The organism is Bacillus sp. FSL W7-1360 (assembly GCF_038592975.1).
GTDB classification, from domain to species: domain Bacteria; phylum Bacillota; class Bacilli; order Bacillales; family Bacillaceae_D; genus Shouchella; species Shouchella lonarensis.
In genome coordinates this window covers 230,686-346,028 of record NZ_CP151950.1, presented here as the reverse complement: position 1 = coordinate 346,028, position 115,343 = coordinate 230,686, and the positions used below count along the sequence as shown (strand labels likewise).

Here is a 115,343-nt window from a genome sequence, read left to right as displayed (position 1 = left end):
GCTGTTTCAATCGCAAGAATGGCACCGTGCATACCGGGCTTGTCAGTATCAAAACTGTCAATAAACGCGAATAAGTAATCCCCTTCTTCTTCAACCACATCATCCAGCGTTGCAACAATCATCTCTAGCTCTTGTCCATGTTCCCCAGTACCTTTATAGTACTTCTTCAAGATTTCTTCGATATTTGATCCAATGGGCATACAAACAATATCAGGTCCTTCAATAACTGGTACCTCGCTTACCAAACCTGATGCTTGTACAAAAGTGGAACCTGACATGAGCACTATCAATACCGCGATCATACTTACAAACATCTTTTTAAACATACAAACCCCTCCTTTTTATTTTGTTAACTTTAACACCTTCACATTAACATTTTACATCAAATCTCGCAAGGAAATCACTATGACACGTCATTGATGCTAGAATCACGCGCGTCACAGCCAATTAATGAACTGATTTACCTACTTTGACTCATTATGGCCACAATTGAATTTTGAATTGTACTTAAAGAAAGAATAGATCTTATAACGCATATTACGTAAACGCTGTGAAGTATACGTGTTTTACACACCGAAAATACACTTGACGCACCCCACATACTGCATGTATACTGAACTCAAGAGATGCATAAACTAAAAATGACCACAGGTGCTCGTAACACCCATGGTCTGCAATAACTGGACTCCCTAAGAGGGACAGCCGACTTTCAGAGGATGGACCACCCTAACTGCATGCCAGCGCTTAAGGGTGGTTTATTTCTTGTCTCGTGATGTAATTGACACAATCAAACCGCCAAAAACAAACATAAGCATCAGCGCCTCAAATGTTGTCATCACGCAACACCTCCCTTCTACGGGAAGTGCCGTCACCCTTAAAGATCCGTATGTTATTGCCAGTCCAGTATAGCACAATGAAACTATTTTTCGCAAACACTATCAAAAGTGTGGTAGAATATTTGTCATAGTGGTTACCCCCACTATGATGGTGTCGGCTTTAGTCGGCGTTTTTTTGTGTTTTTCAGTGAACAGTCAGATACCGATGCAACAACTGTGTGGACTTTGAACTGCGCCACGTCATTAATTTCTTTTTGTTACACTGAATTCCGCGTTGTTTCTCTCCAAAAGAAAAACCCCAAAAGCGCTGGTATATCAACACTTTAAAGGGTTTTCAATCTAACTCTTAAATAGTTAAAAACGTCCCAGGAGAGATTCGAACTCCCGACCGACGGCTTAGAAGGCCGTTGCTCTATCCTGCTGAGCTACTGGGACACATTTAAAAGCGGGTGATGGGAATCGAACCCACGACATCAGCTTGGAAGGCTGAGGTTTTACCACTAAACTACACCCGCAGATGATCAACTGCATTTCCTATGTTTACTTATACGTAAGCGTGAGACTCGATATATTTTCTCACAACCGACGAATATAAATATACCGGAAAAATTCACCATTGTCAATGGTTTTTTTAGAAGCCTTGAGCCGGCAAATAAATACGACATCTCTTTTACGTGCCTTCTGTAGCGTTGTATTAAAGAGAAAATGTCCGGCTCATTTCTTCAACAACTCGTCCCTCAATTGTAAAATAACAGACAGCAATTGCCCCCTCATTTACATCAACAATACAATATGTCCCATGCTCGTAGCCACGAGGTAGACGAATGCTCCCTGGATTAATACATAAAACACCATCAACCATTTCTGAGATCGCCACGTGCGTATGCCCATAGACAACGACCGGTACACCTTTTCCTTTAGCAGCTGCGACGAGTGTTTGACATGATTTCTTCACCCCATATAAGTGCCCGTGCGTCACCCATACTTGAACATTCTCCCACGTTAACAATCGCTCTTGAACAAATTCGGCTGGCATATCACAGTTACCCGCAACTGTATGTACACCTAATAAAGCTTCGGCATCTGCTGGCAACTGGGAATCCCCAACATGAATCATTTGCTCGACTTCCTCTGCGTGTCTTTCAATCACTTGTTGCAATGGGGCTTGCCAGCCATGGCTATCGCTGACAATCAATACTTTCATTTTTTGTTCCTCCTATTACTTGCTTCAATGCTGCCAATGCTTTAGCACGATGACTGATTTTATTTTTTACTTCCGGGGAAAGTTGTGCCATCGTTTTCCCATACGCAGGAACAAAAAATATTGGATCATAGCCGAATCCATGTGTTCCACTGGGTTCGATTGCAATACTCCCCTCACATGTACCTTCAACAAATCGGGGCTTGCTTCCTGGTTCACTGATCGCAATGACACAATAGAAACGAGCAGTACGTTGTGAAGGTGCCATTTCCGCAAGTTCAGACAGGACTTTTTTAATATTTTCTTCATCACTACGACTTTCACCGGCATAACGTGCTGAATAGACGCCTGGTGCGCCGTCTAATGCATCGATCATCAAACCTGAGTCGTCAGCAATGACCGTTTTTCCTAAAAATCGGGACAACGTCTCTGATTTTTTTGCGGCATTTTCATGAAACGTTGCGCCATCTTCAATGATGCTCGGACATGTTGGATAATCATATAGCGATTTCACTTCCCATGTTGGAGATAACATCGCCTCAAACTCTGCAATCTTCCCTTGATTTTCTGTCGCAATAATGATTTCACTCATATGAACCATCTCCATTTGCTGCTGTGTAAATAAATGAGACCGCATCTCCTAATACTGCTCGTTGCTCTTCAATCAATGTTCGAATCCCATTTTTTGCTAGAGATAAACATTCCGTAAGTTGCGCCTCACTAAATACCGCTTCTTCTCCACTTCCTTGCACTTCAACAAATTTGCCGCTTCCTGTGCAAACAACGTTCATATCAACCTCAGCCTTCGCATCTTCTTCATAACATAAATCGCATACAGCACCTTCTTTTGATAAAATCCCGACGGAGATGGCTGCCAAGAAATCTTTTACGGGCCACTTCGTAATCAGCCCCTCATCTCGGGCTTTTTTTAACGCCAATACAACTGCTACGTAAGCCCCAGTAATCGACGCCGTCCGTGTTCCTCCATCCGCTTGAATGACATCACAATCAACCCAAAGTGTACGCTCACCAATTTTATCTAAATCAATCACAGCACGCAATGCCCGTCCAATGAGACGCTGAATTTCCATTGTTCGTCCAGTGCGCGTACCTTTTGCGGCTTCCCTTACTGTGCGTTCTGCAGTCGCACGCGGTAACATGGAATATTCTGCTGCTAACCACCCTTTTCCTTTGTTACGTAAAAAAGGCGGGACGCGGTGCTCGATGCTCGCGGTACAAATCACTTTTGTGTCACCCATCGCGATGAGCACCGACCCTTCGGCATATTTTGTAAAATGGGGAATCATGTTCACTGTACGTATGTCTGATTTCGATCGTCCATCTTGCCGCATATACTGTTCCCTCCGTAACTGTCCTGTTCCTCATCGTCTATTATAACATAAGAAAAAAACACCTACAGTACGTAGGCGCCTATTTCCCTACAATGGTCTTTCATTTAACGTCTCTGGTCGTGTCACCGTTGCCGCAACTTGCCCTTCTTCAGTAGTCGTCTCCATTTCACCGTTAATTGTAATCGTCACTGCCTCAATCTCTTCTTGCTCTGTCAACGTAAGAGCAATGGCTTCTAACACGTCATTTCGGATTTCTTGCGTGTCATTTCCTGCTTGAATCGCCTCGTTAAAATTTAACATCACTTCTTTATCATTGATTGTTGGGGCTTCAAGTAATCTCACTTCTGAAGACAAACTAGATAATAAGTTTGTAGAAAGCTCCGGTCCTTCAATGAGCGCGTTTACCGCTGCTGTCACCACGTCTTCTGTATTTTCTATCCGCCGCGTCACAGGAACATAATAAGTATCTTCTCCTTGTGATCCGATGAAATACACCGTTACATCTTCACTGTTTGTCATGTCAACAACGCCACTTGCTTCTAAATTAATTCCATCTGCGCGACTCAAATTTCCTTTAATAGGTGTACCGCCTTGTGGCATCGCAGTTAGCTCATAGCCGTCTACTTGTACCTTCACTTCATCCACATCATCAAACTGCGTTAACGTCCACGTCACTGCCTCTAACAATGCACGCTCATCGGCCACATGGTAGTCATTGAACTCGCTTGTAAAATTAGCCACTGCAATGTTTTCTTCTGTCATCATTTCAACCGACACTTCTGTTCCCGCCGGTAATACGGCTCTAAATCCGTTTGGCAGCATCTCCTGTATCGGACCACCTTCGACTAAATACTCCAGCGCTTGCTGCTTTGTTGCTTCTGTTTTTGGTAATATAAAGGTTTGTGGCACCACCATACCATTTGCGTCAATTAAATATAACTCTCGCTGATTTCGAGACGTCTCTGATTGATCATCTTTCGGTTCTGTCTCCTTATCCGCTCCTTCGTCGGCTTCTTCTGCCCCATCTTCTTCACCTTGCTTCAGTTTATCAGCCTCTTCTTCAGACACATACGTGATTGGTGGCGTATCTAATTCTTCCGATTGATCACTTGCTCCTAGCGAGCATGCTGTACTGAAGACCAATACTGCAACGAATGACACACCCATTCCAACTAATTTGCGCATAAAATTCCCTCCCAGAGTGGTTGTACTCCTATGTATACGAGCCTACTTTCCTTTTAGACCTACGATATTCCTATAAAACAAAAAAACATCTCAACCGAGATGCTTTTTGCTCCCTTTATTCGTATGCCGGCAAAGATTCTCCTAAAAGCGCAAGACGTTCCTGTTGTTCATCGGGAGAAAGGTTGTGCTCTTTCACATATAAATTACGAGGATGAACACGGCAAGCCGAAGTACATCCGCGCATATAGCGATGCTCATTTTCTTCAGAGCATAAAATTTGCTTATTACATTCCGGGTTTGCACAATTGACATAACGCTCACATGGCGTACCGTCAAAATAGTCTTTCCCTACAACGGTTGGATCAACTTGATTAATGGGAACGGTTAAACGTTCATCAAACACGTAACATTGTCCATCCCACATATCCCCACGTACTTCCGGATCTTTCCCGTAAGTCACAATCCCACCGTGTAATTGGCTCACATCTTCAAATCCTTCCTGCTTCAACCATCCAGAAAATTTCTCACAACGAATGCCACCGGTACAGTAAGTAAGAATCTTCTTGCCTTCAAACTGCGCTTTATTTTCTCGTACCCAGTCAGGTAAATCACGGAACGTTTTAATATCAGGACGAACCGCACCACGAAAATGTCCAACATCATATTCATAGTCATTACGCGCATCAATGACAACCGTATCATCGCGCAACATCGCTTCTTTCCACTCTTTTGGAGATAAATATGTTCCCGTCAATTGACGTGGATCAATATCATCTTCATACAAACGCAACGTCACAAGTTCTTCGCGCGGGCGTACGTGCATTTTTTTAAATGCATGCGCGTCAGTAAGGTCAATTTTAAAAATAATATCCTTGAATAACGGATTTGCTTCCATTGCAGCCATATATACATCCGTATCTGCCTTTAAACCGGACACTGTCCCGTTAATGCCTTCGCCCGCAATTAAGATGCGCCCCTTTAAATTCAAACTACGACAAAACGCAAGATGATCTGCCGCGAATTGTTCCGGATCCTCGATCGTTGTGTAATGATAATACAATAGTACCCGATATGCTTTTTCCATTTCATTTCACCTATCCTATTCGTATTTGCAAGATACAATGTGTAGGTGTGACGCCTAAACAATCCTTGATCTTGTTCGGAAAAATAATTTTTCCCACTTCATTATTATACAAAAATATATGGAGATGTCCAGTTGCATAAGAAAAGCGCCTCATGGCGCTTTCTTTTACTCCTTAATCCTCAACTCCAAAAAATTCCTCTGCCTTCTTCAAAAACTTCTCGTCTTCAGGCTTCATTTCATATTCTTCTACAATTGCATCTACTGGACATACACCTTGACACGCGCCACAATCTATGCAAATGTCGGGATTAATGTAATATTGGTCTTCGCCTTCTTCAATGCAATCTACTGGACATACATCGACACATTCGCCGGCTTTTTCTCCAATACAAGGACTCAAAATGACAAATGACATCTTTTTCAACTCCTTTACAACAAAATACAAACAAGCATTTAAAACAGTTTTCACTTGTTTTGTTTATGATAAGCAGATCATCCTGACTACTGCAGAGACTTATCGTAAAGTGTCTATCACTTCTTATATCATACAACTTTTTGTGCGAAACTTAAAGGGGGTAAAAGAAAAAAGACTATGAACATAATCCTTTTCCTACAATAGAATGATCATATGTATCTGCCGGTAGACGAGACGCTAAATCAACTTCAACAACAAGCCCTGTCTCTACATGCAGTGATTGAGCGGCAAGTTGCTTAAATTGAGCTGCATCACCCGTTGTGTAAAAGCGGTAAGTAGGCATCACGTCTCCTTGTTGCGCTTGATTATAGTGGAACAACAAGCTGCTCACTTCCCGTGCTGTTTCCTTTGCAGATGAAATGATTTTCACATGTGGTGGTAAACACGACGCAATCACAGATGTTAATAGCGGATAGTGCGTACACCCTAAGATCAATGTGTCAAATGTCGTTGTTTGTAACGGTGCAAGTGATTGTTTGACAACTGCCAACGCTTCGGGGCCAGTCACAATTCCTTGCTCTACAAGCGGAACAAACAGCGGACAAGCTAAGCTTTCGACCACAACATCTCCTTTAATCGCAGTCAGCGCAACTGTGTACGCACCGCTATCAATCGTGCCCGATGTGCCGATGACTGCAATTTCACCGCGCTCGCTCGCTTGGATCGCACTAATTGCACCCGGACGAATCACACCGACAACAGGAATAGGTAATTTATTTCGGGCTTCTTCTAATACAACTGCTGTTGCTGTATTACAAGCAATCACAATCATCTTCACATCTGCTTCCAATAAGCGGTCAATCATTTGCCAAGTGAATCTCCTGACTTCTTCTCTCGATCTTGGACCGTAGGGGCACCTAGCCGAATCTCCGATATACACAATGCTCTCTTTTGATAGTTGCCTAATAATTTCCGTTGCAACCGTAAGTCCCCCAATACCCGAATCAATAATGCCTATTGGCTTATTCATGCTTTATCTCTCCTCTATTGTTCCGAACGCGCCGCACGTTTTTCCTTCATCGTTTTTAAAAGCACATGCAAATTTGCTTCTAATAAATCAACTTGGTCACAGCTAAAATCAGTTAACATCTCCGCCAAGTATTGCTGTCGTTTTACAATCACTTCTTGAATAATTGTTTGACCTTTTTCGAGTAAATGAATACGAACAACACGTCGGTCCTTTTCATCTTTCACACGAGAGACTAGACCATTCCTCTCCATACGGTCTACTAAATCTGTCGTTGTGCTGCACGCCAGATGAATACGGGTCGACAATTCACCGATGGTCATATCACCATATTCATTTAACCACTGTAACGCCACAAACTGTGGTGGTGTAATGGGGAAATGAGCGAGGATTTCGCGCCCTTTTTGCTTCACTAAGTCGGATATTTTACGTAAAGACCGTTCAATATCGGCAAATTGATGTTCATTTCTTTGCTCATGCGTGTTCATCAAATTCAATCCTTTCAGAGAAGCAATGGCACTTACATCGACGTTTGTCCCCGCTAATCTTTATATTTCTATCTACACACCATACCTATTATAAACTATTTTACCTAATATGCCGCCCATTCAGCAACACCTTTTTCCGCTAAAAAAACAAGCGCTGCAAGAACGCTTGTTTTTTTTGGTCCCTTTACCTTGTCGCCCGGCCATACTTGGCCTGCACAAGTTGTTTTACTTCTTCTGCTGTACCTTTCCTTAAGGCTTCCAGAGCGAGCGGCACTGCTTCGGATCTTTTGATTGATGCCAGTTGACTCCGTGCTGGTAAAATAGACGTCGCACTCATACTTAGTTCATCTAAACCTAATCCTAACAACAACGGAATCGCTGTTTCATCTCCAGCCATTTCTCCGCACATCCCAACCCATTTTCCATGCTTATGTGCTGCTTCTGCAACCATTTGGACAAGACGCAAAACTGCCGGATGGTACGGTTGATACAAATAAGCAACACGCTCATTCATTCGATCCGCTGCTAACGTATACTGAATTAAATCGTTTGTACCAATGCTAAAGAAATCGACTTCCTGAGCGAATTGTTCAGCCGCAACCGCTGTAGAAGGGATTTCAACCATAATACCAACTTCCATTTCATCGGACGTGTCAATGCCTTCGCTCGTTAAGCGCGCTTTCTCATCTTCCAGCAAGTGTTTTGCTGCACGCAATTCTTCCAATGTCGCGATCATTGGAAACATCACTTTTAAGTTACCGAAGACACTTGCTCTAAGTAATGCCCGCAATTGCGTTCTGAAGATATCTTCGCGTTCTAAACATAATCGAATGGCCCGAAAGCCTAAAAATGGATTTAATTCCTCGGGTAAATTTAAATAAGACAATTCTTTATCTCCACCGATGTCAAGCGTACGAATGACAACTGGCTTCCCTTCCATACGTTCCACAACTTCTTTATACGCTGCAAATTGCTCTTCCTCGCTTGGCAACTCACTTCGGTCCATATAGAGGAACTCAGTACGGTACAAACCAATGCCTTCAGCACCGTTTTGTAATACTCCTTCTAAGTCTTTTGGTGTTCCAATATTTGCCGCAAGCTCAATATGGTGATGATCCTGTGTCATTGTTTTTTTCGTCGCCAACTTTGCCCATTCGGCTTTTTGTTTCTGAAAATCTGCTTGCTTCTCACGATACAACGTTAATTCTTCCTCTGTTGGATCTACAATAACCACACCACTTACACCATCAACAATAATCATCATCCCATTTTCAACTTTGTCAGTAATCATTTTTGTCCCAACAACAGCAGGGATTTCAAGTGAACGAGACATAATCGCTGAATGAGACGTCCGTCCCCCTATGTTCGTGGCAAAGCCTTTAATGACTGCCGGGTTTAATTGTGCCGTATCAGATGGGGTTAAGTCATGCGCAATAATGACTGTATCTTCTCTAATATCCGCAAGAGAAGACATATCAATGCCTAATAAATGACGTAACACGCGCCTAGAGACGTCGCGAATATCACTTGCTCGCTCACGCATATAATCATTGTCCATATTCTCAAACATCGCAACAAACATCGCTGCAACGTTATCCAGCGCATATGCAGCAGTCACTCTATCCGTCTCAATTTTAGACTTTGTTGCCTCCACAAACTCAGGATCACTTAACACGAGTAAATGCGCTGCAAAAATTTCTGCTTTTTCCTCGCCCAGCTCCTGACGGGTTTTTTCTTGAATATGTGCTAACTCACCACGTGCCTTATCAAGTGCTTTATCCAAGTGAGCACATTCCTCGCTTGGATGATTTGTTGTTTTCTCTTTGATCGTTAGGTCGGGCTCTTTGTACACAAAAGCCTTGGCAATTGCCACACCTGTCGATGCAGCAATTCCGTTTAACAAGTCGCCCATCTGCTACTCTCCCAGCCCTTCTTGAATCACTTTCTCGATTGCAGCAAGTGCTTCCTCTGCATCGCTACCTTCAGCTTTAATTGTTACGTCGGCACCTTTGCCAACACCAAGTGACATGACGCCCATAATTGACTTTAAATTCACAGTCTTTCCTTTGTAAGACAACGTGAGCTCAGATGCGTATTGTCCTGCTTTATTGACGAGTTGCGTGGCTGGCCGCGCATGAATACCTGTTTCTGATGTAATATGAAATGTTTTTTCTGCCATATGAGATTCCTCTTTTCTCTTAGCTTTTCTTAAATCTAAAATGAACAACACGACGGATATAGCGCCTCTTATGTTTATCTCCAGAATTCCCCATCAGGCACAATTCTATCCATATGGTCAACGAATGCTTCTCCAACTGGAAATGAAACAACGTCATTATAGCATGACGCTTTTCACCTTTCAACATAGAATGACATATCAGGAATAATATGTTTGACTGTCATGTGAAATAAACAAATGTTGGGAAGAAAATTCCTCTGAAATCGCCTATTCACACCTCTCTCCCTCTACACATATACTGTGGTGACTAAAGCCTTTTAGGTCATATTTCAGACCAGCTCTTGGCCCGGCATGAAGGAGTGAACATATTGAAAGGAGCAGACTTCGAAAACAAACCCTTACTAACGAGAAGGGAACGCGAAGTATTCGAACTACTCATCCAAGATCACACGACCAAAGAAATTGCCGATAAGCTTTTTATTAGCGAGAAAACCGTTCGCAACCATATATCTAATACAATGCAGAAGCTGGGAGTTAAGGGGCGCTCTCAAGCCGTCATCGAATTGATACGACTAGGCGAATTGCAAATTTAAAGCATGAAAGCCTGCAAAAAACGCAGGCTTTTTTCGGTGTAATTTTAATTTTTTACTATAGTGCTTGTAATGCTGCCAGACTTGTTTCTCCTATTGGACGTGCTCTGCCTGTGTTTACATCAACTTGCACTAAAGTTCCCCGTCCAGTTAAACAGACCTCTCCATTATTTAATCCAACATAATGCACATCGAACGACGATGTTCCAAGTTTGTCAACCTTTACCCCGATCTCAATTGTGTCCCCGTACTTCATTTGCGCAATATAATCACATTGCAAATCCGCTGTCACAATCATCGTTTCCATTGGTTTTTTTAGCCATTGCTTCATTAAACCATGGCGCTCAAAAAATTGGAGCCTTGCCTGTTCAAAATAGACAAAAGCAACGGTATTGTTCACATGACCGAATGCATCTGTCTCTGAAAAACGAACATGGATCGGCGTAAAAAATTGAAATGAGTCGCGCCATGTATCCAAATCATGAATATACGCTGGTATCTTCATCTACATTTCCCCCTAAAAAACAAGCTGTCTCTATCGTCAAAATGAGACAGAGACAGCCTTGATGATTACTCACTACCAAAGAAATTCTTGAATGACTGTAATGCCGTTGCCCGATTTAAAGCAGCAATCGACGTCGTCAGCGGAATGCCCTTTGGACAAGACTGCACACAGTTTTGTGAGTTTCCGCAGTCTGCCAGTCCACCCTCTGTCATAATTTCTTTTAACCGTTCTTCTTTATTCATTTCACCTGTTGGGTGCGCATTAAACAAGCGTACTTGTGAAAGTGCGGCAGGACCAATGAAATCAGATTTAGAATTAACATTTGGACATGATTCTAAACAGACACCGCATGTCATACATTTTGACAGCTCATACGCCCATTGACGGCGCTTTTCAGCCATGCGCGGACCGGGACCGAGGTCATATGTCCCGTCAATTGGAATCCACGCTTTTACCTTTTTAAGTGAATCAAACATGCGACGACGATCAACGATTAAGTCACGTACAACCGGAAATGTTTTCATTGGTTCAAGACGAATCGGTTGTGTTAATTTATCAACTAATGCTGTACATGATTGCCGTGGTTTGCCGTTAATGACCATGGAACAGGCGCCGCACACTTCTTCTAAACAGTTCATATCCCAAGCAACCGGTGTGGTTTTTTCGCCACGCGCATTGACAGGGTTCCGACGTATCTCCATTAAGCAAGAAATCACATTGGCATTTGGACGATACGGCAACTTAAATTCTTCTTCATACGTGTTGCCATCCGGACCATCTTGCCGGGTAATTAAAAACGTAATTGTTTTTTCGCTCATTCTTAATTCGCTCCTTGCTTTTTCTGTGAGTAGTCTCGTTTACGAGGCTTGATCAACGATGTATCGACTTCCTCATATGCAAAGTCAGGACTTGCAGTTTGTGGGTTGTACGTTGCTTTTGTCGTCTTTAAGAAATTCTCGTCATTACGCTCTGGGAAATCAGGCTTATAATGAGCGCCCCTGCTCTCATCACGGTGGTACGCACCAAGCGTCATCACGCGTGCTAAGCTCATCATCCCACTTAATTGCCGTGTAAATGACGCACCTTGATTCGACCAGCGCGCCGTATCATGGATATTAATGTTCTTGTAGCGTTCCATGAGCTCCTGAATTTTTTCGTCCGTCTTCAGTAGCTTGTCATTATAACGAACGACGGTGACGTTGTCTGTCATCCACTCACCAAGCTCTTTGTGTAAGACGTAGGCATTTTCCGTACCATCCATCTGTAAAATTGACTCATATATGTCTTGTTCTTTCTTCATCTCGTTCTCAAATAATGTAGAAGAAAGCCCCTCTACAGTTGTTTGCAGCCCTTGTGCGTATTCAACGGCTTTTGGACCGGCTACCATACCACCATAAATGGCTGACAACAACGAATTTGCACCTAACCGGTTCGCACCATGTTGAGAGTAATCACATTCTCCAGCAGCAAACAAGCCTTGAATATTCGTCATTTGATCGTAATCGACCCACAAACCACCCATTGAATAATGCACAGCAGGAAAGATTTTCATTGGGACTTTTCGTGGATCATCACCCATAAATTTCTCATAAATTTCAATGATCCCACCGAGCTTAATATCAAGTTCTTTCGGATCTTTATGTGAAAGGTCAAGATAAACCATGTTCTCGCCGTTTATGCCAAGCCCATCATTCACACAGACGTGGAAAATTTCACGTGTTGCAATATCACGCGGAACCAAGTTTCCATACGCCGGATATTTTTCCTCAAGGAAATACCATGGCTTGCCGTCTTTATATGTCCAGACACGTCCACCTTCACCCCGAGCCGATTCACTCATGAGGCGTAGTTTATCATCGCCTGGAATTGCTGTCGGGTGAATTTGAATAAACTCTCCGTTCGCATACGCAGCACCTTGTTCATACAACTTCGCAGCTGCATAACCGGTATTAATGACCGAGTTTGTTGACTTTCCAAAAATAATTCCTGGTCCTCCAGTAGCCATAATCACCGCATCAGCTGGGAAACTCTTGATCTCAGATGAATGTAGTTCTTGTGCTGTAATCCCGCGACACACACCACCATCATCAACAATCGCCGATAAAAACTCCCATCCTTCGTACTTCGTTACAAGTCCTTGCACTTCGAAGCGACGCACTTGTTCATCTAGCGCATAAAGCAGCTGTTGTCCTGTTGTTGCACCAGCAAACGCGGTCCGGTGATATTGTGTACCACCAAAACGACGGAAGTCAAGCAATCCTTCTGCTGTTCGGTTAAACATTACACCCATTCGATCCATCAAATGGATGATACCCGGTGCAGCTTCACACATCGCTTTTACTGGTGGCTGATTTGCCAAAAAGTCGCCACCGTATACGGTATCATCAAAATGCTCATAAGGTGAGTCACCCTCACCTTTCGTATTCACAGCGCCGTTCATTCCACCTTGTGCACATACTGAATGCGAGCGCTTTACTGGCACAAGTGAAAATAAATTGACTGGCACGCCCTGTTCAGCGATCTTAATCGTTGCCATTAAACCGGCTAAACCACCGCCGACAACAGCAATTGTTCCTTTACTCATTCAATACACTCCCTAACCGTTAGCAAAACTTAGATTTTAAATAAACGCAAACGTTGCAGCAAGCCCGATATACGTCAGGACGATAAACACAATAAGTGAAACGTACGTCATGACTTGTTGTGAGCGAGGTGACACCGTGATCCCCCAAGAGACTGCAAAAGACCACAGACCATTGGCAAAGTGGAACGTCGCTGAGACGACGCCAGCAATATAGAAAGCAAGCATGTATGGACTTGATAAAATATCTGCCATCATATTGTAATTTACTTCGGCACCAAGCGCGGCTTGTAAACGTGTCTGATACACATGCCAAGCAATAAAAATAAGTAAAAACACACCTGTAAAGCGTTGAATACGGAACATCCAATTCCGGAAAAAACCAAAACGGGCAGTGTTATTCTTCGCTTGGAAAGCAATATACACCCCATAAACACCATGGAAAATAATTGGAATGAAAATAACAAACAACTCTAGTGCATAACGAAATGGCAGATTCTCCATAAAATGTGCTGCTTGTTGGAATGCATCAGGTCCCCTTGTTGCAAAGTGATTGACGATAAAGTGTTGAATCAAGAAAATCCCAATTGGAATCACCCCTAATAAGGAATGAATCCTACGATTAAAATACGCGCGATCTACAGCCATACATGTTTTCCCTCCACTATCATTTTACTTCGATCAGATGCAGACAATGTTCATCTATGTTCCTCTAGTGATCAATAGGCCGAACCTCCTGCTATGTAATCATGTGTCAAAATAACCTCTGTGAAAATTGGTTGAACACGTCCATTTTACTCTCCTTAAAATGCCTCGTCAAGAAAACGGATTCAATTTACCGCGAATTTCATAAAAAAAGAGGAAAGAGCACGAAACTCCCCCTCTAACCGATAATGATTCTCTCTGTCGGGTATTGAAAATGGCTTTGTTGTTCTTTTTTACGAAGAGAGAATAATAACGCGACAATCCCAACACGCCCCATAAACATAAGCATCATCAATATTGCTTGGCTAGGCAGCGTCAATTCTGGTGTAATGCCAGTTGAAAGACCACACGTCCCAAAGGCTGATGTCGTTTCGACAATCATGGCCATTAACGGGATTCCATTGCCTTGTTCAAAAAAACTAATCAAAATCAATGACACAATTAAAAGCATTACAGAAATCGTTAACACCATAAATGCCTTATCTTGATCGTCTTTATGTATTTGTCTACCAAATACTTTCACTTCACGTCGCCCAAGCGCAAAGTTTTTCACCGTTAACACCATGACAGCAAGTGTTGTCGTTCTAATGCCACCTCCGACACTAGAAGGACTTGCGCCAATGACCATCAACCCCGACATGAGCAACAAAGTTGGGAAGGCGAAGGCATTTAAGTCAAGTGTAGAAAGTCCAGCACTTCTTGTTGTTGTAGATTGAAACAGCGCATGTAACCACTGATCGTACCAAGACATATTCGCAAAGGCCTCACGCGCTTCAAACAGCCAAATAGATAACGTGCCAACAACAAGTACAATCATGTACGTGGAAACCGTTAATTTTGTAAATAAACTAAAGCGGAAGCCTTTCCCACGTTTTGCGATATACTCACGACACTCGATCAAGACAGGAAAACCAATCGAACCCATAATAATCAATAAGATGGTAAATAATTGAACAAAATGGTCATTAACAAATGGAAGCAAAGACTGACCTGTCAAATCAAAACCTGCATTTGTAAATGCACTCAGCGCACCAAAAAACCCTTGTTTGTACGCTTCACCTACCGTATCAAAGTGTTTCAAATAATATGTTCCTAAAATAAGTCCACCAATAATCTCGATAATCATTGCTAACATGAGTAAGCTTTGCATTAACCGGACTAAACCGCTCATTTGGTTTTGAACCCGGTTCTGATCAACCATAATGAGCATACGTTGCGCCAGATTCACTTTCTTTCCTAAAATTAGCCACGTAAAGGTTCCTAACGTCATAATGCCAATCCCACCTAATTGAATGGCTAACGCTAATACGATAATCCCCATGCCATTAAACGTATCTACTGCAGATATCGTCGCCAAGCCTGTTACACTTACTGCACTCACCGCAGTAAACAACGACTCCGTATAGGTCACCTGCACACCTTCTAAATGAAAAATCGGCAAATACAGAAGTACACTAAACAAGAGCATTGCAGCTAAATACGAAACGACAATGAGTTGAAAAGGGTTCCACGCATGTACTTTTGGTTTCTTCATTCCCCACCTCGCTGTTGAATGTCATATTGGAGGTTAGAAGTTGGACATTCACATTTCTCAAATCTTCCTAATCCCATCTAGTATATCACCCGGACTCATCATTTACTACCACCCCTTTTCAAAGAAAAACAATAGCTGACAAAATCAATATCGCACGGTAAGATAGTAAAGAAGAGACGTGAGCCGTTAATACGGACACAATAGAAAATGGAATGCACAGGAAACATCCTACAACATGAATATCGTTCATGTAACTGAGATCTGTATTCCGGAATTTGAGGTGTGACATATGAACAATGTAGAGGAACAACAATTCGCTTACAACTTAATTCGCAATGATGTGCTGCGACACATACTTGGAAAAGAACATGATGCGCTCCTTTATTGGACAGGCAAAGCGCTTGCACGTACACACTCCCTCCCGTCACAAGAAGCATTACCTGACTTTTTTCGTCAAGCACAGTGGGGAACCCTTCAACTTATTAAACAGAAAAGAAACGAATACACCTATTTGCTTGAAGGTGAATGGATGGGAAAAGACGATACGCGCTGTTATCAACTTGAAGCTGGTTTTCTAGCAGAACAATTTGAAAGATGGCTTGAGCATACAGTCATTGTTCATTGCACGATTAAAAAGAAAAGCACGATGTTCACTGTTCACATAGACAAAAGTGAAACGCTACTCATTGATTAATACATTTTAGGGTGCAACGCTCGCACTTTCCGATCTCGTGACCCGAGACAAAAGGTACCCACTCTATTCATCTTCTTTATCTAATTTTGCAACAATTGCTTCTGCTACTTTCTGTGGGACATATTGCTGCAAGTCCACAATTGTAGCTTGTTTCATCTTTGCAATTGATCCGTACGCTTTCAACAATGTACGCTTCCGTTTCTCACCGACACCAGGAATGTCATCTAAAACAGAACGAAAGAACTGTTTTGAACGAGTATTGCGATGAAATGTCACTGCAAACCTATGCACTTCATCTTGAATACGCTGTAACAAATAAAACACTGGCTGATCTCGCTCCAGCGGGATCACGACCGGTGGTGTCCCCATAAGCAGCTGCGATGTTCGATGCTTATCGTCTTTGGCTAGACCACAAATCGGGATGTGTAAGCCTAATTCATCTTCAATTACTTCTGTTGCAACATTTATATGACCTACCCCGCCATCGACAATGATTAAATCTGGGAGAGGACCTTCCTCCTTTAATAAACGGACGTAACGACGCCTTAACACTTCACGCATCGCTTCATAATCATCTGGACCATCTAATGTCTTAATTTTATATTTCCGGTACGCTTTTTTCTCAGGTTTGCCATTAATAAATGTGACCATTGCTGATACAGGGTCAACACCTTGAATATGCGCATGGTCAAATGCTTCAATGCGATACGGAATAGGAATGCCAAGTACCTCACCAAGACGTTCCACCGCTTGCATCGTCCGCTCCTCATCACGCTCAATTAGAGCAAATTTTTCACGTAACGCAATCACTGCATTTTCCTCTGCTAAATCAAGTAACGCCTTTTTCTGTCCACGTTGCGGCTGATAGACGCGCACCTCAAGTAACTCAGCTAATATGTCAGCATCAACATCTTTAGATACAAGCACTTCTTTTGGTCTCAAGTAATTCTTCTCCAAATAAAACTGAGCAATAAATGTTAGTAATTCCTCTGCTGGCTCTTGATAAATGGGAAAGATTGATACATCTCGTTCAATAAGACGCCCTTGCCGAATAAAAAAAACTTGAATGCACATCCATCCTTTGTCATACGTATACCCAAATACGTCCCGGTCTGTTTGGTCATTGAACGCCATTTTTTGCTTCTCGATCACTTGATCCATTTGGGCAATTGTATCACGTAAATCTTTTGCCCGTTCAAAATCAAGTGCTTCTGATGCTTCAAGCATTTTCTTCGTCAGTGTTTTCTTCACTTCTGCATGTCCACTTTTTAAAAAGCGAGTAATTTCTTGCACCATTTTCCCATTTTGCTGATCGGTCACTTCATATACACATGGTGCCAAACATTGGTTGATATGATAGTATAAACAGACTTTGTTCGGCATCTTGTTACACTTACGCAATGGATATAGACGATCGAGCAGTCTCTTTGTCTCATTAGCAGCGCCTGCATTTGGATAAGGTCCAAAGTATTTCCCACCATCTTTTTTCACTTGACGGGTGATAAGCAATCGCGGATGTTTTTCATTTGTCACTTTAATATATGGATACGTCTTGTCATCTTTTAATAAGACGTTATACTTTGGCTCATGTTTTTTAATCAACGTCAACTCTAAAATGAGTGCTTCAATGTTGCTTGATGTTACAATGTATTCGAAATCTGTAATCTCTGCCACAAGACGCTGCGTTTTTCGATCATGACTCCCTGTAAAATAAGAACGCACACGCTGTCGCAATGCTTTTGCTTTCCCAACATAAATGATCGTTCCGTGACGATCTTTCATCAAATAACAGCCTGGTTGCACAGGAACGAGTGCAACTTTCCCTTTTATTGTCTCGTTCATTTAATCCTCCCTCCTTGCGTGATGAAAAATCCGCCCCTCTGAAAGAAAGGCGGATGAAGCATTTACAAATGTTTATTGACCAATTCAGCTAGCGCTTCTTTCGGTTGAAAGCCGACAGCTTTATCCACAACTTCACCATTTTTTAGCACAATCAATGTTGGGATACTCATCACACCAAACTTTCCAGGTGTTTCTTGGTTTTGATCAATATCTACCTTGACAATCTTTGCCCGTTCTCCAAGCTCTGCTTCTAACTCATCTAACACAGGTGCAATCATTTTACACGGGCCACACCAAGTTGCCCAAAAATCAACGAGAACAACCCCATCTTTCGTTTCTTCAGTAAAAGTTTGATCTGTTGCATTAACAATTGCCATTTTTTATATCCCCTTTCATTGCTCCACATCCGTTGGCTCCAGACCTCATGATCAAAGACCTTCTGTTATATAAAGGGAGCACATTCAAATTGTTTACGGAAACCAACACTTCCTCTTTAGTATATCACCGTTATTCGAGGAAAGGAAAGAAAGTTGCTCACGGCACCTCCATACAATTTAAATTGCCCATCCAACGGAGTCTTAAACAAACAAGGGGGACTTCAACGTGATTAATTATTGGTCTTTAGAGGCTTCCACCATAAGAAAGGTTGCTGTTAAGATGTGTAAAATCATTCCGACAATAGGAATCCAACCAATTGTTGAGGCGACAATTCCTAAAACATGTCCTGTTTTTGCGCGCGCTTCCTTTACAGCAAAAACTAGCCCGATAATATGTAGCACGAGCATCAACGCAAGCGGCGTGTAATACATGCCAATTATGAACAAACCACCTATGAGCGGAATTCCTAAAAATGCTTCCATACCACCGAATATCCACTTCATTTTTCTACTATGCATGTTCATTCCCCTTTCACACCTATCAACCTTTTGTCCACACAGTTTATGCGCTTAAATGGGTTGATATGATGAAAAGAGAACGAAAAAGATGCGGAAGTGTATCGATACACCCGCATCATTTTTACAATAATTTAATTGCTCACAAGCACCGCTTTCAGCTCTTCTGTCAACAACGGTACAATATCAAATAAATCTCCCACAATGCCATAGTCCGCAATCTCAAAAATCGGTGCTTCTGAATCTTTATTAATTGCAACAATGACTTTTGAGTTAGACATGCCGGCTAAATGCTGAATTGCGCCCGACAAACCGATGGCAAAGTATAAATCAGGTGTCACAACTTTACCTGTTTGACCGATTTGCAATGAGTAATCACAGTATTCAGCGTCACATGCACCACGCGATGCCCCAACTGCTGCGCCAAGTACATCAGCTAGTTCTTGTAAAGGTTTAAATCCGTCTGCACTTTTCACACCGCGTCCACCAGCAACAATGACATTCGCTTCAGACAAGTCAACGCCGCCTGTTGCTTTTTGCACCACTTCTTTCACAACTGCGCGCAAGTCAGTAATATCAACAGACATCACTTCTACTTCTCCCGTTGCCGACTCATCTTTTTCTCCGGCCACAATGTTATTCGGACGAATTGTGACAATTAATGCGCCACCCTCATCGGCAGGTTGCTTTTTCTCGAATGCTTTCCCTGAATAAATTGGGCGAATCATAATTGGTGCCTCATCGCCTTCAAGCGCAATGACATCAGAAATCAGTGCAGCATCAAGTTTCACTGCTAGTCGTGGTGATACGTCTTTTCCGATTGACGTATGTCCAAGTACAACAACTTCTGGCTTTTCTTTATCAAATACTTGCAAATAAGCTTGTTTATATGCATCTGTCGTATAATGTTTTAATTGTGCGTCCTCTACAGCAATCACACGGTCAACACCATAAGCAAATAGTTCACCTGCTAGTGATTGTACAGATTCACCAGCCACAACTCCGACGAGTTCTCCACCGTTAGACAGCTGTTTTGCTGCTGCGATTGCTTCAAATGAAACGTTGCGCAACTCTCCATTTTTTACTTCCGCTAAAACGATCGTCTTTTTCGCTGACATGAAAAGCCCCTCCTTAAAGTACTTTCGCTTCCGTTTTTAATAGTGAGACGAGTTCTTTCACTTGCTCCTCAGGGCTACCTTCTAACTTCTTGCCCGCTTGCTTTGCTGGTGGAAGAAACACTTCGATCGTCTTCGTTTTTGCTTCAACATCATCTTCATCTACATCTAAATCATCTAAGTCCAACGTTTCCAGCGGTTTTTTCTTCGCTTTCATAATCCCCGGTAATGAAGGATAACGTGGATCATTTAATCCTTGTTGCGCAGTAACAAGTAGCGGGAGCGATACTTCAACGGTTTCTTCGTCCCCTTCAACATCGCGGACAATCGTTGCTGTTTTGCCTTCAACTTTTAAACTTGTAATCGTTGTCACTTGGGCGATGTCAAGTAACTCCGCAAGCCGTGGTCCCACTTGTCCTGAACCACCATCAACGGCAACATTCCCTGCCAAAATCATATCCACTTCTTTGTCTTCAAAATAAGCATGTAAGAGTGAAGCCGTCGTATACGGATCACTTTCTTCGACATCTTCACGGTCAATTAATACCGCTTTGTCCGCACCCATCGCAAGCGCTGTACGTAATTGTTTCTCTGCATCTTCTTCACCAACAGTGACAACCGTTACTTCACCACCGTGTTCGTCGCGCAATACGAGCGCTTCTTCAACCGCATATTCGTCGTAAGGATTAATGATAAATTCTGCGCCCTCTTCTTGCACGCTGCCGTTAGCGATGGTGATTTTTTCTTCTGTATCGAATGTGCGTTTTAAAATCACATAAATGTTCATTGCTAAATCCCTCCTAAAGTATCTTCATCATTATTTCCCTGTAAATACAGGCTTGCGTTTCTCTAAAAATGCGTTGACCCCTTCAACACGATCTTCCCGTGCAAACACATCACCAAAAGAAGCAATTTCTTCTGCCAATCCAACTGCCAAGTCACCTTCACTCATCTTTGCTAGTGTCAGTGTACGCGCAACAGTGAGTGGACTTTTCGCCGCAATGACTTGGGCGAGCTTGCGTGCCTCTTCTAGTAACATTGCTGGTTCACAAACGCGATTGACTAAGCCATACGCGTGTGCCTCAGTCCCAGTAATTGACTCACTCGTAAGCATGAGTTCTAACGCTTTTGATTGCCCGATGAGTCGTGGTAAACGCTGCGTCCCTCCAAAACCAGGGATTAAACCGAGGTTTAGCTCCGGCAAACCAAACTTTGCATCATCTGCAGCAACACGCAAATGGCAAGCCATCGCTAGTTCCAAGCCACCACCAAGCGCAGCGCCATGAATTGCCGCGATGACTGGCTTCGGTGACTGCTCAATTTTATTAAATGTCTCTTGCCCTTTTTCGCCAAGCTTGGCGAACTCTTTTGCGTCAGCGACATCAATAAACTCTTTAATATCAGCCCCTGCTGCAAAAAAACGTCCTTCACCATGAATAACGACACATTTGATCGATTCATCTTTGTATACGGTTTCAAAATGGTCATCAAGCTCATCCATGACAGCTCGCGCAAGCGCATTTGCTGGTGGCCGGTTTAATGTAATCCAAGCAATCCCATCTTCTACTTTCCATGCTGTATATGACATCATGTCATCCTCCTTTCATATTCACCTTCAAGAAATTTGGAAACGAAAGCATCATCAAAGACCATACTATGTGGCTTTACCTACCAAACCGTCCAGCAACATTTTTTGCACTTTCTCGGTTTGTTTCGCAAGAGAGAACTTCCCTTCTGCCATCACCCAGTTTGAGACGACTTCATCCAATGTTCCAAATACCATTTGGCGAGCGAGCAAACGATCTAGTTCTGAAGAAAATAGACCACTATCTTTGCCCTCTTGAATTAATTCGTCTAGAAGTGACAAATATCCTTTTAATACATGATTAATCTTCAAACGCAACTCTGGCTTTGACTGTCTCAACTCTAATTGCGTCACGACTGCTAAATGAAAATCGGCTTCAAGTTGTGTAAAATGGGCATGCACAAGCACACGCAATTTCTCTTTCGCTGTTTGTTCTAAACCAATTTTCCTTCTACTTTCAGCCACAAAAGCGCCCATCTTTTCTTCAAACAAGGAAATTAAAATATCTTCTTTGTTCTTGAAGTACAAATAAATGGTGCCATCTGCGACCCCAGCTTCTTTTGCAATTTTTGCTACTTGCGCCTGGTGAAAACCGTATTTTGCAATGACGGTCACAGCCGCCTCAATAATCCGGTCATATTTTTGGCCCCGTTTTTTACTCAACTTCATCGCTCCTTAACACATATATGAATGAGGGTTCATTCATATATGTGTAGTATAATACGAGTGAGAGTAATTGTCAATGGGCAGTTGTCGCCTTGATTTATTTTTATTCATTGTTCGCGACCCTACTTAATCATTTTTTTCTCTAAAATTATGTGCAATAGCAATACTAGGATCTAACATTATATGTATCGCTGTTCAGCTCGACAAGTGTGTTTTTAGCCATTATTTTTCAGAAAGAAAAAAGGGCGCATCGCCCTTTTTATGCTTCTTTCTTTTCTGTTCCTTCTTTTTGATTCATCTCTTCCTCTATCAATGCCCGTTTCAAGATCTTGCCGACCAACGTTTTTGGCAATTCTTCGCGGAATTCATATAGACGTGGAATCTTAAAAGCAGCTAGGCTTTTGCGGCAATACGTTTCTAAATCCTTTTCTGTCACTTCCATCTCCGGTTTCAGTACGATGAATGCTTTCACCGTTTCACCACGGTATTCGTCAGGTACGCCAATAACCGCTGCTTCCATCACTGCAGGGTGGCTATACAACACTTCTTCTACTTCACGTGGATAAATATTAAAGCCACCAGCAATAATGAGCTCTTTTTGGCGATCGACAATGTAAACATAGCCTTCTTCATCCATCCGTCCCATATCGCCACTTCTAAACCATTCCCCGTGGAAAACTTGGGCTGTTGCCTCTGGGCGATTCCAGTATCCAGACATGACTTGAGGTCCTTTAATCCAAATTTCCCCCACTTCGCCAATGTCGGCTTCTCCGTCTTTTTCTACAGAATAAATCATCACTTCTGTATCTGGCCAAGGAATGCCTACACTACCTGGCTTCCGTTTGTCCCATACCGGGTTCGCACACGCAATGGGTGACGTTTCCGTTAGCCCATACCCTTCAACAATACGACCTTTTGTAATTTCCTCAAACGTTTCTTGTACCTCTAATGGCAATGGTGCCGAGCCACTTAAACATGCTTTAATAGACGACAAATCGTACTTTCCAATATCAGGGTGATTAATTAATGCCACATACATCGTCGGCGCACCGGGGAATAATGTGATACGTTGCTTTTCAATCGTCTTTAATACTTCCTCTGGATTAAACTTCGGGACAAGTACCATTGCGGCACCTGTGAGGATCGATTGGTTCATCACCGCTGTCATCCCGTATACATGGAAAAATGGTAACGCACCAAGAATCCGCTCTTCAGATGGGTTCGTTTTATATAACCAAGCTTTTGATTGTTGTGTATTAACAACAAGGTTCCGATGGGTGAGCATGACGCCTTTTGCAGGACCGGTCGTTCCTCCCGTATACTGTAGCAACGCCAAGTCATCAATTTCAACAGCCACATTGGCTTCTTCAACCTGACCTTCTTTAATCATTTGTGTAAAGCGTAACGTCCGCTCATCATACGTCACCTTCACTTTCGGCATGCCTTTCTTTTCTTGTACAAGCGGAAACAACAGGTTTTTAGGAAAAGGCAAATAATCTTTTATACTTGTGACAATGACAGTTTCTACAGGTGTCTTACTACGCACATTACGTACTCTTGGCATAACAAGGTCTAGGCAAATCAATACTTTTGCACCAGAATCATTTAATTGATGCTCCAACTCACGCTCGACATAAAGTGGATTCGTTTGGACAACGACACCGCCTACCATTAATGTTGCGTAATAACCAATGACGGCTTGCGGGCAATTTGCTGACATGATTGCCACTCGGTCACCTTTTTTTACACCAAGCGCTTTCAATCTATTGGCAAAGCGTAATGTTTGCTCATACAGCGTTCCAAATGTCATTTTCTTTCCCAAAAAATGAACCGCTTCCTGATTCGGGTATTTTTCAGTCGTTCTTTTGAAAAATGCATGCATTGGCAACGCTTCATATTCCATTGACTCTTTCACTGATTCTGGATAATGAGCCACCCATCTCTTTTGTACAGACTCCATGATTCGCCTCCTTCAGTTCATAAAATCCTCTCGCAAAAAATGCTCCTCCCTTCTATTGTAATGTAATCGCTTACACAATTAAATAGGTTTTTTTGCTTTTTCCTAAAAAAAATGCACGATTTTCTCTTTATATTTACCACATTGTATCTTTTATGTATTTATTTTCCTTAAAAGTTAAAAACATGAACAAAAAAACGCAAAGAGGCACCGTAAAACAGCGCCGCTCTTTTCAATAGAAAATCAAGAAAATCATTCCTGCCAGTAAGAAAATACCACAGCAGATATATAAAATTTTGATGAGCAAATTCATACTGTCCGCTCCTTTGTTATATACTCGCCAGTCCTGCGCTAACCACGTACGATAATCCAACCGAGACAACAAGCGCTATGAAACCAACTGCGCGGTTATCTTCTTGGATTTCATCATCAACGTTAAATCCGGGTGTTAAAAACTCAAACATAAAATAGCTAATTAATAGCAACAAAAAACCGAATGCTCCCCACATGAGCGTCATAAGCAACGAATCGAAGTGTCGCACCGAATTTGCAAAAATGTTGGCAACACCAAAAATCTTTCCTCCTGTTGCCATCGCCACAGCGATATTGCCACGTTTAATTTCTGTCCAATTGTTATATTTTGTGACAGTTTCAAAGATGGCAAGAAAGACAACGAGTGCCAAAATCGTCACGCTATAAATTGCTACTGTATTTATCCACTCATTAGCCAGTAAATTCTCCAATGCATTCTTCAATACACTCTTCCTCTCTCATTCCATCACATTACATAAATTCAATCACAGTATTACCTAGTCCCCCTTCATTCATGCCACCATCTCGCGTTGTTTTAATACGTGGATGTGTTGCAACCAATTTTTTTACACCTTTTCGAAGCGCGCCAGTACCGTGACCATGAATAATTGATACTTTGCTATAACCGGCCAGGAGCGCGTCATCAATGTATTTCTCTACGCGTCTCATTGCTTCTTCATAGCGCTCACCACGTAAATCAAGTTCCGGTGAAACGTGCATGTTTGTGCGTTTAAGTGATGTTGTGCTCGCTGTATTTGTCTCTTTTTTGCTGCTCTTCAAAAGCTGCATATCATCTGTTGCAACGGACATCTTCATCATACCGAGCTGAACGAGGAACGTTTTGTCATCGACTTTCTTCACAATACTCCCGTTTTGGTTTAAACTTAACACTTTTACTTCATCACCCGGTTGTGGTGCTCGTTCCGTCATTTTCTCCATCTGTCCTTTTGATGTTGGCTTTTGTTGAGAGAGCTTCGGAGCTGCTTCTTCTAAGTGTTTACGTGCTTCAATAAGCTGATGGTCTTTCACAGCAGTCCCTTGCTTCTGTAAGTCCCGAAGTTCAGCAATGATCATTTCAGCTTCTTCCTTCGCTTCTGTAAGCGCCTGTGCTGCCTTTTTGTCTACTTCCTGTAAACGAAGCTGTTTTTCCCGCTCAAAACGAGCAAATTCTCGCGCTAGCTGCTTTTTTAATGTTTCTGCGTCCTGTTGCACAGCAAGCGCTTCTTCTCGTGCCTGCTCAACTTCCTTTTGCCGTTGTTCAAGTGACGCAATCATTCTTTCCACTTGACCCGCTTCACGCGTCATCTCAACTTTAGCTGCCGTAATAATTCCTTCATTCAATCCAAGTCGTTTAGAGATGGCAAATGCATTACTTCGCCCGGGTACACCGACAAGTAAGCGATACGTCGGACGCAACGTCTCCACATCAAATTCAACACTTGCATTCAACGCACCTGTCCGTTCGTAGGCATAGCCTTTCAACTCGCTATAATGCGTCGTTGCCACCGCAAGTGCACCGAGTCCATAAAGATGATCTAATATGGCCATGGCCAATGCCGCACCTTCTGTCGGGTCTGTACCAGCGCCAAGCTCATCTAGGAGGACGAGGCTTTGTTCATTCACTTGCGCAAAAATGGACACGATGTTTTTCATATGGGAGGAAAAGGTGCTTAAACTTTGCTCAATTGATTGCTCGTCTCCAATGTCCGCAAAAATGTGCGCAAAGACCGCTAGTTCTGTTTCTTCTTCCGCTGGCACGTGTAATCCAGACTGGGCCATACAAGAAAGCAGCCCTATCGTTTTTAATGTCACTGTTTTACCGCCTGTATTCGGACCGGTGATGACGAGGGAGCGAATATCATTGCCAATCGCTACTTCAATGGGTACGACTTCGTCTGCGGATAAAAGTGGATGACGAGCTTGTTTTAAATGAATATATCCTTGGTCATTTAATTTTGGTTGTACTGCTCTTATTGCATTGGCGTACTGCGCTTTCGCCACGACAAAATCAATCTGCGCAAGCATCTCAAGATTTAACAACAATGACGCACCTTCAACGCCCACTTGATTTGAAAGGTCAGCTAAGATTCGCTCGATTTCTCGCTTTTCCCGTGACTTTGCTTCTGTTAACTGATTGTTCAAAGAAACAATGACACCTGGTTCAATAAATAAGGTTGCGCCAGAGGCAGACTGGTCATGGACAATGCCTCCGAAAGACGAGCGATACTCTTGTTTAACCGGGATTACATAACGATCATTCCGAATTGTCACAAGTGCATCCGATAACATACTTCGTGATGACCTTGTAAATTGCTCTAATTTTGTCCGAATTGTTGTTTCAAACGTGCGGATTTGGGCGCGTACTGTTCGTAACGTCCCGCTCGCTTGGTCGAGTACATATCCGTGGTCATCAATACATTGCTTAATTGCTTGTTCTAACGGCGTTAATGGCACAATTTGTTCCACATATGCGCCTAGCAATGGTAACGACAGAAGCTCATCAGCAATGATGTTAGTAAAAAACTGTTTTGTCCGCTTCCCTCCGTATAAAGTGGCGGCGATTTCAGTCAACTCCGTCGCTGACAACCCTCCCCCAATCTGGGCCCGCTTCACATGTGCTCCAATATCTGTAATTCCCCCTAAAGGGACAGCACCTTTTAATCGAAGCACATCAACAGCTTCAGCCGTCTCACGTTGCCACTCGATCACTTCGTCAATCTGACGAGAAGGTATAAGCGCTTCTACCTTCCTCCTCCCTAGAGAGGAAGCGACAAAACTTAATAATTGTTGCTTCATTTTGTCGTATTCTAATACGCGTTGTACGCGCTCCATCATTTAATATCCCCCCAACATATACTGCCGTTTTGTAAACGGTTATTTTCCTCGCAAAAGGATCTCCTGCCGGAATTTCTCAAAGCTCCATGTATTCAACACATTATCAGGGGTCAACATCGCCTTCCGCGCATATGCATAACCATAATCAACCACATCCAGACCTGACACCCGGTGTGCATCAGAGTTAATTGCAATTGGAACACCTTGTAAAGCTGCTTGCTTCAACCATTTTACTTCTAAATCAAGCCGCCTTGGGTTCGCATTGAGCTCAAGCGCCTTTCCTGCCTCCTTGGCCCAATCAATTAATGTTCCCACATCGATGTCATAGCCAGGGCGCCGACCAATGAGCCGACCCGTTGGATGCGCGATCAAGTGAACATACGGGTTTTCAATCGCCTGCCGCATACGATACATGATTTCTGACCGGCTTTGTGAAAATCCTGAATGAATAGAAGCAATGACAAAATCGATTTCTTTTAATACTTCATCTGGATAATCGAGTGTACCATTTGGCAAAATGTCCATTTCTATACCAGTCAATATGTGAATATCTGTGTATTGTTCATCTAAGCGACGAACCTTTTCATGTTGTTCTTGTAATTGCTTCGTGGATAATCCATGTGCAACTTTTAAAGATCGCGAATGATCTGTAATGGCAATGTGTGTATAACCTTTGGACCGTGCGGCTTCCACCATCTCCTCAATTGTATTCGCACCATCGCTCCAAACCGTATGCATATGTAAATCCGCTTTCGCATCACTCGCCCAAACATCAGTCTGACACTCGGCATAACGTGAAAAGGCAGACTCGTCCTCCCGTGCCTCAGGTGGCATATACGGCAAATTAAAGTGGGAAAAAAACGCTTGCTCATCCTGAAAAGTCATCGTTTCATTTGTCGCTACATTGGTTACGCCATACTCACTAATCTTTTCCCCTTGTTTCTTGGCAAGTTGCCGCATATAAATGTTGTGCGTCTTCGAGCCAGTGAAGTGATGGAGCGCTGTTGCAAATTCCGCGACAGTCACAAGCCTAAAATCAACAGAAATGACGCCACGCTCTAATTGAAGAGATACAGAAACTTTTGTTTCTCCTTGGGCAATAATGTCAGACAGACCGCTTAGTTGCAATAAATGCGCGCGAACAATATGCGGGTCGTCTGTCGCAATGACAAAATCAATATCTTTCACCATTTCTTGCATACGCCGCAAGCTACCTGCGCGTGAGAATCGCGCCACTCCTGGCATCCTTTCTAACTGAACTTCAATTGTTGCTGCAACAGACAGTGCCACTTCGATTGGGAAACGGTCTGGTCCTTTTTGTTGCTCCTTGAGTACGGTAATAATTTTTTCCTCTGACTTTGCGCCAAACCCAGCTAGTGAACGGACTTTTCCTTGTTCGCATGCCGAAAGTAACGTTTTTTCATCTATCACACCTAATTCTCGATACAGTTTGCCTATTTTTTTACCACCAAGCCCAGGTAATCGTAGCAAGGTAAGGAGGCTCTCTGGTAACGTTTCTGCAAGCGAAGTAAGCAGTGATGACGTTCCTGTCTCTTGCAGCTCTGTCAACACTTCAGCTGTCGCTTTGCCAATCCCATTTAACCCACTTACATCTTCAATCTCCCACAATGCTCGCACTTCACGCTCAAGTGCTTGTGCTGCTTTCCGATATGCGGCAATTTTAAATGGGTTTTCGCCTTTGATCTCGAGATAAAGCGCGATAAGCTCCAATACATGAATTGCTTGCTTTTTATCCATCCTTCTCACTCCTTGAGTCCGTGACCATACGATCCTATGACAAGAAAAACAGCTCGCTCCCTTGAGCGAGCCAATCGTTAAAAATTAAAATTCGTCCATAATGACTGGAGCCAGTCCGATAAATAAGGGGTATGGTAAACCATCCACTTCGCCACCGTCGATTGCTGAAGCGCCGTTTGTACACCATCAATCGGAACAACCGTCGCTACATAAACAACCACAAACGTAATTAAATAAAACTCTAGAAATCCTAAAATGCCACCAAGCAGTTTGTTGACTGTATGCAGAAACGGCAAGTGGGCAACAAAATCTAGCATTGACCCAATGATGTGTAAAATAATCTTTGTCCCAAAAAACAGCATGGCAAAAGCGATGGCCGCATAATAAATTCGCTCAGCCCCAAACGATTGAATGAGCATCCCAAATGTATTATCAGGAGAAAGCTCCGGATATGGGATGTATAGGCGAATTTTTTCTGCGAGTGCTGCATGATAACGGTAAGCAATGAATATCGCGACAAAAAAGCCTGCTAAATGAATAGACTGTAAAATAAATCCTCGGCGTCTCCCAATAAAAAAGCCAAAGATCAGTAGAAGTATTAATATTAAACTAACCATTTCTCTCTCCTTCTTGCTGACGCTTCAATTTTAAATAGTCATCTGCAATATTTAGAGCAGTAAGTACAGACAGTTTCGTTGTGTCTAAAGAAGGATTCCTCGTCTTGAGTTGTGCCATTTTATCATTTATATAAGTGGCAGCTTCTTGTACAGACGCTGGCTCTTCATGACTTACGACGTGATACACTTGTCCTTGAATATGAACTTTCGTTCGCTGTTTCTCAGCGTCGTTTGACATGAAAAAACCTCCTTTAACACTTCTTATCATACTCATAAACTGATGTTTATCATACCATGAAGCACGAAAAATGAAAACCCAACCGCTGCTCATCAAAAGGTTATCCATGTTCATATATCGCTACGACTCCAGAAATAGAAAAAGGGCAGACTGTCACATAGACAATTCTCCCTCTCTCCTCAAAGGTGAACTTCAGCACTGCTTTTACATTGCACGCAACGTTGCGCCTGCTTCTTTTTCCAGTACTGCTAACACTTGCTCGTGGACATTCGTTACTTCTTCATCGGTTAGCGTTCGTTCAGCATGGCGGTATGTGAGCGCAAATGCAACCGATTTTTTCCCCTCGTCCATATGCTCTCCTTCATACACATCGAACAAAGCTGCATTTGTGAGCAATGCCCCACCTGCACTGTAAATAAGCGATTGTAATGTACCTGTTGCAACCGTTGTATCAACAACAAGCGCGATGTCACGCGTCACTGCTGGATAACGAGGGACACCTGCAAACACATTTTGTGTCTGTTCACATGTTAGCAACGTTTCAAGGTCAAGTTCACACACATATGTCTCTTTTAAATCAAGTTGTTCGGCAACGGATGGATGTACTTGCGCTAGAAAACCGATCTCTGTTCCATGCAACGCAATGCGCGCTGTCCGTCCAGGATGAAAACCATCACGTGTACAAGCGGTGAATGTGATCTCTTTTTCTACTCGTAGCGCAGCAAACAACCCTTCTAATATCCCTTTTAACAGAAAGAAGTCCACTTGCTTTTCTTCTCCTTGCCACGGATGCGTGAGATACCGTCCGGTCACGAGTGCAGCCAAACGCTCAGTTGCCTTCGGTGACGCTGTTAATGTTGCTTCTGTCGTTAAAAAGACTGAACCCGTTTCATAAATGAACAAATCGTTGTTTTTATGGTTCAAGTTATGCGTACAAATATCGTACAGATGCGGCAACAAACTTGTTCGCATCGTACTACGCGCTTCACTCATTGGCATCGACAATTGAATTGGCTTACAGTCTTCCTCCATGTAACGGACAGCATTTTCTTTACTTGTGAGTGAATATGAAATGACTTCCGACAAACCTGCACCTTCAAGGAAACGTTTCGCTCGTTGTCGCTTCTCTTGATAAATTGTGCGTTTCCCTTGTGCCATTACGCCCTCAGGCAGCGTTACCGGCAGACGATCATAACCATAGATGCGCGCAATCTCTTCGTACAAATCCTCTGGAATTCGAATGTCAGCACGACGAGCAGGGATCATCACTTTTAAATTTTCTCCGCACTCCTCATAAGAGAACTGTAACCGTCTCATCATGTCACCTACATCAGCAAATGATAAAGACGTGCCGAGACGCTTATTCATTGCGTCAATATTGAGTGAAACAACTACCTGCGCTAACTGCCGATGGTCTGCGGCGGCACATGCTAAAATAGTGCCTCCTGCCAGTTCTTGAATGAGCGCCGCTGCGCGCTGGGCGGCTTCGACCACACGTGCTTCATTGATCCCTTTCTCAAAGCGCGCACTAGAATCCGTACGTAAACTAGCAGTACGGGCGGAATGACGCACAACCGTCGGATGGAACGCCGCTGCTTCAAGTAAAATGGTTGTCGTCTTTTCGTTCACTTCTGTATCACGTCCACCCATCACTCCAGCTAAAGCGACCGGAGTCGTACCGTTCGTCACAACCAATTGCTCTCCAGTCAGTAAACGTTCCACACCATCTAACGTTGTAAAACGCTCTCCTTCTTGTGCCCGGCGGACGAGTACTTCTTTCGATCCGAACGCTTCATGATCAAACGCATGTAATGGCTGACCATACTCTAACAATACATAATTAGTCACATCAACAACGTTATTAATCGGACGAATGCCCGCTGCCATTAAACGATTTTGTAACCATAAAGGCGATGGGGCAACCGTAACACCTGCAATAGCTGTCGCCTGATAGTACGGCGTGTCATCTCGATTTTCAACACGCACAGAAATACTGGTTGTCTCAGTGCGCTCCAGTGTGCTCACTTCGGGAACATGCACTGTACGGTCATACAATGCCGCCACTTCATACGCAACACCAAGCATATGCATACAATCAGATCGGTTTGGTGTTAAATCGAGCTCTAACACATCATCATTTAGCGCAAACAATGCGCGCACATCTTGTCCAACAACGACTCCTGCGTCCGGGGCAAATACATAGATGCCTTCTGCTGCATGTTTTGGTATGAGGGCACTGTCAATCCCTAGTTCTGGCAAAGAACAAATCATGCCGTGCGACACTTGTCCGCGCAGTTTTGCTTTCTTAATTTTCATTCCACCAGGTAAGCGAGCCCCAACTTTGGCAACCGCAACAAACTGACCGGCATCAACATTGGCCGCACCACATACAATTTGCACCGTCTCTTCTGCGCCAATGTCTACTTGGCATACACGCAACTTATCAGCATCTGGATGTGGCGCAATCTCTTTAACATAGCCAACAACGACATCGCTCACACCACTGTTTCTCACATGAACAAAATCAATCTCTATCCCACCGCGCGTCATTTTTTCTGCAATGTCTTGCGGTGTTTGATCAGACACATCTACATATTCCTGTAACCATTTATATGAAACAAGCATACGAATCCTCTCCTTTAAACGCCCTTAAATTGCCGTAAAAAACGCATATCATTTGTATAAAAATGACGGATATCATCAATGTCATATTTGAGCATCGCTAAACGTTCTATTCCCATACCAAATGCAAACCCACTGTATACATTTGGATCAAAGCCACTCATCTCTAGGACACGCGGATGAACCATTCCTGCACCAAGTACCTCAATCCATCCTGACTGTTTACACACCCGGCATCCTTGACCGCTGCAAATCCCACATGAAACATCCACTTCTACCGATGGTTCTGTAAATGGGAAAAAGCTTGGGCGCAATCGGATGGAGCGTTCTGCACCAAAGAATTGCTTCACAAATAAAGACAACACGCCCTTCAAATCACTCATACGCACATTGTGATCCACGTAAAGACCTTCCATTTGCATAAATTGATGCGAATGCGTCGCATCGTCATCATCGCGACGAAACACTTTTCCGGGGCAAATAATCTTCACTGGACCGCGACCTGCATGCTTTTCCATCACACGCGCTTGTACAGGTGATGTTTGCGTCCTAAGTAATAGCTCGTCCGTGAAATAAAATGAATCCTGCATATCTCGCGCAGGGTGATCTTTTGGCAAATTCATCGCTTCAAAGTTGTAATAGTCACTTTCAATTTCTGGTCCTTCCTCAATCGAAAAGCCGAGTCCTAAAAAGATCGTCTCCAGTTCATCAATGACCGCACTTAAAGGGTGTGCTATTCCTTGAGAAACAGGGCGGCCAGGTAATGTCACATCAATGGTTTCACTTGCCAATTGTTTTGCGACAGCTTTCTCTTTTAAGATTGACCCTTTTTCTTCCATCGCCATCCGAATTTGGTCACGTACTTCATTTGCAAGTGCACCAATTTTAGGTCTCTCTTCCGGAGAAAGTTGTCCCATTCCCCGCAACACTTCCGTAATTGGACCTTTTTTTCCTAAATAAGCGACACGTATCTCTTGTAACTGTTGCTCATCTTCTGCTTGTGCGACTTTTGTAAGCGCCGCATTCTTCAATGCTTCTAATTGATCTCGCACCATTGATTCCTCCTTCTCATTTCAAATTCATTTTACCGGCATGTCTTTCATGAAGTGATATAAAAAAATGCCACATGCAACCGCAACATTTAATGACTCTGCTTTAGGATGTTGCGGGATATATACTTTTTTATCTACCTGTTTCAACAGGGACGCGTCCACCCCTTCTCCTTCGTTTCCTAAAAGAAGCGCTACATCCGAAATGGGGCTTACTTGCTTGTAGGAAACCGCATCGTGTAATGATGTCCCGTATATAGGCACACGCTGTGTTTGAAATGATTCAATCCATTCAGTAAGCACCCCATGATACACAGGTAAATGGAAAAAAGCCCCTTGTGTTGCGCGAATCACTTTCGCATGAAACAGATCAACTGAACCTGCGCCAAGCACGACACCACTTGCACCTGCAGCCAGTGCTGTGCGAATGATCGTCCCGACATTACCTGGATCTTGTATACGATCACATAAGACATATATGCCCGTTAATTTAGATTGGGGCGTCATCTCTTTCTTGCGACAAATCGCGATCACACCTTGTGGTGATTTTGTCTCAGACAATTCCTTCATGACACGCTCGCTTACATGGATCACCCTTGTATTTTCGCCTGGAAACGGTCCTATATTTGTCGTCAAAATTGTCTCCACAATCCAGCTTGACCGCAATGCCTCTTCAACAAGGTGGATCCCTTCTACTAAAAAACACCCTGTCTGCGCGCGCCCCTTTTTCGTATGTAATTTTTTCCACTTTATAACTTGTTCATTTTTTGGCGACTCAATCTGTATCATTTTTTCCATCTCCAACAGTATCCCCATTTCTCCACACATAATTGAGTTTAGTTTACGACATACTACAAACAGATTTGTCATTTAAGCTTTTGTTAAAACCGAAAAAAGGAGGTCACAGACATGAGCTTCAACTTACGCAGTGCCATCATGGCCAACATTCAAGGAAGTAGTCAAGATGAAGTCGAAGCAACCGTTGTTGACGCAATTGAAAAGGGCGAAGAAAAAATGCTTCCTGGGCTCGGTGTCCTATTCGAAGTTTATTGGGAACATGCTGATAAAGCGAAAAAAGATGCATTATGCGCCGACATTAGTAAAGGACTACAAGGTAGCTAAAGGCATAAGCACCGCTCCCCCAATCCATGAGGGAGCGGTTTTATGTTACTTTTACTGAAACGTCAACGCCTTCACCGTATCGTTGTCAAGCTTCTTAATGACTTCAACGATTAGTTTTACAGCATTTTCATAGTCATCCCGATGCATAATGCCCGCATGTGTATGGATGTAGCGGGTTGCCACTGTAATGGATAGTGCCGGCACGCCATCTGCTGTTAAATGAATCGCGCCAGAGTCCGTTCCGCCTCCAGAAATGGCATCATACTGATACGGTATTTTTTGCTCATCTGCCACTTGTACAACCAAGTCACGCAACCCTTTGTGGGCAATCATTGACGCATCATATAAAATGATTTGTGGCCCATCTCCAAGTTTTCCTTCACCTTTTGCTCCCGGTGTGTCCGCACCGATGCCGACGTCTACACCAAAAGCAATGTCTGGTTTAATCATATATGCACTTGTTTTTGCGCCACGTAAACCCACTTCCTCTTGGACAGTGCCAACACCATAAACGGTATTTGGGTGCGCTACGTCTTTTAATTCTCGTAATACATCAATTGCAATCGCACAGCCTACGCGATTATCCCATGCTTTTGCCATAAGTAATTTGTCATTTTTCATCACTGTAAATTCACATACCGGGACAATTGGATCACCGGGTTTCACACCAAACTCAGTGGCTTCTTCTTTTGAAGACGCACCAATGTCAATAAACATATCTTTAATATCAACTGGTTTTTTCCGTGCTTCAGGTGATAGCACGTGCGGCGGTGTTGAACCAATGACACCATCAATATTTCCAGCTTTCGTCATCACAGTCACACGTTGCGCAAGCATGACTTGTCCCCACCAACCACCAATCGTCTGGAAGCGGATAAAACCTTTATCATCAATCTTTGTCACCATAAATCCAATCTCATCTAAATGACCAGCCACCATAATTTTTGGTCCGTCTTCAGAACCAACTTTCTTTGCGACCAAACTGCCAAGTTGATCCGTCGTCACTTCGTCGGCATATGGTGCGATATAAGACTTCATGACATCACGTGCTTCTTGTTCAAATCCAGAAATTCCATTCGCATCTGTTAATGCTTTTAACATCTTTAATCTTTCGTCCACATTCCACACTCCTCAGCACTCAATTCTTCTTTTAGTATACAGAAAAGAACGCGTTGAAACAAATTTTTATTGTTATTTTGAAACCAATCTTGTGGCATCATCGTATATACGCACAAAGGTCTCTTTTTTCACACCAAATCTATCTCAAAGAGAAAGGAGGACGCGACATTGCTTGTTTACATTTTCCGTCTGTTACTTATCGCAATTGCTGTCATCTTTGTGTATAGTATTGTTACTTATTTCATGCATCCAAATCGAAAACTACAAAAAGCTCACGAGACGAAGCAGTTTTATTTTCTAGATGACGAGAAAAACGTTCGGAAAAACTTTCAATTAACGTATAAAGGTGTTTTGTTTGAAGGAGAAAAATATTTATCTGCAACACAAGGTTCTTTTTCGGTTGAACATATTTACATGAAAGCAGAAAAGCATGATTTACAAGGATTCGACCATGATGATTTCCATTTTATCGAACAAGAGATTGGATTGCGCTATCCAAAAGCACAAATGATTTGGCCCTCTCCTATCAAAGAGTTTTTAAGAAAGCATTAAAAAAGATGCCGTCACATGGGGACGACATCTTTTTTCTTATTTCAACTGAGCCTTTGCTTTTGTTGCTAACTCAGCAAATGCTTTTTCATCGTGCACTGCCAAATCTGCTAGCATTTTACGGTTCACATTAATATCGGCTAACTTCAAGCCGTGCATTAAACGGCTATAAGAAAGTCCGTTCAACCGTGCAGCTGCATTAATACGTGTGATCCACAACTTCCGGAAGTCACGTTTCTTTTGACGACGATCACGGTATGCATACAGCAAGGACTTCATTACTTGTCCTTGGGCTGATTTAAATAACGTGTGTTTCGAACCGTAATACCCTTTGGCTAATTTTAATATTTTTTTACGACGACGACGTGCGACATAACCGCCTTTGACTCTTGGCATCGCAAATCCCTCCTTGGTCTATACCGAACTGGTTATTTTTTCTTGTACGTAAGCATTTGACGAATGCGTTTAAAGTCTCCACTATGCACCATTGCTGCTTTACGGAGCTTACGCTTTTGCTTTGTTGATTTATTTGCAAACAAGTGGCTTGTATATGCGCGTGCACGCTTCAAGCTGCCAGATCCTGTTCTTTTAAAACGCTTTGCAGCGCCTTTGTGCGTTTTCATTTTAGGCATAACAATTGTCCTCCCTTATTCATAAACCTATGATTTCTCTGGCTTTGGTGCCATGACGAGAAACATGCTACGTCCTTCCATCTTCGGACGCGATTCAATCACTGCGATATCTTCACATTCTTTCGCTAGACGCTCTAACACGTCACGTCCAATGCTAGAATGGGTGATCGCTCGACCACGGAAGCGAATCGACGCTTTCACTTTATCGCCTTTTTCTAAGAACTTACGCGCATTGCGCAGTTTCGTGTTAAAGTCATTATCTTCAATTGTCGGGCTTAACCGAACTTCTTTTACAGTAATGACCTTTTGCTTTTTCCGTGCTTCTTTGTCTTTCTTTTGCTGCTCATAACGGAACTTGCCGTAATCCATGATCCGGCACACGGGCGGTTTTGCATTTGGTGCCACGCATACAAGATCGAGATTGGCATTTTGCGCCATCTCTAACGCTTCAAATTTTGATTTGACACCAATTTGATCACCGTTTGCGCCAACAAGCCGAACTTCTCGTGCTCGAATCCCTTCGTTAACGAACATATCTTTGCTAATAATGGGCCACCTCCAATAAGATGTAAGTGCAACATCAACACACAAAAAATGTGGACGCAAGACGCCCACATTTCATTCGCTACGAAAACATACATAATGAATGACTAACCTGGCAACGAACGTCAAACAGGTGAGAAGCAGGCGCTTCTTCTTGCTTTATGAAACTTACACTTTAATACTATAGCATGAGGAGAGAGAGATGTCAACGTGATTTTTTACGTATGTGTGCCTGCAAGATAAATGCAGCCACACATACACGTTCATTATTCATGGCGTAATGCTTCGACTGGGTCGAGGTTTGCCGCCTTGTGTGCTGGCAAAATACCAAACAAAATTCCAACGAAAGCCGAGAAACCCGTTGCAATACCGATAACCGGTAGCGACAGTTTTACTTCTGCACCATTTAAGAACGGCTCAACAATCGGTAATAATATGCCGCCAAGTAAGACACCGGAAATTCCCCCTACAATTGTAAGGACGATTGATTCAACGAGAAATTGAAATAACACCTGTCCCCTTGTCGCGCCCATTGATTTCCGAATCCCTATTTCACGCGTCCGCTCTGTCACTGAGACAAGCATGATATTCATAACACCAATACCGCCGACAATGAGGGAGATGGCGGCGACGCCGCCGACGATGGTGGTCATGGTGCTGTCAATAGAGCTGTTGGCTTTGACTTCACTTTCCTTATCAACCACTTCATACACATCCGTCATCTCATTTTCTTGATGCAATAGCTTCACTGCTTCTTTAGCAGCAGATTCTACATTTTCCACTGAATCACTTGAAATCAATACATTGCTGATTTCTTCAAAACCCCACATCGACGATATGTTCTTCCAAAGCGCTTGAGTTACAAACAAACTTTGCATCATCCCTTCTTTCTGAATGACACTTTCCGGCGGCTCAAGCACACCAATGATCTCAACACGATCTGTGCCCAATTGTACTTTTTTTCCTACCGGAGATTCAGAGGGAAAAATTTGCTCGGCTAATTGTGGAGATACAATTGCCTTTCTCGTTCCAATTAAATAATCAGCATCTTGAAACGTCTGACCATCAGCTATTTCAAGATTATATACGTCAAAATAGTCTCGATTTACCCCCGTCACCATGACAGACTCTAACTCTGAATCTTCCTCGTTTTCCTCTCCCTTCTCTCCTTTTTTTAATTCAATTTCTTTTTGCATCATCGGGACAACCGCTTCAACATTAGGTAACTCCGCAAGTTTTTCGAAATTTTCATCTGTGAATGCTCTATAGCCCATCATCATAAATTTTGTAGAATTGGCTTGATCGTCCCATAACTTCATGTCATTGATGCGAATTTCTCGGACATTTTCAGTCCCAATTAACTCCTCTTGCAACTGTGCACGAGCGCCTTCTCCAATTGCAACAACAACCATTGTCGCGGCAATGCCAATAATTATGCCAAGCATCGTTAGTAAAGAACGGACTTTTTGTGCTTGAATTGACTGGAATGCCATCTTAATATTTTCAATGATATTCATCGGTCCCATCCTTTCTAACGATTAAGAGGCAGGAACCTCTTGTATTTGTCCGTCACGGACAAATACCGTCCGATTTGTCCATTCAGCCACTTCTGGTTCGTGGGTAATGATCGCAATGGTTGTCCCAGACTCGTTCAAAGACTGTAGCAATTCCATAATAGTTACGCTCGTCTTTGTATCCAGCGCACCGGTCGGCTCATCGGCCAAAATAATTGTCGGTTCATTCACAAGCGCACGCGCAATCGCAACTCGTTGTTTTTGTCCGCCTGACAAAGAAGCAGGAACATAGTCAGCCCAGTCTAGCAGCCCTACTTTTGCTAATGCTTTATGGGCCCGGACGTAACGCTCACGTTTATCCACCCCAGCATAAACCAACGGCAGTTCCACATTTTTCCATGCTGATAACTTCGGTAACAGATGAAATTGTTGAAATACGAAACCAATCTTCTCATTACGAATCTTTGCCAACTGTCGCTCACTCATCGCGCCGATATCTTGCCCATCAAGAAAATACGCGCCTGTCGTCGGTTTATCAAGACAACCAATAATATTCATCAGCGTTGATTTCCCCGAACCAGAGGGACCCATGATCGTCATAAAGCTGCCTTCTTCAATCGTTAACTCCAGCGGGGACAACACTTGTGAATACGTCTGACCAATTTTAAATGATTTTGTGACGCGCTTTAACTCGATCATGCGCCATCATCCTTATTATCGCTTTGATCTTCTCCACTCTGGTCTTCTTGCTGATCTTCTTCCTTTTCTTCGGCGCCACCCTCTTCAGCTTCATCCATACCTTCGTCTACACCTTCTTCATCCACATTTTCATCATCAAAATCTTCAAAATCACCGAAGCCATCGTCCGCTTCAACACCATCAGCTAATTCGACTTTCATATTGTCTTCAAGTTGAATCGACGGATCGAGCAACAATATGAGTTGATCCCCCTCTTCTAAGCCACTTTCAACTTGAATTTCCATGACATCGTCAGCGCCGCCTTCACTTGGCAAACTCTCTTGATTAATGACGATATCCTTGCGAACAGCGCGACCATCTTCATATACATATACATGGTCGATGCCATCATTTTTATATGCTTCTAGCGGGATCATCATCCCTTCTCTTGTCCCAACAACGATATCCGCGCGTGCTTGGTACCCCGGACGCAGCTCAGATAAATCTTCGCCCCCTATCTCGATGGTAATGGGATATGTAGCTCCTGCTTCTTCTCCCGGATACATATCCATTTCGCCTTCAGATGGGAAATAACCAACTTCAATGACTTTTCCTTCACCCATATAACCGTTTATATCAACATTGACTTCAACATTCTGCCCTTCTTCCACTTGCAACGTCTGATCCTCAGAAATTGTTCCTTTCAGAATGAATTTATTTAAATCAGCCACTTCTATAAGTGTTTGGTCTGTCTGTCCAGAATAAGTGTCAACTGCCTCACCTGGATGATCATTTCTTTTGACGACAGTCCCATTAAAATCACTTTTAACTGTCAAAGCTTCTTTTTTCTTTTTCAATGTTTCTAGCTGTTGCTGTGCTTGTTTTAGCTCACGGTTTGTTGCTTTTCGCTGATTTTCCAGATCTGCTAAACTTTTATCTAGTTCTTTGACAGTCACATCTGGAGGAACCTCAATCTCCTCACCTGTATCTTTATCTGCTTCTTTCTTTGGCTGTACAGCGTCACTTTTCTTTTGTTTTTGAATGTCACTTGCTTGTGTTGATAACTCCGATAACGTTCCTGTATGCGTCTCTACTTCTCCTTGTGCCGCTTCAATCTCAAGGTCAATCTCTTCCGTCGAATACTGCACAATTGGTGTGCCTTTTTTTACTTCATCACCAACTTTAACGAGGATTTTGTACTCCGGCTTATCTTCAGACAACGTCACCACTTGTCTTTGTGATAATTCTAATTGTCCTGAGACAGGAATTGTGATATCTGAAGCACCATGTGAAACCGGTTGTAACATGACTTCTGGTACCCCTTGATTCCCTGCCGCTTCTTTCGAGTTCTTCATTCCAAACACAGAAAAAGTAGCAAGACCTGCCACAAGTACAAGCCCTATCAACACCTTTTTAACAACCATCATACAAGCGCACCTCCTAAATGATTGACCAGAAAGTAGCCAACTAAGCAACCGAATGCCACTAAAATCGCCACAATTTTACGCATGTGCGCCACCTTTACTAGACCAATCGCAATAAGCACTGCAAATACAATTGCAAAAACGTTCAAGGTCGCAAGTAATGAATACCAACCGCTATCGGCATCAACAAAAACAGATGGTGCTGCATATACATACGAGTACGTTGCGTTTACCGTGTTCATAATCATAAAGTGGAAAAATCCAACTGCCAACACGAGCGTCGAAAAAACCGTCATCGCATACAACTGATAATAGGTTACTGGTCGCTCACCTATTTTAGCGACTAACAAAAATAATAGGGAAAGTAATGCTGGACCTCCCGCAAAAGCAGCTAAAATAAGCACACCAAAACCTAAACCTAAAAGAAGATTTTCCGCTTCAGGATTAGCTTTATCTGCGCCACCTTGCCCTCCAAATTCATCAAAACCCATACCCATACCGCCCATGCTATACATATCCATGCCCAAATTATCTTCCGCCGGCGCCTCTTTCGGCTCGAACAGTCCGCCTTGGCCAATGAATGCTGGAAAAATCAAGCCGAGTAACACAATCCCAAGTATTAATAAAACTGCACCAGACACAGCCACTTCTTCCCGCATCCGAACAAACTGTTTCACAGGGCTAATTAAAAATGTTAAAATATTGGCTTTCTCGGGAAAAGTAATCTCTTCCTCAAACCTTGTCTCTTTAAGTGGTTCCATTCTTTATATTCCCCCTTCTATTTTGTTGAATTATTTTCTACGCGATTCTCTATTTTCTATTGATACTTTAATGTGACAAAAAAGTAGTGCAGACTTCTTGAAAATAGTTTATCATCAAATATGTCACACCGTAAAGAAGAATAGCAGATCGTGTATGTACTTTTCGGTTCATACACATAATACGACACATTGTTGTAAACGTCTAGCTTTTCGCAAGCATTTAGACAATTTTACATAATGGGAGGGGATTATAGGTAGTTTCGGAATCATTGCCTTTCACTATGGTGAAAACACAGCAGAAAGTAGCATGCGCTCTTTGATTTCATATTATCGTCCAACACAACCATCACATTTACAATTAAATGTGATATGTTAAGTATCTACTAGTTTTATAATTTGATGCTATTATTTTTAGGAGGCACTTACATGCTTGGGCTTAAAAATGGTCACATTGAACTCACTCCATACAATCCAAAATGGCAGTCACTGTTTCACGAGGAAAAAGAAAGACTACTACAGATGTTGGCACCTTTCAATCCTTTGATTGAACATATCGGTTCAACCGCAATTCCCAGTATTTGCGCAAAACCAATGCTCGATGTGCTCATTGGACTACCGTCTCTCACGATGGCGCAGAGGTTCCCTAAGGAAACACTCAAACAACATCATATTTATCCTTTAGAGAGAGTAAAGATCCAAGGGAAAATTGTTTATGCACAATTTTCTGATGTGGAAGAAGCAATAAAAACGATGGTTTTACATATCGTAGAAAAAGATGGACAATGGTGGCGAGATCACTTATATTTCCGTGACTATTTGCGTACTCATGAGGATGCACGCCTGCGCTATGAGCAGCTGAAAAAACATCTTGCTGAACGCCATGCAACGAACCAAAACGATTACAGTAACGCAAAAGAATCTTTTGTAAAAGAGATTTTGGCAACCCACGAAGGAAAATAGAGGCATCTTCATCACAGCCCTTTCTTTCTATTTCTTCTGTATCCAAGCGGTCAACTCTCCCTTTATCACCGAGAGCAAGTGCTCCCATGGAAAAGAATTCGGGACATTCCTATTTTTTCTCGATTCATACTTTCAAACCAAAGCATCGCTAAAGATGATGCAACTACATGCGGTTATATTCTTGTTACAATACGCTCGAAAAAGAGGCTGCATACAACAGCCCCTTCCTCATTCCATCTATCCAACAACAATATTCACAAGCTTCCCTGGTACAGCAATGATTTTCCGCACCGTTTTATCACCAATCGCGGTTTGCACTTTTTCATCTGCTTGCGCAATTTCCGCCATGTCTTCACGTGACACGTCTTTTGCCATCATCAACTTCACCTTTACCTTACCATTGATTTGCACAACCACTTCTACCTCATTGTCAACAAGGAGTGCTTCATCATACGTTGGCCATTCCGCATAAGCAATCGTCTCACGATAACCAAGCCTTTGCCACAGTTCTTCTGCTAGGTGCGGCGCAACAGGCGAAAGCAACTTGACAAATCCTTCAATAAGCGTTTTTGGTAATACCGCTTGCTTATTGCCCTCATTCACAAACACCATCAGTTGCGAGATCCCCGTGTTAAAGCGCAAAGCTGTAAAGTCTTCGGTCACTTTTTTCACCGTTTGATGATAAGTCCGTGTAAACGCTGCGTCGCCTTCCGCATCTTGCACTTTCTCACTCAGTTCTCCTGTTTCTTCCTGAACAATGAGGCGCCACACCCGTTCTAAGAAGCGCCGAGCCCCGTCTAATCCGTTCGTCGACCACGTCACCGATGCTTCGAGCGGTCCCATAAACATTTCATATAACCGAAGTGTGTCCGCACCGTGGCTTCGCACAATATCATCAGGATTGACGACGTTCCCTTTTGATTTACTCATCTTTTCGTTGTTTTCGCCGAGGATCATTCCTTGGTTAAATAGTTTTTGAAACGGTTCTTTTGTCGGAACAACACCGATGTCGTACAACACTTTATGCCAGAAACGGGCGTATAACAAGTGCAACACCGCGTGCTCTACGCCGCCGATATACGTATCAACTGGCAACCATTTTTTGAGCTTCTCCGGGTCAGCAAGTGCCTTGTCATTGTGTGGATCAATGTAGCGCAAATAGTACCATGAGCTGCCTGCCCATTGCGGCATCGTATTTGTTTCTCGGCGACCCTTCATCCCTGTCTTTGGATCTGTCACTGTTAACCAATCGGTCGCATTGGCTAGTGGAGATTCGCCAGTTCCTGACGGCTTAAAGACGGAGAGCTCCGGCAACTCTAATGGCAATTGCTCTTCAGGGACAGGCGTCATCGAACCATCTTCCCAATGAATCATCGGGATTGGTTCGCCCCAATAACGTTGCCGACTAAATAGCCAATCGCGCAAACGATACGTCACTTTCCGTGTACCTTTTTTATTCTCTTCCAACCAAGCGATCATCTCTGCTATCGCTGCCTCATTCGTTAAGCCATTTAAAAAGTCGGAATTAATATGCGTGCCATCTTCCGTGTAAGCTGCTTCATCGATGTTCCCGCCAGCCACAACTTCACGAATTGGCAATGAAAATGTCCGGGCAAAATCATAGTCACGCTCATCATGGGCAGGGACAGCCATTACTGCACCTGTGCCGTAACTAGCAAGAACGTAATCAGCAATCCAAACCGGGATTTTCTCACCGTTCACTGGATTTGTCGCATACGCTCCAGTAAAGACGCCGCTTTTTTCCTTTGCTAGCTCTGTCCGTTCTAAATCACTTTTTGTTGCTACTTGCTTCTTGTATGCCTCAACTGCTTCTTTTTGTGCTTTAGTTGTGATTTGGTCGACAAGTGCATGCTCTGGAGCAAGCACGACGTACGTTGCACCAAATAACGTATCCGCTCGGGTCGTAAACACGCGCACTGCATGATCTTCGACAGGGAAAGTGACTTCCGCGCCTTCTGACTTGCCAATCCAGTTGCGCTGCATTTCTTTTAAGCTTTCCGGCCAATCTAGCTCATCTAAGTCCGCCAGTAACCGCTCGGCATATTCCGTAATTTTTAACACCCATTGCTTCATGGGACGGCGTTCTACTGGATGACCGCCACGCTCGCTTACGCCATCAATGACTTCCTCGTTGGCAAGAACCGTACCGAGCGCAGGACACCAATTGACAGCCACTTCGTCAATATATGCAAGTCCTTTTTCATATAACTTAATGAAAATCCACTGTGTCCACTTATAATAGCTAGGATCTGTCGTATTAATTTCCCGTGACCAGTCGTATGAAAAACCGAGTTCTTTCATTTGCCGCTTGAATGTCGCCACATTCTCTGCCGTAAAGTCGGCTGGATGGTTGCCTGTATCAAGCGCATATTGCTCAGCGGGTAAACCGAATGCATCCCAGCCCATCGGATGAAGGACATTGTATCCTTGCATTCGCTTCATACGTGCCAAAATGTCTGTCGCTGTGTACCCTTCTGGATGCCCAACGTGCAACCCTGAGCCAGATGGGTACGGGAACATATCTAATACATAAAATGCCGGGGCATCCCCTTCTTCTTTCGTTTTAAATGTTTGCAACTCATCCCAATAACGTTGCCACTTTTGTTCAATTGTTTGATGTGAAAATGACATGTCTTTCGCCTCCTTTGTTAATATAAAACACAAAAAACGCCCTCCCAATAAAGGGACGAGCGTTGTTGACTCCCGCGGTACCACCCACATTAACAGACGTACTGCCTGTTCTCTTACACATAACGGTGTGTGCCGTTAAAGGTTACAATTTCGTTCACCTTTAATACTAAATGGCGAGTTCACATGCGCTGTTGACTGACTCGCACCAACCGTCAGTTCTCTTTTTCCGAGCAACACGTTACTACTCCACTATCATCGTTTTCCATTATGAATGATGTTATTGTATGCGAAAGAGGGGCAAGAAGTCAAGTCAAACAACAAAACTTTGCCTTATTTTTGCATCGCTTTATGCATTGCTGGTTCATAAATCGCTTTTAATGTGTTTACGCTATGCGTGAGTCTTTCTTGCTCTTCATCTGAAAGCGTCATTTCGACCACTGTTCTGACGCCGCTCCGGGCAACAATAGCCGGGACACCGATGCAAACATCATTTTGACCAAATTCGTCATTCAAGAACGTACTTACAGTTAAAATCGCCGCCTCGTTTCCTAAGATCGCTTTTGTAATACGAGCGAGACTCATCGCAATCCCGTAATATGTCGCGCCTTTATGCTTAATGACGGTATACGCAGCATCACGCACATCGAGAAAAATTTTATCCAAATCCTCTTGACAGTACGCATCATGACGTTGCAAGTACTCATCTAATGGGACGTTGCCAATTGTCGCTGTACTCCAAACCGGCAACTCCGTATCACCATGCTCACCAATAATATATGCATGCACATTTTTCACGGAAACATCAAAGTAGTCACTTAACATATACCGCAGGCGTGCCGTGTCCAATGTCGTCCCACTTCCAATGACTCGCCCTTTCGGTAAGCCGCTAAATGCTTGCGTCGCCTGTGTTAAAATATCGACCGGGTTCGTTGCTACTAAGAAAATACCATCAAAACCACTTGCCATGACCTCCGTCACAATGGCTTTAAAGATGACCATATTTTTTTCCACAAGATCGAGTCGTGTCTCTCCAGGCTGCTGACTTGCACCAGCACAAATGCACACAATATCGGCATCCTTACAATCAGCGTATTCACCTAGCCATATATTCGTCGGTTTATTGGCGAATGCTTTTCCGTGGTTTAAATCCATCACATCGCCAAACGCTTTATCTCGGTTCATATCAATCATGACAAATTCCTCAGCAACACCTTGATTCATCATTGCAAATGCATAACTACTTCCGACAGCTCCTGTGCCAATGAGTACCACGCGGGTTCCTTTTTCTTTCATTCGTGAGCCCTCCTGTAGAAAAAAGTTTGTGAATAAATTCACAATATAATTCTATTATGGATCTTTTTGTTTCCGAAAGCAACATGTTTATACATTTATGTATGACAAAATAGCAAACAAGCCTTCTTCTTTAAAAAGCTTGGCTTTAATGCGCTTGTTTTATGCACACTTGGAGGCTATCGTCGTGTAACCATAGCCTCTTATACAAGTCGTACATCTTCAGTTTTCTCTTTTTTCAATGGACAATCATAAAAACGGACGAGCGGCAAGGCACATAAAAGGAGCACACTGATGATCATGAGTAAGACATGCATAGAATAATGGTCAACAATCATGCCACCAAATAAAGGACCAATCATCCGTCCCCCCGTAGATACACTACCAACAATCCCTTGATACATTCCCGACTTCCCGGGTGGTGCTAATTGGCTCGCAATCGTTGGCACCGCTGGCCAAACGAACATCTCACCGAGAGTCAAAATGAGCATTGCGCACAGGAACATCGAAAAGGCACTTGCCTGCGTCAGCACAAGATAAGAAATAGAAAAAACGATGATGCCGGTAGTGACTTGTCCCTTCATCGACAGCTTCCCTTTGTGAATGAGCCATTTCACAAGTGGTTGGGCAAATACAATGAGTAAGCCATTGATTGTCCATAGCAAACTATAATAAGGAAGCGGCAATCCAAGCACTTGCATATGCACACTGACATTTGCTTGCCACTGCGTATAACCGATCCAGCAAATGAGAAAAGCAGCGCAAATGAGTAACAGAGCATGCAGCCGATATTGCTTTTTAAAGGACGTGCGCGCCTGTTGCAGTCGCGCGTCTGCTGTCGTCTGTTGCTGCGCTTTAAATGGTCGGAAAAAAATGACCACAAAAATGAGTAGGCCTACATACATGAGCGCATTGGCAATGAACACATCTGTGAGACGAACCAATGTGATGACGGCAATCAGTGCGGTACCAAGGGAGACACCGACATTTTGGGCAACATAAACGGCATTAAATGGACGACGGCCTCCGTCCGGCCACAAACTCCCTGCGAGTGCGTACATAGACGGCATCATCATACCCGAGCCTAAGCCAATACCGACTAAAAATAATGCATATAATGCATACGTTTCAAAAAAAAGCGCGAGTGAGATGGAAGAAATGACGGCAATTGTGATTGCTGCAACTAATCCTGGATAAACACCGACCTTATCAAACAGTCGTCCGCCAATTAAATTTCCCGTCACGCCTGCAGCTGCATTGAGCATGAGTACAAATCCTGAAGCAGTCAACGATTGCCCTAATACGTCGTGCATGATGACAGCATTTAATGGCCACAGAAAAGACGCACCGGTTACATTGATTACAACAGCAATGATGAGTACCCACATCGACTTAGGCATGTCTTTTCCTCCTCTCACTTATCTACTTACAACATTTTACTTTAACTTATGGTAGTTTAGCTGCTTCAACTAAAAAAGGCAACGAAAATGACTTCGCCTAACCAATGCAATTATGGTACACTCTTTTTGTAGATACTACGCTTCATACTGAACATAAGGAGAGACGGTATGACTACACTATTAGGTCCGATCCCTTTTGCACACACGCTCCTGACACAAACAGTGAAGCAAGGTGATACAGTCATTGATGCGACGGCGGGCAACGGGCACGACACATTGTTTTTAGCAAAAATTGTCGGTGATACCGGGCACGTAATTGGTACAGATATTCAACCGGCCGCGATTGCCCGCACAACGGAACGCTTGAAAACAGCCGGTGTCAATGACCGCGTATCTTTATATTGCCAAGGCCACGAAACATTAGAAGAAATCTCAGCTTTCCGGAATTCGGTGATCGCCGGAGCCATTTTTAACCTCGGCTATTTACCAAGAGGCGATAAGTCCATTACGACTACGGGCAGTGCAACAGTCCACGCACTTCATACCATCTTGTCACAACTAAAGCAACATGGACTCGTTGTCCTTGTCATATATTCCGGACACGAAACAGGAAAAAAAGAGAGAGACACCGTATTAAATAATGTCACTGCCTTATCACAAACCGATTTTCATGTCCTCCAATATGCCTTTATCAACCAACAAAACGATCCACCTTTTGTCATTGCAATTGAAAAAAGATAACCAATGGAAGGGGTCATTATTAATGACGCAATTAGACAACATCTTATCCTTTAATCAAACATTCGTTGCCAATGAAGACTATAAACGTTTCACCACCACAAAATTTCCGGAAAAAAAGATTGTTATTTTAACATGCATGGACACCCGGCTCGTCGAGTTGCTGCACGCGTCTATGAACCTACGTAATGGTGACGCAAAAATTATCCGCAATGCTGGCGCGGTCATTTCTCATCCGTTCGGAAGCATTATGCGTAGTATTTTAGTCGCTATTTATGAACTTGGCGCAGAAGAAGTGTATGTCATCGGTCACCACGGGTGCGGCATGACGGGTTTATCAGCACCATCTATCCTTGAAAAAGCAGAAGGGCGCGGGGTAGACCTTGACCAAATTTCATCACTAGAATATGCAGGTGTCGATATTCACCAATTTTTGTCTGGCTTCGACGATGTAAAAGAAAGCGTGCGCCACAGTGTCGACACGATTGTCCACCACCCACTCCTCCCAAGCGATGTGCGCGTCCATGGGCTTGTAATTGACCCAGAGACGGGCGAGCTCGAGTTATTGGTGCGGGATTTACAGGCGTGATCTGAAAGCTCATCGTTGTTCTAAATAGAAGCTGGTAACCTACTTAACACAGGTTCACCAGCTTCTATCCACCTCACTTCCGCCTAAAAATCCGGCTATTCATTAAGAAAAAGAAAAACGTATGCAGCCCACCTGTCTTAAAAATTTCTTTTGACTGCCCCTTAAGCTCAGGGTCCTTTTGAACTTTCTCGTCCGCCAAATATAGCGCAATGACCCCACGAATCAACATCCGATGAAATTTCGGATCCGGCAACTCAGAAAGGGTCTCTTCTGCTTTCCTAACAAAATACCGGAAACGCTCCTCCATTTGCTCCTTGCTGTCATAGTAAAACAAGAAATTCAACTCATCGTCCGCGATATCTTCTTTTTGGTCAATAAAATAATCAAGCAAAATGTGCATCCCTTGAACGTACGGATAATAGCCATCACAAATCGTTTGTGCAAGCTCCCGAGAGACGTCGGGCTTCGTCGCATACGTTGCCATCGTATAAATCGCTAATGTCGACGCCGTGCACGCCGCAAATTCATACCATGTCATCTCCTCAGGGAGATCATGGCGATGTTTCTCAAAAAACGCTTTTAAGAGTGGTTCACGATCCTCTTTTTTGACATGCTTGTATACTTGCAAGTCGCCATACAAACCACTCATTTTCAGCATGTGCGGCTGAAAGACGGTAAAAGACGGAAATGTCGTGACAATCTTTTGGCAGTTTTCTACTAACGCTTGTAAATAACCGCCGTCGTCTTTCTGCGCGCGATAAGCATAATAATCTTCGTGCGCCACCCCAGGTTGAAGCGCAATGAGCAAAGCATTATGCAACGCCCGAAAATCATTTGGATCCAGTGAGTCACTTTGGTCGCATAGGTTGTCTAAGTAGTCACAAATCAATTGGTAAGAAATAATAAACTGAATAAGCTCTTCAAAATGACCTTGTGCCGCTAACCCATAAACACCGCCACCTTCACAATGAAACTTTTTCCGCGCCAGGGCATCAAGGGCTTGGCTTCGTAATTCCGGATCAGGAATCGTTTGCGCGCGATTTATCCACGCATCATAATGTTTATGAACAGTCGGGACCACCTTTCGATAAATCCGATACAACAGCGGTATTGCAGTTGTTGGTGCTGACAAATAAAAACACTCCTTCTATGTAAACACGACACCTAACATTCCTTATTAGACATCTCGCTTGTCGCATCCACCTCTTTTAGGTTACACTCATTATAACGCTTTTTAACTTTATCGAAAAGGAAGTGCACCTATGATTTCCCGTTATGGTAATCATACACCACGTATTGCATCATCCGCTTTTATTGCTGAGAATGCCTGTATTACCGGGGATGTCACGATTGGCGCTGAATCAAGTATTTGGTTTCATACGGTCATTCGCGGCGATGTCGCCCCAACGATCATTGGGGATCGTGTCAACATTCAAGACCAATCAATGCTTCATCAAAGCCCCAACCGGACATTACTCATTGAAGATGATGTCACTGTTGGACACCAAGTGATGCTCCATAGCGCGGTCATTCGCAAAAATGCGCTCATCGGTATGGGATCGATCGTGTTAGATGGCGCTGAAATTGGAGAAGGGGCTTTTATCGGCGCTGGCAGCCTTGTACCTCCGGGAAAAGTGATCCCACCAGGTATGCTCGCCTTCGGTCGTCCGGCTAAAGTGATCCGTCCGTTAAACGATGAAGACCAGGCTGATATGGCGCGTATTCGCCGTGAATATGTAGAAAAAGGACAAGCATATAAAATTATCCAAAGTGAGAAACAGGGGGAAATTCAATGATCAAGTGGATCAGCAATCTTCTTATTATCGCTGGTGTCATCTCTATCGCTGTATTCGGTTATTTATTTATTAAAAATGAACAACAACAAAAACAATCACTGGCGCAAGCAGAAGAGAACTTGTCAAAAAACAACGCGCCAGAAGAAAATTTTGATATTCAATCTTACAAACCAGAAATGTATGAGGCATTCGCGACAATGGATATTCCTAAATTAGATAAGACATTACCTATTGTTGAAGGAACCGACGCAGACGCGCTTGATAAAGGAATTGGTCATTTAGTTGACTCCGTCCTTCCTGGGCAAGGAGAACAAATTGTCATGTCCGGTCACCGCGACACGGTCTTCCGCCAGTTTGATAAAATTGAGATTGGTGATACCTTTACAATTAACATGCCATATGGATCATACACTTATGAAATTAAAGAAACAGATATCGTCTCAGAAGATGACACATCTGTCATTCGGGAGATGGGTGAAGAAGTGCTTGTTGTGACAACATGTTACCCATTTTCTTTTGTTGGCGATGCGCCCGAGCGTTTCGTTGCGTATGCCTATCCGGTGACTGACTAAGGAAAAAGCCTTATGCTGATATGATATCAAAGCAGCATAAGGCTCGTTTTATATGCAATTACTGTGTTGCGAGTTCAGACTTAAGAATTTCAGCTTTATCCGTCGCTTCCCACGGTAAAGCCACATCATCACGACCGAAGTGGCCATATGCCGCTGTCTGTCTGTAAATTGGTCGACGTAAATCGAGCATCTTAATAATTCCAGCCGGACGCAAATCAAAATGCTTCCGTACCAATTTTACAAGCGTCTCTTCAGCGACACGTCCAGTACCAAACGTGTCAATAGAAATAGACACGGGTTGGGCAACACCAATCGCATAAGCGAGTTGCACTTCACATTTCTCCGCTAACCCTGCTGCAACAATGTTTTTCGCCACGTACCGTGCTGCATACGCACCCGAACGGTCAACTTTCGTTGCATCTTTCCCAGAGAAAGCACCTCCACCATGGCGCGCATAACCACCATACGTGTCAACGATAATCTTTCTTCCCGTTAACCCCGCATCTCCTTGTGGTCCGCCAATGACAAAGCGACCTGTTGGATTGATAAAATACTTTGTCTCCTCATCCAACCATTTACTTGATACAACCGCTTCAATGACATACTTTTTCATGTCTGTTTGAATTTGTTCAAGGGTCACTTCTGGTGCATGTTGCGTTGAAATGACGATCGTATCTACACGCGCCGGCTTACCTTGTTCATCATATTCAATCGTCACTTGCGTTTTCCCATCGGGGCGCAAATAATTAAGTGTGCCGTCTTTACGGACTTCCGACAAACGGCGGGCCAACTGGTGACTTAAAAAGATCGGTAATGGCATGAGCGCGCTCGTTTCATTTGTCGCAAAACCAAACATTAACCCTTGATCCCCAGCACCGATCGCTTCTAACTCCGCATCCGTCATTTGTCCTTCTCTTGCTTCAAGTGCCTCATCCACACCTTGGGCAATATCAGCCGATTGCTCATCAATTGATGTTAATACTGCACAAGTGTCCGCATCAAAACCGTATTTTGCGCGCGTGTAACCAATCTCCTTGATCGTTCTACGTACCACACTCGGAATATCCACATACGTGCTCGTTGTAATTTCTCCTGCGACAAGCACTAAACCTGTTGTGACCGATGTCTCACAAGCGACACGAGCATTTGGGTCTTTTGTCAAAATATCATCTAAAATCGCATCCGAAATTTGATCACAAATTTTATCAGGATGGCCCTCGGTTACTGATTCAGATGTAAATAAATGCCGACTTCTTTCTTTTTCCACTTTACATACTCCTCTCTATTTCTCCGGACTGCTTGGCTCTATGGTATCTCCTTTTTATGTCTACAAGGCGTATCCATAGTCCTCCATAAGCGTTCTAGAGGGGAACTAACAACAGCCTATGCTAACGTTTGCCTCAAAGTTCCAGTAATATTGAGACATACACCTGTACACAATAAAAAACCTTCTCCGCGAGGAAAAGGGTACCTAATGTTTACCATTCGCCTCTTATCGTCCAAGACATATTGTCTTGCAGGTTAGCACCTTTCCACCTCTAAAAGGTGTTGGTTGCTGGGCTTCATTGGGCCTGTCCCTCAGCCGACTCTTGATAAAAGTACTACGTTTACTGGAGTGTTCACCACTTTAACGTGAGCACGTCAGTATGTTGCCCTATTAGTCTAACATAACTCGACAAAAAAAGAAAGGTTGCTATGGATAAACCTTTTTTAACCTGTGTCGAATAAATTTATTACATTTTTGCTCACTTTAGTATGGAATAATGACTATAATGTGTTATACTAAATCAAGACTGATACGTTATACTTGTCCTGATTAAGGGAAGGAGATCAATATGAACATTTTGAACGGCTCAACACAATTAGAACAGTTACTCTCAAGTCAGCATACATTACACAGCCTGCCTGTGCCAACACTTGTTGAACATGCACTCGCTCGCAAAGAAGGTACCCTTACACCAACAGGTGCGCTTTCTGTGGAGACAGGAGCTTATACCGGTAGATCCCCTAATGACAAGTTTATTGTCTCTGAAGACGCGACACGTTCTTCAATTGACTGGGGGAACGTAAACAAACCCATCGATCCCTCTACCTTCAAACGACTATACGAAAAAGTGTTATGCTATTTGCAAGAAAAAGAAGGGTGCTATGTATCAACAGGATACGCAGGTGCTGATGTTACTTACCAACTTCCAATCACATATATTAATGAATTTGCGTGGCACCATCTATTTGCCCGGCAATTGTTTATTCGCACGAGTGATTCAACAGCAAAAAAAGATTCTTTTACAATTGTAAGCGCACCGACTTTTAAAGCAGACCCACTCATTGATGGTACAAATTCTGAGGCATTTGTGATCATTTCTTTTGAAAAACGTGTTGTCTTAATTGGCGGTACTGAATACGCGGGAGAAATGAAAAAAGCAATTTTTTCTGTCATGAATTATTTATTACCTGATCAAATGGTTCTACCTATGCACTGTTCGGCTAACACAAGCAGTGATGGCGAAGTAACATTGTTTTTTGGTCTTTCTGGAACAGGAAAAACAACGTTGTCAGCCTCAAATAATCGTTCTTTAATCGGTGATGATGAGCATGGCTGGTCCGACAATGGTGTCTTCAATATTGAAGGCGGATGCTATGCAAAATGTATTGATCTATCTCGAGAAAAAGAGCCACAAATTTGGGATGCTATTCGATTCGGTACAGTACTAGAGAATGTGTGCTTGCATCCTGAAACACGCCAACCGGACTATCGCGCCCGTATAAAAACAGAAAATACACGGGCTGCCTATCCGCTTGAGCATATTCCAAACGCGATCACACCTAGTATCGCCGGACATCCAAACACAATCATCTTTTTAACTGCCGATGCTTTTGGTGTATTGCCACCTATTAGTAAACTTACAAAAGAACAAGCAATGTATCACTTCTTATCTGGATACACAAGTAAACTTGCCGGCACAGAACGAGGCATTACAAAACCAGAAACAACTTTTTCTACTTGTTTTGGCGCACCTTTCTTGCCACGTGCAGCTGAATGCTACGCCAAAATGCTTGGTGAAAAAATTGAGCATCATGATGTAAGCGTGTTCCTCGTCAATACCGGCTGGTCTGGGGGTAGTTACGGTGTAGGTGCACGAATTAAATTATCCTACACACGCGCGATGGTGGAAGCTGCCATTCAAGGAGAATTAAAACACGTAGACACAATTTGTGATCCATTTTTCGGCTTACACATGCCTGTACGTTGTCCAGGTGTTCCCGATCATCTATTAAACCCACGAAATGTGTGGCAAGATACAGCTGCCTATGACGAAACAGCGACACACCTTGCGCAGCAGTTCCGAGAAAACTTTAAACGTTTCTCTTCAGTCGACACGAATGTTTATCAAGCAGGACCGGTAAAGTAATTTTACAAACAGAAAAGCTTCTCCCTATGTAACATTAGACTGTTAATAGGGAGAAGCTTTTTCTATGACTATTATTGAAAGAATCCCACACAATACGTCTACACAATTCTAACAATGGTTAAATAAATATTATTAAACTGTGCTGATGTTCCTCCAGAAAATAATAACACTCTCAATTCTTTTTGCGTATTTGCCAATACAACGAATGAACGCGTAAACGTCAGTATTTCTCCCATTGATATTTCCCTCAACACTTGAGTAGGCGGTGGCGGATCTACATTAATATTCATTCCTATTTCCGCAGTAGCACCTAACATCCCCGTCGCACCACTTCCCATTACAGTGGCACTGACAAAATAAGTTGCTGTCGGATCTAATTGAATCATCGTATTGCCCACAAGAGAAATACCATCTCCTGTGGCTCCTACATTTGCCCATTCAACAAGTGTTGGACCCGTTACTCCCGTTACTCCCGTAAACCCAAAACCTAAAAATTCAGCAAATGTTGTTTCAAATGGAAGAGCTCCAGTCGGTCCCGTTGGGCCACGTAGCCCCGTTACTCCGGTTGGTCCGGTCAGACCTGTTACTCCGGTCGGTCCCGTCACTCCTGTTACCCCGGTCGGTCCCGTCACTCCCGTTACTCCCGTTGGTCCCGTTACTCCCGTTACTCCCGTCGGTCCTGTCGGGCCTGTTACTCCTGTCGGTCCCGTCACTCCTGTTACCCCGGTCGGGCCTGTTACTCCTGTCGGACCCGTCACTCCTGTTACTCCTGTCGGACCCGTCGCTCCTGTCACTCCTGCCCCGGTTATTCCTCGTAGGCCGGTCGGTCCCGTTGCTCCCGTTGGACCGGTGACTCCTGTCGCTCCTGTCACCCCTGCCCCGGTTATTCCTCGTAGGCCGGTCGGTCCCGTTACTCCCGTTGGACCCGTCACTCCCGTCGGTCCCGTCACTCCTGTTACCCCGGTCGGACCGGTCGGGCCTGTTACTCCTGTCGGACCCGTCACTCCTGTTACTCCTGTCGCTCCTGTCACTCCTGCCCCGGTTATTCCTCGTAGGCCGGTCGGTCCCGTCGCTCCCGTTGGACCGGTGACTCCTGTCGCTCCTGTCACCCCTGCCCCGGTTATTCCTCGTAGGCCGGTCGGTCCCGTTGCTCCCGGTGGACCCGTCACTCCTGTCGCTCCTGTCACCCCTGCCCCCGTTATTCCTCGTAGGCCGGTCGGTCCCGTTGCTCCCGTTGGACCCGTCACTCCCGTCGCTCCTGTCACTCCTGCCCCGGTTATTCCTCGTAGGCCGGTCGGTCCCGTTGCTCCCGTTGGACCCGTCACTCCTGTCGCTCCTGTCACTCCTGCCCCGGTTATTCCTCGTAGGCCGGTCGGACCTGTTGCTCCCGTTGGACCGGTGACTCCCGTCGCTCCTGTCACTCCTGCCCCGGTTATTCCTCGTAGGCCGGTCGGTCCCGTTGCTCCCGGTGGACCGGTGACTCCCGTCGCTCCTGTCACCCCTGCCCCGGTTATTCCTCGTAGGCCGGTTGGTCCCGTCGCTCCCGGTGGACCGGTGACTCCTGTCGCTCCTGTCACTCCTGCCCCGGTTATTCCTCGTAGGCCGGTCGGTCCCGTCGCTCCCGTTGGACCGGTGACTCCTGTCGCTCCTGTCACTCCTGCCCCGGTTATTCCTCGTAGGCCGGTCGGACCTGTTGCTCCCGTTGGACCGGTGACTCCCGTCGCTCCTGTCACTCCTGTCACTCCTGCCCCGGTTATTCCTCGTAGACCGGTCGGTCCCGTTGCTCCCGGTGGACCGGTGACTCCTGTCGCTCCTGTCACTCCTGCCCCAGTTATTCCTCGTAGGCCGGTCGGTCCCGTTGCTCCCGGTGGACCGGTGACTCCCGTCGCTCCTGTCACTCCTGCCCCGGTTATTCCTCGTAGGCCGGTCGGTCCCGTTGCTCCCGGTGGACCGGTGACTCCCGTCGCTCCTGTCACTCCTGCCCCGGTTATTCCTCGTAGACCGGTCGGTCCCGTTGCTCCCGGTGGACCGGTGACTCCCGTCGCTCCTGTCACTCCTGCCCCGGTTATTCCTCGTAGGCCGGTCGGTCCCGTTGCTCCCGTTGGACCGGTGACTCCTGTCGCTCCTGTCACTCCTGCCCCAGTTACTCCTGGTGGACCGGTCGGACCTGTTGCCCCTGTTGGACCCGTCGGACCCGTTGCTCCTGTTACTCCTGCCCCGGTTATTCCTGGTGGGCCGGTCGGTCCCGTTGCTCCCGTTGGGCCGGTCGGTCCCGTCGCTCCCGTCGCTCCCGTTGCTCCGGCTCCCGGCAAGCCCGTCACTCCCGGTGGACCAGTTACGCCTGGTGGACCGGTTGGACCCGTTGCTCCCGTTGGACCCGTCACTCCCGTTGCCCCGACCCCAGGTGAGCCCGTCACTCCCGGTGGACCAGTTACGCCTGGTGGACCGGTCGGTCCCGTTGCCCCCGTCGGACCTGGACAACAACATGTGATCTTATTTTGTGACACACGTTTAAAACATTGTACATTACATGAACATGATCGCACATAAGAGCTCTGACAATGACATGAACAGCAATCACATCTCCTCTTCGTCACGTGATAATCTCCCTTCTCCTCTTTTACATTTCTAATACATACATAATTATTTTATGGTAACACAAAGAATTAGTTACTGATTGAAAATAATCAATTAAAAGCCTTGTTATATTACATTTCACATCTCTATACATACATGCATAGGATGAATGTGACCTCACTTCATGAAAGGAGTGGATTTATTGAAACGAATTTTAACCATTTTCTTCCTCGTTACGTCAACTTTTTTTATGACTTCTTGTCAAAAAACATCAGACCAAGATGTGATACGTGTCGCGGAAGTTACCCGTTCTGTTTTTTATGCCCCTTTTTATACTGCCATTGCCGCTAATTTCTTTGCTGAAGAAAATATTGATATCTCACTCACTACGACTTGGGGTGGTGATAAAACAATGACAACACTTCTTTCAAATGGTGCAGACGTTGCCCTGGTTGGTTCAGAAACAACCATCTACGTCAAAAATCAATCTCCAATTGATCCTGCCATAAACTTTGCTGCGCTGACACAAACAGATGGAACCTTTTTAGTCGCTCGCCATGCACAAAAACCTTTTAGTTGGGACCATTTAAAAAACAGCACTTTTTTAGGACAAAGAAAAGGGGGTATGCCTCAAATGGTTGGTGAGTATGTACTCAAACAACATGACATTGATCCTTATACCGATCTCACTCTACTACAACATATTGATTTTAGTAATATTGCAAGTGCTTATGCATCAGGCACGGGTGACTATGTTCAACTATTCGAACCACAAGCAACCCTTTTTGAACAAGAAGGACTCGGGACAATTGTTGCTTCTTTTGGAGAAGAATCGGGTCTTGTTCCATACACATCCTTTATTGCAAAACAAAGTCGATTAAATAAACATCATGACCTATATGTTCGGTTCACACGGGCTTTATATCAAGGACAGAAATTTGTTCAACAAGAAGAAGCAACTACAATTGCACAACTTATTGCGCCTTTTTTTGATGACACACCTACAGATGTATTAGCTCATGCGATCACCCGCTACAAACAACAAGATTCTTATGCAGAAACACCTGTCATCACAGAGGATGCTTGGCAACGTTTATTAGACATTATGGATAAAGCAGGTGAACTACCCGAGGATGCCCCCTTCATGCAACTTGTTGAAGAAGCCATTGCTAAAGAGAGCCTAAACTAGGAGGATGAACATGGCTATCTTAAAATTGGAAGATATTTCTTTAACTTATGTAAATAAAGAAGGAACATTTCCTGCCCTTCAACATGTTTCTCTTCACGTCAAAGAAGGAGAATTTGTCTCATTGCTCGGTCCAAGTGGATGTGGGAAGACAACATTACTCTCAATTATTGCTGGATTACTTGAACCAATAGAAGGAACAAGAACCATTATCCACCCCAAAGAAGCAACAACAGATATTGGTTACATGCTACAACATGATTACTTATTCCCATGGCTTTCTATTGAAGAAAACATCACACTTGGTCAAAGAATTCGTGGTATATACGACTTTGAATCAAAACAAAATGCACTGAAGTGGTTAGATGCTTTCCAGCTTACTGACAAAAAAAAAGAATTCCCTCGCGCATTGTCCGGGGGAATGCGGCAACGAATTGCTCTCATTCGCATGCTTGCCACGAATCCAGCCGTCGTTCTCTTAGACGAACCATTTTCCGCACTCGATCAGCAAACAAAATTAAAATTAGAAAACCTCGTTTCTAAAACGCTGAAAAAAGAAAATAAAACAACAATACTCGTGACACATGACATTGGTGAAGCCATTGCAATGAGCGATCGCATTGTACTATTAACACCAAGACCTGGAAAAGTGGAACAAATTTTTGAGATTCCATCATCACTGAAACAGCAAACACCTTTTGACACAAGACAAGACCCTATGTTCCAGCAACAATTCCAACTCATTTGGAAGGAGCTGGAGCGTCTTGATCAATCATGATGATTTACACACCCAATACCTTCGTCAACATAAACAGAAAAACCAAAAAGTGCGTGTCATGCAAATACTCATCTTTGTGACCTTTATTAGCGTATGGGAAGTGAGTTCTCGCCTACAATGGATTGACCCCTTGCTTTTTAGTGCGCCTTCTCGTATCTTATCTTTACTTTACGAACAAATGGTGACCGGCGCATTATGGCTACATGCATCTGTAACGCTGTTTGAGACGATTCTCGGTTTTTTACTAGGTACAATAGCCGGTATACTACTTGCCTCTTCGCTTTGGTGGTTTCCATTTGCGGCCAAAGTTTTAGAACCTTTTTTAGTCGTTTTCAACGCCATGCCAAAAATTGCAATTGGACCCATTCTGATCGTTGGACTTGGACCAAACATCGCTTCCATTATTGCGATGGGTATGCTCATATCCGTTATTTTAACAACAATGATTATTTACACTGCTTTTAAAGAGGTTGACCCTAATTATTTGACCGTTATGAAAACATTCTCCGCCTCCAGAAAGCAAATGTTCCAGCATGTCGTTTATCCTGCGACGATACCTGTCATGATTTCAACCTTAAAAATGAACGTCGGACTCGCATGGGTTGGTGTAATCGTTGGAGAGTTTCTCGTTTCAAAACAAGGATTAGGTTATTTAATCATTTACGGTTTCCAAGTATTTAACTTTAACCTCGTCTTCATGAGCTTACTAGTCATTGCAGTTTTAGCCACTGTGATGTACCTTTTCATTGAATACCTCGAAAAACACGTCACCCGTTTTCACACGTAACAGCACGTCAAGTTTACACGTGCTGTCTTTCCATGTCATCACAACACCTTTTTTAAAGCATATTCAATAGATTCCCTTACAACATCGTCCCGCATCATAAAACTAAACCTTTCATCTGTCTTTATTGAAGTCGGTAATTCTCGTAGTAAAATAGGTCCTTCTGTCTCGTAATAATCTTTTAATGACCTTACTTCACTAATCGTTGCGACATAAATATTTTTATAAAACGCCTTTCCCGTCTTTTCTTTTACACAGTACTGTCCAATATGTGTTAATACGTCCACTTGTCCGCCTGTTTCTTCTGCCACTTCACGCCTTGCTGCGTCTTCAGCTGTTTCTCCAGGTTCCACTTTGCCACCTGGAAATTCATAACCCCTTTCCAAATGCTTTGTTAATAACCATTGCCCACCATAGCGGGCAAGCACAAACACATGTTTTGGATTATCATCAAGAAGACAGTCTTTCCCTAAGACAAGTTGAATCACATTCCCATGTACATCATGAAATGTTTGCATACACACGCCCCTTTGTTCTTTACTCTATCGCCATGTTCTAACAGAAATTTTCTTTGGTCTAATACCAAAATACACGACGATGACTGCCGCAAAAACGATACATGCATTCATAGCGAACATCCAAAAATGACTTCCTTTCATAAACAACGAAAACAACGGTGGTCCGGTAGCTACACCAACAAAACGCATGCTGTTATACAAAGATGTAATAGAGCCACGCTGTTCTATTGGAATTCCTTCTGTAACAAATGCATCAAGACTAGGTAATACTGCCCCAATGCCCATACCAGCGACAAACAAGGCCGTCAACATAATATAAATATCTTGCTTCAGGGCAACAACAAATATCGAAACAAATAGTAAAAATAACCCCACAACTGTCATCCATTTCATCTTCATTTGATCTTGACCAATTGCACGCCCTGACACATATGAAGTAATACATAATGCCATTAATGGAAACGCAAGAATGACACCTTTAGGAATATCATGAACTTGGTGCGTCTCTTCTAGATGCGTCGACAAGTAAAAAAGTACCCCAAACAATATATACATCACAAGACATCCAACAATAAAGACAATATAGAGCCAGCGCCCTTCGCGTTTAAAAATTGTCTTCACCGTCTCAATAAATTTGCCAAACGGTACCGACTTCTGGGAGAGTGGTGGGCTCTTTACAAGCAACAATAATAATAAAATAGACAGTATACAAAACAAAGGGAATGCAAAAAAAGGCATGAACCATACAATAGATGCTAGTAGTGCCCCAAATATTGGACTTAGCACCTTACCAAATGTATTCAACGTTTCAATCATCCCTAACCCTTCACTTACTTGTCGTTTATCTGTAAATAAATCACCAACAAACGGCATCACAATTGGCGCCGCTCCTGCCGCGCCTATCCCTTGGAGAAATCTCCCAATTAAAATGACCCAGTATGGCTCTTCCATCTTCCATCCTGCAAAACCAGCAATCAATCCACCGAGACCAGCAATAAATAAGCTTGGAATGATGACATGCTTACGACCGATATGATCTGATAAATACCCCGCTAAAGGGATACATAAAATCGCCACGACCGAGTAAACCGTAATTAACAAGCTTATCATAAATGCGCTCACATCTAATTCTCGTCCCATCGTAGGTAACACAGGGATTAACATAGAATTGCCCAGTGTCATGACAAGTGGTACAGAAGCTAGTGCAAATAAGCCCCCAGTTTGCTTTTCATCACTCACAAAAATACCCCTTTTTCAGCCTGATGTAGTTAGTATAAGGAAGATTACTTTTCCTATTCACATCGACATAGGGGTAAACCTCGTTACATGTTGAACAGCGACAGTTTCCTCATGACTCTAAATTTTGATACATGTGATACAATTGCTGAATCGTTTGTTCTGAATACCCTTCTACCTGTTCCACACGTCGCTTAAACTCACCAAGCATCTCATCCTTATTGTAATCATTTTTTAGTAAATCTTTAAAGACATCCTTTAGTACATCATCACGTCCAAAGATAATTTTTCCTTTAAATACAATTCCTTTTCCTTCATTTAAATCAGTGATGGATTCAATAGATGTGAACATAACAGCAGGATGATTATTTTTGCTTGTAATTACCACGCTAATTAACATATGCTGACCTTTCTCATATATTTGCTCAAACGAGGTCACGTCTGATGCTGAAACGACAGCATCTACAAACCAGACCCGCTCTTTATTTTCCATATTAATAATTAAGCCATCTTCAAGCGGGATCGGACGTTGCTTAACATGTCCATCTTGTTCCTCAATCACTTGCAAAGCATGCAGTTTATACGTTTTCACAAGTTCAACTCCCTACATCGTATTTTTTCATCTATTTACTTACGCGTGTAGTGATACGCACCTACCTCGATCCTTCTTCTCTCACCAGAAACGGCTTCTAACCGTGGGCTTCCCGGCTTTTTTTCAGCGTATTGCGGTGTGCATACAAGCTCTCTTGCTTCCCCCAGTTGCCCTTTGCGCAGTAAATATGAAAGTTCCTCCAAATCTTCTTTCAATAAAAAACTTGTCCCCGTTTTTGCGGCTAATTGCCAGCATGCTGCTGTCACTTCATTCGCTGAGGTGACCACCATCGTTTCATCTGCATCATAATATGCTTTGGCTGTATACACCTCTTGCACACAGCTTAATCCTAACTTTGTGTCATATCTCTTCGCTTGAATGACAATACGCTTCCCTTCCTTATCAATGACAAGCAAATCTGCACCAAAGTCACCACTTTTTGTTGTTCGATAGGTTTCATAGCCAATGGCCGCAAAGACGGCTGCTAAGTAATCTTCAAACTCAAGACCAGCCATGCGCTCAATGTCTCTCATTGTAATCTTTGCTACGTTCACCCTACGCCTTTGCTGTAACGTGCGCCAGATGAAAAAGATGGACAATAAAAGCGCAAACACAATGAACAACGTTAGTCCTATATTTAAAATATCCACAGTATGTCAATCCCTCTCTTTTTTTATGTTACCTCTAGAGAGATATGTTCCTTTCATTATACGAAAAGGATGATCGCGATACCAGTTTTATAGCTAAAAAATAACAAATTAAAACCGGTTAAGTTGTTCACGCAACAACTTAACCGGTTATCTTAAAAATCTTTCTTACTTCTCAAATGACGCGTCGATCTCATCAACCATTCTCTTCACAGATTCAAGCCCGCCTCCGCTCAAATACCAAACGCCACCATCTAAACTAATGATTTTATCGTTCTTTGCAGCTTTTGTCCCACCGACGAGTTCATTATCAAGAACTTGCTGCGCAGTGGATGCTTCCCCGACAGTTGCGCCACGGTCAAGCAAAAAGATATAATCAGGATCTTTTTCTGCAATATACTCAAATGAAACATCTTCACCATGATTCTCTGCAGGAATGTCATCTGCCGGCTTCACACCAAGCACGTCATGAATTAAACCGAAGCGCGATCCTGCACCAAAAGCACTCGCAGCACCTTCTGACACAGATAAGATCAAGCCATTTTTGTCTGTTGCTTCTGCACGTGTTTTCACATCATCAATCGTTGCTTGAATCTCTCCCAACTGCTTGTCTACTTCGTCTTCAGCGTCAAAGATTTCACCTAACGTTTGCATGTTTTCTTCAAATGATGTCATGTAATTCTCTTGGTCGACCATCATATACACAGTCGGTGCAATTTTACTAAGCTCGTCATAATTTTCCATTGCTCGTCCAGAAATAAAAATGACATCCGGCTTCATCTCAACAATTTTTTCGAAATCTGCTTCAAATAATGAGCCGACATCTTCATATTTGTCTTCTTCAAGTTCAGACAAATAGCTTGGGATATTGTTTTCTTTCGGGACACCGTCAACATCATGACCTAGCGCACGAATTGAATCCGTAATTCCATTATCAAAAGAAACGACGACCTTAGGATCGACCGGAACTTTGACCGGCTCTTTATCAAGCTCATGCGTCACTTCAACATATGCTTGCTCCTCTTTTTTTGGCTCCTCAGAAGCATTCTTTTCTGTTTTCTCTCCCCCACAAGCAGTCAAACCAATTGCTGTCATTACTGCGCCAATAGCTAAACCATATTTCTTCATTGATATATTCCTCCAAATGTCTTATTGATTTTAGAAAAGCTCTTTCCTAGACCTACGTAAAATACACACAAATTTTATTACAATTGACTTCTTCAATCGCAATATCCATATCATAAATATCCCGCAATGAGGCACGCGTAATGATATCTTTGCAGCGTCCGTGACTAACAATCTGCCCGTTCTTCATTGCAACAATATCGTCTGAATAACACGAAGCAAAGTTAATATCATGGACAACAATCATAATCGTTTTCCCCAAGTCATCAACGAGCCTACGCAGCGTTTTCATAATGGATACAGCATGCTTCATATCCAAATTGTTTAGCGGCTCATCCAAAATGACATAATCGGTATTTTGTGCGAGCACCATCGCAATGTAAGCGCGCTGACGTTGTCCCCCACTTAACTCGTCTATATATTGATGTTCAATCTCACGTAATGACATGTAATCAATTGCTTCATCAATGTGTTTCCAATCAACTTTTGTCAATCGGTTTTGTGAGTGCGGAAAACGACCAAAGCTAACTAATTCTCGAATCGTTAGGCGCATGTGGATATGATTGCTTTGCTTTAAGATTGAGATTTTCTTTGCTAGTTCTTTACTTTTAAATGATTCAAGCGCCTGACCTTCAATCAATACTTGCCCACGGTCTTGTTTGACCAATCGGCTCATCATCGCAATGAGGGTACTTTTCCCCGCACCATTCGGTCCGATAAATGACGTTAGGGTTCCTTTTTTCACCGCAATCGACACATCACGAACAACATCATTCTCACCATAAGATTTGTAGACGCCTTTTACTTCTAAACCGACTTGTATTTGCGGGCGTATCACTTGCTGTTTGCGTTCCATTAATGCTGTCGTCATGTTTATTTCGCTCCTTTCAAAAGCAAATAAATGAAGTACGTCCCACCAACAAAGTTGATGACAACACTTAGTGGCGCTGCATACGACAATACCCGTTCTAACATAAACGTACCTGCTACAAGCGCAACAACACTAATGAGCATAGATAATGCGATAGAATATGCATGCCGTGACGTTTTTAAAAGTTCACGTGCAACATTTGTGACGAGTAACCCTAAAAACAATACCGGTCCAACTAACGCTGTTGATACAGAAACAAATATTGCGATCACAATTAAAAATTTGCGGATCGCTTGATCATATGGGACGCCTAAATTAATTGCTTGATCTCTCCCCAAAGCGATCACATCTAAATACTTTAACTGTGGATAAATGTACACTGTCGTTGCCGCCAAAATGACGAGTGCAATCCATAACAAATCCACCTGCACATTATTAAAACTTGCAAACATCCGGCTTTGTACAGTTAAAAATTCATTTGGGTCAATTAACACTTGCATAAACGTCGACAAACTAGAAAACAGTGTGCCGCACACTATCCCGACGAGTAATAAAAAGTAAAGATTTTTCTGCTCCCTTCTAAAAAGGAGCACATACAGCAGTAACGAAAACAATACCATCAATACAAGCGTCATCCCAAACTGTACATACGTACTTACCAAGGCCAACCCTGCTGTGCCGAAAGCAAAGATTAGGATCGTTTGGATTAATATGTACAATGAGTCAAGCCCAATAATGCTAGGTGTTAAAATTCGATTATGCGTAATCGTTTGGAATACAAACGTAGAAAATGCGATCGCTGCCCCCACCGTAATAATAGCTAAAATACTCGTCGCTCTTCTTGGTAGCGCATAATCCCATAAAGTGGGCGTTAATCCAACAAACAAGTAAGCGCCAATGAATGCAAGTGCAATGGCCACGAAAATTATTAATATTGTTTTAGGACGCATAGGCACGCCTCCTAAACAACAAAAATAAAAAGAGTGCACTGCCGATGACACCAACCATTAAACCAATTGGAATTTCATATGGGAATATGATGATCCGACCTAATATATCACAAACAAGTAGAAAGATCGCACCGAACAATGCTGTTTTCGGTAGACTTTTTTTCAAATGGTCGCCTTGCATCATCGAAACGATGTTCGGCACAATCAGTCCTAAAAAAGGAATCGAGCCAATTGTCACGACAATCGTTGCTGTAATGAGCGCGACAATCGTCATGCCAATATTCATCACGCGCCGGTAGTTTAAACCGACATTCGTAGAAAAATCTTGCCCCAGTCCGGCGATTGTAAAACGATTCGCAAACAGAAACGCAAGCACAATGAGAGGAATCCCAATATAAAGAACTTCGTACCTACCGCGCAACACAAGCGAAAAACTCCCTTGCATCCAAGCGGACAAACTTTGTACCAGGTTGTACTGATAAGCAAAAAATGTGGTCACTGCGTTCACGACACTACCGAGCATTAAACCGACTAGTGGCACAAAGATCACATTTTGAAAGCGGATTTTCTCAAGAATTTTAACGAACAAAAGCGTGCCGCCTAACGCAAACAAGAAGGCGATCAACATTCGTTCCATTGTGCTAGCACTTGCAAACATGACGAGCCCAACTAGCATCCCTAAGCGCGCCCAATCCATCGTCCCTGCTGTTGTTGGTGAGACAAATTTGTTTTGTGTAAGTTGCTGCATAATTAATCCGCATACACTCAAGCTAATCCCAACAATGACAATACTCATTAAACGCGGGATCCGACTTATAAGCACTGTTCTTAGTTGATCTTCTGACCAATTAGGCATATCAAACAGCGAAATATCTTGCACACCTATAAATACCGATATGACCGACAAAACAAGTAATAGCGGGATAAGGCACTTATATTTCATTAAATTGACCATCATGGAACAGCTTTGTCTCCTCTTAAAAACCACATCATCATTGTAATGGGCAATCTCCCCTTCCCGACAATGATATTCATTTTCAATTACATTTTTGAGTTTACCATAAATTCAGCGGACGTCAACCCCTAAGTGAGAAAGTTTCTCATCTTTTTTTATGATTGCTTTTATAAGAAATGGATACATTAAAAAGAAGGTCTACTTTTTAATTCCTACTTGACTGATAGGAATATAGATAATATGATAGGAAGCATCGATCATGATATGAAATAATTGTTTCGTAAACTCCCTATAAAGAAAGGAATCGCTATATATGAATACATTGCAAACATTTGCAATCATTGTCTTTGCCCTCATGCTAATAGGAATACTTTTTTACATGCAAAAAAGACATATGTCTTTTTCGACTCGTGTCTTTACTTCTCTTGGGTTAGGTGTCATTTATGGTTTACTGCTCCATGTTCTGTTTGATGCTGAATCCATTGCTTTAACACAAGCACTTGACTGGATAAATCTACTTGGCACAGGTTACGTCCGTCTATTACAAATGATTGTCATGCCACTGATCTTCATTTCCATTTTAGCCGCCTTTACGCGCCTCACATTAACAAAAAATCTCGGAAAGATGAGTGCACTCATCCTTGCTGCCCTCATTGCTACAACATCCATCGCAGCTGGACTTGGTATCGCGTCTGCGTCTCTTTTTAACCTTGAAGCGATTGAAATTCCTAAAGGTGAAAGTGAAATCACACAAGGACAAGCAATTGAAGAACGCTACGAAGAGATGGACGCATTGACACTTCCTGAACAAATTGTCCAACTCATTCCCGCAAATCCTTTTCTCGACTTAACTGGTGGTAGACCGACCTCTACTATTGGTGTTGTCATTTTTGCGCTTTTCATTGGTGTTGCCTACTTAGGTGTACGGCGAAAGCAACCAGAATCAGCTGATACATTCAAAAACCTGATCGATGCCCTCCACGCCATTATCATGCGCATCGTGACACTCGTGCTGAGATTGACGCCTTACGGTGTGCTCGCAATCATGATTCGTACAATCGCCACGAGCGATTTTGGTGCTGTCGCATCACTTGGAAAGTTTGTTGGCGCTTCTTATGTTGCACTCATTGCGATGTTCCTTGTCCATTTACTCATCCTCACTTTCCTAAAAATGAATGCTTGGACATATATGAAAAAAGCATTCCCTGTGTTGGCATTTGCTTTCACCTCACGTACAAGTGCAGGGGCATTGCCAATGAACATTGAAACACAAAAAAAGCTTGGTGTCCCAAGCGGTATCGCCAATTTCGCTGGATCTTTCGGATTATCCATTGGGCAAAATGGTTGCGCCGGCATTTATCCAGCGATGTTAGCGGTCATGATCGCACCAACGGTTGGTCAAAACCCACTTGAGCCTAGTTTCATTTTCATGCTGATAGCTGTCATTGCAATTAGCTCCTTCGGTGTCGCTGGTGTCGGGGGCGGGGCAACATTTGCCGCAATTCTCGTCTTATCGGCATTAGACTTACCAATCGCGTTAGCCGGCTTACTTATCTCCATCGAACCACTCATTGACATGGGGCGAACAGCCGTCAATGTATCCGGGAGCATGGTTTCTGGGCTCTTTACCGCAAAAGTAACTGGGGAATTAGATAACGACACATATAATAACCCGGAGATGAAGCTTGATACGCAGGTGGAGCCAGGGTAATTTGAGTAAGAGGGCTTGAAGATAAACTTCAAGCCCTCTGTCTGCTCCAAAATTGCTAACGCGGCTTCATTACGTCCTAAGTGTAGACCAGTCACGTGGGGCGTTTTTCGCTTCACGCAAAATTATCCACGGGGTCAAAATCTATAATTTCCTAGGCAAGTACATAAGTCGCTTGCGCAGACAACGGGAATGCCATTTCATACACATCTATAGCGGAATGCGGGGTCAATACAGCTTGTTGGATGATCCCTTGCAATACCGGACGACCTACATAGTCATCAAGTATTTTTGCGGCAGCGGCGACTGTATCGGGGTGGGCGCCGGCTGCGACGAGTGTGTACAAGGTAGACATATATTGTCTTAATATCGGATCAGAAGACGCTTGTCGATTTAACAATGGATCAGTGCTCCAGTTCGTTATCCCTTGCATGAATGCTGGATTTTCCATCAACTTAGCTGCCTCTGCACCGATATTCACCTTGCTCGTATCGACTTCTGGCGCTTTCTCATGCAACGTGGCGTTGTTTGCAAAGTATCCGCCTACCTCCATGATACTTACACCCGTCATCCGCACGCCGCCGGTCATGATCCAGTTCAACCACAGGGGTTCCGACAATCGCTTTCCAAACACAAATATGTACGCTCCCATTTCCATGATCATACGATGACAATGGGAGCGATTAACATCAATTAAATTTTGGACCGACATGAAAATCTATACCAAAAAGACCCAAGAGTAAGTCAAGAGAGACAAGAATAGTTCCGCCAATAATACCTGAGATGAATACCCATCGCCACCTAAATTTAGATTTATATGGCTCCTTGCTCATCAACTTTGCGATAACCACGAATAACCAAGACAAGATAAAATAATTTACCATTACCATTTAAACAGTCCTTTAGCAGCATCGCAACAAGAGCTAAAGACCAACCAAATAAAATGTAGTAGCCTAATCCTTCCCACATTGCTATTTGCCTCCCAATCCAAATAAGTCTTTCAGATTGTCAAGGAAATCACCTGAACCAAAGTTTGTATCATAAGACACATTTCCGTCTGGTGTTACTGTAAACATAACTTTCCATCCCATGTTTTGCCATCATCACTGATATACTCTGTTCAAACCTCTATTCATTAGATATTGGCTTGGTTATCGTCCATCAATGTTTATACCGAAAAGACTAAACATCCATTTAATCAAGATAAGACACAGACCCAAAATGATGCCATAGACGAATGTCCACAACCATCCTTTTCTGTTTTTTCGTTTGGCACCAAAATTGATTAAAATAGCCATACCTAGGCCAACAACAATGTAGAAACCAAATGAACTCCACATTTTATTTATCACCTTTATCGTCTTTGTTGTCCAATCCGAAAAGCCCTAGAGCAGAATCCCAAAAGCCCTCTGCGAAATCTGTAGAGCGCTTCACATCACCACTTGGTTCTATAGTAAACATAACTTTTCCGCTCCAAGTTTCCCCATCATCCTCGCTGATATATACCAATACTTGTTCCGTTCCGGCTTCTGGTACAGGAGTTCCAACGATTTCTTTCCATATTGGTATATTAGTTTCAGCAAAGTAGCCAGCTACAGTTCTTACGCCATCAGCTCCTGTACCCCCAAGACTTTCATTTAGTTTATCGTTTATCTTTCCAGACCCCGGTATCTTTGTAGCCCCTTTACCCAATAAATATGATGCATAAAAATTCGCCGAAACATTTACACCTTGAGCTACAATCGAATTTACACTTCCTTGCTTCGCACCTTGCGTATAATATACAAGATCAGGATTATCACGTAACAGAATAAACTGTCCATCCATCATAGCATAATTGACATCGTGTCCATTCACCTTAACCGTCTCCACATACTCTTCAATCCCCAGCGCCTCATAATCCACTGGCACCCCTCTAGCGGTCATCTTGTCTCCATGCCCTTCCCACTTATATATCACGTTCCCATCGCCAGGCTTCCCTGTTGATGACAGGTTTGACCTCGCCTCTTGCACCTGCTGTACATAAGTGGCTTGCGCAGACAGCGGGAATGCCATTGCATACACATCTGTAGCGGAATGTGGGGTCAATACTGCTTGTTGGATAACCCCTTGCGACACTGGACGCCCTACGTAGTCATCCAATATTTTTGCGGCAGCGGCGACTGTATCGGGGTGGGCGCCGGCTGCGACAAGTGTGTACAACGTAGACATATATTGTCTTAATACTGGATCAGTTGACGCCTCAAGGTTTAACAGTGAATCCGTGCTCCAATTGGTTATCCCTTGCATGAATGCTGGATTTTCCATCAACTTCGCTGCCTCTGCACCGGTATTCACCTTGCTCGTATCGACTTCTGGTGCTTTCTCATGCAGCGTGGCGTTGTTCGCAAAATAGCCGCCTACCTCCATGATACTTACACCAGTCATCCGCACGCCGCCGGTCATCGTCCAGTTCAACACTTGCTTGAGCGTCGTTTTTAACTCTGAGAGTTCCGTCCGCACTTCGGCCATCAATTCGACGCACGCTTGATCGAGCTCATACAAGCCTTCTAGCACTTTTTCTGTATGTTTACGCGCACTGTCGACGTATTGCAACCGATCTGTATCTTCGTGAATCCGAAGCTCTCCATTCAGCCAAAAAGCCCCTGCCGCCAGCATTTATGACGACGGGAGCCGCGTTCTTAGACTTCACCACCCGAATTGACCGAAAGCCGCATCCTCAAAATAAACTTTTTAACCAAGGAACGATAAACATGTTCAAAGTAATAACAAATAAACTGAAACCGATTATTCCAATGAAAATTTTTCTTTTAGACCATTTTTCTTCGGAAGAACTTTTAACCATCAAACATAACATCGTTCCAATAATAACACTTAATATCACATTCTGGAGCATACGTCCACCTTCCCTATATCGATCTTATGGTTGTTTATTATCTTCTCGCTCATCAATCCCCCCATTTGAATAAGCCTTTGGCAGCGTCCCAAAAACCATCCGCAAAATCTCGCGAAATTTCCACATTCCCGTTTGGTTTTAGAGTAAGTAATAGTTTTCCATTCCATGTTTCACCGTCATCATCACTGACATACACTAATAATTGCTCTGTTCCGCTTTTAGGTATCGGGGCTCCGACAATTTCTTTCCAAACAGGCACGACATGATGCTGAGCAGCATAACTCCCTGCATGTCCAGCAATTCCGATTGTTTCCTTACTATAGCGATCTCTTAATTTATCTGCACCTGGGATCTTATTTGCACCTTTGTACAAGCCACGAGTACCATAATATTCAGCTCCAAGATATCCACCAATCGCCATGAGCCATTCTGCCTTACCGACCTTGGTTCCTTGCGTATAATAAACAAGATCAGGATCATCACGGAACAAAATAAACTGGTTATCCTCTGTGATCGTGTACCTAATTTGATAATCACCTATATCGTCCACTTTAGGTTCAATCCCCAGCGCCTCATAATCCACTGGCACCCCTCTAGCGGTCATCTTGTCTCCATGCCCTTCCCACTTATATATCACGTTCCCATCGCCAGGCTTCCCTGTTGATGACAGGTTTGACCTCGCCTCTTGCACCTGCTGTACATAAGTGGCTTGCGCAGACAGCGGGAATGCCATTGCATACACATCTGTAGCGGAATGTGGGGTCAATACTGCTTGTTGGATAACCCCTTGCGACACTGGACGCCCTACGGAGTCATCAAGTATTTTTGCGGCAGCGGCGACTGTATCGGGGTGGGCGCCGGCTGCGACAAGTGTGTACAACGTAGACATATATTGTCTTAATACTGGATCAGTTGACGCCTCAAGGTTTAACAGTGAATCCGTGCTCCAGTTCGTTATCCCGTGCATGAATGCTGGATTTTCCATCAACTTAGCTGCCTCTGCACCGGTATTCACCTTGCTCGTATCGACTTCTGGTGCTTTCTCATGCAGCGTGGCGTTGTTCGCAAAATAGCCGCCTACCTCCATGATACTTACACCCGTCATCCGCACGCCGCCGGTCATGATCCAGTTTAACACTTGCTTAAGCGTTGCTTTTAACTCTGAGAGTTCCGTTCGCACTTCGGCCATCAATTCAACGCACGCTTGATCGAGCTCATACAAGCCTTCTAGCACTTTTTCTGTATGTTTACGCGCACTGTCGACGTTGTTGTATACATCTTCTGTTTGCAGCTTGCCGAGGTTGATGATGTGGCTTACTTCTGCTGCGGCGCTGTTGATGTTCTTTTCACTTTCCGCTAGTGCTTCTTCATAATTGTCATAGCTATTCGGTAGTTGCGTTTTCCAAAATTCCTCTGACACCGAGCCATTTGATTCAGGCTCAAATTCCAAAACTCTTTCTTTCATCTTTTCAATTTTACCAATGAGGGTCGCAAAAACTGCGCGGAAGGACCGGATCGTGGGCAGGTGCATATGATTGTGGCTATTCATCACCCCGTGTGAACCTTCTCCTTTAAACGCACCTTCTGTATTAACAACAAGCGTGATTCTTGCCTCTGCCGCCTCAAAAACAGCATCATATGATTTGATCGATTTAAGGTGCTCGTCCATTTCCGATAGGTGTTTGTTTACATCACTTTCTAACTCACCTTTCAAATCTTCAACAAAGAATCCCCTGTGCCATCCACATATAATGACGACAGGGGGCGTTTTTATAAACTTTTCAGCCATGAAATAACGAGCATCAAGATAGTTACCCCCACGAATAATATAGGGAATACAATTAAGAAAGATTTTATACCGAACTTCTCTTTGTTCTCACTAGAGTGTCTAGCAGCCAAGAAAATGATAATAGCAATACCAGCGTATAACAATAAGTCTCCTAGCAACTACTCTACTACTTGCATTGGTGTGTGTCATCGTCCTTGATAAAGCGTGCCCCTGTGCCAGGTATGATGTATGACAACAGGAGCGATTAATGTCAACAATAAAGTTGATCTATCTTAGGATGTTATGGGGATTTATTCGAATTTGAATATCCATCCCAGTAAAACATAATCGACAGGCGCGCCTCTAGCGGTCATCTTGTCGCCTTTTCCTTCCCACTTATACAACACTTGTCCTCCGCCGGGCTTCCCGCTCTTCGTCATTACTTACAGTTGACATTCATCTAAGCCTTAAACCATATTCTATACCAAAAAGACCAAACACCCATTCCAAAAGTAAAAGAAATACTCCGCCTATAATTCCGGCTATAATCACCCATAGCACACTTTTCCTCTTCCCTTTTTTAGCAAAAAGATTTACTACAATAGCAAATCCCCAACTCCAAACAATATAATACCAAAGCGCTCCCCACATCATTTAGCCTCCAATCGCTATGGCAAACCGGGATCATTATTTGTTTTTTTCCTCGTCGTTATTACCCCATTTGAATAAGTCACCGAAAACATCCCCAAAATCCTCACCAAATTGCATGTAAGGGTGTGCCTTTGGCTCACCAGGTTTTAGCTCAAACCGCACCTTCCCACTCCAAGTTTCACCACCATCATCGCTGATGTATAATAGTACTTGTTCGGTTCCTACTTCAGGCACAGGAGCTCCGATGATTTTGTTCCAAACAGGGATTTTTGTTTGTACTGCAGACAATGCGAGGCCTCTGCCAAAATTACCTAGTACTTCTCCAGCAGTATCATCTATTTTCCTATTAACACCTTTAAGACCAGGTATATATCTAGCTCCCCCGCCAATCGCATACGCTCCAGCAAAAGTGGCTGTATGATTCCCGACAAAAGCCATTCCTGCCGCCATTTCACCAGTCTTGGCACCCTGTGTATAATATACCAGATCAGGATTATCGCGGAACAACACAAACTGGCCATCTATGACCTTGTGCCTAATTTCATACCCATTGACTTCAGTTACCTCAGGTTTTTTGACCCCCAACGCCTCATAGTCCACCGGCGCTCCTCTAGCGGTCATCTTGTCTCCATGCCCCTCCCACTTATATATCACGTTTCCATCGCCAGGCTTCCCTGTATTTGACATCGCCTCTCGCACCTGCCGTAAATAAGTGGCTTGCGCAGACAACGGAAATGCCATTTCATACACATCTGTAGCTGAATGTGGGGTCAAAACAGCCTGTTGCATGACCCCTTGCGACACTGGGCGACCTACATAGTCATCAAGTATTTTTGCGGCAGCGGCAACTGTATCGGGGTGGGCGCCGGCTGCGACGAGTGTGTACAACGTAGACATATATTGTCTTAATACCGGATCAGTTGATGCCTCCAGATTTAACAGTGAATCCGTGCTCCAGTTCGTTATCCCTTGCATGAATGCTGGATTTTCCATCAACTTCGCTGCCTCTGCACCGGTATTCACCTTGCTCGTATCGACTTCTGGCGCTTTCTCATGCAACGTGGCGTTGTTCGCAAAGTAGCCGCCTACCTCCATGATACTTACACCCGTCATCCGTACGCCGCCGGTCATGATCCAGTTCAACACTTGCTTGAGCGTGGCTTTTAACTCCGACAGTTCCGTCCGCACTTCGGCCATCAATTCGACGCACGCTTGATCGAGCTCATATAAGCCTTCTAACACTGTCTCTGTATGTTTACGCGCACTGTCGACGTTGTTGTATACATCTTCTGTTTGCAGCTTGCCGAGGTTGATGATGTGGCTTACTTCTGCTGCGGCGCTGTTGATGTTCTTTTCACTTTCCTGTAGTGCTTCTTCATAATTATTATAGCTATTTGGTAGCTGCGTTTTCCAAAATTCCTCTGACACCGAGCCATTTGATTCAGGCTCAAATTCCAAAACTCTTTCTTTCATCTTTTCAATTTTACTAATGAGGGTCGCAAAAACTGCGCGGAAGGACCGGATCGTGGGCAGGTGCATATGATTGTGGCTATTCATGATCCCCTGTGACCCTTCTCCTTTAAACGCATCTTCTGTATTAACAACAAGCGTGATTCTTGCCTCTGCCGCCTCGAAAACAGCATCATATGATTTGATCGATTTAAGGTGCTCGTCCATTTCTGATAGGTGTTTGTTTACATCTAGGAACTTCATGCTGAAAACCTCCTTTACGTGACTGTCTAGCCCATTTTACCGGCTAGCTCTTTATCGACGACTTCATAACCTTGTATAAGTGCTTGCAACTCCATTTCTGTCTGGTACAACGCATTCATATAATCTTTCACGTAGCCATCTAGCTCTTCTTTCACCGCATCTAATTCGCTCAGCCCATCGAGATCATCACTAGATGTACTGACAGACACCGATTGGAAGCTGCCGGCGATTTCAGCTACACCTTGAAGCAATGTATTGACTTCTTCTACATTTATTTGTAACTCCATAGGCACATGTCACCCCCTTCTATTCATTTTTTGACCGCTGTTTTTCTTTTAAATTACTGATCGTATCTGACTTTGAACTAATGCTTTTTCTATTGTCACTAATTGTTTCTCTCAGGTCGTCTCTTTCACTGTCAATCGCATCAATCATTTCTTGTACTTGCTCAGGTAGATGCGCATGTCCGTTTAACACGAGGTCTCGCTCTGAGCTTTCATGGTTTGTCGCATGCGCCCCTGTTGAACCAGGTTCACCTGTTTCAGGGCTTTTAATTAGGTCGTCATAAGATTCCACACTACTTTTTTCCGTCACTAATTTACGACGCGTCTCCCATAATTCTGCCCGACGATTCTGCGCCAACGCAATTGCATCATTGAGATCTTGAATCTCAATACTCAGTGCGTTAATCCTACTTGAATAATCACTCATAACGTATACACCTCTCTTTACGTCATTACAGTACGTTTATCTTCCTTTCATTCTATTAAACCGCTTTCTCTCGGTCAAGGATCTTCCGCTTCTCATCTCGTCGTTCGGCGCCAAAATGACGCAAATCAGCTGCTTTTATGTACGACACACCTCCCTTTATCAAAAAGGAAAAACGCAATCACAATCCACAATAATATGAATCGCGATTGCGCCCCGTTAACATCAATTAGTATCCAATGCGGCTACGAATCTCTTGGTCTGTTGTTTCTACAACGTTTGCAATATCATCCGTTTGCGTGCTAAGCTCTTCATATAACTGAATAAGCTCTTCTACATGCTTACGCTTCTCTTGCCACTGAGCGGAGAATCCTTGGAATGCTTCCCCTTCCCATGTAGAACCTAACTTGTCAATGCGCGCATCTCCTCTTTGTAAAAGATCTTGGTAAGATGATGCGTCTGTACGCGTTTCATTCGCCTCTGTTCGTAGTTCTTCTGGTGTCATACGAATTTGTGCCATGAGTTCGTCTCCTCCTAGAAAATCATATTGTTTATATTACAATATTAAGAATAAGCTACATAAGATTGGCACGTCAACCCCTATTTAACAATTTATCCTTCTTTTTTCCATCATTCCCACGAGATTTGTCTACATAGCCTCTTTAAAGGTAGGACGATAAAAAGCACAATGCCCCCTTAATCGCATTTCTAATCTAAAATAGCAAAAACATGACCTGAATCCCGAGAAAGAGAGCAATAACAGAAAACATGATCTCAACGCCAATGGTACTTTTTGCTCTTAGTCTGGTTGTTTGTTAAAGTACAATGCCATAGCCAATTAACACGAAGACCAACAAAACCGAAGAATTTAAAAGCAGTCACGCCTGTTGCAAACCATAGATCGCTCAACATAGGAAAACATACAATATCGCTTCCCCTCATCATTTGTGTAACCCATCCCATGTCCAAAATTAACGAGGGGCTGCCCCAGATGGCGCTTTTGGGACAGCCCTTTTCATGACTTATTGAGAATGAGGAAAGTTCGTTATAATTGGGTGAGTAATGTCTAGAGGTTCGACATCTGCTGCACTTTGCACACCCATTGTCACCATCAAGCACACTGTCAACATAAAGGTACAAAAACATCGTTTCATCGTTAAACCTCTCCTTTAAATTGAGATTTGTCGATCTTTTGCACTTCTCGCTCGACAAGTGGAAGCAAATTCATCAAACCTTCTTGTGCAAACCGACGCATTGCTTGAGCTAAAAGAGACGTGCTTCCTGTAGCTTTCCCTCTGTAAAAAATTAAAAAGGCATTGGTGTTCCCTGCTCGTTCCAGCTCCTCAATGAGCCACAACGCTTTTTCATGTTCATTACGAACAATATATTGGTGTACCTGTTCTCGAGGATTTACTCCCTCAATGTCAAACCGCTCACCATTCACATTCCACACAAATGGCAGGTCCTGTTCTTGTAAACTGCCACTGTAATCTTCTAAACCCATCTCTTCCGCATAAAAAACTGCACGCTGTATATATTGCATACTGAGAGGACTTGGATCAGACATATTAGAATCAGAACTATTCGGGCGCAATAAAGTTGCATGCGAAAGCAAATGATAACAATAAGCGAGCATCACTTCTGGTGTGGCGCCATTTATAACTGACTGAGCTACATGCCTTTCTGCTTCCTCTGATTTACCTTGATTGTATAACAGATCATAAGCAATTTGAAATCCTGCCCTGCTTTCGGCTACCTTCTTCGCAAAACATTCTTCTACTTGCGCTAATTTCTTTGGTACTTTCTTACCAAGATATGCCGCCTTTGTGTGATAACCTAACTTTAAATAAGTAGCAACCTCCAGCAACTCCAACCTTACCTTCAACAACGGATCCGTCACATGTCCAACCAAGTCACGCGCTTGATCAATCGTTTCTTCATGTGTGATATTCTCCTTCATCACATCGAGCAACAGTTGATACACACGTGCCCATTCTTTCAGTGAGTCACGGTCTTCTCCCCATTTGATGAGTTGTTCCAATAAGTCAATTTGTCTATATTGCACAGCATATTCAAATGCATCACGAATGTGCTCAGCCGTTTGAAGTGCGAGTGAATATTCATTTATCAACAATATCAGCCGATCAGAAGCAAACGTCCTCACAGCCAGCATCACTTGTTCAAACGATAACACTGGATGACCTTGCTCATCTCGTGATAAAGCCAAGTCGCGCATCACCTGATTTGTCCACGCGTCTTCTTTCTCCCATAACCCCATTTGTTGTAAATAATCTTTCGTTTCCACACTAATTTGCTCGGGAACCATTCCTTTGCGATATTGCACAAAGTTCTCACGCCATCGCTCTCGATATAATTGCAATACACTCTCCGCCTTTCCAAATGAATGTTCTTCTAAAAACAATTTTTCGACGTGATCATCCGGCATTCCTGCTAAAAGGTGCCCTTTTCGTACGACATTTTCTTGCATTCACAAGAAAATAATCCCGAAAACTGTCTTATTAAGTCGTCTCTAAACCCCATCCACCATCTTCCGTACATCCCGATCGCAAAGGGCAAGTAACGCCCATAACATAATCCAACCACTAACAAATAGATATGAATATTTGATATGCCACATATCGGCAATAAAACCGTTAAACAATAAACCAATTGGCATTAATAATCCTGCAATCGATGCAGCCGTTGCCATCACCCGCCCGCGATATTCAGGTGCGATCGTTGTAATTAACAGCGTCTGCAATGTAATCATAAATAATGCTTCTCCTATGACCATCAACATCATCAAGCCGACCCCGAGCCAATAATTTGTCGTCCAAGCTGTCGCAAACATGCAAACTGACACAAGCATCATACAGACCGAAAAGAAAATACCTGGACGCTTTACACGCTTGACGACTTTTCCGGCGAAGAGTCCGACCCCTATCCCCGCCAACGTTGCTGCTGCCATAAACATGCCATAATCACGTGCACTGCCGCCAAACTGGTCTGTCACAAGTACAACAAGTAAGGCACCGCCAATCGCAAACACATTGATTAAAGAGCTAATGACAACAAGTTTAAACAATGACCGATTTTTCTGTAGGACGTTTAAACCAGCGACCATTTCTTTCATTAATGATGCCTTTTTCGGCGTCATTCCCGTAGCATCCGTCTTCTTTATCGCTGTCTGCACTACAAGAAGACAGAGCATGCCACTTGCAAGCAAGTACACACTTGAATGGGCAAGAATAATTCCCACATAACCGATGGCCGCAAGTAAAAAGCCAGCGAGTGCATTCCCTAATAAATCGGCCGTCCCATTTACTGAAGTCATATAACCATTAATTGTAGGAACCTTTTTTAACCCCACTGCTGGTGCCAATAAACGATTCTTGGCTGATCCATTTAAAATCGCAAACGACTTATGTAAAAACATAAAGACATATAAACCAACGATTAAAAAGTTTACTTCAAAATAAAAAGCACACGCAAGCACTACCCCGCCCAATGCCACAAGCACATAACCAATATGAAGCAATAATTTGGCAGGGTGGCGGTCAGAGAATGCACCAATAAATGGACCGATGAAGGTTGATGACAACACAGACACAGCTGTAAATAATGATGCTGCCACTGCGGAGGATGTTTGTGCATAAATATACCAAATGACCGTCAATGCAAATACACTTTCTGCGACAACCGTTAGAAATTGATTCCCTAATAAAACCGATGTATTCCGTTTCCATTGCGGACTAACCGCTTCTTCTTGATGTGTTTTCGTTTCAGCTGCTGCGCCCGTCGCTGGCATATGACCCACTTCCTTCCTTACAACTGAAATGATTTCGATTGGAGAAACGCTTTACATGCACTAATCCAGTGCCTTTCTGAAAACCGCTCGTGCTGTAATCCTGGGATCGAATAAAGCTGATGTTGTCCTCCTTCTACGTTACATTGCCGCAATTGATGATAAAGTGCGACGGTCTGTTCATACGGACAACGTGTATCTTCTTCTCCATGAATCAGCAACAAATTGACACGCGCAAGCGCCTGCACATACGATACGGGACTGCGGTCAGACAACTTTTCCTCATCAATCAGCATGTCCCCCATCACTTCTAAGAAGTAATCTTTCATGTATGGCATTGCGCCATCATAAAGTGCACGTAAGTCATTGAAGCTTGCAGCTGCCAAGACATTCGTCCACATGCTAGGGTATTTTCCAGCTAACAATAGTGCCAAGTAGCCCCCATAACTCACACCGTATAAGCTCACTTCATCGTACTCAGTTAACACCGTGTCAGTAAACACAACCATAGATGATGCATCCACACCTCCCCAATCATGCTGCAACACTGTCTCATAGTGCTTTCCAAAACCTGTACTACCTGGATAATTGACGATAAAGATGGTATACCCAAGTTGCTCGCACATCGTTATGAATGGGGAATAAGATTCGATCACATGATTGTGCGGTCCTCCATGTAAATAAATCATTGCTTTCTTTTGATCTTTCGGTCCCACGACAAAATAAGGTACTTCCAACTGTTGATACAGAAACGTACGATGCAAAACATCGTCATTTACATGTGATGGTACATCATCTGAGAATGACGTGTACAGCAAGGACGGGCACGTCATTGTCGACTGACCCACACCAAGCATCATTTTTGTATGGAAACAAAAATGAACGACTTCAAAAACCCCGCGCCTCTGCCCACTTTTTATTTGCAACTGACCGGTAGAAGAAAAAACGGCGATGCACTGTCTTCCTCGTTGAAATCCACTCACGAGAATATGCCCTTCATCATCTACTACAAACTGACTGACTTCTTGATAATTCACCTCAAGCTTGTATCGCCTTCCATCGTTAAGATCATATACGACTGGCTGGATCGTCTCGTCCTCATCTATCTCCTCCACTCCAAATAACTGTTGTTGTAAACATGTCATCGTTGGAAATAAAAATTCTTTCTCTTTGACGATCTGCCATTGGTCACTAAATAAAAGTTCGCTATTTTGTTGCTGTCCCATATACAATAATAACCGTCGTTGTCCCCAATCAAAAAAAGCTTTCCGTACATTTGACGTTGCTTCATGTAAGACAGTCATTTCATTTTTATCAAGATGATACAACATCGTCATCGTCTTTTGGCTCGCTTGATGATATGTGGAACAAAGCAACCATAACGCCTCTTCCCACATAGACAAATCATGAACACGTAAAATAGCAGGCACCTCTTGTGATACGTTATCTACTTTGGTTTCAAATATTGTCAGCACGTGTACAACTTGTCTATGTGCACGCTTTGTCAGGTAGACAAACACATCGTCTTTCACCCATTTTGAATACACGATGTCCCCACCAGACTGCGTAACAACATGTTTGTAAGAAATCGTATCATCTTCATCTATATCACCAATTTGTAAATGACGCTCGTACAAGGCAACGATTTTTTTCCCTTCATTATTGCACTTTGCCGCTATGAACAAGTTGTCCATCTTTCTCCTCCTCGTTTCGAGCGAACCAATTCACGACTTTATGCCATCTATATTGTAGCTTTTTGTCATCTAACAAATGATGCCGCGCAAGCTGTTCCACTGGGAGATGTTGCATCATCGCGTTGTGCAATTTTTGATCAGATGTGCACTCGTACACTTGCATGAGCAGCATGCCTAATTCATCTGAGAAACATTGGCGCCCGAGTGCCTCCATCCCATACTGTTGTGCCGTCTCTACACTTCCTATCTCTAACTCGCTACGAATCATACACGCATACACCGGTGCATAAAAAGTATTGGTTTCGTGTTGAAAAGACGCCATCTTTTGCATCAATTTTGCTGCTTGCTGTTCATATTTGTTCTTACGGTACAACTGATACAAGTTGATCAACGTCTGTACGTACAGCAATGGGTCTAACGATTGTTGCTCACAACTGCTTAAAATCTCTTCCTCCATTTTTATTGCCTTTTTTACATTCCCTTGTAACGCTTCGATAAATGCTCTACCATTCATCACACAACACCATTGAAGCATCATTGTCTCTTTTATAATGATGTCTTCAATCTGATCATAAGCACGTAGCGCTAGTGAACAATCGTTTGTATCTTTTGTAGCCATTTGCGCAAATTCGAACCAAAGTTGATAAGCACCATCAAAGTGAAACGATGGAAGTTGGTGCATGTATTCATTTGTTAATTCTTTTCTCTGTACATGCGTTTTAAAGCCCCAATAATTCAGTAAATCCGCATCCGTCTTTCGTTGCTCATATTTCTCTTGTAAATAAATGAAGGCATCCATTTTATCTAGCTTGTGTATGGCCGCGCATAGTTGAATCTCATCCTCACGTTGAGATTCACCTTTGACTAAATACACTGTGGGAGGGGCACTCATGCGAAACAATAACCGCCACAACATCGTCCAATCATGTGCAGTCAATTCAGTATGGATATTTACGATGATTGGTGTCTGCCGATCACATACTTGATAAAAAGTCAGCGGTGAACTTAATACATCAAATATATTCTCTTTATTCCCTTGACTCAATTGTGCATCAAGCGTTGCAAACGATAACCCACGACCGATGTGGAGCTCTCGTCCCTCTAATTGAGAAGGATCCTCTACGCAAAAAACGCCGCCTTCTCGTCCTTCATATGAGAATAACTGCTCCATGTTTTCCCTCCTCACCGTGCCCGTAATACAGCAATTCGGTCACGTGACACTTCTTGAAAGCCAACAGCACGCATCACTGCTTTTGATCGTTCATTTGTCTCATCTGTTGAGGCAATGACCTTCCTGTAACCAAGCGCCTGTGCTTTCTTTGTTGCATGAAGTAACAAACGCTTTGCAAGCCCTTTGCCACCGTATTCTGGTGCCATCACGATATGTGCAAGCAAAATCACACCACTCATATTCGTTAATACGACAAAACCAATCCGCGTCGTTTTATGCGATAGTGTTTGACAGACGACAACCTCTCCGTATGACCCACTTTCCATATCTATGAGTAACTTCGTTGCTGCATCCAGTGAAGGACAAGAAGGGTCACTTCTCCATAAAAGTGCGGCAAATTCGGCAGATAACAAAGATTCTTCTCGTACAATGTACGCGGGTGGATAGGATGGTGCATCTTTTTTTACACTCGCGAGGGACAAGCGGTATTTTACGCGATCGACACCCCACTCCACTTCATCTGTTTGCGCAGGCCAATCGTCCGTATATTGACTTGGAAATATATATATAGATGTCTCCTCTCGCTTTTTCTGTGTCATTTCCTGCAAATGCGCAAGAACGATATGATGTTTTTCAGTCGTGAACGATGATTGCCAATAATCATAGACAATCGTCCCTTTTTGATGGTGACGAAGCATATCCACCTCATCGTGAATTTGTTGCCACTGTCTTTGTTCGTTCTCCTTCATCATAAAACAACAAGCCCCCTTCCGTACTGTCATTACTTAACGGTAACGTCAAACCCATTTGTAATCGCGCTAAAAATGAATAAATCCCTAAATAACCCGTCATATAGTCAATTACATGACTCATTTTGTCTTCTCCAGTCCAGCAATATTGTCCATCCACAATATCAGCCACCGCAAGTAATCGTTTTTCGATTAAACGTAACTTCCGGTCAATTGCCACTTGGTCACCAACCACTGCCCGTTTTGCCGCAATCAAAAAGTCACCCTCGCCAGCCATGCCGTGACATTGATTGTTCACTTGAACAACATTTGACTGTAACACAGCATTCACTGCACCCACAGCTAGCGCCCTCGTTTCTTCTTGGTCATCGATTGACAACACCGATAACAAAAATTGCCCAATGCCCGCCGCCCCATTACACCATGACGTTTGTAGCGACGTATCACGAAGGGAAAATGTTTTGGGCCAAACAACCGCACTCGTTTCTGTCTTGATCGCAGTCCGATCCAACGTATCAACGATCCGTTCGACACATTCCTTATATTTCTTTTCATTCGTTTCCTTGAAAAGAGCCACAAGAAAAGTACCAATGCCAGCAATCCCATGAGAATAGCCTAAAAAATATTGCCTTTTTTCCGCTGAAATTGGCGTCGGCCAAGCGATACCGCCGTTCATTTCCTCTGCCGATGACAAAATTTGATCTGCTCGTGCACGTGCACGTTGCAATAGGCGCTCATCTTTTGTTATATGGTACACATGTAGCAACATGAGTCCGAGCCCTGCTAATCCGTGACTCACGTTCGCAGTGTAACAAGGCTCATCCGCAATTGTTAGTGCCAATTCAACTGCTTTTGTCTGTAATTCCGCGTTATTGGCATAGTGACTCGCATCTGCCAATACCCATGGCACAGCGCCGTAACCGAAGTATAAACCAACTGGTGACACACCTTTTACAAACGGATGATGCCGTTCTAACCACGTATAGACATGCAAACTATATTGAAACAACATCTCATCTTCTGTAACTTGTCCCATTTCATGAAAGAAGTGCATCACACCGGCTAACCCATGATTAAAAGTAGCCACATGCCACTGATCTGACAGAGAATTGTCAGGCAACAGCTGATCAATACGTTTAAAATCCATTTTTTCATAGATAGATGTGCAAAAGCTTGCACCTTCCATCCTTACATAATTCGATAACTTCTCTCTCTCTTTTTGTTCGGCAACCACTTCTTCCATCACTGACAAACCCGACTCACATAAGTGCTTGAACGTTTTTTCTTCAATACAACGAGCAAGTGAACGGACCTTTTTTATCGTTTCTGTAAAAGGGATGACGCCGAAAAACGGGTCTGTTCCAAGAGCCAAGTAAACGTCAATGGCACCTAGCGCATAACGATCCCGTGCTGTCATATTGATATGGCTCAACACTTGTTCATCCGGAAGCGCATAACCTGGGGTCAACCCATCAAAAAGAGGCTCAGCAGACGACTGATTACACGCAAGCTCTAAATCAATAAACCGCACTGTGAAGTCTGGCAAAACCATTACATTATTTGGTGTTAAATCCCTTAAAATCACTTTATGTTTATGCAACGTTGCAACAGATTGGTGCAAATGATCTCGAACCTGTTGCATCATTTGAATGGACGTTTCTTTCAGTGGTTTTTGAAACAAGTCCTCCGTAAATTTGCGCAACGTCACGCCCGGTAACTTCTCCATCACCATATATGCATGATCACCATACTGGAAATACTCATACACTTGTGGTGTCACATCCAGCCCTCGACATTGAACTAAAAGGTCATATTCATGCTTTAAACGTGCGCGTGCATCTCGACCATCCAACCCAGTCATCATATGCGCACGTGTTTCTTTTAACACCACCTCTTTGTGAGAAGACGTATCGACAACAAAGACACTCCCTTTTGCGCCCTTTTTCAGTACTGCGCGAACAACCAAACCTCTCTTGGCAAAAGGATTGCTTTGCTGAGATAAAGACGACTCTCTTTCTTTCTCGTGTAACTGTAATGCAGGTGGAAGTTCAACCCAATCTGGTATCGTTACAAATGGTACTCTCCGGTCTTCTTTCATTTCTCCATGCTCATCATGCAATCCCGCTTTTCTTAATTGGCTATAACGATCGTAAAATCTCATGTGCGCAAAAGCGCCATACCGATAGAAAAGACACTGACTATCTTTATACCGCATGTCCGTCACAATCTCAGGACCAAAAAAATGACTTGTCCGCTCATATAACTTTTCTAGTAATTGCTCAAATACAGCTTCTGATCTTGGATAAATCGTTAAAAACTTTCCTACTTGGACACGATCTCCCTCTCCTAGCAGAAGCTTTACGACACCTTGTTCGTTAGACGGAATCTTCCAATCTACCCTCTCATTTAGTAAGAAGGGCGCTACTTCTTGTAAAAAAGATTGCACTTGCGGCAGAATGATCGACAAATGTATTTTCCAGCCTTGTTGCGGTAACTCATATGTATGATTGCTAAAATAAAGCCATTTTTTATCTCGAACTATTTTCATCGGATCAACAACTTTCTCACTAAGAGAATGAAGTAAATACGTATAATGTAATTGTGACTTCGCCATGCTTCATCTCCCTTCCCACTTTTCGATCTTTCAGAAAAATAGAGAGGGGATGACTCCCCTCTGTTTTACAAAAAATTAGCGCTCGATCACAGGGCCACCACTCGTCCATGAGCAAACCGTACAAAGGCTGACATCATGAGTCACATTCTCTTCTTCTACGAAACCAACTTTCAAAAGATCCTCCGGCGTCATAACTTTCACATCAAATGTCTTTTCCATGATAACCCCTCCAAAAATTTTTTTCGGATAAACTATTAAGAAAATGTCTTAACATAACGCTCATCCGTTAATCACATTGTAATTTAATTCTACTTTATTGGCAAGTATTATTTTAATATTTTTCTCTCTAGTTGAATAGAAAGATTTCTTCTCCTCTCATGCATACAAAAAACAGCTCCCTTAAAAGAGCTGTTCCTCCCTACCCGAATAAAGGTCCGTAAAATGATCGAATCCACTCACCTGCATATACACAGACGAAACCAATGACAATCGACCAGAAGGTGACACCGATAACTGTCCAAAAGATTGCGTATCCCTTTGTCACCCGTAACGCAACCGCAGTGATTGCACCAAGGTGGCTACTTAATAAAATTGGCGCTAGAAAACCGACACCAGCCATGCCATAGCGATCTAAATAACGCTGTGTTCGCTCTGTTCGTTTGCTCACTTTTTTAGGTAGCCCTTTTCTTTCACGACGACCCTCTAACCAAGTTTGGATCTTTTCACTTAGTAAAATAAATATGACCACACCTATACTATTTCCAATCATTGACAGCACCACTGTGGCAACTGGTGGTAAGTTTAAAAAAACAATGCCCGCGGGAATCGTGATAATATATTCAACTAAAGGCAAGCTGCTTGCAAATAATATCACAATCGCCGTCCATAAAGACATATCTTCCATCAGATCCCTCCTTATGAAATTTTCCTAATAATCAATCAACACACCCCCATAGAAAGACGAACCTCTTAACAGAGGCGCGTCCCAACGGCTAGTCGTGTCAATTCAACTAAAATCTTATTTGTCCCGTTCCCATGAACATGACGACAATGACAAGAATGGTTGCCACAAAAAGAGGAATAATTGTTCGTTCACCACGCTGCTGCTTTCCAATCGCGACCTCCATGAAACCAATCATGGTCACCGCCAAAATTCCTTTGATGACGAAAAAATACGGGAAGCCAAGATGAATAATCATACCAATGCCCGAAACAAGCATAATCACGTAAAACAACCGCAAAATCATATGAAATACTTTTGATACTTTATACTTACGAAACAACGCAAATAAGTACGCGGCAAAAAATAACACCGCAAAAATAAACCATGCGCCTTCATGAGAAGCAGAAAAGATCTCTGCCAAACGTTTCATATCCACAAAAATCGCCCCTTTCTATTTTTCATTATACAGACTGGATAGTGAAAACGCTATTTAAAACTAAGATTTTTACCGTCTTCTCGTCGAAAACGTAAATAAGAGAGAAGCATCGCCACACGCCACGGGACAAGCATACCATATGCAAGTAAGAAGAACATCCCTGAAAGCTCTTCTGGATTCAATTCTTGTCCTAAAACAAGACGTAACACAATACGAAGGGCAAGCAAACCAACGAGGATAAACACAAATGCCTTCGAACGTGTTAAATAAATGTCGCGCCCTTTCCGCTCGAATTTGGATGTATAAATGAGTACGAGTGAAAAAAGCATCCCAACCCCAAGAGCTTCAATGACATAAAACAAAGATGGCCTCGTTGGTTCATATAAAAACATGAGGAATCCTGTTGACATGGCGAGCGGTGGGATCATAATTTTTTTTGCAGATGTGGGTCTTTTGGCAGCTTTCATTCTAATAAATAACGCCACACTACCCATAAACACCGCAATGATGATGGGCACAACAATAAGCCAACCGTTTGTTTCCATCCATTCACCCTCCATATGCGCTTTTTAGTAAAAGTGGCGCCTTGCTCTGCAAGACACCACTTTTCAAATAAAACCCCATTAAAATAACGGTGCAATAAGTGCGTAACCGATAATGACTGTAAATAAAATCATCATGTGATTTAATGAGAAAACAAACATCGCAGTCGCCCATTTTTCAGGTGCCATCTTTCGGTATCCAAAAACGCTTAGGACGAGCCACGCAGCACTTAAAAATAGTGCCGTATATACAAGCACAAAACTAATCGACATAAATAAAAAGCTTGCTGCCATTAACGCAACCAAATAAATATTTGTTTGTATATACGTACGTTTATACCCTTTGACAACAGGTAACATCGGCACACGCGCCGCTTTATATTCATCATGCCGGCGAATTGCAATCGCATAAAAATGCGGCATTTGCCAAATAAGCATGATCACAAATAAGCCTAGCGCAGCTGGATGGAGCAAGTCTGCTGAAATGGCACTCCAACCGATCAAAGGAGGCACAGCCCCTGACAAACTTCCAATTTCTGTATTGTAAATGGTGCGTCTTTTTGACCACATCGTATACGGAACTACGTATAAAAATAAGCCAAGCAAGCCAAACAACGCCGCAAGAGGTGTTGCGAACGCTAACACGATGAGCCCAATCAGCGACATCCCGGTCCCAAGAATGAGGGCATTTCGAGGTTGCATTCTCCCCGTCACAGTCGGTCGGTTTTTCGTTCGATCCATAATGGCATCAATATCACGGTCATATATATTATTAAATGCGCCGGCAGCACCGATCACAAGCGCGGAACCAACCACCGCAAGTATGACTTCAACAAATTTCTCCATCAATCCAAATCCTTGAATGTATAAGGCGAGGCTCACCCCCGCAAACATTGCAATGACATTTGATTTAATAATTCCTGTCTTAATTGTCTCTGACAAGACGCGAGAGAAAGCCTGCTTTGGCGCAACAAGAGAGGTGCTGTGAACTTGCTTCTCTATTTTTATTGTCCTCATGATGCCTCTCTTCCTCCTGTCTGTTTCTACCGTTTTTCCCTAGTGTATCATACATCGTCTCTATGACTACGTATGCCAAGCGAATCTTTCGACTTCCTGTCACGAATTTGTGACCAATTCATGACAACTTCTTCCTATATCACTTTTCTACACATCATTTTCATTATACGCTTTTTACCGATTTCTGCAAGTCATCACTTATTCTATTCAAGAAAAAAACACTTGACATTGATAATGATTCTCATTATCATTCTAATTGAGAACAATAATCATTTAAATGAGGAGGGCACAATATGAAGAAGAACTTTATACTGATGAGTGTTGCTGCATGCTTTTTGCTTGCCGCTTGTAACCAACCATCTACTGCTAATCATCAAACGAACAATCCAAGTACCTCACCAACAGAAGAAACATATGCGATCACCGATTTTACAGGAAAAGACATTGCTTTAAAGGAAGCACCCAAGCGTGTCGCTGCCCTTAGTAATGGCGACATGGATATCATTTACGCACTCGGGGGACACGTTGTGGGACGACCAACAGCCCATGGACCTGTGACCATTCCTGAGGCAGAAGAAGCTGCAGAAGTTGGTTCAACACACGAAATCAATCTTGAAAAGCTTGCATCCGTCGAACCTGATATCGTGCTCGGCAATGCACAAATGAATCAAAAAGATATTCCTTCCGTTGAAAAAATCGGGGCAAAAATGGTGCTTACTGAAGCTCAATCTGTTACAGATATTCAGTCACAGATCACTTTGTTCGGGGAGCTTCTTCAAAAAGAAAAGGAAGCACAGGAGTTAAATGAAACGATGAACAAACACATCAGCAATCTTAAAGAGCGTATTGGGGAAGAACAAATTCGTACCCTGCTCGTTTATGGCGCACCAGGTACATATATGGCCGCCCTTCCGAATTCTCTTTCTGGTAACCTTCTTGAACTTGCTGGTGGACAAAATATTGCAAGTGACTTCCCTCGTCTAGATGACTACCCACAGTATGCACATTTAAACGTCGAACGCGTCATTGAAGCAGACCCACAATATGTCCTACTCATGAGTCACGGCAATCCCGAAGAAGTAAAAGAAGGATTTATGAAAGAAATGTCACAAAACCAAGCATGGAATGCGCTAGATGCGGTGAAGGAAGAGCGTGTCTTCGTGCTACCAGCAGACTTATTCGGGACAAATCCAGGTACACGTGTTACGGAAGCACTCGACTTTCTCGTGAAATTGTTTGAACCCTTTGAAAAGCAGCCATGAATGTCATCAAGCGTTCCAAAAGAAGAAAGTGGAGTCTGATCATTGCTGCACCACTACTCATAAGTGCCTCTTTATTTAGCCTTTGCTACGGAGCCGTTTCAATTCCCATTAATGAAGTGTGGCATGGCCTTACCCGAGCAGAACCGTCCGTCTATCAAACCATTATAGTTGATTTGCGGCTTCCACGACTGCTCATCGGCTTACTAGTAGGTGCCTGTCTCGCCGTCGCTGGCGCATTACTGCAAGGGGTGATCAAAAACCCCCTGGCAGATCCAGGCATTATTGGCGTCACCGCGGGAGGGGGATTGCTCGCGAGCATTACAATGCTCATCATCCCACAAATGAGCCATCTCCTACCCGTAACCGCCTTTATCGGTGCGTTTATTTCGGCACTTGTCATTTATTTACTCGCTTGGGATCGCGGTGCATCACCATTGAAACTTATTTTGGCTGGGGTTGCCATCAACGCTTTATTAGGTGCGTTTCAAAGTGGGCTCATGGTCCTTTATAGCGATCGCGTCCAAGCCGTGTTACCGTGGCTTTCTGGTGGGTTAAATGGACATAGTTGGCACCACTTTGAATTTATGGCACCTTATGCTTTGGTCGGTTTACTCCTTTCCATATTTGCAATTAAACCAGCAAATTTGCTGCAACTTGGCGACGAGTCAGCAAAGTTACTCGGACAAAAAGTAGAACGACAACGATTTTTACTCATTACCCTTGCTGCCTTTTTAGCAGGCGTTGCGGTGAGTGTTGCTGGATTGGTTGGCTTTGTTGGACTCGTCGTCCCGCACACCATCCGTCTTTTACTCGGCGGCGACTATCGCTACTTGCTACCAATGTCTGCCTGCGGCGGTGCTATCCTTGTTGTATTCGCTGATACCATTGCCCGATCTGCGTTTGACCCAATTGAATTACCAGTTGGCATTTTATTAGCACTGCTCGGCGCACCATTCTTTTTATTTTTACTAAAGAAGCGAGGGATGACGGCATGACAACGGCAATCGAAACGGAACACCTCACTTTCCGAAACGGCCACTTTACGCTTCGTGACATGAACTTAACCATTCCTAAAGGAAAGGTAACTGCGATTGTCGGTCCAAACGGTTCTGGCAAATCTACGCTTTTACACATTATTGCAAGGTTACTGAAGCAAACATCTGGGGACGTCCGCGTAGAAAACATGTCGACCACTAGACTGACTACGAAAAGTTTAGCAAAACGCCTCGCGATGATGCCGCAATGTAAACAATCTTTACCGAGCATGACCGTAAAGGAACTCGTTTCTTTCGGACGTGCCCCTTACCAGAAATGGTATGAAACAGGCGCTTCCAACGGTGATCGCGATATTGTTAACTGGGCATTACAAGTGACCAACACAAAAAAACATGCTCATCGCATGTTCGATACACTATCGGGTGGCGAACAACAAAAAGTGAGAATTGCACTCGCACTCGCTCAACAGTCACCCATTTTACTCCTTGATGAGCCAACAACTTATTTAGACATTGCCCATCAACTCGAAATGATGAATATGTTAAAAAGCATGAACAAACGTTTTGGTTTAACGATCCTCATGGTTTTACATGAGCTACAACAAGCGGCCGCTTACTGTGACCATTTAGTCGCTTTAAAAGAAGGTCATATTGCCGCGACAGGACAACCACAACAAGTATTAACGGCTCGTTTTTTAAAGGAGGTTTATCACATTGACGCAAAAGTCGTTTTTTCTGAAGGTTACCCACTCATTATTCCATTGACACAGTCTTATTGTCATTTAGAAGCCGTAAAAACCATTTAAACTAGAGGAGTGTGACCAACATGATCATTGTCACAAACAAAGCAACGTTAAAAAAAGGTAGCGGAGAAAAGCTGATTGAACGTTTTAACAAAGTCGGTAAAGTTGAATATATGGATGGCTTTCTCGGGTTAGAAGTATTGCATACGCAAAACACGAAAGACTATGATGAAGTAACCATCTTTACACGCTGGCGTACAAAAGATGACTTCAAAAATTGGACGAAAAGCACCGCCTTTCGCGAAGCCCATTCTAAACGCGAAACACCTGACTATGTGCTAGACAATAGCATCTCTTTTTACGATGTGAAAGTCGTGCGCGAGCCACGGCAAGTGGCAGCGTCGGGCAGCATGTAATGCCCTTTAAAAAGCTGTATGCACGGGAACGTGCATACAGCTCTTTCTTATTCATTTGCGTTCATTTTAGGTTCGAGTGTCGTTTCTAAACGCTCATTCTTCATCTCGATAATATACCTTTTAAACAACCGCTCTCTCCCCCCGTGCAAGTCGTACCATGCTTGTACACGTGCCACGTGAGCTTTGTCACTCCTCACTTTCCTTTCAATCTCCTCATACACTTTATCACTTTCATATTCCCAAATCGCAAATATCTCTGTATTTTCGTCACACATTCTTTTCATCCAACGGCCAACAAGTTTAGCACCATATTTCTGTTGCGTCGGTAAATTTGTGGTTAAAAAGAAGTGATTGAATGACGAAACGAACTCATTCTTCACAACATAGTATTTTCTTCGATAGAACATCATGATCACCTCCAATTTTTACTCACTGTAACACAATAACTACCCATTGATATCAAAAAACGCACTTCCCCCTTCAAAAAGTAGGTGTAAACATGGTACGATAGGAAGCGACAGTATTACTTAATCTAAAAAGCATTTGAAAAGGAGCATTACCAAATGTCTAAAACACTTATTTTCGGCCATAAAAATCCAGACACTGATACAATCTGCTCAGCAATTGCTTATGCTGACCTTAAAACACAACTAGGGGCACATGTCGAAGCAGTTCGCCTTGGCGAAATGAATGGTGAAACAACGTTTGCCCTCAACTATTTTCAAGTAGAAGCACCACGTCTCATTGACAAAGTAGCCTCGCATACAAATGAGGTCATTTTAGTTGACCATAATGAACAACAACAAAGTGCTGATGATATTTCTGATGTCGTTGTGACAGAAGTAATTGACCACCACCGCATCGCTAACTTCGAAACAGCGGGACCCATCTATTGCCGAATTGAACCAGTTGGCTGCACCGCCACTATTATTAAAAAGATTTATGAGGAAAATCAATTAACGATTCCAAAAGAGATTGCCGGGCTCATGTTATCCGCGATCATTTCCGACTCCCTTTTGTTCAAGTCACCGACGTGCACTGAACAAGACGTGCAAGCGGCACGAGAATTAGCGACGATTGCGGGTGTCGACGCTGATAGCTACGGTTTAGATATGCTGAAGGCTGGTGCAGATGTCTCGACGAAGTCTGTTCAACAGTTACTTACTTTGGACGCAAAAATCTTTACAATGGGTGACTTCAAAACAGAAATTGCGCAAGTCAACACCGTAGATCCAAACGATGTGCTCACCCGCCAAATGGAACTCGAAGACGAGATAAACAAACTTATCACGGCAAAGCACCTCGATTTATTTGTCTTCGTCATTACCGACATTTTAGAAAATGACTCGGTTGCGCTTGTCCTCGGTAAACAAACTGCTGCGTTTGAACAAGCGTTTGAACAAAAGTTGACGAATCATACCGCGCGACTTCAGGGTGTTGTCTCTCGTAAAAAACAAGTCGTTCCACCCCTTACAAGCGTTCTTTCGCAAATGTAAATATACACAGGTGTCGGCGAGTCTATATTCCGACACCTTCTCTATGTCAATATCGCTTTACATGAAATTTACATTTTATCGGAAAACAAGAAAAAAGCCTGTTATGAAAGCGCATACTACTTTAATTTGGCGAAGTGGCAACAAATCCCTTCAAAACAATACTTGACAGCGTTTACACACAATTCTACAATAATCGAGGGAGACAACTCTCCTACTACATAACCATAGGGGGATTTGACGTTGAAGAAAAAACTATTAGGTGCCTCTTTCGCAGCTTTTGCAGCATTGATGCTTGCAGCTTGCGGAGGAACTGACAATGAGGGCACAGATGGCTTTGAACCAGAAGAAAAACTGAGAGTTCAGTTTGTTCCATCACAAAATGCAGAAACCCTTGAAGCCACAGCAAAACCTCTTGAGGATTTGCTAGAAAAAGAACTTGGAATCCCTGTAGAAGTAGGTATGTCAACTGATTACACTGCTGTCACCACCGCTCTCGGTGCAAAGCAAATCGATGTAGGCTTTTTACCACCGAATGCATACGTAGAAGCAAAGAAACAAGGTTATGCCGAAGTCATTTTACAATCGCAACGTTTTGGTGTCAATCCGGAAGATGGCTCACCTACAGATGAACTTGTAGATTCATATAAAGCACAAATCGTCGTTCAAGCAGACTCTGATATTGAAACAATTGAAGACTTAAAAGGCAAAACAATTGCCTTCCAAAATTCTTCTTCTGCTGGTGGTTATGTATGGCCTGCTGCATCCATGCTTGATGCAAAGGTCGATCCGCGAACAGACGTTAATGCGGTCGTTATTCCCGGACACGACTCCGCACTCCTCAGCCTGTTAAATGGTGAGGTTGAGGCAGCTGCAACTTTCCAAGACGCACGTAACCTCTTAAAAGACGATTATCCAACTGTATTTGAAGAGACACGTGTCATTGCGACGACAAAAAACATTCCAAATGATACCATCTCTGTTCGCTCTGATATGTCAGAGAAATGGAAAGACAAAATTGCTGAAGCTTTTATAGCGATCGGACAAGATGAAGAAGGCAAAAAAATCATTGACGCAGTATACACCCACCAGGGCTATACACGTTCTAAGGACGCTAACTTCAACATTGTTCGCGAATACGCTGAGCGCATTCAACAAAATTAATGTACACTGCATTAGTCCCATATACATGCGAGCCCACGATCATCGTTCGGGCTCGCTCACTATGGGCACGTGCTTTCTCTACATAACTAGATGACACGCTTATTTCACTTAGAAAGTTGGGGCACATATGATAGAAATTAAAAATGTATCAAAAACATACCCGAATGGAACAAAAGGATTACAAGACATTAACTTAACGATTGAACAAGGCGAATTTGTCGTCATCGTCGGCTTATCAGGTGCTGGAAAGTCTACGTTGCTTCGCTCGATCAATCGTCTAAATGAAATCTCCGCTGGCACAATTTCAATTGCTGGTGAATCTATTACCGCTGCACAAGGAAAGAAACTTCGTAAAATCCGTCAACGTGTGGCAATGATTTTTCAAAGCTTCAACCTCGTCAAACGCTCCTCTGTTTTACGTAATGTACTATCTGGTCGCGTTGGCTATCACGGTACATTGCGAACGATCTTAAACTTGTTTCCGAAAGAAGACGTCGAACTCGCGTTACGTGCCTTAGAACGCGTCAATATTCTTGAAAAAGCATACACCCGTGCAAGTGAGCTTTCCGGTGGTCAGCAGCAACGTGTCGCCATCGCCCGTGCACTCGCGCAAGAACCGAGTGTTATTTTGGCAGATGAACCGACTGCCTCTCTTGATCCATTAACAACGAAACAAGTAATGGATGATTTGAAGCGCATCAACCAAGAAGATAAAATTACAACGATTGTGAACTTACACTTTATCGATCTTGCCCGTGAGTACGCAACCCGCATTATCGGTTTACGCGCTGGCCAAGTCGTTTTTGACGGACCTGTGTCAGAAGCGACAGATGAGAAGTTTGCTGAAATTTACGGTCGTCCAATTCAGGAAGATGAGCTTTTAGGGGAGGATCTTGATGAAGCAATTAAACAATCTACAGATCAATAAGCCGTCACGCACAAAACTTTATGTAACGCTTTTGCTCATTGCTGCTGTAATCATCTCTAGCGCTTACTATATCGGGGCAAATCCAATCACTCTTTTCAAAGATGGTGCAAAAATGTCCTTAGTATTAGGACAAATGTTTCCACCTGATTGGTCACTTTTCTCACGGGCAACTGGACCCATGCTTGATACAATTCGTATGGCATTGATCGGGACAACATTCGGCGCAATTCTATCAATTCCTATATTATTGCTCTGCGCTCGAACTGTCGCTGGTTCTTCATGGATTTACCAACCTGCACGTATTTTTCTAAATACATTACGAACAATTCCTGACCTATTACTAGCTGCGATTTTTGCTGCCATTTTAGGATTTAACACCATGGCAGGTATTGTTGCACTTAGTATCTTTTCCATTGGGATCATAGCAAAATTATCCTTTGAAGCAGTAGAAAATATCGACCCTGGTCCCCTACAATCAATGACTGCAGTAGGCGCAAATAAAATCCAATGGATTGTCTTTGGTGTGGTACCTCAAGTGTTACCACAATTCGTCTCCTATGTGTTATATACTTTTGAAATTAATATACGAGCGGCAGCTATTCTAGGACTTGTTGGCGCTGGAGGTATTGGTATATTGTATGATGATGCTCGTAATTCTTTCAGTTATGACCAGATGATGTCACTCATTTTATATACGTTTATCGTTGTTATGATGATTGATTACATTAGCTTAAAAATCAGGGAGCGACTGCTATGAGTGATCTAAGAAGTAAGATTCAAAAACCCAAGAAACAGCGCTTTAAAACTGCACTTGTCGTTCTTGCACTATCCCTTCTTTATATATGGGGGTTTTCAGGCATTGACTATAACGGCATATCGGCCAACGCGACGAATATGGTGAAAGCCATTGGAAGTGGTTTCCTTGATCCTGATTGGAGCTATGTGTATCAACCTGGCAGCAACGACGATTTAATTAGTAAGTTGTTAGAAACTGCCGCTATTGCCATTGTCGGTGTATCTCTCTCCGTTCTTATTGCTTTCCCAATCGGTTTTTGGGCAGCACGTAATGTCAGTATGATGCGCGTTATCTCTGGTTCAGGGAAGTCTGTTTTGAGCTTCCTCCGTACATTTCCAGACATTGTTATGGCGCTAATATTTATTGCAGTTGTTGGACCAAATGCTTACGCTGGCATGCTTGCACTTGGTGTAAGTGCCGTCGGGATGCTTGGCAAGCTTTATGCGGAAGAAATCGAAGCAATTGATAGAGGACCAAGTGAAGCACTCATTTCCGCTGGGGCAAACAAACTGCAAGTGTTATGGTTCGCGGTCGTCCCTGAAGTGTTACCAGGATTTATTTCTGCAACATTATATCGCTTTGAAATCAACATGCGTTCTGCAGCCACACTTGGACTAATTGGTGCTGGAGGCATTGGTTATCCATTACTTACTGCCATCCAGATGCGCAATTGGGATCGCGTGTCTATCATTTTAATCGGCTTGGTCATTTTCGTCTTACTCATTGATCTCGCCTCAAGCGCACTCCGCAAACGCGTCGTATAATCACCAAATGTGGATCGGTTCTCTTAGGAGAAAGCCGATCCTTTTCAATATGCCGCGCCTATGCTATGCTCATTGTAATGATTATTCAATACAGGAGGAACAGCAATGTCTCGTATTCTTTTTATCGGTGCTGGTCGGATGGCAGAAGCGATGTTTTCTCGTCTACTCGCGCAACCAAAGCGCCTTTTTAAAACAATTTATATTAGCAACAACACAAACAAAACACATCTCGCTCATTTAGCTGAGCGGTATGACGTTCAGCCTATAACTAACTGGACAGATGTCGTAGACGAGGTCGATGCGATTATCTTAGCAACCCCACCTTCCACCCAACCTGAGCAACTACGAACGCTATCGCCGCTCATTCGAAATCAAATCATTATCACCATCGCTGCCGGCATTGGACCGAGTATCCTTGAAAACCACCTCCCCGAGGGAACCGCTACCGCATGGATCATGCCTAACACAGCAGCTGAAATTGGTGCTTCTATGAGCTTGTATACTTTTGGCAAGCACGTAAACGCGTCACAAAAAACGCTAACCGAAAATATTCTTGCCGCCATCGGAACATACGAAGAACTACCGGAGGAAGCGATCCACAATTTGACTGCCATCACTGGTAGCGCGCCAGCATTTGTGTATGAGTTTGTTCTCCAACTTGAAAATGCCGCCACTTCTTATGGCATTTCTCCTACGCAAGCACGCAAACTCGTTGTCGCGATGCTTCATGGATCAGCAAACTTACTTGAAAAAACAAACGATCCTGTCGCATTGCGCGATGCCGTCACAACACCAGGTGGTGCGACAGCAGCGGGATTACAATCCCTTGCAGATCACCAGTTTGGCGACATGCTCACAAAAGCGGTTGAAGCAGTAAACGCACATGCAAAAGCACGAAAAAATTAAACGGGCATCCTCAAATGAGGCGCCCGTTTTTTCCAAAATATAACCCATGACGTTTCAAGTAAACAATGAGTGCCACAACGACGGTGATCTCTGCAAATGGAATTGATAACCAAATTGTATGCACACCTAAGAAAAATGGTACTGTCAGTAAGAAAGCGAGCATGAAAATAAATTCTCGCGCTGCAGTAATCCACGTTGCCATGCCCACTTGACCAATTGACTGGAAATACGTCATCATGACAAAATTGACCCCCATCACGATGTAAGCAGTGAAGAACAAACGAATGCCGACAACAGCCAACTCTTTTACTTCCACTGGGAAATCACCGAATAACCCTACGATCGGTTTCGCCGCAAATTGACCAATTAAAAAGCAAACGACTCCTGCAAAAAATGCTGTACGGACGGCAATCCGCACCATTGCTTGTTTTTTGCCTTCTTCTTTTGCCCCATGAAAATAACTAATAATTGGCTGGACCGCAGAGCCCATCCCAAGAAACATCAGTAACATCACCGCGTGAACATAATTGACAACAGAAAATGCCGCAACGCCAACTGTACCCGCAAGTCTGGCAAACATAATATTGTGAGCAATCGTAAACGCAGAAATGCCCACCTCCGCTAAAAAGCTCGGGAACCCGAACGTCAATGTCTTTTTAATCAGTGCACGGTCGACACGGAACTTCACCCACTTTAAGTTACTTCGCTTCGTAAAGAAATGTCCAGACAACACGCATAAGCCTAACGTTGCCGCTACAATTGTTCCAAGTGCTGCCTCACGAACACCGAGTTCAAACACAAACAGTAATACATAATTAATCGCGACATTCGACAAGGCCGTTGTGACAAGTGCCGCCATCGCCAAATTCGGATTCCCATCATTCCGCACAAAGATACTAAACGCATTCTCTAACGTAAAGACAAAACCAAACATAAGAAACACCTTCATATATGCAGACGCAAACGGTGCCGTATCAGCATTTGCGCCAAGTGCATAAACAAGCGGCTCATGCAAGAGTAGTGCGGTCAAACCAACTGCGACCGTGCAGAGAACAATTAATGTCAGTGAATGGGTAAAAATAAACCGTGCTTCTTCTTTCTTCTTCTGTCCCATGCGTTGCGAATATAACGTCGCACCACCAATACCAAGCCAAAGCGACATTGCAACAAAAACGGTGTATACCGGCCCAGCAATGTTAACCCCAGCTAGCGCCACCGGGCCGAGCTTATTACCTACCATAATGCCATCTACAACCAAATTGACCGCTATCAAGAGCATTCCCACTAAGGAAGGCACTAAATAGCGGACAAAAATTTTCCCAACAGACTCGTGATCCAACGGATTTCGCTCTTCCGCCTTCGTCATTCTTTCATCTCCTAAACGGTACGTATCATGATATACCGTGTATTATTCCCCTGATGACAGAAATTGTATCAGAAAAAAGGCGGAAAGGCTAGTAGAGGATGTTTTTATGAAGGGAGAATTATTTGTTATTGCAACTGCTCTGTTAAAATGGGATTTCCTCTTTTTTAACCGATGTTCTCTCCCCGCGTTCCCAATCTGTTCTAATAATCGCATAAAGAGTCGCGTCTACTAATCGGTCATTCTCCTTCTCCCATGATTGTCGCAAATAGCCTTCTTTTTCAAACAGACAATCGTGCAGAGACTTTCGCATCGCATAATTTCTTACTTCCGTGTACGCTTCCATTCTCACTCTCTTTTTTGACTGGGAAAACACATAATTCGTCACCCACGCCACACACTTTTTCCCGTACCCTTTACCACGTACGTCGTCCACTAAACGAACATCATACAAAAGCGGCATCGTATCAGACACATCCGCAATGATCACTAAGCCAATTTTTTTGCCATTCTCCTCTATCCAAAATGTTTCCCGGTCGTCCTCGTACCACCCTGTATCTAATCTTGTCCGGATTTCTTCAGGAAGTAGCGGTGCACCTCCGTGAAATGGCCATGCGTTTTCTGTATAAAAGTAAATTAATTCCACTATGTCTTCCTTTTTTAAATGAGTAAATGTTAATGAATTCATTTTTTTGTGTCCTTTCTCTTATGAGACTAAAATACAAGCACCCCACTGAAACATTGATATGTTTTCATGAGGTGCTTTTGTACAGCACGATTAAAATATTTCCTTATTAAATACCTTCTTGCACGTCGTATCCACGATCTTTTAACAAATCAACAATGCTATTTTCTCCAGCAAGGTGCATCGCTCCGACAACGACAAAATACGTTTCGTCCTTGTCTGCTGAAAGAAATTCTTCGATTTTGTTGGTCATCTCTTCGTCACGGTCATCAGTGAATGCTTTTGCAAACGCTTGATAATCTTCACTGTCCATTTCATTCATGAACTCAGATCGTAGTTTAGAAAATGCTTCGATATCCCCAGCTTGCCAAATATCCATTAGATTACGAAGTTTTTCTCCACCATTATGATATTCATTCACTGTATCTTCTAGTGATGCCGCTTGACTATCTTCAGACAAAATGTCACTAAGGACGCTCATTTGGTCTTCTGGTTTCTCCAAATCAATAATATTGAGATTTTCTTCCCCTGCCCGGTTAAGAAAATAAAGGTCTATGCCCTCTTCAGCAGAATATCCTGCTTTCTGAAACATAAATGGGTTAATCATATAGGAAGCAAACCAAGGTTTGAACGTCTCGACATCCGATTCGTCCATCCCATATGCTGCGAAAATATCGACCACATCTTGAAATGTATCTTCCTCTACAGCATCACTTAATGAGCGACCATCTTGATAGATTCCAGATTCAATCATAATAGTCATCATCTCCGTTTCATCTAGCGCCGTAAGATCAATTTCCACCGCCAAATGATCTGCCTCATCAAAAGCACGTTCAACATTTTCATGGAGCGGATAAATATCTTCACTCCCTACATGAATCGAACCAAACAAATGAACCGTGTTACCACCTTTTTCCACTTTGTAGAGGATACCTTTTGACGATGCTTCTTTATCTGTTGATGCTGCTTCTTTCTTATCTTCCGATTTTGCTTCTGTTTTCTCCTCAGGCGCTGTGTCTTTCTTATCTTCTTTTGCTGTGTCTGATGAACAAGCACCTAAGGTAAGCGCACACACAAGAACTGCGCTTGCTAATAACTTTTTCTTCATTTGTTTATCCTCCTGAGATACTATCTCTCTTATTTTTATTTCCATTCTATTTTACACCGTACCGGAACGGCAAGGGATTTCCGACATAAATAGAGACCCTACATGACAAACTCACACTTACGCCAAATCCCACCTACGGCGCCTTATCTTCAGATTCACTGTCATCCATCTCTTCTCCCAACACCTCAAAGACCTTATCTAAAAAACGATCTTCTTCTTCGGTGAAGATTTCTGGGAAGCGAAACTGGTCCATACTCTTCGTAATTTCGTCCCCATTTTCTCGCATCACTTCGAAAAATTCGTCCACATCATCTAAAACCTCGCGTGTGAGGGACATCATTTCACGGGCCACAGTTTTGGCTTCTTCAGACTGCGGTAAGACATTGTTTTTCACAAATGCTCTAATTTTTATAATTGATCGTCCACATGCAATATTGAAGGTACGTCTTTCTTCTTTAGAAAGACGATACATTCGATTGACCATGTCTTCTGAAAAATGTTCTTTCATCCATTCCTTACTCTCTTCTTCCCTTTGCACACCGTGAAGGAATGAGATAATAAGCGTCCAATCTAACTCATGTTCTTGTTGTAAAAGCGTCTGGATCGTTTCAATCGCATCAATTGCTCGATCTATTTCATCTCGTTTTTCTGCCAATAACTTATGCTGCATAGAAAGTGATTCTTCAAATGACTCATGAGAAAGCATCGACTCTCGTAAAAGCTTTTGAATGTCTTGTAACGTATAGCCAACAAATTTAAGCGACTGGATTTGCTGGAGCTTTTTCAACTCCTCGATGCCATATAACCGGTGGCCAGCATCGTTAAAGGTTTTTGGTACTAATAACTCTACTTCTTCATAAAAGCGCAGTGTCCTCACTGTAATACCTGTTTGCCGAGCAAATTCACTGATCGTATAAGTCATTTCCTGCATTTTTCCACCCCCTTTCGTTCAACGTTAATCTTATCATAGCTGATGACGTAACGGAGGGCGCAAGGGGTATTTTAAAATTTCCTCACAAAAAAGCAAAATAGCTTACACTTGATACAACCGCCGATACTTTTCATCCAAATACCGAATTAATGGCGTTGGGTCAATCCCGCCTCCAGTCACATCGCGAATGATATCAACCGGCTTTTTCGCTGCACCGTATTGATGGACATTCGTTCGTAACCATTCATGGATCGGCGCATAGTTCCCGGCTGCAATCGTCTCGTCTAAGTTTGGTACGTCTTTTACAAGCGCTTCTTTTAGTTGCGCTGCGTAAATGTAGCCTAAAGCGTAAGACGGGAAATAGCCAAATAAGCCAAAAGCCCAGTGCGTATCTTGTAATACGCCTTCACCATCATGGGCTGGACGTATCCCTAAATACTCGGCCATTTTCTCATTCCATAAGCCAGGCAAATCTTTCACTGCGATTTCACCTGCAAAGAGCCCTTTTTCAAGTTCATAGCGCAAAATGACATGCAATGGATACGTTAATTCATCCGCTTCTACTCGGATAAGAGAGGGTTCGGCTTTGTTTACAGCAAAGTAAAATTCGTCTAAAGACATTTGATCAAATTTTCCGGCCGCATGTTTCTTTAATAACTCATAATTTCGCTCCCAAAAAGGCTTACTTTTTCCAATAAATTTCTCCCATAACAATGACTGTGACTCATGAATCCCCATTGATGTACCTTGGCAGAGTGGCGTGCCAAGGAGGTCTTTTGAAACATTTTGTTCATACAACGCATGACCACCTTCATGGATCGTTCCAAATAAAGCCGTGCGGAAATCATGCTCGTTATATCTCGTTGTCACTCGTACATCATTCGGGTTTAAGCCAATGGCAAATGGATGCGCTGCTTCGTCCAATCGTCCAGCATCAAAATCATAACCGATCTCGCGTAACATCGCTTTACTTAAGGCGCGCTGTTTTTCTTTCGGAAATGGTTGCAATAAACGATCGATGTTTGGTTGTACAGCTGACGTTGTGACCGCCTGCACGAGTGGCACAAGTGCTTCACGTAATTCGGCAAATACTTTATCTAGGGTATCAGTGAAGACGCCTGGCTCGTACACATCAAGCAGTGTATGATACACATGTGCTTTCGGGTCGTAGTAATTTGCAAAACGCTTCTGGAAATCAATCATCTTCTCAACGTTTGGACGAAACAGCTCAAAGTCTGCTTTTTGCTTTGCTTCTTGCCACACCGCCTCCGATTGACCTTGTAGCGTCATATACGCTTGATACTCATCTTGTGGGATATTGATGTAGCGATCATATTTTTCCTGGCATTTTTGAACGACTTTTGGTGTCAGTGCTGACAACTCTGCTTGCACATTTTTCTCTGTTAACACTTCCAAATATGTGCCCATTTCTTTTGACGTCGCCATTTCGAAGACTGCTGTTGACAATGTTCCGTACACTTCTGCCCGCTGCGAAACACCTTTTTTCGGCATTCCTGTCCGTGCGTCCCAAGCCAACAAACTCACCGCTTGTTCGTAATCCTCGATTCTCTTCACAAACGCTAAAAAGTCTTGTTCCGTTTTCTTAACTGTGGTTGCCATCTGTATCCCCCTCGGCTATGATGCCTCTCTTGTTCTTTGGAACCATTATACGCCTTACAATGACTTCTGAAAACAAATACACTCATGCACACGGGCAAATTTTTCTTTCATCTGTTCTTTCTCTGAACCAACGTAGTGAGCAAATGCTGTCATGGGAAACATGTCGGCATCATCACTTACAAGTTTCGCTTGATCAAACTCTTTTTTTCCATCCATATATACATGTAAATATGAATCTACCTTTGTAAATGCATGTTTTTCATACCACATACGCACCCAATCATCATCTCGCGTCCACGCTTCAACATACGCCACACCGCGCGCCTTTGCTGCATCTTCGGCTGCTTGTAATAGCTTTGTGCCAATGGCTTGACGTTGAAAATCAGGGTGGACGGCAATATGCCAAATCATCCCACCAGCTTGTCCTGCTTTTGAACATACTTTCTCTGGTGCTGTATCAAGCTCGATATCAATCAAACCAACAATTTGTCCATCTATTTCAGCCACAAGTTCAATTGCTGGATTTTTGTACGCTTCTTTTTCACGCAACACATTGTCATAATAAGCTGTGTCTAAAAATGAAAGCACACGGCAGCGGACCCAACCTTTTTCGTCTGTTCGTTCATACGCACGAATGTTCATCTTTTCTCTCCTATCTGGCACGAAGCCGGCAGCCATTGTACTGCTGACTTCGCACGTATCACGCTTACTCTTCTGTCTCGCTCTCCTCTTCCTCACTCACATCGTTCAACTCAAAATCTTCAACTGCACCAAACTCTTTTTCCATCGTCTTATTTGTAAACGACTCGACACGTAAAATGTTTTCTTCTGTATCGCTCACTTCTGCTTCTAGCTCATCATTTGGCTGAATAAACACCGCATCACTGTGTTTCGCGATATCAAATTCAAGCACGGTACTTTCTCCTTCAATGAGCACACGGACATATTTTTCATTCGCGCCGATACTCGTACGATAAACCTTCCCCGAGACCGTCTTTGTTTCAAGTACATCTGTAGGCAAATAGTCATCGACGCCTAAATCATTGGCAAGCATTTGCCCGTAGTTTAAGAATACTTCTTTACGTGACGGCGCTGAAGAAATATTGCCCGTTTCCGCATGCACCATCGCTATTTCCCGCAACAGCCCATTTTTATCAACAACAGGAACGACCCACGTGTAATGGCCGTACACCGAATACAGAACTGGCTGCGTGCCGGACCATTGCTCTTTTTGGAAAGATTTATTCACAACTTCTCGCGCACCGCGTCCGTTTAACATGCCAGACATGCCCGTGTAATACGTCGCTTCACCTGTACGGGCATTCACCATCGTAAAACCGACCATCGTGTTCGACTCTTGATTTGGCCGCATATGGTCAATCATCCAGTACATCTCTTGTTCAGGACCGAGCACACCAAGCATATCGTCCTTGCTTGTCGGCTCATGCACCCCTTCTTTGGCGAACCATGCATTGAATAGTCCATTACTATACATCCCGTACCAATACGCATAATCAAGTGCTAACGTTGGCGCAATCGCGCGATCAACGAAATCAGGTTGCTCGCCAAGTGCATATTGTTCCATCTCCCCAGTCTCTGCATCGACCAAAATGACTCCTTCTGCTTTCGGGACAGCGCGATAGTGCTCGTAGCGTGCATACGAGTACGCATAGTACGGACGCCCCTCATCATCTGGTTCAAATGAATAGCCAATTAAAACGACATCGCCATATGCCTGACGTACGTGGCGCTCTAAGTTTTCATGGAAAAATGCGCTTGGTACATATTTCATCTCATACCCATCGACAAGACGCGCTTCTGCATTCGGGTCTTCGGCGCTTACCATAATATAACCCGGCGCATGATCGGCACGGAACCAACGCCATACATTCGCATACTCAATCGGCGAAACCCAATATAATTCGTCGTCAATTTTTTGGATATTCGACTCGCCGAGTTCATAGAAAGAATAGTTTTCAATATTACCAAAAGCAATCTCCGACTTGTAGCGGGCAGACTGATGTGGAACTACCCGCACCGCTTCCTCTGCGACGGACGCGATTTTTTCATCGCTACGCTCAATCTGACCGACCGTTGCCAACTCTTTTGTGACCATGAGCGGATAAATCAATTTCAGCCCTAACAAAACAAGCAACAATAATGCCCCTGTCGCCATTTGAACTTTGGCAAGTTTAAACGTGTATCGTACTCTTTTTCCCGTACCAATGGTTTGAACTGATTCCAACAATCCCGTTACAATGAGGTTGATCGCCACAACAACACCAAACGTGCTCAGTAATCCAGTAAACGATAAATCAATTAAACCAAAATAAATAACGACGATGCCGATGACAAAACCAATGACGTAACGCCCAGCTTGTAAAAGAAACCACGGTTTTGGTCTCCGCCTTAACCCTCGCACCCACGACTGTGGGTTTAAACTTAAACACGATAGCGCCATGAGCGCAATCCAAGCAAATAACATATGATCACTCTTTCTTTCTGGTCTCTATGAATCTCTACAGTTCTCTCTTCTTTTTTACGCAATACAGCCGCAAAAAGTTTCATATTATTGGGGACAAATGCTATGATGGGGGAAGATGCTACCATAAAGGAGCGAAGTACAATGGACTGGACAAAAACATTTTACAAACAACAACTGGAATGGTCCCGTGCGGATTCCACGTTAAATAACGAAATTCATCTTCTCCATCAAGAACGAGTTGACATCATAGCCCGATTGATCCCTACAGCTACACATATTTTAGAACTCGGTGGCGGGAATGGCCAATTTGCCGTTGCCGCAGCAAAACGTGGCTACCGCGTCACAATGATCGACATCGTTCCAGAACTCATTACCCAGGCAAAACAGCTAGCGAGCGAACATCATGTCCGCAGTCAGATTCAGTTTGTTACAGGAAGCTTTTATAATGTCGATTTACCTGATCGTTACGACGCTGTTTGTTATTGGGACGGTTTTGGTATTGGCAGTGACAAAGACCAACAGCACCTCCTCTCACGCATTGACAACTGGCTCACTGATCAAGGGACTGCGCTTATTGACATATACACGCCATGGTACTGGGCACAAGCGCACGGGCAAACAATGCAGTTTGGAGAGATTAAAAGACAGTACACGTTTGATGCAGTCACGTGCTGCATGATTGATACATGGACGCACGTAGATGAAGAAAATAATGCTGTGAAACAAACGTTACGCTGTTATTCACCAGCCGACTTGGCTCTTTTACTAGACGAAACAACTTTACAGCTTAAAGATTGCGAACCTGGCGGAAAATTTGACTACATCCATTCCAAATGGCACCCGAGTGTTCCTTTGCACGAGGCAATGACCTTTTTAGCCGTACTGGCAAAATTAAACCGTTAGGAGAAGGAATTCCCCCCTCTCCGTCTACATCTCGCCAATTATTCATATGTTTCTTTTAAGAACATCTGTTGAAAAAGAGGTGAACTTCCCATGCCCCTTACCCCATTTACCGATGAATGCCCTACGCTCCCGCGTATACAGCCGATTAGAAAAAGTAAACACGGCACCCACTATGATATGCCGATGATTGAGTGTAAACACACGTTTCATCGTGACTTGCCACCAGCGACTGTGTGGGGCTATCACGGCATGTACTTAGGACCGACGATTGAGGTTGAACGTGGTGAACAAGTGTATGTGAAGTGGGCCAATCATTTACCAAAAAAACACTTCCTCCCGGTTGACTTCACCGTTCATGGTGCACACAAAGATGTACCAGAAGTACGAACGGTCACCCACCTGCACGGCGCGCGCGTGAAGCCACATAGCGATGGGTATCCAGACGCATGGTTTACAAGTGGTTTTATGGAAGTTGGTCCATTGTTCGAACGAAAAGTATATCACTACGAAAACGACATGCCCGCTTGTACGCTCTGGTATCATGATCATGCGATTGGCATTACGCGGTTAAATGTATATGCAGGGCTTGCTGGATTTTATCTCATTCACGATCAGTTGGAACACAAACTCCCGCTCCCATCAGGACCTTTTGATATCCCACTTGTCATTCAAGATAAATCTTTTAACACGGATGGTTCCCTCTATTACCCACATCAACGAGAAAAGCCCGTTCCAGAGCTGACAACATCGATTGTTGGAGAGTTTTTCGGTGATACGAATGTTGTTAACGGGAAAGTGTGGCCTTACATGCAGGTGGAACCACGAAAATATCGCTTCCGCTTCTTAAACGCTGCCAACTCCCGCTTTTATACACTCTCGCTCGATTTAGGGCAACCATTTTATCTCATTGCCACCGACGGCGCATTGACACCAGCACCCGTCTGCCTACAGAAAATCACTTTAGCTCCAGCCGAACGCGTCGAAGTCATCATTGACTTCACCGGCATGGAACAAGCACACATCACCTTAAAAAACGAGGCTCCTGCCCCTTACCCTGGAGGTCCAACACCGGATCCCACTACCACCGGCATCGTCATGGCCTTTCATGTCACACAACCACTTTCCGCTCCAGACACGAGCATGATCCCACAGAAATTACGGCCAATCAAACCATTGAATCCAACAACAGCTGCCAAAGAACGCTACTTGACACTTGATCATTTGACTGATGAATATGGACGGCCAATTATGTTACTCAACAAATCGCACTGGGATGATGCGATCACTGAAACTCCACAACTTGGTACAACGGAAATATGGTCATTTATTAATCTCACAGATAACAGTCATGCGATGCATGTACATTTAATTGACTTTCTCATTCTCGATCGCCGTCCATTCGACATCACTGCCTATGAAAAAGACGGCACACTCCACTATACAGGTCCTCCCCGACCACCAGAACGAGAAGAATGCGGCTGGAAAGACACTGTACGCACCGACCCCGGGGAAGTAACGCGTGTCATCATGCATTTTATCCCGTATATTGGCCTTTACGTCTGGCATTGTCACATGCTAGAGCACGAAGACTATGAAATGATGCGTCCATTTGTCGTGATAAAGTGAGCAGAACAAAGAACATACGATCCCCTTGATTCGCGTTTTATATAAAGCGTATAATAAAGAAAACTAGGTGTATACAAAAAGACCACTGGTGTGTGCAGCACCAACGGTCTACGATAGCAGGACTGTTACAAAGAGGACAGCCTAAAGAACAAGCGTAACCCATTGACAAAGCCGCCACAGCTTACAAATGGGTTACTCTTTGTTTTGTGCCAAAGTGACAACAGACACGATCAAACTAGCAAACGAGATCAGAACGACAAGTGTTTGAAAGACGGTCATACCGCAATACCACCCCCTCTCTAACGAAAGTGCTATCACTCAATGAACGTCCTGTACCCTATCGTATTTTTTATTATAGCACAACATACGTTCTGATAACATATTTTTGATAAATCTTGCATATGTTTGGTTTTTTCTTTTGAATCTCGTAAACAAATATTTTTCCATCTCCTGCTACCTACCTTAACGATGTATTTGTGGTCACGTTTATCCAGGAAAAACGACAATCACTCCAACCAAAAACCACGGTTTGCAAACACTTACATATCACGAGCGAGTATTTCCAGTTTCAGGCAAAGCAGACGGCTATCACACCGCCTTTCTCACCGCCCACTCATGGTGCGCGTGATACAAATATCCCTCTAAATAATCCAAGTCAATCCACGTCACAGTATGGTCGACTTCAGTCGGTTCCTGCACCTTATCTAGCAACTTTACTGCGTAAAAAGAAGCTTCACTTAACAAAGGCTCATTTTGCGGTGATAGAAAATACTGCTGTGCTTTTCCAATAAAAGTACCTGCTTCAACTTCATAACCTGTTTCTTCAAGCATTTCCCTTTTTAAGCAGTCTTGTAGTGACTCTCCCGCTTCAATGCCGCCCCCGGGTAAAAAGTGGCCACGCTCTGTTTGCACGGTCATACATTTCTTTGTCTCTGCATCAATTACAACAGCATAGACACCTTGCCTTTTTCGGTAATTTAGGTCTGGACGCTGTTCTCCGAATACCTTCATCTACTGTACTCGGACGCTGCCAGCCAACATTCTCTTATATATCCTGTATGTTTTTACGGTCAAGAAGACATATAACAAGCCTATGGAAATAACGAAATACGACCCAAGCATCCTACCAAACGCAAATGAAATTCAAACCAAAAAGCACTTAGAAACGCTTCACCTTCTGCATCCCACAAACCAGGCGTGTAGAAAAATGCTTTTGGATTAGATATGTCCGGTATCATTCCTGTTGATAATAAGATTACAGTCCAACTAACGAATAAGATGGCAAAAATACTCCATAGCATCGTTAGCTTTTTATATCCCTTCACAATCTGCTCTTTACTTGAAAAAATGGCTTCAGAAGCTGCAGGATCGTCTTTTTCAAAATAATGGATGTCACTTTTGCCACAAACACGCTTCCATCCTTCCTCTTGAAAAGGTTGAAGGTATGTAGACAATGCTTGTTCATCACGACATTTTTTATAGTCAATTTTTATTGTTTTCGAATCTATGGTTTCAACTTTTTTAAAATAATAGGTAAACCAACCTCTATCCACAAATTGATATCCTGCTTCACGCATCTTATTTAACCATGCTTCTTCTTTTTCTATATCCATGAAATAACGCGTCTTTCCTATCAAGTTCATTTCTCCTCTCGTTTATCTATACTCTTGTGTAGGTTAAGTAAACCAATCCACCACGCTCATACACCTTTTCAGACTTCAAATTAGTTTGAGCAGTACCATTTGTAAAAAGGGGCATGCCTTCTCCTAACAATACTGGGATCAACGTTATTTGGTATTCATCAATTAATCCGGCTTCATTTAAAGGATTGACTAAAGAACTTCCACCAATTAGCCAAATATCCTTCCCTACTTCAGACTTCAAACCTTCCACAAAACGCACCACGTCTTCTTTGACGAAGCGTACATTCTCTCGTGGCTCTGCAGTCCGACTGGTCATGACATAGTTCGTCTTGTCGGCATAAAAATAATCAGCACCCAGCTCAGGCATTAATTCGTCGACCACCTGATCATACGTTTTACGCCCCATCAGTACCGTATCAATGCGATGATAAAGATTGACATAAGAGTCGTCAGCGCTTACAGCTTCTTGATCGCCATATTGCGTAAGCCAATCAATCTCCCCTTCTTTATCCGCAATAAATCCATCTACACTTGTCGCAATATACAAAATGACCTTACGAGACATTTGACGTCACCCCCATTACACGCTATATGCACAAATTATAACACAGCTATCCTGTTTATTGTGGGGGAACGCATACCATGTAAATGCAATTTCACTTCAGGTTGTAAGAGGGATACCAGAATGTCAGTTTACGTCATGGTCCCTTCATTTGACACCTTGTTCACCCCACATGTATAATGAGCCTTAACAAAGCATAGAATGAAGAAGACCGCGAGTGCTCGTAACACCCACGGTCTGCAATAGCAAGGTTCCCAACAAAAGGGACAGCCTGTCAGGGAGTAAATCCGTGTCTAAGCTGGCACGCTCAGCGGGTTTACTCTTTTTTACTAAGAGTAACGATTGACACGACTAACAACATTAACGAGACTAATACACCACAAGACATGGCTACTAGCATCAGCGTTTGAAAGACGGTCATCCAATCACCCCCTCTCAAGGGAGTGCTGCCCACATTTGCGTCACCTATGCTATTACGAGTTAATTGTAACACGTTTAATGAACCGGTAAAAATATTTTGAACGTACATAACACATATTAATGTTATGTTTAGTCTGAGACCTACCCATCCTTTTTTATTGCGTCAAGCATTCTGCTTGGCGTTTTTGCGTTGTGGATTCTGGCAGACTTTTAGAATATAAAAAAGACCCCGTATGTGGTGGAACGAGGTCAAAGAACTTATCACAAAAACGTTTCTGCTAAAAATCTTGCTAAAAATAACGGGAAATTGATGATGAGAGCGATTGTTATTGCTCCCATGATGAGGCTTTTAACTGTTTTACCGATCCGAGTATCTCATCCAAGATACCTTTGCATAACACCACAATAAAAAAAGTGATCGATAAACTTAACAAAAACTCTACAACAATCATCTTTATCCCCCTAGTTTACAGCCTGACTCAATTCCAATGTTTATATTTAGCCTCCTAAATTCCCCGTCTACATAAGCGTCAACTTCGCCACACACTCCACATGCGTCGTCTGCGGGAACATATCAACAGGTTGCACGACATCTACCTTGTACCCACCTTCTTCTGACAACAATTTTATATCCCGCGCAAGCGTGCCCGGATTACACGATACATAGACGATCCGCTTCGGTTTCATCGCCACCATTGCTTGCAACAACGCCTCATCACACCCTTTTCGTGGTGGATCGACCACGATGACGTCTGGACGAATGCCTTGTGCATACCACCACGGCATCACTTTCTCTGCTTCGCCGACAACAAAGTCGACGTTCTCAATATGATTCATTTTCGCATTATACTTCGCATCGGTGATCGCTTCAGGAACGATTTCCACGCCGTACACATGCTTGGCTTGTTTCGCTAAGCATAGCGTCAATGTGCCAATTCCGCAATACGCATCAATGACTGTCTCTGTTCCGGTTAATTCGGCATACGCGAGCGCCTGCCGGTAAAGTCGCTCTGTTTGCGCGTGATTCACTTGGTAAAAGGAGCGCGCTGAAATGGCAAAGCGAATGCCAAGTAGCTCATCATGCAAGTGGCTTTCTCCCCACAAAATGTGCGTCTCTTCTCCGAAAATGACATTCGTGCGGGCAGCATTCATATTATGTACAACCGAAACAACTCCAGCAACATGTTCACGGATTTCCCGGATGAGCGCCGCTTGATGAGGAAGTTTCTTATCTTTTGTTACGAGGACAACCATGACTTGTCCGGTAACCTTCCCAACACGGGTCACAATATGTCGTAAACAACCACTGTGCTTGTCCTCATTGTATGGTGTGATCCCGTACTGTTTGGCGAGCCTTTTTACCACTTGCACCGCGTGGTCATTTGCTTCTTCTTGGATCGGGCACGTATCCATATCAACAATGGTATGACTTCTCTTCGCATAAAAACCAGCAACAAACTTTCCATGTTGACTGGCAACAGGGACTTGTGCTTTATTGCGATAGTTCCACGGTTCATCCATCCCAATTGTCGTCTCCACGGGTACGTCTGGCTGGTTTGCAATACGTGCAAGTACATCTTTGACTTGTTTTTGTTTGTAAGAACGCTGTGCATGTTGAGCCAGATGCTGAATTTGGCAACCCCCACAGCGGTCAAAAATCGGGCATGGCGGCTTTACACGCGCTGAACTTTCCTCATTTATCTGCAGTAAACGTGCGAATCCATAGCCTTTGTTTGCCTTCACCACTTTAATATCTACCAATTCACCTGGTAATGCGTTTGGAACAAAGAGCGCGTAGCCATCCACTTTTGCGACACCCGCACCATCATGCGTCAAATCTTCTATGGTCACCGTCAATGTTTCATTCTTCTGCACTGGGGGCTTTGCTTTTTTCATCATTCATACCGCCTCGTCTTCAAGTCATACAAAAACACTGGCTTTTTCACACCAGTGTCTGTTTATTTCCGCGTTCTTACTCTTGGCATCAACATTTGGAAATGATGATGCAAATTTGTAAATTTAGCAGGCAACACACCACCGCGTTCACCATCTAAGTTGAGTTGCATTTCGGCACCTTGCAACACTTCAACCGTCACTTGCTTTGCCTGTATATGTAACAATTTAGGGTGCGAAAGATGATCCCCGCGCATCGCTAATGATGCTACATGCAAAAATTCTGGAAATGTCGTTTTCTGCACAATGAGCAGGTCAAACAAACCATCTTGCAAAGATGCTCCTGGACATAGCTTTTCAAACCCACCAATAGAATTTGTATTTGC

The 115,343-nt window shown here is 43.3% G+C and carries 116 protein-coding genes, 2 tRNA genes, 1 riboswitch and 2 other annotated features (2 of these 121 only partly in view); of the genes, 26 read left to right on the top strand and 92 right to left on the bottom strand.

The genetic code is table 11. From position 1 onward, the window contains the following. The 14 genes from NSQ26_RS01745 to NSQ26_RS01680 all read right to left on the bottom strand — a co-directional run. On the bottom strand, positions 1-326 hold the 5' portion of the coding sequence (locus NSQ26_RS01745) for a hypothetical protein (protein WP_499718931.1). Its footprint begins 70 nt before the window's first position; the window shows 326 of its 396 coding nt (coding positions 1-326); it begins with the start codon at positions 324-326; its stop codon lies off the left edge, out of view. 429 nt (positions 327-755) lie between these two features. After that, positions 756-836, bottom strand: coding sequence for a putative holin-like toxin (locus NSQ26_RS01740; RefSeq protein WP_367576287.1), 81 nt, complete (start codon positions 834-836; stop codon positions 756-758). 361 nt (positions 837-1,197) lie between these two features. Then, a tRNA-Arg gene (locus NSQ26_RS01735) sits at positions 1,198-1,271 on the bottom strand. A 9-nt stretch (positions 1,272-1,280) separates the two neighbouring features. Next, positions 1,281-1,351 (bottom strand) — tRNA-Gly (locus tag NSQ26_RS01730). 179 nt (positions 1,352-1,530) lie between these two features. Further along, positions 1,531-2,040: a metallophosphoesterase family protein gene (locus NSQ26_RS01725; RefSeq protein WP_090775770.1), complete on the bottom strand. Its 510-nt coding sequence runs from the start codon at positions 2,038-2,040 to the stop codon at positions 1,531-1,533. Further along, positions 2,015-2,629: an XTP/dITP diphosphatase gene (locus NSQ26_RS01720; RefSeq protein ID WP_499718930.1), complete on the bottom strand. Its 615-nt coding sequence runs from the start codon at positions 2,627-2,629 to the stop codon at positions 2,015-2,017. The genes NSQ26_RS01725 and NSQ26_RS01720 overlap by 26 nt, the downstream gene beginning before the upstream one ends. Next, positions 2,622-3,389 (bottom strand): ribonuclease PH, encoded by a 768-nt coding sequence (rph, locus tag NSQ26_RS01715; RefSeq protein ID WP_499718929.1) that lies wholly within the window; start codon positions 3,387-3,389, stop codon positions 2,622-2,624. The genes NSQ26_RS01720 and rph overlap by 8 nt, the downstream gene beginning before the upstream one ends. Before the next feature lie 87 nt (positions 3,390-3,476). Further along, positions 3,477-4,574, bottom strand: coding sequence for a GerMN domain-containing protein (locus NSQ26_RS01710; RefSeq protein ID WP_499718928.1), 1,098 nt, complete (start codon positions 4,572-4,574; stop codon positions 3,477-3,479). Between the two features lie 115 nt (positions 4,575-4,689). Beyond that, positions 4,690-5,658, bottom strand: coding sequence for an oxygen-dependent tRNA uridine(34) hydroxylase TrhO (gene trhO / locus NSQ26_RS01705; protein ID WP_499718927.1), 969 nt, complete (start codon positions 5,656-5,658; stop codon positions 4,690-4,692). 172 nt (positions 5,659-5,830) lie between these two features. Next, positions 5,831-6,073, bottom strand: coding sequence for a ferredoxin family protein (locus tag NSQ26_RS01700; protein ID WP_090775775.1), 243 nt, complete (start codon positions 6,071-6,073; stop codon positions 5,831-5,833). Positions 6,074-6,248: 175 nt separating this feature from the next. Then, complete coding sequence (gene racE / locus NSQ26_RS01695; RefSeq protein WP_499718926.1) at positions 6,249-7,103, bottom strand: glutamate racemase; 855 nt, start codon at positions 7,101-7,103, stop codon at positions 6,249-6,251. Positions 7,104-7,117: 14 nt separating this feature from the next. Then, entirely contained in the window at positions 7,118-7,588 is a 471-nt protein-coding gene (locus NSQ26_RS01690; RefSeq protein ID WP_090775777.1) for a MarR family winged helix-turn-helix transcriptional regulator, read from the bottom strand. Between the two features lie 184 nt (positions 7,589-7,772). Next, a complete protein-coding gene (ptsP, locus tag NSQ26_RS01685) occupies positions 7,773-9,500 on the bottom strand; it encodes a phosphoenolpyruvate--protein phosphotransferase (RefSeq protein WP_499718925.1) in 1,728 nt (575 codons plus the stop codon). A gap of 3 nt (positions 9,501-9,503) precedes the next feature. Further along, a complete protein-coding gene (locus NSQ26_RS01680; protein WP_090775779.1) occupies positions 9,504-9,767 on the bottom strand; it encodes a phosphocarrier protein HPr in 264 nt (87 codons plus the stop codon). A 368-nt stretch (positions 9,768-10,135) separates the two neighbouring features. On the opposite strand from NSQ26_RS01680, the gene NSQ26_RS01675 reads away from it, so the two are divergent. Continuing rightward, on the top strand, positions 10,136-10,360 hold the full coding sequence (locus NSQ26_RS01675; RefSeq protein WP_090775780.1) for a helix-turn-helix domain-containing protein: 225 nt from the start codon (positions 10,136-10,138) through the stop codon (positions 10,358-10,360). 55 nt (positions 10,361-10,415) lie between these two features. Here NSQ26_RS01675 and NSQ26_RS01670 read toward each other — a convergent pair whose 3' ends face one another. The 5 genes from NSQ26_RS01670 to NSQ26_RS01650 all read right to left on the bottom strand — a co-directional run bounded on the left by NSQ26_RS01670 (position 10,416) and on the right by NSQ26_RS01650 (position 15,682). Continuing rightward, a complete protein-coding gene (locus NSQ26_RS01670) occupies positions 10,416-10,862 on the bottom strand; it encodes an acyl-CoA thioesterase (RefSeq protein ID WP_090775781.1) in 447 nt (148 codons plus the stop codon). A gap of 65 nt (positions 10,863-10,927) precedes the next feature. After that, entirely contained in the window at positions 10,928-11,680 is a 753-nt protein-coding gene (sdhB, locus tag NSQ26_RS01665; protein ID WP_090775782.1) for a succinate dehydrogenase iron-sulfur subunit, read from the bottom strand. Between the two features lie 2 nt (positions 11,681-11,682). Continuing rightward, the gene (gene sdhA, locus NSQ26_RS01660) at positions 11,683-13,446 is read right to left on the bottom strand and encodes a succinate dehydrogenase flavoprotein subunit (RefSeq protein ID WP_499718924.1); all 1,764 of its coding nucleotides are present in this window, start codon (positions 13,444-13,446) and stop codon (positions 11,683-11,685) included. Positions 13,447-13,482: 36 nt separating this feature from the next. Then, positions 13,483-14,091 carry a succinate dehydrogenase cytochrome b558 subunit gene (locus tag NSQ26_RS01655; protein WP_090775784.1) on the bottom strand — a complete coding sequence of 203 codons (609 nt, stop codon included), beginning with the start codon at positions 14,089-14,091 and terminating at the stop codon, positions 13,483-13,485. A 235-nt stretch (positions 14,092-14,326) separates the two neighbouring features. Further along, complete coding sequence (locus tag NSQ26_RS01650) at positions 14,327-15,682, bottom strand: TrkH family potassium uptake protein (protein WP_090775785.1); 1,356 nt, start codon at positions 15,680-15,682, stop codon at positions 14,327-14,329. A gap of 289 nt (positions 15,683-15,971) precedes the next feature. On the opposite strand from NSQ26_RS01650, the gene NSQ26_RS01645 reads away from it, so the two are divergent. Then, on the top strand, positions 15,972-16,376 hold the full coding sequence (locus NSQ26_RS01645) for a DUF2507 domain-containing protein (protein ID WP_090775786.1): 405 nt from the start codon (positions 15,972-15,974) through the stop codon (positions 16,374-16,376). Between the two features lie 63 nt (positions 16,377-16,439). On the opposite strand, the gene uvrC is transcribed toward NSQ26_RS01645, so the two are convergent. The 16 genes from uvrC to NSQ26_RS01565 form a co-directional block, all read right to left on the bottom strand. Next, positions 16,440-18,218, bottom strand: a complete 1,779-nt coding sequence (uvrC, locus tag NSQ26_RS01640) for an excinuclease ABC subunit UvrC (RefSeq protein ID WP_090775787.1) — start codon at positions 18,216-18,218, stop codon at positions 16,440-16,442. Positions 18,219-18,280: 62 nt separating this feature from the next. Further along, a complete protein-coding gene (gene trxA, locus NSQ26_RS01635) occupies positions 18,281-18,595 on the bottom strand; it encodes a thioredoxin (protein WP_090775788.1) in 315 nt (104 codons plus the stop codon). Between the two features lie 234 nt (positions 18,596-18,829). Further along, complete coding sequence (locus NSQ26_RS01630; RefSeq protein ID WP_090775789.1) at positions 18,830-19,120, bottom strand: G protein-coupled receptor family protein; 291 nt, start codon at positions 19,118-19,120, stop codon at positions 18,830-18,832. A gap of 125 nt (positions 19,121-19,245) precedes the next feature. After that, entirely contained in the window at positions 19,246-20,229 is a 984-nt protein-coding gene (locus NSQ26_RS01625; protein WP_499718923.1) for an electron transfer flavoprotein subunit alpha/FixB family protein, read from the bottom strand. Between the two features lie 13 nt (positions 20,230-20,242). Further along, positions 20,243-21,013, bottom strand: a complete 771-nt coding sequence (locus tag NSQ26_RS01620) for an electron transfer flavoprotein subunit beta/FixA family protein (RefSeq protein ID WP_499718922.1) — start codon at positions 21,011-21,013, stop codon at positions 20,243-20,245. Positions 21,014-21,043: 30 nt separating this feature from the next. Beyond that, positions 21,044-21,814: an enoyl-CoA hydratase gene (locus NSQ26_RS01615; RefSeq protein ID WP_090775792.1), complete on the bottom strand. Its 771-nt coding sequence runs from the start codon at positions 21,812-21,814 to the stop codon at positions 21,044-21,046. Positions 21,815-21,880: 66 nt separating this feature from the next. Continuing rightward, positions 21,881-22,474 carry a fatty acid metabolism transcriptional regulator FadR gene (fadR, locus tag NSQ26_RS01610; RefSeq protein ID WP_090775793.1) on the bottom strand — a complete coding sequence of 198 codons (594 nt, stop codon included), beginning with the start codon at positions 22,472-22,474 and terminating at the stop codon, positions 21,881-21,883. Between the two features lie 262 nt (positions 22,475-22,736). Then, positions 22,737-24,437, bottom strand: a complete 1,701-nt coding sequence (locus NSQ26_RS01605; protein WP_499718921.1) for a long-chain-fatty-acid--CoA ligase — start codon at positions 24,435-24,437, stop codon at positions 22,737-22,739. Positions 24,438-24,763: 326 nt separating this feature from the next. Continuing rightward, on the bottom strand, positions 24,764-25,177 hold the full coding sequence (locus NSQ26_RS01600; RefSeq protein ID WP_090775830.1) for a DUF350 domain-containing protein: 414 nt from the start codon (positions 25,175-25,177) through the stop codon (positions 24,764-24,766). Between the two features lie 40 nt (positions 25,178-25,217). Next, positions 25,218-27,578: an endonuclease MutS2 gene (locus NSQ26_RS01595; protein WP_499719958.1), complete on the bottom strand. Its 2,361-nt coding sequence runs from the start codon at positions 27,576-27,578 to the stop codon at positions 25,218-25,220. A 42-nt stretch (positions 27,579-27,620) separates the two neighbouring features. Next, positions 27,621-29,339, bottom strand: coding sequence for a DNA polymerase/3'-5' exonuclease PolX (gene polX, locus NSQ26_RS01590; RefSeq protein ID WP_499718920.1), 1,719 nt, complete (start codon positions 29,337-29,339; stop codon positions 27,621-27,623). A gap of 77 nt (positions 29,340-29,416) precedes the next feature. Then, positions 29,417-29,956: a CvpA family protein gene (locus NSQ26_RS01585; protein WP_090775797.1), complete on the bottom strand. Its 540-nt coding sequence runs from the start codon at positions 29,954-29,956 to the stop codon at positions 29,417-29,419. Then, positions 29,949-30,194 carry a cell division protein ZapA gene (locus NSQ26_RS01580; RefSeq protein ID WP_090775798.1) on the bottom strand — a complete coding sequence of 82 codons (246 nt, stop codon included), beginning with the start codon at positions 30,192-30,194 and terminating at the stop codon, positions 29,949-29,951. Before NSQ26_RS01580 ends, NSQ26_RS01585 begins: the two co-directional genes overlap by 8 nt. Before the next feature lie 204 nt (positions 30,195-30,398). Continuing rightward, positions 30,399-32,819 carry a phenylalanine--tRNA ligase subunit beta gene (pheT, locus tag NSQ26_RS01575; protein WP_499718919.1) on the bottom strand — a complete coding sequence of 807 codons (2,421 nt, stop codon included), beginning with the start codon at positions 32,817-32,819 and terminating at the stop codon, positions 30,399-30,401. A gap of 14 nt (positions 32,820-32,833) precedes the next feature. Then, positions 32,834-33,868, bottom strand: coding sequence for a phenylalanine--tRNA ligase subunit alpha (gene pheS / locus NSQ26_RS01570; protein WP_499718918.1), 1,035 nt, complete (start codon positions 33,866-33,868; stop codon positions 32,834-32,836). A gap of 27 nt (positions 33,869-33,895) precedes the next feature. Then, positions 33,896-34,654: a TrmH family RNA methyltransferase gene (locus NSQ26_RS01565; RefSeq protein WP_499718917.1), complete on the bottom strand. Its 759-nt coding sequence runs from the start codon at positions 34,652-34,654 to the stop codon at positions 33,896-33,898. A 120-nt stretch (positions 34,655-34,774) separates the two neighbouring features. Between NSQ26_RS01565 and sspI the strand changes: the two genes are divergently transcribed. Next, entirely contained in the window at positions 34,775-34,987 is a 213-nt protein-coding gene (gene sspI, locus NSQ26_RS01560; RefSeq protein WP_090775801.1) for a small acid-soluble spore protein SspI, read from the top strand. 51 nt (positions 34,988-35,038) lie between these two features. Here the strand turns inward: sspI and NSQ26_RS01555 are convergent, their stop codons facing one another. Beyond that, positions 35,039-36,115, bottom strand: coding sequence for a M42 family metallopeptidase (locus NSQ26_RS01555; protein WP_499718916.1), 1,077 nt, complete (start codon positions 36,113-36,115; stop codon positions 35,039-35,041). A gap of 159 nt (positions 36,116-36,274) precedes the next feature. On the opposite strand from NSQ26_RS01555, the gene NSQ26_RS01550 reads away from it, so the two are divergent. Further along, positions 36,275-36,658: a sigma-w pathway protein ysdB gene (locus tag NSQ26_RS01550; protein ID WP_090775803.1), complete on the top strand. Its 384-nt coding sequence runs from the start codon at positions 36,275-36,277 to the stop codon at positions 36,656-36,658. 36 nt (positions 36,659-36,694) lie between these two features. Here the strand turns inward: NSQ26_RS01550 and rplT are convergent, their stop codons facing one another. From rplT to NSQ26_RS01515, 7 genes are all read right to left on the bottom strand, one after another. Further along, positions 36,695-37,051, bottom strand: coding sequence for a 50S ribosomal protein L20 (gene rplT / locus NSQ26_RS01545; RefSeq protein ID WP_090775804.1), 357 nt, complete (start codon positions 37,049-37,051; stop codon positions 36,695-36,697). 32 nt (positions 37,052-37,083) lie between these two features. Beyond that, a complete protein-coding gene (gene rpmI, locus NSQ26_RS01540) occupies positions 37,084-37,287 on the bottom strand; it encodes a 50S ribosomal protein L35 (protein ID WP_090775805.1) in 204 nt (67 codons plus the stop codon). 27 nt (positions 37,288-37,314) lie between these two features. Beyond that, the gene (gene infC, locus NSQ26_RS01535; protein WP_141769871.1) at positions 37,315-37,821 is read right to left on the bottom strand and encodes a translation initiation factor IF-3; all 507 of its coding nucleotides are present in this window, start codon (positions 37,819-37,821) and stop codon (positions 37,315-37,317) included. Positions 37,822-37,869: 48 nt separating this feature from the next. Beyond that, positions 37,870-37,992, bottom strand: a sequence feature (ribosomal protein L20 leader region). Positions 37,993-38,096: 104 nt separating this feature from the next. Next, positions 38,097-39,347 carry an ABC transporter permease gene (locus tag NSQ26_RS01530; RefSeq protein WP_176763863.1) on the bottom strand — a complete coding sequence of 417 codons (1,251 nt, stop codon included), beginning with the start codon at positions 39,345-39,347 and terminating at the stop codon, positions 38,097-38,099. Between the two features lie 21 nt (positions 39,348-39,368). Continuing rightward, complete coding sequence (locus NSQ26_RS01525) at positions 39,369-40,043, bottom strand: ABC transporter ATP-binding protein (protein ID WP_499718915.1); 675 nt, start codon at positions 40,041-40,043, stop codon at positions 39,369-39,371. Continuing rightward, positions 40,040-41,449 (bottom strand): efflux RND transporter periplasmic adaptor subunit, encoded by a 1,410-nt coding sequence (locus NSQ26_RS01520; protein ID WP_499718914.1) that lies wholly within the window; start codon positions 41,447-41,449, stop codon positions 40,040-40,042. The genes NSQ26_RS01525 and NSQ26_RS01520 overlap by 4 nt, the downstream gene beginning before the upstream one ends. Beyond that, positions 41,446-42,207: a hypothetical protein gene (locus tag NSQ26_RS01515; RefSeq protein ID WP_499718913.1), complete on the bottom strand. Its 762-nt coding sequence runs from the start codon at positions 42,205-42,207 to the stop codon at positions 41,446-41,448. The genes NSQ26_RS01520 and NSQ26_RS01515 overlap by 4 nt, the downstream gene beginning before the upstream one ends. Before the next feature lie 426 nt (positions 42,208-42,633). On the opposite strand from NSQ26_RS01515, the gene NSQ26_RS01510 reads away from it, so the two are divergent. Then, positions 42,634-43,167 (top strand): GrpB family protein, encoded by a 534-nt coding sequence (locus NSQ26_RS01510; protein ID WP_499718912.1) that lies wholly within the window; start codon positions 42,634-42,636, stop codon positions 43,165-43,167. Between the two features lie 237 nt (positions 43,168-43,404). Here the strand turns inward: NSQ26_RS01510 and leuS are convergent, their stop codons facing one another. The 3 genes from leuS to NSQ26_RS01495 form a co-directional block, all read right to left on the bottom strand. After that, the gene (gene leuS, locus NSQ26_RS01505; protein ID WP_499718911.1) at positions 43,405-45,819 is read right to left on the bottom strand and encodes a leucine--tRNA ligase; all 2,415 of its coding nucleotides are present in this window, start codon (positions 45,817-45,819) and stop codon (positions 43,405-43,407) included. A gap of 48 nt (positions 45,820-45,867) precedes the next feature. Then, positions 45,868-46,084, bottom strand: a binding site (T-box leader). Positions 46,085-46,149: 65 nt separating this feature from the next. After that, positions 46,150-47,112: an L-lactate dehydrogenase gene (locus tag NSQ26_RS01500; RefSeq protein ID WP_499718910.1), complete on the bottom strand. Its 963-nt coding sequence runs from the start codon at positions 47,110-47,112 to the stop codon at positions 46,150-46,152. A 200-nt stretch (positions 47,113-47,312) separates the two neighbouring features. After that, entirely contained in the window at positions 47,313-48,509 is a 1,197-nt protein-coding gene (locus NSQ26_RS01495; protein ID WP_499718909.1) for an MDR family MFS transporter, read from the bottom strand. 168 nt (positions 48,510-48,677) lie between these two features. On the opposite strand from NSQ26_RS01495, the gene mnmM reads away from it, so the two are divergent. Continuing rightward, positions 48,678-49,250 (top strand): tRNA 5-(aminomethyl)-2-thiouridylate-methyltransferase MnmM, encoded by a 573-nt coding sequence (gene mnmM / locus NSQ26_RS01490; protein ID WP_499718908.1) that lies wholly within the window; start codon positions 48,678-48,680, stop codon positions 49,248-49,250. Between the two features lie 22 nt (positions 49,251-49,272). After that, complete coding sequence (locus NSQ26_RS01485) at positions 49,273-49,836, top strand: beta-class carbonic anhydrase (RefSeq protein ID WP_499718907.1); 564 nt, start codon at positions 49,273-49,275, stop codon at positions 49,834-49,836. 73 nt (positions 49,837-49,909) lie between these two features. Here NSQ26_RS01485 and NSQ26_RS01480 read toward each other — a convergent pair whose 3' ends face one another. After that, positions 49,910-50,968: a tetraprenyl-beta-curcumene synthase family protein gene (locus tag NSQ26_RS01480; RefSeq protein WP_499718906.1), complete on the bottom strand. Its 1,059-nt coding sequence runs from the start codon at positions 50,966-50,968 to the stop codon at positions 49,910-49,912. A gap of 130 nt (positions 50,969-51,098) precedes the next feature. Between NSQ26_RS01480 and NSQ26_RS01475 the strand changes: the two genes are divergently transcribed. Both NSQ26_RS01475 and srtD read left to right on the top strand, forming a co-directional pair. Then, a complete protein-coding gene (locus NSQ26_RS01475; protein ID WP_499718905.1) occupies positions 51,099-51,632 on the top strand; it encodes a gamma carbonic anhydrase in 534 nt (177 codons plus the stop codon). Further along, positions 51,632-52,204: a class D sortase, LPxTATN-specific gene (srtD, locus tag NSQ26_RS01470; protein WP_245701168.1), complete on the top strand. Its 573-nt coding sequence runs from the start codon at positions 51,632-51,634 to the stop codon at positions 52,202-52,204. Before NSQ26_RS01475 ends, srtD begins: the two co-directional genes overlap by 1 nt. Before the next feature lie 58 nt (positions 52,205-52,262). On the opposite strand, the gene metK is transcribed toward srtD, so the two are convergent. Then, positions 52,263-53,471 carry a methionine adenosyltransferase gene (gene metK / locus NSQ26_RS01465; protein ID WP_499718904.1) on the bottom strand — a complete coding sequence of 403 codons (1,209 nt, stop codon included), beginning with the start codon at positions 53,469-53,471 and terminating at the stop codon, positions 52,263-52,265. 222 nt (positions 53,472-53,693) lie between these two features. Further along, positions 53,694-53,803, bottom strand: a riboswitch (SAM riboswitch). Positions 53,804-54,039: 236 nt separating this feature from the next. Between metK and pckA the strand changes: the two genes are divergently transcribed. Next, positions 54,040-55,617: a phosphoenolpyruvate carboxykinase (ATP) gene (gene pckA, locus NSQ26_RS01460; protein ID WP_499718903.1), complete on the top strand. Its 1,578-nt coding sequence runs from the start codon at positions 54,040-54,042 to the stop codon at positions 55,615-55,617. 98 nt (positions 55,618-55,715) lie between these two features. Here the strand turns inward: pckA and NSQ26_RS01455 are convergent, their stop codons facing one another. Continuing rightward, on the bottom strand, positions 55,716-57,938 hold the full coding sequence (locus NSQ26_RS01455) for a beta strand repeat-containing protein (protein WP_499719956.1): 2,223 nt from the start codon (positions 57,936-57,938) through the stop codon (positions 55,716-55,718). 440 nt (positions 57,939-58,378) lie between these two features. Between NSQ26_RS01455 and NSQ26_RS01450 the strand changes: the two genes are divergently transcribed. Genes NSQ26_RS01450 through NSQ26_RS01440 form a run of 3 tightly spaced genes read left to right on the top strand, consistent with a single transcriptional unit; the run spans position 58,379 to position 60,945 of the window. Then, a complete protein-coding gene (locus NSQ26_RS01450; protein ID WP_499718902.1) occupies positions 58,379-59,383 on the top strand; it encodes an ABC transporter substrate-binding protein in 1,005 nt (334 codons plus the stop codon). A 10-nt stretch (positions 59,384-59,393) separates the two neighbouring features. Beyond that, positions 59,394-60,158, top strand: a complete 765-nt coding sequence (locus NSQ26_RS01445; protein WP_499718901.1) for an ABC transporter ATP-binding protein — start codon at positions 59,394-59,396, stop codon at positions 60,156-60,158. Continuing rightward, a complete protein-coding gene (locus NSQ26_RS01440; RefSeq protein ID WP_499719955.1) occupies positions 60,148-60,945 on the top strand; it encodes an ABC transporter permease in 798 nt (265 codons plus the stop codon). The genes NSQ26_RS01445 and NSQ26_RS01440 overlap by 11 nt, the downstream gene beginning before the upstream one ends. Positions 60,946-60,983: 38 nt before the next feature. Here the strand turns inward: NSQ26_RS01440 and ytkD are convergent, their stop codons facing one another. The 8 genes from ytkD to NSQ26_RS01400 all read right to left on the bottom strand — a co-directional run bounded on the left by ytkD (position 60,984) and on the right by NSQ26_RS01400 (position 67,824). Further along, on the bottom strand, positions 60,984-61,460 hold the full coding sequence (ytkD, locus tag NSQ26_RS01435; protein ID WP_499718900.1) for an RNA deprotection pyrophosphohydrolase: 477 nt from the start codon (positions 61,458-61,460) through the stop codon (positions 60,984-60,986). A gap of 24 nt (positions 61,461-61,484) precedes the next feature. Further along, complete coding sequence (locus NSQ26_RS01430) at positions 61,485-62,699, bottom strand: MFS transporter (protein WP_499718899.1); 1,215 nt, start codon at positions 62,697-62,699, stop codon at positions 61,485-61,487. Positions 62,700-62,808: 109 nt separating this feature from the next. Further along, positions 62,809-63,288 carry a YwpF family protein gene (locus tag NSQ26_RS01425; protein ID WP_090776309.1) on the bottom strand — a complete coding sequence of 160 codons (480 nt, stop codon included), beginning with the start codon at positions 63,286-63,288 and terminating at the stop codon, positions 62,809-62,811. 35 nt (positions 63,289-63,323) lie between these two features. Then, positions 63,324-63,938 carry a restriction endonuclease gene (locus NSQ26_RS01420; RefSeq protein WP_499718898.1) on the bottom strand — a complete coding sequence of 205 codons (615 nt, stop codon included), beginning with the start codon at positions 63,936-63,938 and terminating at the stop codon, positions 63,324-63,326. 165 nt (positions 63,939-64,103) lie between these two features. Further along, a complete protein-coding gene (locus tag NSQ26_RS01415; protein WP_499718897.1) occupies positions 64,104-65,063 on the bottom strand; it encodes a siderophore ABC transporter substrate-binding protein in 960 nt (319 codons plus the stop codon). 52 nt (positions 65,064-65,115) lie between these two features. After that, positions 65,116-65,931, bottom strand: a complete 816-nt coding sequence (locus tag NSQ26_RS01410; protein ID WP_499718896.1) for an iron ABC transporter ATP-binding protein — start codon at positions 65,929-65,931, stop codon at positions 65,116-65,118. 2 nt (positions 65,932-65,933) lie between these two features. Then, entirely contained in the window at positions 65,934-66,881 is a 948-nt protein-coding gene (locus NSQ26_RS01405) for an iron chelate uptake ABC transporter family permease subunit (protein WP_090776313.1), read from the bottom strand. Next, on the bottom strand, positions 66,871-67,824 hold the full coding sequence (locus NSQ26_RS01400) for an ABC transporter permease (protein ID WP_090776408.1): 954 nt from the start codon (positions 67,822-67,824) through the stop codon (positions 66,871-66,873). The genes NSQ26_RS01405 and NSQ26_RS01400 overlap by 11 nt, the downstream gene beginning before the upstream one ends. 325 nt (positions 67,825-68,149) lie before the next feature. Here NSQ26_RS01400 and NSQ26_RS01395 point away from each other — a divergent pair, with 325 nt between their 5' ends. Next, entirely contained in the window at positions 68,150-69,547 is a 1,398-nt protein-coding gene (locus NSQ26_RS01395; RefSeq protein WP_499718895.1) for an L-cystine transporter, read from the top strand. Between the two features lie 151 nt (positions 69,548-69,698). Here NSQ26_RS01395 and NSQ26_RS01390 read toward each other — a convergent pair whose 3' ends face one another. The 20 genes from NSQ26_RS01390 to cyoE all read right to left on the bottom strand — a co-directional run bounded on the left by NSQ26_RS01390 (position 69,699) and on the right by cyoE (position 90,251). After that, the gene (locus tag NSQ26_RS01390; protein WP_499718894.1) at positions 69,699-70,178 is read right to left on the bottom strand and encodes a hypothetical protein; all 480 of its coding nucleotides are present in this window, start codon (positions 70,176-70,178) and stop codon (positions 69,699-69,701) included. A 179-nt stretch (positions 70,179-70,357) separates the two neighbouring features. Then, on the bottom strand, positions 70,358-70,513 hold the full coding sequence (locus NSQ26_RS01385; protein ID WP_499718893.1) for a hypothetical protein: 156 nt from the start codon (positions 70,511-70,513) through the stop codon (positions 70,358-70,360). A 372-nt stretch (positions 70,514-70,885) separates the two neighbouring features. After that, the gene (locus NSQ26_RS01380; RefSeq protein ID WP_499718892.1) at positions 70,886-72,202 is read right to left on the bottom strand and encodes a T7SS effector LXG polymorphic toxin; all 1,317 of its coding nucleotides are present in this window, start codon (positions 72,200-72,202) and stop codon (positions 70,886-70,888) included. 290 nt (positions 72,203-72,492) lie between these two features. Beyond that, positions 72,493-74,229 carry a T7SS effector LXG polymorphic toxin gene (locus NSQ26_RS01375; RefSeq protein ID WP_499718891.1) on the bottom strand — a complete coding sequence of 579 codons (1,737 nt, stop codon included), beginning with the start codon at positions 74,227-74,229 and terminating at the stop codon, positions 72,493-72,495. A 435-nt stretch (positions 74,230-74,664) separates the two neighbouring features. Then, complete coding sequence (locus NSQ26_RS01370; protein ID WP_499718890.1) at positions 74,665-74,859, bottom strand: hypothetical protein; 195 nt, start codon at positions 74,857-74,859, stop codon at positions 74,665-74,667. A 36-nt stretch (positions 74,860-74,895) separates the two neighbouring features. Beyond that, positions 74,896-76,572, bottom strand: a complete 1,677-nt coding sequence (locus NSQ26_RS01365; protein ID WP_499718889.1) for a T7SS effector LXG polymorphic toxin — start codon at positions 76,570-76,572, stop codon at positions 74,896-74,898. Positions 76,573-76,598: 26 nt separating this feature from the next. Next, positions 76,599-76,859 carry a DUF5344 family protein gene (locus NSQ26_RS01360; RefSeq protein WP_499718888.1) on the bottom strand — a complete coding sequence of 87 codons (261 nt, stop codon included), beginning with the start codon at positions 76,857-76,859 and terminating at the stop codon, positions 76,599-76,601. Positions 76,860-76,878: 19 nt separating this feature from the next. Further along, on the bottom strand, positions 76,879-77,283 hold the full coding sequence (locus tag NSQ26_RS01355; RefSeq protein ID WP_499718887.1) for a YwqH-like family protein: 405 nt from the start codon (positions 77,281-77,283) through the stop codon (positions 76,879-76,881). A 226-nt stretch (positions 77,284-77,509) separates the two neighbouring features. Further along, positions 77,510-77,800: a WXG100 family type VII secretion target gene (locus NSQ26_RS01350; RefSeq protein ID WP_499718886.1), complete on the bottom strand. Its 291-nt coding sequence runs from the start codon at positions 77,798-77,800 to the stop codon at positions 77,510-77,512. 636 nt (positions 77,801-78,436) lie between these two features. Further along, a complete protein-coding gene (locus NSQ26_RS01345; RefSeq protein ID WP_499718885.1) occupies positions 78,437-79,768 on the bottom strand; it encodes an AimR family lysis-lysogeny pheromone receptor in 1,332 nt (443 codons plus the stop codon). A 42-nt stretch (positions 79,769-79,810) separates the two neighbouring features. Beyond that, positions 79,811-81,088, bottom strand: coding sequence for an MFS transporter (locus NSQ26_RS01340; RefSeq protein ID WP_090776315.1), 1,278 nt, complete (start codon positions 81,086-81,088; stop codon positions 79,811-79,813). 17 nt (positions 81,089-81,105) lie between these two features. Further along, positions 81,106-82,779: an alpha/beta hydrolase family protein gene (locus NSQ26_RS01335; RefSeq protein ID WP_499718884.1), complete on the bottom strand. Its 1,674-nt coding sequence runs from the start codon at positions 82,777-82,779 to the stop codon at positions 81,106-81,108. Further along, the gene (locus NSQ26_RS01330) at positions 82,745-83,950 is read right to left on the bottom strand and encodes a hypothetical protein (RefSeq protein ID WP_499718883.1); all 1,206 of its coding nucleotides are present in this window, start codon (positions 83,948-83,950) and stop codon (positions 82,745-82,747) included. The genes NSQ26_RS01335 and NSQ26_RS01330 overlap by 35 nt, the downstream gene beginning before the upstream one ends. Positions 83,951-83,961: 11 nt before the next feature. Then, positions 83,962-84,702, bottom strand: a complete 741-nt coding sequence (locus NSQ26_RS01325; protein ID WP_499718882.1) for a GNAT family N-acetyltransferase — start codon at positions 84,700-84,702, stop codon at positions 83,962-83,964. Further along, positions 84,656-87,313, bottom strand: coding sequence for a class III lanthionine synthetase LanKC N-terminal domain-containing protein (locus NSQ26_RS01320; protein ID WP_499718881.1), 2,658 nt, complete (start codon positions 87,311-87,313; stop codon positions 84,656-84,658). Before NSQ26_RS01320 ends, NSQ26_RS01325 begins: the two co-directional genes overlap by 47 nt. Before the next feature lie 75 nt (positions 87,314-87,388). Then, positions 87,389-87,532 (bottom strand): hypothetical protein, encoded by a 144-nt coding sequence (locus NSQ26_RS01315; protein ID WP_176763895.1) that lies wholly within the window; start codon positions 87,530-87,532, stop codon positions 87,389-87,391. A gap of 199 nt (positions 87,533-87,731) precedes the next feature. Next, positions 87,732-88,217, bottom strand: a complete 486-nt coding sequence (locus NSQ26_RS01310) for a small multi-drug export protein (protein WP_090776320.1) — start codon at positions 88,215-88,217, stop codon at positions 87,732-87,734. A gap of 106 nt (positions 88,218-88,323) precedes the next feature. Beyond that, complete coding sequence (locus tag NSQ26_RS01305) at positions 88,324-88,686, bottom strand: YisL family protein (protein WP_090776409.1); 363 nt, start codon at positions 88,684-88,686, stop codon at positions 88,324-88,326. Positions 88,687-88,742: 56 nt separating this feature from the next. Continuing rightward, positions 88,743-89,237, bottom strand: a complete 495-nt coding sequence (locus NSQ26_RS01300; protein WP_499718880.1) for a CcdC family protein — start codon at positions 89,235-89,237, stop codon at positions 88,743-88,745. 78 nt (positions 89,238-89,315) lie between these two features. Further along, positions 89,316-90,251, bottom strand: coding sequence for a heme o synthase (gene cyoE, locus NSQ26_RS01295; protein ID WP_090776322.1), 936 nt, complete (start codon positions 90,249-90,251; stop codon positions 89,316-89,318). Between the two features lie 293 nt (positions 90,252-90,544). Between cyoE and NSQ26_RS01290 the strand changes: the two genes are divergently transcribed. The 4 genes from NSQ26_RS01290 to isdG are packed head-to-tail and all read left to right on the top strand — an operon-like array spanning position 90,545 to position 93,667. Then, a complete protein-coding gene (locus NSQ26_RS01290) occupies positions 90,545-91,513 on the top strand; it encodes an ABC transporter substrate-binding protein (protein ID WP_499718879.1) in 969 nt (322 codons plus the stop codon). Then, positions 91,510-92,508 carry a FecCD family ABC transporter permease gene (locus tag NSQ26_RS01285; protein ID WP_499718878.1) on the top strand — a complete coding sequence of 333 codons (999 nt, stop codon included), beginning with the start codon at positions 91,510-91,512 and terminating at the stop codon, positions 92,506-92,508. The genes NSQ26_RS01290 and NSQ26_RS01285 overlap by 4 nt, the downstream gene beginning before the upstream one ends. Further along, positions 92,505-93,314: an ABC transporter ATP-binding protein gene (locus tag NSQ26_RS01280; RefSeq protein ID WP_499718877.1), complete on the top strand. Its 810-nt coding sequence runs from the start codon at positions 92,505-92,507 to the stop codon at positions 93,312-93,314. The genes NSQ26_RS01285 and NSQ26_RS01280 overlap by 4 nt, the downstream gene beginning before the upstream one ends. Before the next feature lie 20 nt (positions 93,315-93,334). Further along, positions 93,335-93,667, top strand: a complete 333-nt coding sequence (isdG, locus tag NSQ26_RS01275; RefSeq protein WP_090776326.1) for a heme oxygenase — start codon at positions 93,335-93,337, stop codon at positions 93,665-93,667. Between the two features lie 47 nt (positions 93,668-93,714). Here isdG and NSQ26_RS01270 read toward each other — a convergent pair whose 3' ends face one another. Then, positions 93,715-94,074 (bottom strand): NIPSNAP family protein, encoded by a 360-nt coding sequence (locus tag NSQ26_RS01270; protein ID WP_499719954.1) that lies wholly within the window; start codon positions 94,072-94,074, stop codon positions 93,715-93,717. Positions 94,075-94,230: 156 nt separating this feature from the next. Between NSQ26_RS01270 and NSQ26_RS01265 the strand changes: the two genes are divergently transcribed. The 6 genes from NSQ26_RS01265 (at position 94,231) to proC (ending at position 99,718) form a co-directional block, all read left to right on the top strand. Continuing rightward, the gene (locus NSQ26_RS01265) at positions 94,231-95,163 is read left to right on the top strand and encodes a manganese-dependent inorganic pyrophosphatase (protein WP_499718876.1); all 933 of its coding nucleotides are present in this window, start codon (positions 94,231-94,233) and stop codon (positions 95,161-95,163) included. Between the two features lie 234 nt (positions 95,164-95,397). Further along, complete coding sequence (locus NSQ26_RS01260; protein ID WP_499718875.1) at positions 95,398-96,324, top strand: phosphate/phosphite/phosphonate ABC transporter substrate-binding protein; 927 nt, start codon at positions 95,398-95,400, stop codon at positions 96,322-96,324. Positions 96,325-96,451: 127 nt separating this feature from the next. Continuing rightward, the gene (gene phnC, locus NSQ26_RS01255; protein ID WP_499718874.1) at positions 96,452-97,252 is read left to right on the top strand and encodes a phosphonate ABC transporter ATP-binding protein; all 801 of its coding nucleotides are present in this window, start codon (positions 96,452-96,454) and stop codon (positions 97,250-97,252) included. Further along, on the top strand, positions 97,221-98,009 hold the full coding sequence (gene phnE, locus NSQ26_RS01250; protein WP_499718873.1) for a phosphonate ABC transporter, permease protein PhnE: 789 nt from the start codon (positions 97,221-97,223) through the stop codon (positions 98,007-98,009). Before phnC ends, phnE (NSQ26_RS01250) begins: the two co-directional genes overlap by 32 nt. Then, entirely contained in the window at positions 98,006-98,812 is an 807-nt protein-coding gene (gene phnE, locus NSQ26_RS01245) for a phosphonate ABC transporter, permease protein PhnE (RefSeq protein WP_499718872.1), read from the top strand. The genes phnE (NSQ26_RS01250) and phnE (NSQ26_RS01245) overlap by 4 nt, the downstream gene beginning before the upstream one ends. A 105-nt stretch (positions 98,813-98,917) precedes the next feature. After that, a complete protein-coding gene (proC, locus tag NSQ26_RS01240; RefSeq protein ID WP_499718871.1) occupies positions 98,918-99,718 on the top strand; it encodes a pyrroline-5-carboxylate reductase in 801 nt (266 codons plus the stop codon). Between the two features lie 10 nt (positions 99,719-99,728). Here proC and NSQ26_RS01235 read toward each other — a convergent pair whose 3' ends face one another. From NSQ26_RS01235 to NSQ26_RS01205, 7 genes are all read right to left on the bottom strand, one after another. Continuing rightward, positions 99,729-101,084, bottom strand: coding sequence for an MATE family efflux transporter (locus NSQ26_RS01235; protein WP_499718870.1), 1,356 nt, complete (start codon positions 101,082-101,084; stop codon positions 99,729-99,731). A gap of 142 nt (positions 101,085-101,226) precedes the next feature. Further along, positions 101,227-101,769 (bottom strand): GNAT family N-acetyltransferase, encoded by a 543-nt coding sequence (locus NSQ26_RS01230; RefSeq protein WP_090776334.1) that lies wholly within the window; start codon positions 101,767-101,769, stop codon positions 101,227-101,229. A 106-nt stretch (positions 101,770-101,875) separates the two neighbouring features. After that, on the bottom strand, positions 101,876-102,874 hold the full coding sequence (locus NSQ26_RS01225; protein ID WP_499718869.1) for a TraB/GumN family protein: 999 nt from the start codon (positions 102,872-102,874) through the stop codon (positions 101,876-101,878). A gap of 133 nt (positions 102,875-103,007) precedes the next feature. After that, on the bottom strand, positions 103,008-103,805 hold the full coding sequence (locus NSQ26_RS01220) for a MerR family transcriptional regulator (RefSeq protein WP_499718868.1): 798 nt from the start codon (positions 103,803-103,805) through the stop codon (positions 103,008-103,010). Positions 103,806-103,907: 102 nt separating this feature from the next. Continuing rightward, on the bottom strand, positions 103,908-105,425 hold the full coding sequence (locus NSQ26_RS01215) for a carboxypeptidase M32 (RefSeq protein ID WP_499718867.1): 1,518 nt from the start codon (positions 105,423-105,425) through the stop codon (positions 103,908-103,910). A gap of 54 nt (positions 105,426-105,479) precedes the next feature. Next, complete coding sequence (locus NSQ26_RS01210) at positions 105,480-106,067, bottom strand: GNAT family N-acetyltransferase (RefSeq protein WP_499718866.1); 588 nt, start codon at positions 106,065-106,067, stop codon at positions 105,480-105,482. Between the two features lie 64 nt (positions 106,068-106,131). Next, positions 106,132-107,910: a hypothetical protein gene (locus NSQ26_RS01205; protein WP_499718865.1), complete on the bottom strand. Its 1,779-nt coding sequence runs from the start codon at positions 107,908-107,910 to the stop codon at positions 106,132-106,134. A 141-nt stretch (positions 107,911-108,051) separates the two neighbouring features. On the opposite strand from NSQ26_RS01205, the gene NSQ26_RS01200 reads away from it, so the two are divergent. Beyond that, positions 108,052-108,813 (top strand): class I SAM-dependent methyltransferase, encoded by a 762-nt coding sequence (locus NSQ26_RS01200; RefSeq protein WP_499718864.1) that lies wholly within the window; start codon positions 108,052-108,054, stop codon positions 108,811-108,813. Between the two features lie 90 nt (positions 108,814-108,903). Continuing rightward, entirely contained in the window at positions 108,904-110,439 is a 1,536-nt protein-coding gene (locus tag NSQ26_RS01195) for a multicopper oxidase family protein (RefSeq protein WP_499718863.1), read from the top strand. A gap of 192 nt (positions 110,440-110,631) precedes the next feature. On the opposite strand, the gene NSQ26_RS01190 is transcribed toward NSQ26_RS01195, so the two are convergent. From NSQ26_RS01190 to NSQ26_RS01160, 7 genes are all read right to left on the bottom strand, one after another. Continuing rightward, complete coding sequence (locus NSQ26_RS01190; protein ID WP_499719953.1) at positions 110,632-110,718, bottom strand: putative holin-like toxin; 87 nt, start codon at positions 110,716-110,718, stop codon at positions 110,632-110,634. Between the two features lie 309 nt (positions 110,719-111,027). Further along, entirely contained in the window at positions 111,028-111,450 is a 423-nt protein-coding gene (locus tag NSQ26_RS01185) for an NUDIX hydrolase (protein WP_090776341.1), read from the bottom strand. Positions 111,451-111,530: 80 nt separating this feature from the next. Further along, positions 111,531-112,076 carry a DUF2812 domain-containing protein gene (locus NSQ26_RS01180; protein ID WP_499718862.1) on the bottom strand — a complete coding sequence of 182 codons (546 nt, stop codon included), beginning with the start codon at positions 112,074-112,076 and terminating at the stop codon, positions 111,531-111,533. A gap of 22 nt (positions 112,077-112,098) precedes the next feature. Next, a complete protein-coding gene (locus tag NSQ26_RS01175; protein ID WP_090776343.1) occupies positions 112,099-112,647 on the bottom strand; it encodes a dihydrofolate reductase family protein in 549 nt (182 codons plus the stop codon). Positions 112,648-113,390: 743 nt separating this feature from the next. Beyond that, positions 113,391-113,516 (bottom strand): hypothetical protein, encoded by a 126-nt coding sequence (locus tag NSQ26_RS01170; protein ID WP_281241417.1) that lies wholly within the window; start codon positions 113,514-113,516, stop codon positions 113,391-113,393. 67 nt (positions 113,517-113,583) lie between these two features. Then, positions 113,584-114,960: a 23S rRNA (uracil(1939)-C(5))-methyltransferase RlmD gene (gene rlmD, locus NSQ26_RS01165; protein WP_499719951.1), complete on the bottom strand. Its 1,377-nt coding sequence runs from the start codon at positions 114,958-114,960 to the stop codon at positions 113,584-113,586. Positions 114,961-115,022: 62 nt separating this feature from the next. Then, positions 115,023-115,343, bottom strand: partial view of a diacylglycerol kinase gene (locus tag NSQ26_RS01160; RefSeq protein WP_090776345.1) — the 3' end only. It continues 588 nt past the right edge of the window; only the last 321 of its 909 coding nucleotides appear in the window; its start codon lies off the right edge, out of view; the stop codon is at positions 115,023-115,025.

Excerpts from the sequence above, each read along its gene's own strand:
- NSQ26_RS01670 (WP_090775781.1), bottom strand. The coding sequence starts at position 10,862 with ATGAAGATACCAGCGTATATTCATGATTTGGATACATGGCGCGACTCA.
- NSQ26_RS01325 (WP_499718882.1), bottom strand. The coding sequence starts at position 84,702 with ATGATGAAGGAGAACGAACAAAGACAGTGGCAACAAATTCACGATGAG.
- NSQ26_RS01740 (WP_367576287.1), bottom strand. The coding sequence starts at position 836 with ATGACAACATTTGAGGCGCTGATGCTTATGTTTGTTTTTGGCGGTTTG.
- NSQ26_RS01365 (WP_499718889.1), bottom strand. The coding sequence starts at position 76,572 with ATGAAGTTCCTAGATGTAAACAAACACCTATCAGAAATGGACGAGCAC.
- NSQ26_RS01625 (WP_499718923.1), bottom strand. The coding sequence starts at position 20,229 with ATGTCAGCGAAAAAGACGATCGTTTTAGCGGAAGTAAAAAATGGAGAG.
- sspI (WP_090775801.1), top strand. The coding sequence starts at position 34,775 with ATGAGCTTCAACTTACGCAGTGCCATCATGGCCAACATTCAAGGAAGT.
- NSQ26_RS01210 (WP_499718866.1), bottom strand. The coding sequence starts at position 106,067 with ATGAACATTCGTGCGTATGAACGAACAGACGAAAAAGGTTGGGTCCGC.
- NSQ26_RS01620 (WP_499718922.1), bottom strand. The coding sequence starts at position 21,013 with ATGAACATTTATGTGATTTTAAAACGCACATTCGATACAGAAGAAAAA.
- NSQ26_RS01700 (WP_090775775.1), bottom strand. The coding sequence starts at position 6,073 with ATGTCATTTGTCATTTTGAGTCCTTGTATTGGAGAAAAAGCCGGCGAA.
- mnmM (WP_499718908.1), top strand. The coding sequence starts at position 48,678 with ATGACTACACTATTAGGTCCGATCCCTTTTGCACACACGCTCCTGACA.
- cyoE (WP_090776322.1), bottom strand. The coding sequence starts at position 90,251 with ATGAGGACAATAAAAATAGAGAAGCAAGTTCACAGCACCTCTCTTGTT.
- NSQ26_RS01190 (WP_499719953.1), bottom strand. The coding sequence starts at position 110,718 with ATGACCGTCTTTCAAACACTTGTCGTTCTGATCTCGTTTGCTAGTTTG.
- NSQ26_RS01350 (WP_499718886.1), bottom strand. The coding sequence starts at position 77,800 with ATGGCACAAATTCGTATGACACCAGAAGAACTACGAACAGAGGCGAAT.
- NSQ26_RS01265 (WP_499718876.1), top strand. The coding sequence starts at position 94,231 with ATGTCTAAAACACTTATTTTCGGCCATAAAAATCCAGACACTGATACA.
- racE (WP_499718926.1), bottom strand. The coding sequence starts at position 7,103 with ATGAATAAGCCAATAGGCATTATTGATTCGGGTATTGGGGGACTTACG.
- NSQ26_RS01370 (WP_499718890.1), bottom strand. The coding sequence starts at position 74,859 with ATGTGGGGAGCGCTTTGGTATTATATTGTTTGGAGTTGGGGATTTGCT.
- NSQ26_RS01235 (WP_499718870.1), bottom strand. The coding sequence starts at position 101,084 with ATGACGAAGGCGGAAGAGCGAAATCCGTTGGATCACGAGTCTGTTGGG.
- isdG (WP_090776326.1), top strand. The coding sequence starts at position 93,335 with ATGATCATTGTCACAAACAAAGCAACGTTAAAAAAAGGTAGCGGAGAA.
- NSQ26_RS01515 (WP_499718913.1), bottom strand. The coding sequence starts at position 42,207 with ATGGAACCACTTAAAGAGACAAGGTTTGAGGAAGAGATTACTTTTCCC.
- NSQ26_RS01630 (WP_090775789.1), bottom strand. The coding sequence starts at position 19,120 with ATGAACATGCATAGTAGAAAAATGAAGTGGATATTCGGTGGTATGGAA.
- NSQ26_RS01615 (WP_090775792.1), bottom strand. The coding sequence starts at position 21,814 with ATGTCATATACAGCATGGAAAGTAGAAGATGGGATTGCTTGGATTACA.
- NSQ26_RS01585 (WP_090775797.1), bottom strand. The coding sequence starts at position 29,956 with ATGGTTAGTTTAATATTAATACTTCTACTGATCTTTGGCTTTTTTATT.
- NSQ26_RS01445 (WP_499718901.1), top strand. The coding sequence starts at position 59,394 with ATGGCTATCTTAAAATTGGAAGATATTTCTTTAACTTATGTAAATAAA.
- NSQ26_RS01330 (WP_499718883.1), bottom strand. The coding sequence starts at position 83,950 with ATGGAGCAGTTATTCTCATATGAAGGACGAGAAGGCGGCGTTTTTTGC.
- NSQ26_RS01510 (WP_499718912.1), top strand. The coding sequence starts at position 42,634 with ATGCTTGGGCTTAAAAATGGTCACATTGAACTCACTCCATACAATCCA.
- NSQ26_RS01290 (WP_499718879.1), top strand. The coding sequence starts at position 90,545 with ATGAAGAAGAACTTTATACTGATGAGTGTTGCTGCATGCTTTTTGCTT.
- NSQ26_RS01530 (WP_176763863.1), bottom strand. The coding sequence starts at position 39,347 with ATGAATATCATTGAAAATATTAAGATGGCATTCCAGTCAATTCAAGCA.
- sdhB (WP_090775782.1), bottom strand. The coding sequence starts at position 11,680 with ATGAGCGAAAAAACAATTACGTTTTTAATTACCCGGCAAGATGGTCCG.
- NSQ26_RS01345 (WP_499718885.1), bottom strand. The coding sequence starts at position 79,768 with ATGCAAGAAAATGTCGTACGAAAAGGGCACCTTTTAGCAGGAATGCCG.
- NSQ26_RS01270 (WP_499719954.1), bottom strand. The coding sequence starts at position 94,074 with ATGTTCTATCGAAGAAAATACTATGTTGTGAAGAATGAGTTCGTTTCG.
- NSQ26_RS01355 (WP_499718887.1), bottom strand. The coding sequence starts at position 77,283 with ATGAGTGATTATTCAAGTAGGATTAACGCACTGAGTATTGAGATTCAA.
- NSQ26_RS01395 (WP_499718895.1), top strand. The coding sequence starts at position 68,150 with ATGAATACATTGCAAACATTTGCAATCATTGTCTTTGCCCTCATGCTA.
- uvrC (WP_090775787.1), bottom strand. The coding sequence starts at position 18,218 with ATGAACGAGACAATAAAAGGGAAAGTTGCACTCGTTCCTGTGCAACCA.
- NSQ26_RS01580 (WP_090775798.1), bottom strand. The coding sequence starts at position 30,194 with ATGTCAAACGACGCTGAGAAACAGCGAACGAAAGTTCATATTCAAGGA.
- NSQ26_RS01565 (WP_499718917.1), bottom strand. The coding sequence starts at position 34,654 with ATGATACAGATTGAGTCGCCAAAAAATGAACAAGTTATAAAGTGGAAA.
- NSQ26_RS01300 (WP_499718880.1), bottom strand. The coding sequence starts at position 89,237 with ATGGAAACAAACGGTTGGCTTATTGTTGTGCCCATCATCATTGCGGTG.
- sdhA (WP_499718924.1), bottom strand. The coding sequence starts at position 13,446 with ATGAGTAAAGGAACAATTGCTGTTGTCGGCGGTGGTTTAGCCGGTTTA.
- NSQ26_RS01170 (WP_281241417.1), bottom strand. The coding sequence starts at position 113,516 with ATGATTGTTGTAGAGTTTTTGTTAAGTTTATCGATCACTTTTTTTATT.
- NSQ26_RS01195 (WP_499718863.1), top strand. The coding sequence starts at position 108,904 with ATGCCCCTTACCCCATTTACCGATGAATGCCCTACGCTCCCGCGTATA.
- NSQ26_RS01185 (WP_090776341.1), bottom strand. The coding sequence starts at position 111,450 with ATGAAGGTATTCGGAGAACAGCGTCCAGACCTAAATTACCGAAAAAGG.
- NSQ26_RS01205 (WP_499718865.1), bottom strand. The coding sequence starts at position 107,910 with ATGTTATTTGCTTGGATTGCGCTCATGGCGCTATCGTGTTTAAGTTTA.
- NSQ26_RS01385 (WP_499718893.1), bottom strand. The coding sequence starts at position 70,513 with ATGTGGGAAGGATTAGGCTACTACATTTTATTTGGTTGGTCTTTAGCT.
- ptsP (WP_499718925.1), bottom strand. The coding sequence starts at position 9,500 with ATGGGCGACTTGTTAAACGGAATTGCTGCATCGACAGGTGTGGCAATT.
- NSQ26_RS01375 (WP_499718891.1), bottom strand. The coding sequence starts at position 74,229 with ATGGCTGAAAAGTTTATAAAAACGCCCCCTGTCGTCATTATATGTGGA.
- NSQ26_RS01450 (WP_499718902.1), top strand. The coding sequence starts at position 58,379 with ATGAAAGGAGTGGATTTATTGAAACGAATTTTAACCATTTTCTTCCTC.
- ytkD (WP_499718900.1), bottom strand. The coding sequence starts at position 61,460 with ATGCAAACATTTCATGATGTACATGGGAATGTGATTCAACTTGTCTTA.
- NSQ26_RS01405 (WP_090776313.1), bottom strand. The coding sequence starts at position 66,881 with ATGCGTCCTAAAACAATATTAATAATTTTCGTGGCCATTGCACTTGCA.
- infC (WP_141769871.1), bottom strand. The coding sequence starts at position 37,821 with ATGTTCGTTAACGAAGGGATTCGAGCACGAGAAGTTCGGCTTGTTGGC.
- phnE (WP_499718873.1), top strand. The coding sequence starts at position 97,221 with ATGAAGCAATTAAACAATCTACAGATCAATAAGCCGTCACGCACAAAA.
- proC (WP_499718871.1), top strand. The coding sequence starts at position 98,918 with ATGTCTCGTATTCTTTTTATCGGTGCTGGTCGGATGGCAGAAGCGATG.
- NSQ26_RS01400 (WP_090776408.1), bottom strand. The coding sequence starts at position 67,824 with ATGAAATATAAGTGCCTTATCCCGCTATTACTTGTTTTGTCGGTCATA.
- NSQ26_RS01310 (WP_090776320.1), bottom strand. The coding sequence starts at position 88,217 with ATGGAAGATATGTCTTTATGGACGGCGATTGTGATATTATTTGCAAGC.
- rph (WP_499718929.1), bottom strand. The coding sequence starts at position 3,389 with ATGCGGCAAGATGGACGATCGAAATCAGACATACGTACAGTGAACATG.
- pheT (WP_499718919.1), bottom strand. The coding sequence starts at position 32,819 with ATGCTTGTTTCATATAAATGGTTACAGGAATATGTAGATGTGTCTGAT.
- NSQ26_RS01475 (WP_499718905.1), top strand. The coding sequence starts at position 51,099 with ATGATTTCCCGTTATGGTAATCATACACCACGTATTGCATCATCCGCT.
- NSQ26_RS01710 (WP_499718928.1), bottom strand. The coding sequence starts at position 4,574 with ATGCGCAAATTAGTTGGAATGGGTGTGTCATTCGTTGCAGTATTGGTC.
- phnE (WP_499718872.1), top strand. The coding sequence starts at position 98,006 with ATGAGTGATCTAAGAAGTAAGATTCAAAAACCCAAGAAACAGCGCTTT.
- NSQ26_RS01225 (WP_499718869.1), bottom strand. The coding sequence starts at position 102,874 with ATGAAGAAAAAGTTATTAGCAAGCGCAGTTCTTGTGTGTGCGCTTACC.
- leuS (WP_499718911.1), bottom strand. The coding sequence starts at position 45,819 with ATGTCATTTTCACATCAAACAATTGAACAAAAGTGGCAACGTTATTGG.
- NSQ26_RS01720 (WP_499718930.1), bottom strand. The coding sequence starts at position 2,629 with ATGAGTGAAATCATTATTGCGACAGAAAATCAAGGGAAGATTGCAGAG.
- NSQ26_RS01215 (WP_499718867.1), bottom strand. The coding sequence starts at position 105,425 with ATGGCAACCACAGTTAAGAAAACGGAACAAGACTTTTTAGCGTTTGTG.
- phnC (WP_499718874.1), top strand. The coding sequence starts at position 96,452 with ATGATAGAAATTAAAAATGTATCAAAAACATACCCGAATGGAACAAAA.
- NSQ26_RS01520 (WP_499718914.1), bottom strand. The coding sequence starts at position 41,449 with ATGATGGTTGTTAAAAAGGTGTTGATAGGGCTTGTACTTGTGGCAGGT.
- trhO (WP_499718927.1), bottom strand. The coding sequence starts at position 5,658 with ATGGAAAAAGCATATCGGGTACTATTGTATTATCATTACACAACGATC.
- NSQ26_RS01315 (WP_176763895.1), bottom strand. The coding sequence starts at position 87,532 with ATGGAAAAGACATTTGATGTGAAAGTTATGACGCCGGAGGATCTTTTG.
- rplT (WP_090775804.1), bottom strand. The coding sequence starts at position 37,051 with ATGCCAAGAGTCAAAGGCGGTTATGTCGCACGTCGTCGTCGTAAAAAA.
- NSQ26_RS01335 (WP_499718884.1), bottom strand. The coding sequence starts at position 82,779 with ATGGACAACTTGTTCATAGCGGCAAAGTGCAATAATGAAGGGAAAAAA.
- trxA (WP_090775788.1), bottom strand. The coding sequence starts at position 18,595 with ATGGCAATTGTTAATGCAACAGATCAAACTTTTACTGAAGAAACGAAA.
- NSQ26_RS01220 (WP_499718868.1), bottom strand. The coding sequence starts at position 103,805 with ATGCAGGAAATGACTTATACGATCAGTGAATTTGCTCGGCAAACAGGT.
- NSQ26_RS01305 (WP_090776409.1), bottom strand. The coding sequence starts at position 88,686 with ATGAAACGTTTGGCAGAGATCTTTTCTGCTTCTCATGAAGGCGCATGG.
- rlmD (WP_499719951.1), bottom strand. The coding sequence starts at position 114,960 with ATGAAAAAAGCAAAGCCCCCAGTGCAGAAGAATGAAACATTGACGGTG.
- NSQ26_RS01200 (WP_499718864.1), top strand. The coding sequence starts at position 108,052 with ATGGACTGGACAAAAACATTTTACAAACAACAACTGGAATGGTCCCGT.
- NSQ26_RS01415 (WP_499718897.1), bottom strand. The coding sequence starts at position 65,063 with ATGAAGAAATATGGTTTAGCTATTGGCGCAGTAATGACAGCAATTGGT.
- NSQ26_RS01595 (WP_499719958.1), bottom strand. The coding sequence starts at position 27,578 with ATGGAGCGCGTACAACGCGTATTAGAATACGACAAAATGAAGCAACAA.
- NSQ26_RS01525 (WP_499718915.1), bottom strand. The coding sequence starts at position 40,043 with ATGATCGAGTTAAAGCGCGTCACAAAATCATTTAAAATTGGTCAGACG.
- NSQ26_RS01285 (WP_499718878.1), top strand. The coding sequence starts at position 91,510 with ATGAATGTCATCAAGCGTTCCAAAAGAAGAAAGTGGAGTCTGATCATT.
- NSQ26_RS01725 (WP_090775770.1), bottom strand. The coding sequence starts at position 2,040 with ATGAAAGTATTGATTGTCAGCGATAGCCATGGCTGGCAAGCCCCATTG.
- NSQ26_RS01320 (WP_499718881.1), bottom strand. The coding sequence starts at position 87,313 with ATGGCGAAGTCACAATTACATTATACGTATTTACTTCATTCTCTTAGT.
- NSQ26_RS01495 (WP_499718909.1), bottom strand. The coding sequence starts at position 48,509 with ATGCCTAAGTCGATGTGGGTACTCATCATTGCTGTTGTAATCAATGTA.
- pckA (WP_499718903.1), top strand. The coding sequence starts at position 54,040 with ATGAACATTTTGAACGGCTCAACACAATTAGAACAGTTACTCTCAAGT.
- NSQ26_RS01690 (WP_090775777.1), bottom strand. The coding sequence starts at position 7,588 with ATGAACACGCATGAGCAAAGAAATGAACATCAATTTGCCGATATTGAA.
- NSQ26_RS01380 (WP_499718892.1), bottom strand. The coding sequence starts at position 72,202 with ATGCTGGCGGCAGGGGCTTTTTGGCTGAATGGAGAGCTTCGGATTCAC.
- NSQ26_RS01680 (WP_090775779.1), bottom strand. The coding sequence starts at position 9,767 with ATGGCAGAAAAAACATTTCATATTACATCAGAAACAGGTATTCATGCG.
- NSQ26_RS01650 (WP_090775785.1), bottom strand. The coding sequence starts at position 15,682 with ATGAAGAAACCAAAAGTACATGCGTGGAACCCTTTTCAACTCATTGTC.
- NSQ26_RS01280 (WP_499718877.1), top strand. The coding sequence starts at position 92,505 with ATGACAACGGCAATCGAAACGGAACACCTCACTTTCCGAAACGGCCAC.
- NSQ26_RS01175 (WP_090776343.1), bottom strand. The coding sequence starts at position 112,647 with ATGTCTCGTAAGGTCATTTTGTATATTGCGACAAGTGTAGATGGATTT.
- rpmI (WP_090775805.1), bottom strand. The coding sequence starts at position 37,287 with ATGCCTAAAATGAAAACGCACAAAGGCGCTGCAAAGCGTTTTAAAAGA.
- NSQ26_RS01485 (WP_499718907.1), top strand. The coding sequence starts at position 49,273 with ATGACGCAATTAGACAACATCTTATCCTTTAATCAAACATTCGTTGCC.
- NSQ26_RS01340 (WP_090776315.1), bottom strand. The coding sequence starts at position 81,088 with ATGCCAGCGACGGGCGCAGCAGCTGAAACGAAAACACATCAAGAAGAA.
- NSQ26_RS01360 (WP_499718888.1), bottom strand. The coding sequence starts at position 76,859 with ATGGAGTTACAAATAAATGTAGAAGAAGTCAATACATTGCTTCAAGGT.
- NSQ26_RS01410 (WP_499718896.1), bottom strand. The coding sequence starts at position 65,931 with ATGACGACAGCATTAATGGAACGCAAACAGCAAGTGATACGCCCGCAA.
- NSQ26_RS01645 (WP_090775786.1), top strand. The coding sequence starts at position 15,972 with ATGAACAATGTAGAGGAACAACAATTCGCTTACAACTTAATTCGCAAT.
- NSQ26_RS01655 (WP_090775784.1), bottom strand. The coding sequence starts at position 14,091 with ATGGCTGTAGATCGCGCGTATTTTAATCGTAGGATTCATTCCTTATTA.
- NSQ26_RS01605 (WP_499718921.1), bottom strand. The coding sequence starts at position 24,437 with ATGGAGTCTGTACAAAAGAGATGGGTGGCTCATTATCCAGAATCAGTG.
- NSQ26_RS01230 (WP_090776334.1), bottom strand. The coding sequence starts at position 101,769 with ATGAATTCATTAACATTTACTCATTTAAAAAAGGAAGACATAGTGGAA.
- polX (WP_499718920.1), bottom strand. The coding sequence starts at position 29,339 with ATGGATAAAAAGCAAGCAATTCATGTATTGGAGCTTATCGCGCTTTAT.
- NSQ26_RS01500 (WP_499718910.1), bottom strand. The coding sequence starts at position 47,112 with ATGAAAGAAAAAGGAACCCGCGTGGTACTCATTGGCACAGGAGCTGTC.